The organism is Enterobacter sp. MGH 33 (assembly GCF_000534535.1).
GTDB classification, from domain to species: domain Bacteria; phylum Pseudomonadota; class Gammaproteobacteria; order Enterobacterales; family Enterobacteriaceae; genus Enterobacter; species Enterobacter hormaechei_C.
In genome coordinates this window covers 3,315,306-3,430,648 of the sequence record NZ_KI973212.1, presented here as the reverse complement: position 1 = coordinate 3,430,648, position 115,343 = coordinate 3,315,306, and the positions used below count along the sequence as shown (strand labels likewise).

Below are 115,343 nucleotides of genomic sequence, written 5' to 3'. Positions count from 1 at the left end.
CATGTTTTGCCGCGTGCTCTTCCACGGTTTCCTGGACATATTCTACCTGTACGCCGGACTCCAGCGCATGAAGACGCGCAACCTGTAGAGGTTCGAAGCCCATGTCCAGACCGGTGACGGTGGCCCCTTCACGCGCCATACTTTCCGCCAGGATGCCGCCGCCGCAGCCGACGTCGAGCACTTTCTTACCGAACAGACCGCCGGAACGCTCCGCGATATAGCCCAGACGCAGCGGGTTAATACGATGCAGAGGTTTGAACTCACCTTCGAGATCCCACCAGCGGGACGCCACCGCTTCAAATTTGGCAATCTCTTCGTGGTCAACGTTGTGAGCCACCGGGGATTTTTCGGCATTCATGGGCGCTTTTACTCCTTATTTAGCAAGACAAATGAGTATATCAGGCAATCCCTGTGAATAAAGCGTATAGGTTTACCTGTATCACCGCGGCTGTGTTATAATTTGCGACCTTTGAATCCGGGATACAGTAGAGGGATAGCGGTTAGATGAGCGACCTTGCGAGAGAAATTACACCGGTTAACATCGAGGAAGAGCTGAAAAGCTCCTATCTGGACTATGCGATGTCGGTCATTGTTGGCCGTGCGCTGCCGGACGTCCGCGATGGCCTGAAGCCGGTACACCGTCGCGTACTATACGCCATGAACGTATTGGGCAATGACTGGAATAAAGCCTACAAAAAATCTGCCCGTGTCGTTGGTGACGTAATCGGTAAATACCATCCTCATGGTGATTCCGCGGTGTACGACACCATTGTCCGTATGGCGCAGCCCTTCTCGCTGCGTTACATGCTGGTAGATGGTCAGGGTAACTTTGGTTCTATCGACGGCGACTCCGCCGCGGCAATGCGTTATACGGAAATCCGTCTGGCGAAGATTGCCCATGAGCTGATGGCTGACCTGGAAAAAGAGACGGTTGATTTCGTTGATAACTACGACGGCACGGAAAAAATTCCTGACGTTATGCCAACGAAGATCCCAAACCTGCTGGTGAACGGTTCGTCCGGTATCGCCGTCGGTATGGCAACCAACATTCCACCGCACAATATCACGGAAGTGATCAACGGCTGCCTGGCCTACATTGACGATGAAGACATCAGCATTGAAGGGCTGATGGAACACATCCCGGGCCCGGACTTCCCGACGGCGGCAATCATCAATGGCCGTCGCGGTATTGAAGAAGCGTACCGCACCGGTCGCGGCAAGATTTACATCCGTGCCCGCGCCGAAGTGGAAGCGGACGCTAAAACCGGCCGTGAAACCATTATTGTTCACGAGATCCCGTATCAGGTGAACAAAGCGCGACTGATTGAAAAAATCGCCGAGCTGGTAAAAGAAAAACGCGTTGAAGGCATCAGCGCGCTGCGTGACGAGTCTGATAAAGACGGTATGCGCATCGTGATTGAAATCAAGCGCGACGCGGTGGGTGAAGTTGTGCTGAACAACCTTTACTCCCAGACTCAGCTTCAGGTCTCCTTCGGTATCAACATGGTTGCGCTGCACCATGGCCAGCCGAAGATCATGAACCTGAAAGAGATCCTGAGCGCGTTCGTGCGTCACCGCCGTGAAGTGGTGACCCGTCGTACCATCTTCGAACTGCGCAAAGCGCGCGACCGTGCCCATATCCTTGAAGCACTGGCCGTTGCGCTGGCGAACATCGACCCGATCATCGAGCTGATCCGCCGTGCGCCGACGCCGGCAGAAGCGAAGGCGTCGCTGGTTGCGCGTCCATGGGATCTGGGCAACGTGGCGGCAATGCTGGAACGTGCCGGTGATGACGCTGCGCGTCCTGAGTGGCTGGAACCGGAATTCGGCGTGCGTGACGGTCAGTACTACCTGACTGAACAGCAGGCCCAGGCGATTCTGGATCTGCGTTTGCAGAAACTGACCGGCCTTGAGCATGAAAAACTGCTCGACGAGTACAAAGAGCTGCTGGAGCAGATTGCCGAGCTGCTGCATATCCTGGGTAGCGCAGAGCGCCTGATGGAAGTGATCCGTGAAGAGCTGGAGCTGGTTCGCGATCAGTTCGGCGACGAGCGTCGCACCGAAATCACAGCCAATAGCTCTGATATCAACATTGAAGATCTGATCAACCGCGAAGACGTGGTAGTGACGCTGTCTCACCAGGGCTACGTGAAGTATCAGCCGTTGACCGACTACGAAGCACAGCGTCGTGGCGGTAAAGGCAAATCTGCGGCGCGTATTAAAGAAGAAGACTTCATTGACCGTCTGCTGGTGGCCAACACCCACGACACGATCCTCTGCTTCTCCAGCCGGGGCCGTCTGTACTGGATGAAAGTCTATCAGCTGCCGGAAGCGAGCCGTGGCGCGCGGGGTCGTCCTATCGTCAATCTGCTGCCGCTGGAAGCGAACGAACGTATCACCGCTATTCTGCCGGTACGCGAGTACGAAGAGGGCGTGAACGTCTTTATGGCGACCGCGAGCGGTACCGTGAAGAAAACCGCGCTGACCGAGTTCAGCCGTCCACGTTCTGCCGGGATCATCGCGGTGAACCTGAACGAAGGCGATGAGCTGATCGGCGTGGATCTGACCTCCGGTTCTGATGAAGTCATGCTGTTCTCTGCCGCCGGTAAAGTGGTGCGCTTTAAAGAGAACGCCGTGCGCGCAATGGGTCGTACGGCGACCGGCGTGCGTGGTATCAAGCTGGCGGGTGAAGACAGCGTGGTTTCCCTGATCGTTCCTCGTGGCGAAGGCGCAATCCTGACCGTCACCCAGAACGGTTACGGTAAACGTACGGCGGAAAGCGAATACCCGACCAAGTCTCGCGGCACGCAGGGCGTTATCTCCATCAAAGTGACCGAGCGCAACGGTTCCGTTGTTGGCGCGGTGCAGGTGGACGACGCGGACCAGATCATGATGATCACCGATGCCGGTACGCTGGTGCGTACCCGCGTGTCTGAGATCAGCGTGGTGGGTCGTAACACCCAGGGCGTAATCCTCATCCGCACTGCGGAAGATGAAAACGTCGTCGGTCTGCAACGCGTTGCTGAGCCGGTGGATGACGAAGAGCTCGACTCTATCGACGGCAGCGTTGCGGAAGGGGATGATGAAATCGCCCCGGAAGCGGACACCGATGATGAAGTAGCGGATGACGCTGACGAGTAACGTCTCCTGACGCGTAAAGGGCCGGTTTCCGGCCCTTTTGTTTTGCGCAAGCAGACAAGTGAACGTTGCGACAAGCCGCGTTTACCGCTACCTTAACCACATTCTTTTTGACCCCGACGGCGGAGCCTCGCCCCTTTGAAATACCTCGTCTCCTTTCGTACCACCTTAAAAGTCTCTCGCTATCTGTTTCGGGCGCTTGCGCTACTGCTATGGTTGCTGGTGGCACTGCTCTCGGTGTTTTACATCGTTAACGCGTTACACCAGAAAGAAGCGGAGATCCGCCAGGAGTTTAACTTAAGCTCGGATCAGGCTCAGCGCTATATCCAGCGCACGTCTGACGTGATGAAAGAGCTTAAGTATATTGCTGAGAATCGACTCACGGCGGAGAACGGCATTCTTGCTATCCGCGGTCGGGATGAAAAAACCGAAGTACCTGATTTCGAACCGCTCTTCCCGGACTCCGATTGTTCCGCCATGAGCAAAGCCTGGCGTGGTTCACTGGAGTCCCTCTCATGGTTTATGCGCTACTGGCGCGATAATTTCTCGGCCGCCTACGATCTGAACCGTGTCTACCTGATTGGCAACGAAAATCTCTGCATGGCGGATTTCGGCCTGCGGGATATGCCCGTCGAACGCGAAGACGCGCTGAAAAGTCTGCATGAGCGTATAGTGAAATACCGCAATGCGCCTCAGGAAGAGCGCGGGAACAACATCTTCTGGATAAGCCAGGGGCCGCGCATGGGCGTCGGCTATTTCTATGCCCTGACTCCGGTTTACCTCGGAAACCGCCTGCAAGCGCTGCTGGGGATTGAACAAACCATCCGTATGGAAAACTTCTTCACGCCGGGCAGTCTGCCGATGGGCGTGACCATTCTGGATGAAAACGGCCATCCGCTCATCTCCCTTACCGGGCCTGAAAACCGCCTGAAGGTGGAACCCAGCTGGATGCAGGAGCGGTCATGGTTTGGCTATACCTCCGGGTTCCGCGAGCTGGTGCTGAAGAAAAGTTTACCGCCATCGTCGCTGAGCATTGTCTACTCGCTGCCGGTGGACAAGGTCCTGGAGCGCATTCGCATCCTGATCCTTAACGCCATTTTGCTAAACATCGCGGTAGGCGTCGCGCTGTTTATGCTGGCGAGAATGTATGAGCGGCGGATCTTTATTCCTGCGGAAGCGGATGCTCAGCGTCTGGAAGAGCATGAGCAGTTTAACCGTAAAATTGTCGCCTCGGCGCCGGTAGGGATCTGCATCCTGCGTACTCAGGACGGGACAAATATCCTCAGTAACGAGCTTGCCCATAACTACCTGAACATGCTCACGCATGAAGACCGCCAGCGGTTAACGCAGATCATCTGCGGTCAGCAGGTTAACTTTGTGGATGTGCTGACCAGCACCCACACCAACCTGCAAATCAGCTTCGTCCATTCTCGCTACCGCAATGAAAACGTGGCCATTTGCGTGCTGGTGGACGTCTCTGCGCGCGTGAAAATGGAAGAGTCATTGCAGGATATGGCGCAGGCGGCGGAGCAGGCCAGTCAGTCGAAATCGATGTTCCTCGCGACCGTCAGCCATGAGCTGCGAACGCCGCTGTACGGCATTATCGGTAACCTCGACCTGCTCCAGACCAAAGAGCTGCCGAAAGGGGTCGACCGGCTGGTGACGGCCATGAACAACTCGTCCAGCCTGCTGCTGAAAATCATCAGCGATATTCTCGATTTCTCTAAAATTGAATCCGAGCAGTTGAAAATAGAGCCGCGCGAGTTCTCCCCGCGCGAAGTGATGAACCATATCTGCGCTAACTACCTGCCGCTGGTGGTGCGTAAACAGCTTGGGCTGTACTGCTTTATCGAGCCGGATGTGCCGCTGACGCTGCATGGCGATCCGATGCGTCTGCAACAGGTCATCTCAAACCTGCTGAGCAACGCCATCAAATTTACCGATATCGGCTGTATTGTGCTGCACGTCTGTCGGGCAGGGGAGTACCTGACCATTCGCGTGCGCGACACGGGTGTTGGCATTCCGGCGAAAGAGGTCGTTCGCCTGTTCGATCCGTTCTTCCAGGTGGGAACCGGCGTCCAGCGTAATTTCCAGGGGACCGGGCTAGGTCTGGCGATTTGCGAGAAGCTTATCAGTATGATGGATGGAGATATCTCCGTCGATACAGAGCCAGGCATGGGCAGCCAGTTCACCATTCGTATTCCGCTCTATTCGGCGCACTATCCGGCGAAAACCACCGTCGACGGGCTGAGCGATAAGCACTGCTGGCTGGCGGTGCACAACGCCTCCTTACATGATTTCCTGACCTCGATGCTGACCAGCAGCGGCGTGCGGGTTTCACGCTACGAAGGCCAGACGCCGGACGCGGATGACATGCTGATCACCGACGTTGAGCCGGAGCAGGCGTGGGCGGGGCGGGGCGTAGTGATGTTCTGCCGCCGTCATATCGGTATTCCGCTTGAGCGTTCGCCTGGGGTATGGGTGCACAGCGTGGCGACACCGCACGAGCTGCTGGGCTTGCTGGCGCGTATTTACAGCGTGCAGCTTGAGGACAGCGACGGCGCCACCGTGCTGGCTTCCCCTGATGAGCTGGCGTCGGTGAACGACGATATGATGATTCTGGTCGTCGACGATCATCCAATTAACCGTCGTCTGCTCGCAGATCAGCTTGGCTCTCTGGGCTATCAGTGTAAAACGGCCAATGATGGCGTGGATGCCCTGAATGTCTTAAGTAAGAACCATATTGATATTGTGCTCAGCGATGTGAACATGCCTAACATGGACGGCTACCGTCTGACGCAGCGTATCCGACAGCTGGGGCTGACGCTGCCGGTGGTGGGGGTGACAGCCAACGCGCTGGCGGAGGAGAAGCAGCGCTGTCTGGAGTCGGGAATGGACAGCTGCCTGTCGAAGCCGGTCACGCTGGATGTACTGAAGCAGACGCTATCCGTGTATGCGGAGCGGGTACGAAAAGCGAGACAATAAAAAAGGCCCGAAAGGGCCTTTTTTATTTCTCCGGCGGCTGTAGGCCGGGTAAGCGCGAGCGCCACCCGGCGTAGACAGCGAAGATCAATCTTTGTCCGTTGCGCTCAGCGTCACGGAAGAGAGATAGTTCAGCAGGGCGATATCGTTATCCACACCCAGCTTCATCATTGCGGATTTTTTCTGGCTACTGATGGTTTTAATACTGCGGTTCAGCTTTTTGGCGATTTCAGTGACCAGGAAACCTTCAGCGAACAGACGCAGAACTTCACTCTCTTTAGGCGAGAGACGCTTGTCGCCATAACCACCCGCGCTGATTTTTTCAAGCAGGCGTGAGACGCTCTCAGGAGTGAATTTCTTCCCTTTCTGTAGCGCCGCCAGCGCTTTTGGCAGATCGGTAGGTGCGCCTTGTTTCAGCACAATCCCTTCAATATCGAGATCCAGAACGGCGCTCAGGATCGCCGGGTTATTGTTCATGGTCAGAACAATGATCGAAATGTCCGGGAAGTGGCGTTTAATGTATTTGATGAGCGTGATCCCATCACCGTACTTATCTCCAGGCATGGAGAGATCGGTAATGAGCACGTGCGCATCAAGTTTAGGCAAATTGTTAATGAGGGCTGTGGAATCTTCAAATTCACCGACTACATTCACCCACTCGATCTGTTCAAGTGATTTGCGAATACCGAACAGTACAATCGGATGGTCATCGGCAATAATTACGTTCATATTGTTCATGTATAAGGCTACCTTGCTACAGCAAGCTCTTGACGTAAGCGTCAATGTCGCTGATGTATTTTTCAATGCCAGAGGCATCTTTCTCACGAATTAGATGTTCCAGCGTTTCACATAACTGCTTGCCGGGAACCAGATTAAGCATGGCAAACACCCCTTTAAGCCGGTGTGCTGTCTGTGCCAGCGCTGCAAAATCCTGCGCAGCGGACTCAGTATACAACCGCTTAACATCATCTGGTACTGTATCAACGAAGAGCGAATAATATCCGCTGGCATGGAGTTCGGCATTTTCATCGCCGCCTAACGGTGACTCCAGGATCTCTTCCTGCGCCAGATTCTCTTCAATCAGTTGTAATACAGCTTCCTGCATTGCATTGCTCATATTAAAGTTGACGCGCAGCTGCCCAGGGCCGATTTTCCGCACGCCTGGCTCATCATCGCTTAAAAGCAAGCCTGAGGCAGTAAGATTAGACGGATTATCAGTTAAAAATAGATCAAATTCTTGACTCGCGAGCCTTTCGTCCGGGGTAATGCAGGACGCCCCCCAGTTTTCCAGCTGACGAACGACGATATTTCGGATCTCACTGGAGGTCACATCCACCATCACCACCACATCGTCCAGCAGACGCTCTTCATCCTCTTCCTGGGGATTCGCCGCCATTTTCACGTGTAAAGAGTAGCGGGTGCCGAGGGATTCGCGGGCCTTAATGTTCAGATGACCGCCCAGCTTACGCGCCAGCTGATCGCAGAGCCAGAAGGTGAGGGCATTCGCCTTACCGTAGTGGTCGCGCTGGGTATCGTTCAGGAACGGGAAGTGCAGGTTATCAATTTCGCTCACTGTGACGCCTTCGCCCGTATCCAGAATGCGGAACGTCAGACGATCGTCGGTGGACTCATCGGTGCTGACTTCAAGGGTGATCTTGCCGATCTGCGTCGTGGTGACGGCATACTGTATCAACATCATCAGGATGCGACGCAGGGCATCGCGATCGCCGTGACGTTCGTCGTTGGCCGGTAAATGGTTGTTGATCAGCAGCTGGAGTCCCTTGCGCTTGATCACCGGCAGGACTTCCGGCACCACCTCATCAATCAGGTCCTGAATGGAGAAGAGCGTAGGGGTGCCCTTCCAGATGTCATTTTCCAGCATGTTCGCAAGCTGGATTTCGTCCACCAGACGAACCAGGGAGTCGGCCTGGCTGCTGAGCTGTCGGCTTTCCGGCGTGCTCAGATCAGCAATCTGCGTGGCGAGTGACTTCAACGGTTGTTTAAAGGCATCGCCAATATTTTGCATAAACGCCGCGCGGCCATGTTGGTTTTTCTCGTACAGCCTTTGCGCCTGCTTGAGCTTTTTATTCACCAGCACTTCGCGATCCTGATCGCGAATGATGAAGATTTGCGTGCGCGAGGCGACCTGACTGCGGAACTGGCGGATCTCATACAGTTCATTATTAACGGTGGCCTGAATAACGCCCTGGTGCTGGTCCGCCATGGCCGTAATATTTTGCAGGTTAAGATGCGGCAGAAGGTGATCGGCAATTTTATTGCTCATTACCGTGCGGTTAGCCTCCTGGTCGTGAACGAGCACCCCAAGCGGCAGCACGGAAATAATCTCTTCATTCAGGGCACGAAGAATGCGCAACTCGTTGCTGGTCCCGGCTGATACCGACGTCGAGTCGCTCTGGCGGCCCGACTGGAAGCGGAAGGTGCTGTAGCCAAACAGCGCCAGCGCCAGCAGGCCAATATTCAGCAACAGCGGCAGCAGAATGTTTTGCAGAGTATCAAGCATCAGGGTGCCAAAAGGCACCTGCCACACCAGACGCATACCGGTTGAGTTGAGCGATGAGGCAATCTCAATCTTTGAGCCATTAAAGGAGATCGCTACGCTGTCCGCGCCTTCTTTATCCGACGGCGTGCGCATATTTTGGGTGCTGTTGTCTGGCTCCAGACGGAAACTGTCCAGCGGCATATCCGGTGGGATGAGATCGTTAATCGGCAGGTCGAAGGCAACCACGGTCGCCAGATGGCCCGGCTGGTTAAAAGTGGTTCGCAGCGTAAAGTAGTGGCCATTCTGCCAGGCAAGACGGCGTAGTGACGAGAAACTTTCTCGCTCGTCCAGCGCGTTGGCCTGTTGCAGCATTTCTGCCCGACGGGAATCCACAATACTGCCCACGGTGGTCTCTTTAAAGCCGGAGGAGAGATCCTTAAGCGGCAGGGTTGAGATCAGGATCATGCTGTTGTCCTGACCGTTCAGGTAATACATTGACCACGGTACGGTCTCGGCGCCCCACAGGGTGTCCAGATAGGAGGAGATCCGCTGCGTCATCTCAAGCGTTGCGCTGTCGTGCGAGCCGAAAATCAGGGCTTCCGTCTTCCGCTGCGGTTTTTCAAGGTAATACACATCCTGCTTAAGGCGCGTTTCCTGCAACCCTTCGCCTGACGAGGTGGCAGGCGCGGCAGCGATATTGTCGTAGATTTGCCAGGTCGCATAGCGCCACGTATCAATGCGCTTGTGCACCGCATGGGTGATATCGACGATTTGATAGCTTTTATCTTTAAGCCAGGTATTAACGGCGCTCTGAACCATCACCCCCATTGTGACTAACAGCACAACGATCAACAGAAGAAAGAAACGGGTGATGCTGCCCGGTAGAAGGGAGAATTTGCTCGGGGCGGTAGTTTCAGTCTGACTCATCGATGTGTTTAACCCGTAATGGCCGCGCGGTAATGGGATAGGGCAGTATAAAGGGTAATAACTGAATTTCCAGCGTCGTTAACGGTATGACCTTGACTTTTTATCCGGGTAACCGGCTTCAACGTCCCCGGATGAAAGGTGTACAAAACCCCGTGAAATGTATAAATACGCGATCGCACCGGCAGGAAAATAGCACGAATAAACAAGGGAAGGTGCGAACAAGTTCCTGATATGAGATCATCATATTCATCCGGAGCGCATCCCAGAGGGACATCATGAGCCATCAACTCACCTTCGCCGATAGTGAATTCAGCACTAAGCGCCGTCAGACCCGAAAAGAGATTTTCCTCTCCCGCATGGAGCAGATTCTGCCATGGCAGAATATGACCGCTGTCATCAAGCCGTTTTATCCCAAGGCGGGCAATGGCCGACGGCCCTATCCGCTGGAGACCATGCTGCGTATTCACTGCATGCAGCATTGGTACAACCTGAGCGACGGTGCCATGGAAGATGCCCTGTACGAAATCGCCTCCATGCGTCTGTTTGCCCGGTTATCCCTGGATAGCGCCTTGCCGGACCGCACCACCATCATGAATTTCCGCCACCTGCTGGAGCAGCATCAACTGGCCCGCCAATTGTTCAAGACCATCAATCGCTGGCTGGCCGAAGCAGGCGTCATGATGACTCAAGGCACCTTGGTCGATGCCACCATCATTGAGGCACCCAGCTCGACCAAGAACAAAGAGCAGCAACGCGATCCGGAGATGCATCAGACCAAGAAAGGAAATCAGTGGCACTTTGGCATGAAGGCCCACATTGGTGTCGATGCCAAGAGTGGCCTGACCCACAGCCTAGTCACCACCGCGGCCAACGAGCATGACCTCAATCAGCTGGGTAATCTGCTGCATGGAGAGGAGCAATTTGTCTCAGCCGATGCCGGCTACCAAGGGGCGCCACAGCGCGAGGAGCTGGCCGAGGTGGATGTGGACTGGCTGATCGCCGAGCGCCCCGGCAAGGTAAGAACCTTGAAACAGCATCCACGCAAGAACAAAACGGCCATCAACATCGAATACATGAAAGCCAGCATCCGGGCCAAGGTGGAGCACCCATTTCGCATCATCAAGCGACAGTTCGGCTTCGTGAAAGCCAGATACAAGGGGTTGCTGAAAAACGATAACCAACTGGCGATGTTATTCACGCTGGCCAACCTGTTTCGGGCGGACCAAATGATACGTCAGTGGGAGAGATCTCACTAAAAACTGGGGATAACGCCTTAAATGGCGAAGAAACGGTCTAAATAGGCTGATTCAAGGCATTTACGGGAGAAAAAATCGGCTCAAACATGAAGAAATGAAATGACTGAGTCAGCCGAGAAGAATTTCCCCGCTTATTCGCACCTTCCTTAGATCTGTACGGTAAAGTGGATGGTCTGCACTATTTCTCTGATGACGACAGTGCAGACGGCGACCAGACCTACATGCGTCTTGGCTTCAAAGGCGAAACTCAGGTTAACGACCAGCTGACCGGTTACGGCCAGTGGGAATACCAGATCCAGGGTAACTCTGGTGAGAACGAAAACAACTCATGGACGCGTGTGGCGTTCGCAGGTCTGAAATTCGCGGATGCGGGTTCATTCGACTACGGTCGTAACTACGGCGTTGTTTACGATGTGACTTCCTGGACCGACGTTCTGCCGGAATTCGGCGGCGATACCTACGGTTCTGACAACTTCATGCAGCAGCGTGGTAACGGCTTCGCGACCTACCGTAACCAGGACTTCTTCGGTCTGGTTGATGGTCTGAACTTCGCGTTGCAGTACCAGGGTAAAAACGGCAGCCCAAGCGGCGAAGGCCAGACCAACAACGGTCGTGAGGCACTGCGTCAGAACGGTGATGGCTACGGTGGCTCTCTGACCTACGATCTGGGCGAAGGCTTCGCACTCGGTACGGCGGTCACCAGCTCTAAACGTACTGATGACCAGAACGCCATGGCCTACGGTAACGGCGATCGCGCAGAGACCTACACCGGTGGTCTGAAATACGACGCGAACAACATCTACCTGGCTGCACAGTATACTCAGACTTACAACGCGACCCGTGCGGGCGACCTGGGCTGGGCTAACAAAGCGCAAAACTTCGAAGTGGTTGCGCAGTATCAGTTCGACTTCGGTCTGCGTCCATCCGTGGCGTACCTGCAATCTAAAGGTAAGGACCTGGAAAACGGCTACGGCGACCAGGATCTGCTGAAATATGTTGATGTTGGCGCGACTTACTACTTCAACAAAAATATGTCCACCTACGTTGATTACAAAATCAACCTGGTTGATGAGAACGACTTCACTCGCGCAGCAGGTATCGGTACTGACGATATCGTCGCGCTGGGTCTGGTTTACCAGTTCTAATTGCTCATACAGCGACAAAGGGGCCATCAGGCCCCTTTTTTCATGCTTTTTTAGGGTCTTACAAATACGCTGTTTTAGTGTACTCTTGCCGCCCTGGCATGAGGATAATAACCAATGGATATGACTTTTTTACGCGCCAGCGTTCTGGCGACTTTTTTACTCCTGACCGCGTGTGACTCTTCCACACAGCCCGCAAAAATCGACGCACCCGCCGCGACGGTGCTGGAAGGGAAAACCATGGGGACCTTCTGGCGCGTCAGCGTGATGGATATTGATAAATCCCGCGCTGAAGAATTACGCGGTAAAATTCAGGCGCAGCTGGATGCCGACGATCAGCTACTCTCTACCTATAAAAATGACTCAGCGCTGATGCGTTTCAATCGCTCCAGCAGCACCTCGCTGTGGCCGGTGAGCGAAGCGATGGCCGATATCGTCACGGAATCGATGCGCGTGGGCTACAAAACCAACGGCGCAATGGATGTGACCGTGGGGCCGCTGGTGAACCTGTGGGGATTTGGCCCCAACAAGCAGCCGGTGACTACACCCGATCAAGCCGCCATCGACGACGCCCGCGCCCGTACAGGGTTACAGCATCTGGCGGTGATCTCCCAGTACGGTCAGCAATACCTGCAAAAAGATATTCCCGACCTGTTTGTCGATCTCTCCACGGTAGGCGAGGGGTATGCTGCGGATCATCTCGCGGCCCTGATGGCGCAGGAAGGCATTCCGCGTTATCTGGTTTCCGTCGGGGGCGCGCTCGTCAGCCGGGGCATGAACGCCAGCGGCAGGCCGTGGCGAGTGGCCATCCAAAAACCAACCGATCAGCAGAACGCGGTGCAGGCGATTGTCGACATCAACGGGCATGGTATCAGCACCTCCGGAAGCTACCGCAACTATTACGAGCTGGATGGCAAACGTATCTCGCACGTGATTGATCCGCAAACCGGACGCCCGATTACCCACAACCTGGTGTCCGTGACGGTGATAGCCCCAACCGCGCTGGAAGCGGATGCCTGGGATACCGGATTGATGGTGCTCGGCACGGAGAAGGCCAAAGAGGTGGTGCGTCAGGAAGGGCTGGCCGTCTATATGATCACCAAAGAGGCTGACGGATTTAAAACCTGGAGTTCGCCGCAGTTCAATAGCTTCCTGGTGAGCGAAAAAAATTAAAAAGCAAGGTTGCGGGTTTTTGTTCGGTGGCGTTCAGGCAAGCTGAGCGTATGCTTGTAAGAGGAGCCGATAATGAAAAACACAACCTATCTTACCGATGAGGATCGCTGGCAGGCCGTACTGGCCCGCGATCCGCGTGCGGATAACCAGTTTGTCTTTGCCGTGCAGACGACCGGCATTTATTGTCGTCCGTCCTGCCGCGCCCGCCACGCGCTGCGTAAAAATGTCTGCTTTTATCCTGATGCTCACCAGGCCGCGCAGGCGGGTTTCCGCCCCTGTAAGCGCTGTAGGCCGGACCAGGTCGACCCTATGGCGCAGAAAAAGGCCAACATTGCGCTGGCCTGTCGACTGCTTGAACAGGATGCCGCGCTGAACCTGGAGGCACTGGCGCAGCAGGTTGCCATGAGTCCGTTCCATTTCCACCGCTTGTTTAAATCCGTCACCGGCATGACGCCGAAAGCATGGCAGCAGGCCGCGCGTGAACAACGCCTGCGCACCCTGCTTGCACAGGGCGGTAAAATCACCGACGCCGTACTGGCCGCTGGCTTTCCGGACGGCAGCAGCTACTACCGTAAAGCCAACGGCGCGCTGGGCATGACGGCAAAACAGTACCGCAACGGAGAGGCTGCGGTCCGCTATGCCATCAGTGACTGCTCGCTGAGCCGCTGTCTGGTGGCGGAAAGCGAGCGCGGGATCTGCGCAATACTGCTGGGTGATGACGACGCCGGGCTGACGGCTGAGCTGCTGTCACTGTTTCCGCTTGCCGTCCGTGAACCGATGGAAGGCGCGTTTGCCGGGCGTGTTCGGCAGGTTATTGCCTCTGTCGACAGCCGCGCGACGCCGCTGACGCTGCCGCTGGATATCCGTGGTACCGCCTTCCAGCAGCAGGTCTGGCAGGCGCTGCGGGATATCCCCTGCGGTGAAACGGCAAGCTATCAGCAGGTGGCGAAGGCCATTGGTAAACCCAATGCCGTACGTGCCGTGGCGGGGGCCTGCGGTGCCAACAAACTGGCGATAGTCATCCCCTGTCACCGCGTGGTGCGTAACGACGGTGCGCTGTCGGGTTATCGCTGGGGAGCAGCGCGTAAGATGCTATTGTTGAAACGTGAGGCGAACAACCCGGAGGGATAATGCTCGATCTTTTTGCTGATGCTGAACCCTGGCACGAGCCGCTCGCGCCGGGGGCGACGATCCTGAGACGCTTCGCGCTTTCCCGCGCGGCGGCGCTGTTCGACGGTATTGATGCCGTTACCGCTTGTTCGCCGTTTCGCCATATGGTTACGCCGGGCGGGTATACCATGTCCGTGGCGATGACCAACTGCGGCGAACTGGGATGGGCGACGAATGAGCGGGGCTATGTATATGCCGCGAACGATCCGCTGACGGATCAGCCGTGGCCGCCGATGCCGGAGGCGTTTCAGGCGCTGTGTCATGACGCCGCCGTGGCGGCCGGTTATCCTGATTTTCGACCCGATGCCTGTCTTATCAACCGCTATGCCGTTGGGGCAAAGCTCTCCTTGCATCAGGATAAGGACGAGCCGGACCTGCGCGCGCCGATCGTCTCGGTATCCCTTGGGCTGCCCGCTGTCTTTCAGTTTGGCGGCCTGCGGCGCAACGACCCGCTCAAACGGCTGATGCTGGAGCATGGTGATGTGGTGGTCTGGGGCGGTGAATCACGGCTTTTTTACCACGGTATTCAGCCGCTTAAACCTGGCGATCACCCGGTGGCGGGGGCATTTCGCTACAACCTCACGTTCCGTCAGGCGGCATACAGAGAATAAAAATAAGAATTATTCTTGATGTGTGTGAAAGGCAGTTTACACTGCTGGCTGATTTTTCTTGTCCGGATTGCTCTGCATGCAACTACTTCTTCTTGTCTGGCGGCAGTATCGCTGGCCTTTTATCGCGGTGATGGCGTTAAGCCTTGCCAGCGCGGCGCTGGGGATCGGCCTGATTGCCTTCATTAACGTGCGTTTGATCGAAATGGTCGACACGTCACTCTCCGTCCTGCCGGAATTTCTGGGTTTACTGCTGCTGCTGATGGCAGTCACGCTCGGGTCACAGCTGGCGCTGACCGCCCTCGGCCACCATTTCGTTTTCCGTCTGCGCAGTGAGTTCATCAAACGGATCCTTGATACTCAGGTGGAACGCATCGAGCAGCTGGGAAGTGCCTCTCTGCTGGCGGGGCTGACCAGCGATGTGCGCGCCATTACCATCGCCTTTGTGCGCCTGCCGGAGCTGGTGCAGGGGATCATCCTGACATTTGGCTCGGCAGCCTATCTCGCCTGGCTCTCCAGCAAAATGCTGGCGGTTACGGCGCTGTGGATTGTTATTACCATCTGGGGCGGGTTCCTGCTGGTATCACGCGTCTATAAGCACATGGCGGTGCTGCGCGAAACGGAAGACAAGCTCTATAACGATTATCAGACGGTGCTGGAAGGGCGCAAAGAGCTGACGCTGAACCGCGAGCGTGCCGAGCATATCTTCAACCATCTCTATATCCCGGATGCGCACGAATATCGTCATCACATTATCCGCGCCGATACGTTCCACCTGAGCGCCGTGAACTGGTCCAACATCATGATGCTGGGCGCGATTGGCCTGGTGTTCTGGATGGCGAACAGCCTGGGGTGGGCGGATACCAACGTGGCGGCAACCTACTCCCTGACGCTGCTGTTTTTACGCACGCCGCTGCTGTCGGCCGTTGGCGCACTGCCGACGCTGCTGAGCGCTCAGGTGGCCTTCAACAAGCTGAAGAAATTCGACCTTGCGCCGTTTAAGGCTGAGTTCCCGCGCCCGCAGGCCTTCCCGAACTGGCAAACGCTGGAGCTGCGTAACGTTACCTTCCGCTATCAGGATAACGCCTTCTCCGTAGGGCCGATAAACCTGACCATTCATCGCGGCGAACTGCTGTTCCTTATCGGCGGCAACGGCAGCGGCAAATCTACGCTGGCGATGCTGCTGACGGGCCTCTACCAGCCGCAGGCAGGTGAAATTTTGCTGGATGGTAAAGCGCTGAGCGCGGAGAAACCGGAGGACTACCGCAAGCTCTTCTCGGCGGTATTTACCGACGTCTGGCTGTTCGACCGGCTGCTGGGACCGGAAGGGCAGCAGGCGGATCCGGCGCTGGTGGAAAAGTGGCTTGCGCACCTGCAAATGTCGCACAAGCTGGAGCTACAGGATGGCAAAATCCTGAATCTCAAACTATCGAAAGGGCAGAAGAAGCGCGTGGCGCTGCTGCTGGCCCTGGCCGAGGAGCGTGACATCATCCTGCTGGATGAGTGGGCCGCCGATCAGGACCCGCACTTCCGTCGCGAGTTTTATCAGGTCCTGCTGCCGCTGATGCAGGCGATGGGAAAAACCATTTTTGCCATCAGCCATGACGATCACTACTTCATTCACGCCGACCGTCTGCTGGAGATGCGCGACGGCAAGCTGAGCGAGCTGACCGGCGATGAGCGCGATGCGGCGTCACGGGACGCGGTGGCGCGTACGGCCTGATTGCAATTGTGCCGGGTGGCGCCCGGCACACTAATTTTTCATATATGCCGTTTTTTTCTCCATCCCGACCCGCCGTTTATTCTTATTTACATATCCCCGCGCTATGCTTAACGCCAACTCATTTAATGGATTTATGATTGATGTCGGTATTAAAGAAAAACAGCGCCAGGCAGCGTGACCAGGAGCGTGCGCGGCTCATCTGGCTCCTGACGACCGATAAAGCGGTCACGTCAACGTTATTGGGTAAGCTAACCCTGGCTGAGCAATATGATGTCGGCACGCTGGCCGACGATATTGCTGAGGTAGGTGCGCTGGTTGCACATTTACCGCCCCCGGACCTGGCGGACACCCTGGAGGCATTGCCTTCCGAGGAGCGCCACGCCCTGTGGCGGCTGGTGCAGGATCACGAGCGCGGTCAGGTATTGCTTGAAGCCTCGGAAAACGTCTGGGATGACCTTATCGATGAGATGAGCGACCGGGACATCCTTGACGCCCTGCAAACGCTGGATATCGATGAGCAGATTTACCTCGTTCAGCATCTTCCGCGCAACCTGACCGGACGCCTGCTGGCTTCCCTGCCTGCTGAAGAGCGGGCGCGCGTGCGTCAGGTGATGCACTACGAGAAAAACAGCGTCGGCGCGATCATGGAGTTTGGCGTCATCACCGTGCGCCCGGACGTCACCCTGGGTACGGTGCAGCGCTATCTTCGTCGCCTGGGCAGTATGCCGGACAACACCGATAAACTGTTCGTCACCTCGCGGGATAAAACTCTGCTCGGGGAGCTGGAGCTGAAAACGATCCTGCTGAACAGCACCCAGCAGCGGGTGAGTGAGGTCATGGAAACCGAGCCGATGGTCTTCTCGCCGGAAGACGATGCCGAAAAAGCGGCGCGTACCTTCGAACGTGATGACCTGGTGAGCGCGGCGGTGGTGGATTCGGTGGGCAAGCTGATGGGGCGTCTGACCATCGATGAGATCGTTGACGTGGTCTATGAAGAGACCGATAACGACCTGCGTGCCCTTGGCGGGATCAGTGCCGAAGATGACGTTCATGCCTCCGTCGGCAAGGCCGTCAAAACGCGCTGGGCGTGGCTCGCCATCAATTTATGCACCGCGTTCGTGGCGTCCCGCGTTATTGACGGCTTCGAACATACCATTTCCCAGCTGGTGGCCCTGGCGTCGCTGATGCCGATTGTGGCGGGGATCGGCGGGAACACCGGTAACCAGACTATCACCATGATCGTTCGCGCCCTGGCGCTGGAAAACATACAGCCGGGTAATTTCTCGTGGCTGATTTTCAGGGAGATGGGCGTCGCGCTGATTAATGGCCTGGTCTGGGGCGGCATCATGGGCGGCATTACCTGGTGGCTGTATGATGATATGGCGCTGGGCGGGGTCATGATGCTGGCGATGGTGCTGAACCTGCTGGTGGCGGCGATGATGGGCGTGATTATCCCGTTGACCATGACCCGGCTGGGGCGCGACCCCGCGGTGGGGTCGAGCGTGATGATCACCGCCATTACCGATACCGGCGGTTTCTTTATTTTTCTTGGACTGGCGACGATTTTTCTTCTGTAGCCAGCGCTTTTTGCTTAAGTCGGGCAGGGAGGATGAACATCATCACAATCCCGCCCAGCACGCCAATCGCCAGGTTGCCGGTGAAAACCGTTGCCACAACCGTCACCAGCATCACGACGGTTTCAGCCACCGGCGCGTTTTTCAGCGTTCCGGGCTGAACGCTATGCCAGCTAAAGGTCTTGACGGCCACAATGGCCATAATTCCCGCCAGTACCGCCATCGGAATTTTGGCCATCACCTCGCTGAGCGCCGTAACCAGCACCAGCAGTACGATGCCCGCCGCAAGGGTGGAGATACGGCTTCTGCCTTTCCCCATCTCCACGTTAACGATGGTCTGCCCAATCATCGCGCAGCCCGCAATGCCGCCGTAGAACCCGGCCATAATATTGCCCACGCCCAGCCCGATGCTCTCGCGGCGCTTACTGGAGGGGGTAGCGGTCAGCTCGTCCACCAGTTTTGCCGTCAACAAGGATTCCAGCAGGCCAACGAAAGCGATACTGAGCGCGCACGGCCAGATGATGCTCAGGGTTTCCAGATTGAGCGGCACCAGCAGTTGCGTAAAGCCCGGCAAACCGCCGCCCATGGAACCTTCATCCCCTACCGTCGGCAGGATTTGCCCGCTGGTGACGGTGAACAAAGTCAGCAGCACAATGGCAATCAGCGGGGAGGGCACGCTTTTGATATAGCGTGGCACCCACAGCACAATCAGCAGCGTCAGCACGAACAGGCCCACAATCAGCGGGCTTCGGCTCCAGAAATGGGGCACCTGGGCAAAGAAAATCAAAATGCCAAGGGCGTTAACAAACCCGGTCATCACCGACTGGGGAATAAAGCGCATCAGCCGCGCCATACCCAGCGCGCCGAACAGGATCTGAATCACGCCTGCCATCACCACTGCGGGCAGAATGTACTGTACGCCGTGTTGATGGACCATCGGCCCAATCACCAGCGCGACGGAACCTGCCGCCGCCGTCACCATGGCCGGACGCCCGCCGAGCAGGGAAAGGGCGAAACAGAGCACCACGGAGGCGATAAGGCTCACTTTCGGATCCACGCCCGCGACCACGGAAAACGAAATCACTTCCGGGATCAGCGCCAGCGCGGTGATCACACCGGCCAGGGTTTCGCGCATCAGACGGTGAGGCGAACGTAAAACAGTGGCGACATGGCCTTCTTGAGGTACAGACGAGTGGGGTAATGAAACAATTCGCTGGTAGGGGCAGGCTTCCGTGCGCGCGATCACAAAGTGCAGCATGATAGCCAGGAAAATCGTCGGGTGCCAGCCTGTCTGCCAAATCCCTACAAACAATCCATCATTAAATTTCACAATTACAATAATTTCGTAACCTTTAAACAATATTTAAAAGTTGCTACCGTGCCACCGCAGCGTGTTTCACCTGTAATTTCCACGCATCAAGCACTATTCAACTAAGGCATAAATGATGAAAAAAATGACTGCCGTGCTCTTTTCTCTGGCCGTGGGGCTGAACGCCGTCTCGATGGCAGCGAAGGCTGACGCACCAAAAGAGCAGGAAACGGATGTCCTTTTAATTGGTGGCGGCATCATGAGCGCCACGCTGGGAACGTATCTTCAGGAATTAGAGCCGAACTGGTCCATGACCATGGTCGAGCGCCTCGATGGCGTGGCACAGGAAAGCTCTAACGGCTGGAACAACGCCGGGACGGGGCACTCGGCACTCATGGAACTGAACTATACGCCGCAGAAAAAGGACGGTTCCATTAGTATCGAGAAGGCGGTAGAGATCAACGAAGCGTTCCAGATCTCACGTCAGTTCTGGTCTCACCAGGTGAACAGCGGTGTGTTGCACAATCCACACTCCTTCATCAACACCGTACCGCACATGAGCTTTGTGTGGGGCGATCAAAACGTCAACTTCCTGCGCGCGCGCTACGCTGCCCTGCAACAGAGCACGCTTTTCCGCGGGATGAAATACTCTGAAGATCACGCTCAAATCAAAGAGTGGGCGCCGCTGGTCATGGAAGGCCGCGATCCGAACCAGAAAGTAGCGGCGACCCGCACTGAAATTGGTACTGACGTTAACTACGGTGAAATCACCCGTCAGCTGGTGTCCTCTCTGAAGAAAAAAGAGAACTTTAACCTGCAACTCAGCTCCGAAGTGCGTGGTTTCAAGCGCAACGCGGATAACAGCTGGAGCGTGACCGTTGCCGATCTGAAAAACAACGAAGCCGAGCATGTGATTAAGGCGAAGTTCGTGTTTATCGGTGCGGGCGGCGCGGCGCTGAAACTGTTGCAGGAGTCCGGTATTCCGGAAGCGGACGACTACGCGGGCTTCCCGGTCGGCGGCCAGTTCCTGGTGTCGGAAAACCCGGAAGTGGTTAACCGTCATCTGGCTAAAGTGTACGGTCAGGCCTCTGTGGGCGCACCACCGATGTCCGTTCCGCATATCGACACCCGCATGCTGGACGGTAAGCGCGTAGTGCTGTTCGGGCCGTTTGCCACATTCTCCACCAAATTCCTGAAAAACGGTTCCCTGTGGGATCTGCTGAGCGCGACCACGACGTCAAACGTTAAGCCAATGATGGACGTGGGGCTGGATAACTTCGATCTGGTGAAATACCTGATTAGCCAGGTGATGCTCTCTGATGAAGAACGCTTCGAGGCGCTGAAAGAGTACTATCCGCAGGCGAAGAAAGAAGACTGGCGTCTGTGGCAGGCGGGTCAGCGCGTGCAGATTATCAAACGCGATCCGAAAGAGGGCGGCGTGCTGCGTCTGGGCACCGAAGTGGTAAGCGATAAGGATGGCACCATTGCCGCGCTGCTGGGGGCATCTCCGGGGGCGTCTACCGCTGCGCCAATCATGCTGCACCTGATGGAAAAAGTGTTTAAGGACAAAGTATCCAGCCCGGAATGGCAGGCGAAGCTGAAAACCATTATTCCATCCTACGGTACGAAGCTGAACGGTAACGTTGAAGCCACGGAACAAGAGCTGGAATACACCAGCCGTGTTCTGCAACTGCAATACGTTAAACCGCAGGCTGCGGATGCTGCGCCAAAGGCAGAGCTGAAGCCTCAGGCGGAAAGCAAGCCGGTACCGGATATCGCGCTGTAAGGTAAACGCAAAACGGTAACATCTGTTACCGTTTTTAGTGTTTTCTCCCTCTCCCCGGTGGGAGAGGGGTGGGGTGAGGGCACCAGAACGCACCCTTTCCTGGTCGGGTAAGCGAGAGCGCCACCCGACTTATTATTAACGAACTACCGCTTGTCCTACCGTCTCATCCGCCTTCCATACGCGATATTTCACATCCACGTTTTCCGGCGTGTATACGACGATCGGCAGCTTGCTGTTATAGCGCAGCAGACTGTTATCACCCAGATACGCGGTAATAAATTTCTTCTCTTTCTTGCCGTCCGGGCACGCCATCATGGTGGAGACTGGCGAGGTTACTTTGTCGAAGACATAGTAGTCATAGCCCCAGCCTTCCAGCGTTTTGCTTTCCAGCTGGCCGCCCAGGCGATGCTGGTTGCAGTCCACTTCCAGCGTCTGGCCGATTAACAGCTCAACTTTGAAATTTGCTTCATCCTGCTGAGCCGGGAGCTGAATAACCTGGCGCTTCATCCCTTTGTCCGCTTGCGGATACGGAGCAACTTTTTCCAGCGGCTGCTCTTTCCGGGTTTCGCTGGCGAAAGCACTAGTGCTGGCGCACGCAGCGGCGATGAGGGCGATGGCAAATTTAGGTGCGTTTTTCACTGTCATTCCTTTTTGTTAAAACGATCCTGGAAAGACTAACATATAGCACGTGAATAGTTGGCGTAATTTACTCATATTTTCATTTTAAACGGAGTAATGCACTGCTTTTATGTTCATTTATTGGTGTTTAATGCTGTGTTGGAGTCGATGCGGCAATCGTGTTATTTTACGCGTTAATTATTGTTATTCATCTGTAAAGGGAGGGGAGATGGTACGGGAAAAACTGAAGACACCTGAAGGCCGCAAGTTCCTGCTGGCGTTACTGGTTGTGTTTATGATTGCTGCTGCATGCGTGGGGCGAGCAACCATTGTCGGTGTGATTGAGCAGTACAACATCCCGCTCTCTGCCTGGACAACCAGCATGTTTGTCCTGCAATCGGCGATGATCTTTGTTTACAGCCTGGTGTTCACCGTCCTGCTGGCGATTCCGCTGGGGATTTTCTTTCTCGGTGGGCGTGAAAAACACTAAGCATTGCGCATGCGGAGACAGGCAATAAAAAACCAGCCATAAGCGGCTGGTTTTTTTGTGTAGTTTTGGTCGGCACGAGAGGATTTGAACCTCCGACCCCCGACACCCCATGACGGTGCGCTACCAGGCTGCGCTACGTGCCGACGCATAAAAGGAATACTACTCGATTCCTTTTTGAATGCAAGGGGCAAGCAACGCTAACTGATTCATAAATAATCAGTTAGCGATAAAGCGCTTCTCGTCTGTCAGCACCTGCAACAGCAAACTGAGCTGCGGCTTCTGGTCTTTCAGCTTCTCACCTTCGAGGTTATACGTCTGGTAATTGCCATTGCTGTTCAGCACCAGGGACAACGTCGGCGTGGTCACCACCAGCGTGTTTCCGCCAGCAGCCGTGACCCAGTTATGACGCCGCGTGGCGCTAAAGAGGTCTTGTCCCTGCGAGTACTCAATTGCCGGTGTGCTAACGTGCAGCAGCCGTTGCATTAACGTGGTCATGACGTCTTTATGGTCGGTGAGCATGTTGATGCGCTGCGCGGGAGTGCCCGGCCAGTGGATCACCAGGGGAACATGCAGGTTCGGACGCGACCACTCCATGCCCTTCGCCTCGTCGCCGAGCGGCACGCCATGCCCCGCCGTGATAATCACGACCGTATTATCCAGCTTGCCCGCGTCGCGCAGGGCGGTCAGCACGCGGCCGATCTGCGCATCGACATCGCCCGCCGCACGGCTATAGCGGCGCGCGAAGCCTTTCTGATTGCTGTCATCAAGCGTTGTGCCGTTAAACGCAACCCAGGAGAACCAGCGGTTATCTTCCTGCGCATAGCGCTTCAGCCAGTCTATCCACTGGTCAGCGGTCCGATCGTCAGACTGGCTCTGCGCGGCGGGCAGTGAGAAATCAGACAGCAGCGCCTGGCGGTACAGCGAGCTGTTGAAACCATCAGAGGCGAACAGCCCCAGCTGGTAGCCCTGCTGATTAAGCCCGGTAATCAATGCCGCCGGAATACGGGCCGACAGCACGCCGTCCATATAGCTCGGTGAAATGCCGTAGAACAGGCCGAAAATACCCGCGTCGGTCGAATTACCGGAGCTCATATGCTGAGTGAATACGATGTTGTTCTCAGCGAATTCAGCCAGCGCTGGCATCTGCTTCTCATAGCGGGAATAGTTCAGGCCATCGACGGTAATCAGCAGCACGTTCTGACCGCGGCCCATGTCGCGATATTTCAGATCGCTCAGGGGATACTGCACGCTGACCGCTTCCGGATTACCCTGTTCGACCAGACGACGCTGATACTCCTGCGCGTCCAGCAGGCCGTGTTTTTCGAGGAAACGACGCGCCGTCATCGGATAGGAGAGCGGCAGATTTGCGCGCTGCATGGTAATCGGGCGGTAGAAGTTCGCATCTGCCCAGATATACATCAGGTGCGAACCGATAAATGAGGCGAAAAAGAGCGCCGCGACGGGCTTCGCATAATGGCGGCGTCGGGTCAGACTGCGGAGTTTTTGCCAGCTCCACGTGGCGAACAGCATTTCGATCAGCAGGATAATCGGCACGCTGATAAACATCAGCTGCCAGTCGCGCGCGGTCTCGTTCTGATCCGGGTTAATCACCAGCTCCCAGACGACAGGATTCAGGTGCAGGTGGAAACGGGTAAAGACTTCGCTGTCGATCAGCAACAGCGTCATGCCCGCCGTCGCAAGAATGGCGGACAGGAAGCGCATCAGCCGCTGCGACATGACGATAAACGTCAGTGGGAACAGGATCAGCAGATAGGTGGCGAAGACCAGAAAGCTAAAGTGACCAACAAGACTCATCCACGAGTAGATGCGCCCGGTTAACGTGGTTGGCCAGTCCGCCACAAACAAATAACGGCAGCCGAGCACCATCGCCAACAGAATGTTGAACAGGGCAAACCAGTGCCCCCAGCTGACCATCTGGGAGACTTTTTCACGGTAGCGCTGACGATTCGTCACCATAAACTGTTGTTCGTTTCCCTTAGTGTGCCTGGTCGTCGCTAACGGAGGACTGCAAAGCCTGGGCGAAAGATTTGGCGATCGCCTGACGCTGAGCCGGAGCAACGCTGGTATTGATCAGGTTGGTAACCATATTTCCCAAAACCATCAGGGAGAGATCGGTTGGCGTTTTATGTTTTTCCAGTACGTTGACCAGCTCACTGAGCAATTGTTCAACGTGTTCGTCACTGTAGCGGGAATGTTGTGGCATAAATCAAAATCAGTTTGTTGAGAGAAGGGCGACATATTACCGTAGCAACAGCTTTTTTTCCCCTTTTTTATCTTCTGTTGCACACATGCGTTGGTGGTGGTTGAATACCGCCCGGTCTATAAGGAGAGTTTATCATGAGTCTGGAAATCAACCAGATTGCCTTGCACCAGCTTATCAAGCGTGATGAGCAAACCCTTGAAGTGGTGCTGCGCGATTCGTTACTGGAACCAACGCCTACCGTTGTCGAGATGATGGCGGAGTTGCATCGCGTCTACAGCGCGAAAAATAAAGCCTATGGCTTGTTCAGCGAAGAGAGCGAACTGGCGGATAGCCTGCGCCTGCAACGTCAGGGCGAAGAGGATTTCCTGGCATTCAGCCGCGCTGCTACTGGCCGTCTGCGTGACGAGCTGGCGAAATATCCCTTCGCCGATGGCGGTATCGTCCTGTTCTGCCACTACCGCTATCTGGCGGTAGAGTATCTGCTGGTCACCGTGCTGAATAACTTAAGCAGTATGCGCGTGAACGAGCAGCTGGATATCAGCTCAACGCACTACCTGGATATCAACCATGCGGATATTGTGGCGCGTATCGATTTAACCGAATGGGAAACCAACCCGGAATCAACGCGCTATCTGACCTTCCTTAAAGGCCGCGTGGGCCGCAAAGTGGCGGATTTCTTTATGGACTTCCTCGGCGCCAGCGAAGGGCTGAATGCCAAAGCGCAGAACAAAGGTCTCCTCCAGGCGGTGGATGACTTTACGGCTGAGGCGCAGCTTGATAAATTTGAGCGTCAGACCGTGCGTCAGCAGGTTTACAGCTACTGCAACGAGCAGCTACAGGCTGGAGAAGAGATTGAGCTGGAGTCGCTGTCCAAAGAGCTGGCAGGCGTCAGCGAAGTCAGCTTCCAGGAATTTACTGCGGAAAAAGGCTATGAGCTGGAAGAGAGCTTTCCGGCGGATCGAAGTACGCTGCGTCAGCTGACGAAATTTGCCGGTAGCGGCGGTGGGTTAACCATTAACTTTGATGCCATGCTGCTCGGGGAACGTATCTTTTGGGACCCGGCCACCGACACGCTGACCATTAAAGGCACGCCGCCGAATCTGCGCGACCAGCTTCAGCGTCGCACCTCTGGCGGTAAGTAACAGCCATAAAAAAACCCCGCAAACGCGGGGTTTTTCTCGACAGGTTTGCGATTACGCGCGAACGAAGTCGATGTGAGTCAGTTTTGGCTTGAACGCGTGACGCTGAACAGCCTGAACTTTCACTTTTTCTTCTTTACCGTCAACAACGATGGTCAGAACTTCGCTGTAGAATTCAGCTTTGTTCTGCATGTTCCATACTTTGTCGTGATCCAGTTCAATAGCAACTGGAGCAGCTTCGCCACCGTAAACGATAGCCGGGAACTTGTTTGCGGTACGCAGGCGGCGGCTCGCACCCTTACCCTGCACGTTACGTACTTCTGCTTCGATAGTGAACATTGATTTCTCTCTGTATTTAAAACCCTACTACAGGCGACCCAGCAGCAGGTGAGTGTTCTGCCTCACGGATGTGAAGCGGGCGGCATTTTATACTCAAATGGCTCGCGCATCAACGAAAAGTCCCGTTAACCGCGCAATTCGTTTGCCCGGCGAAAGCGTCCTTCATAGTCAAAGACCTTCTCACGCACCTGCCAGAACTGCCCTTTTTTACGGGCGACAACAAAATCAGGATGGCGCAGTAACGCCTGCTGGCGCACGATATCGGCCACGGTTAGCCAGCGCAGCGGCACGCCAGGCGTGCGGGTATGCGGGCGGATAAAGAGCTGCTCAAACGCGGTGCGCTGGGCGGGCGTCTGGACCCGGAACCGCTCGCTGACGTCTGCGCCATCCTCGTCGTAGTAGGTAATTTTTAGCCACTCGCCTTTTTCATCCGCGCCGGGCTGTAAGGCCATGCCGGAACAGCGCAGCACCAGCGCATCTTTCAGCTTCAGCGCCGCTTTCAGCATGTCGTCCGGGTCGACCAGGACCGTGTCGCACTCCCGACAGCGGCGGGCGGCAATGTCGTTTTCGGCATTGCACTGCGGGCAGTTTTTGAAGCGGAAGCGGAAATCACACTGTTCGCGATGGCCTTCATCGTCTTCAAACCAGCCCTGACAGCGGCGGCCAAAATGTTCGATCAGCGTGCCGTCGGCGGTGGTTTTCCCCCAGAAGGTGTTGGCAAACCCGCAGGCAGGGCAAAAAACCTGAACGGGCACGTTGTCGCTCTTGCCTTTTGGCGTGCCGACTTCCGGCGAATAGAGATCGTGCGGGTTACCGGCGTAATCAAGGATCAGACAGTCGGTTTTGCCCGGCGCCAGACGCAGCCCGCGGCCAACAATCTGCTGATACAGGCTGACGGATTCCGTCGGGCGAAGAATCGCAATCAGGTCGACGTGCGGGGCGTCAAAGCCGGTGGTTAGTACGGAGACATTCACCAGATAGCGGAACCGCTGAGCTTTGAAGTCCTCAATCAGGCTGTCGCGCTCCAGGCCGGGGGTTTCACCGGTAATTAACGCCGCGTCGTCGGCGGGCAGCAGCCCCGTAATTTCGCGCGCGTGTTCGACAGTGGCAGCAAAAATCATCACCCCTTTGCGCGTTTGCGCGAACTCTTCAATCTGGCTGATGATATGCGGCGTGATCCGCTTCTGTTTTTTCAGCTCATGGTTAAGATCTGCCTCGCTGAACAGCCCGTTGCTCTGCGCCTGTAAACGGCTGAAATCGTACTGCACGACGGGCATATCCAGCCGCTCCGGCGGCGTCAGGTAGCCGTGCTTGATCATGTAGCGCAGCGGAAGCTCATAGATACAGTCGCGGAACAGGGCCTTTTCATCGCCACGCACCATGCCGTGATAATGAAACTGATAAATCCAGCCCTTGCCCAGACGAAACGGCGTGGCGGTGAGGCCAAGCAGACGGAGGTGAGGATTCACCTTTTTCAGATGAGTGAGGATTTGCTGATACTGGCTGTCGTCGTCATCGCTGATGCGGTGACACTCATCGACAATCAGCAGGGAAAACTCGCTGCGAAACAGTTCCAGGTTGCGCGCAACGGATTGTACGCTGCCAAACACCACTTTTCCGTGGCTCTCTTTGCGCTTCAGTCCGGCGGCAAAAATGTCGGCCTCCAGGCCGAGCGCGCAATATTTGGCGTGGTTTTGCGCCACCAGCTCTTTGACGTGCGCCAGCACCAGCACGCGTCCGCGGGCCAGGCGCGCCAGTTCGGCAATCACCAGGCTTTTACCGGCTCCGGTCGGGAGAACGATGGCGGCGGGCTCCCGATGCTTGCGAAACCAGGCGAGGGTGGCATCAACGGCTTCCTGCTGATAGGGGCGTAATGTGAACGTCATGGCTTCTCTATTCAGTTAACTCGCATATAGTATGCCACGAAACTTTTTCCCTTGAGTGGCGCAACCAGACCATTATACTGAACTGTTTCTGACTGCTTCTTTTTCGGACGCGTAGTCCGACTTCCAGCACCATTAAGGCTAAAAAGATTTCATGCGACTTGATAAGTTTATCGCTCAGCAACTCGGCGTAAGCCGCGCTATTGCCGGGCGTGAAATTCGCGCCAGCCGCGTAACCGTGGACGGCGACATTGTGAAAGACAGCGCTTTTAAACTCCAGCCTGAGCACCAGGTGGAGTATGACGGCAACCCGCTGACCCAGCAGAATGGCCCGCGCTACTTCATGCTCAACAAACCGGAAGGTTACGTCTGTTCAACGGACGATCCGGATCACCCGACGGTGCTCTATTTCCTCGACGAACCTGTGGCGCACAAGCTGCATGCGGCAGGGCGACTGGATATCGATACTACCGGCCTGGTGCTGATGACCGATGACGGCCAGTGGTCGCACCGCATCACCTCCCCGCGCCATCACTGTGAGAAAACCTATCGGGTGATGCTTGAGTCTCCGGTCTCGGATGACACGGCAGAGCAATTCGCGAAAGGCGTTCAGCTGCATAATGAGAAGGATCTGACCAAACCGGCGGTGCTGGAAATCCTCACCCCCACGGACGTCCGTCTGACCATCAGTGAAGGCCGCTACCATCAGGTGAAGCGGATGTTTGCCGCCGTGGGCAACCACGTTGTGGGGCTGCATCGTGAACGTATCGGCGCGATTGAACTCGATCCAGACCTGGCCCCAGGGGAATATCGCCCGCTGACGGAAGAAGAGATTGCCAGCGTCGGGCTGCCTTCACGCTAAATTCAGGAGAACCCTGTGACCACCAGGCCACACTCGTCGTTTAAAATTGTATTTATCCTTGGCCTGCTGGCCATGCTGATGCCGCTGTCTATCGATATGTATCTGCCCGCGCTGCCGGTGATTTCCGCTCAGTTTGGCGTACCGGCAGGCAGCGCGCAGATGACGCTCAGCACCTACATTCTTGGTTTTGCCCTCGGTCAGCTCTTTTATGGCCCAATGGCCGACAGCCTGGGGCGTAAACCGGTTATCCTGGGCGGGACATTGATATTTGCCGCGGCGGCGGTGGCCTGCGCGCTGGCGCAGAGTATCGATCAGCTGATTGTGATGCGCTTCTTCCATGGCCTGGCGGCGGCTGCGGCAAGCGTGGTGATTAACGCGCTGATGCGCGACGTCTACCCGAAGGAAGAGTTTTCACGCATGATGTCGTTCGTCATGCTGGTCACGACCATTGCGCCGCTGGTCGCCCCCATGGTGGGCGGGGCGGTCCTGGTGTGGTTCAGCTGGCATGCGATTTTCTGGATCCTGGCGATTGCCGCGCTGCTGGCCTCGGTGATGATCTTCGTCTTTATCGATGAAACGCTGCCGGTCGAGCGACGTCAGAAGTTCCACATTCGCACCACGCTTGGCAACTTTGCCTCGCTGTTTCGCCATAAGCGTGTGCTCAGCTATATGCTGGCCAGCGGCTTCAGCTTTGCCGGAATGTTCTCGTTCCTGAGCGCGGGGCCGTTTGTGTACATCGAACTGAACCATGTGTCACCCCAGCATTTTGGTTACTACTTCGCGCTGAATATTGTGTTCCTGTTTGTGATGACCATTATCAACAGCCGCTTTGTCCGGCGGGTTGGGGCGCTGAATATGTTCCGCGCCGGGCTGTGGATCCAGTTCGTGATGGCTATCTGGCTGGTATTGAGCGCGTTGCTGGGCGTCGGTTTCTGGGCGCTGGTGGTGGGCGTGGCGGCGTTTGTCGGCTGCGTGTCGATGGTTTCATCCAACGCGATGGCGGTGATCCTCGACGAATTTCCGCATATGGCGGGCACCGCCTCGTCGCTGGCAGGAACGTTCCGTTTCGGAATTGGCGCGATAGTCGGGGCGCTGCTCTCGACGGCGACGTTTAATACCGCCTGGCCGATGCTGTGGGCGATTGCCCTCTGCGCGACCTGCTCCATTCTCTTCTATCTTTACGCCAGCCGGCCGCGAAAGACGGCGCATAAATGACCACTTAAGGCCCGAGACGGGCCTTTTTGTTGACCCATATCAACCAACCCTCCGTTCGTTTACCCTGTGTTTGTTTCTTTTATGTAAAATCTATTTATGTAAAAAGTCACATCATTGTATTTAAAAAGGTTGAGTTAGATCGCAGAAACGGGTACATATAGCGCCGACGCGAGCCTGCAACGCCTATAAAATCCGCTAAACAGTGCAGGTTGGCGATGATGTGTTACTATAAATGTAAATAAATTGTGAAGTAAATTTGCTTCCGGGGATCTGAACGTGAATACATTACAACTCTCCATTGTCCATCGCTTGCCCCAGAGCTATCGCTGGTCGACGGGTTTTGCAGGTTCGAAAGTTGAACCGATTCCGCAAAGCGTTGCCGGGGAGGATAATTGTCTGGTGGCCCTCAAACTGCTCAGCCCGAGCGATGAAAATGCGTGGCCGGTCATGGAACGTCTCAGCCAGGCGCTGACGGACATCGAAGTGGACAGCTCCGTGCTGGAATGCGAAGGTGAGCCGTGCCTGTTTGTTAACAGCCAGGATGAGTTTGCCGCCACCTGTCGGCTGAAAAACTTCGGCGTGGCCATTGCCGAGCCGTTCTCCGGTCAATATCCTTTCTGAGTGCTAGTCAGCGGACAATAGCTGGCGTGTGTAATCCTGCGTCGGCGCGGTGAATACGCGCTGGCACTCTCCCTGCTCAACGACTTCTCCCTGCCGCAATACCACCACCTGATGGCAAAGCGCACGCACCACCTGTAAATCGTGGCTGATAAAGATATAGGCCAGCCGATGCTTTTCCTGTAGCCCCTTCAGCAGCGCCAGAATTTGCGCCTGCACGGTGCGGTCCAGGGAAGAGGTTGGCTCGTCCAGCACGATCAGCTCCGGTTTCAGGATCAGCGCGCGGGCAATCGCTATACGCTGGCGCTGTCCGCCGGAAAACTCAGCCGGATACCGGTGCCGGGTCTCGGGATCTAAACCCACTTCCGCCATCACCCGCATCACGTCGATTTCACGCTGTTGCGCCGTCATTGTCGGCTGGTGGACGCGCAGGCCCTCTTCAATAATCTGTAATACGCTCAGGCGCGGGTTAAGCGAAGAGTTTGGATCCTGAAATACCACCTGCATCCGCGGACGCACGGGAAGCATCATCCGGCGATTCAGGTTTTGCAGCGGCATGCCGTCAAAAACAATGCTTCCCTGAGAGGCGATCAGGCGCAGCAGCGCCAGGCCGGTGGTGCTTTTGCCTGAACCGGACTCGCCCACAAGCCCAAGCGATTCGCCTGGACGCAGAGCGAAGCTCATGTCTTTCAGAACATGATTGTGATCGACCACGCGACGCAAAATGCCTTTGCGGATCGGGAATGACACCGACAGCCCCTCAACCCTCAGCAACGGCGCGCTGTCAGCGTTAAGCGGAACCGGGTCGCCAGCGGGTTCGCTATCGAGCAGGCGCTGTGTATACGGGTGCTGAGGCGCGCTCAGCAGGGCGGATGCCCGGTTCTGTTCCACGCAGCGGCCGTTTTGCATCACGGCCACCGTGTCAGCGAGCTTTTTCACGATGCTCAGGTTGTGCGTAATAAACAGCAGGCTCATGTTCAGCTCGTCGCGCAGTTCGCGCAGCAGTTGCAGAATTTGTGCCTGTACCGTGACGTCCAGCGCGGTAGTAGGTTCATCGGCAATCAGCAGTTCGGGGCGCGTGAGCAGGGCCATTGCAATCATCACGCGCTGGCGCTCGCCGCCGGAAAGCTGGTGCGGGAAATCGTTCAGCCGTTTCGCCGCATTACGGATACCGGTGCGTTCAAGGCAGTCCAGAATTTCACCCCGCGCTGCCTCTTTACGCATTCCCCGATGAAGTGACAGCACTTCATAGAGCTGTTTTTCCAGGGTATGCAGTGGGTTGAGCGACACCATCGGCTCCTGAAAAATCATGGCGATGTTGTTGCCACGAATGCCGCGCAGGGTTTGCTCGTCAGCGTTCAGCAGCGATTGTCCATGGAATAGAATATCCCCCTGCGGATAGCTGACCGGCGGGGAAGGGAGCAGGCGCAGCACCGACAGCGCCGAAACGCTCTTACCGGAGCCGGATTCCCCGACCAGTGCCAGCGTCTCTCCGCGCTGGATCTGCAACGATAAATCCGTCACCACCGTGCGTGATTCGCCCTGTTTTGAAAACGCAATCGACAGGTTCTCTATGCTCAGAAGAGGCCGGGTCATGTCATACCGCCTTGTTGGGATCGAAGGCATCGCGCACGGCTTCGCCAATAAAAATCAGCAGGGAAAGGAGCACCGCCACGGAGAGGAATGCGGCGATGCCCAGCCAGGGGGCCTGGAGATTGTTTTTGCCCTGCAACAGCAGTTCGCCAAGGGACGGTGAGCCCAGCGGCAAACCGAAACCAAGAAAATCAAGCGACGTCAGGGTGGTGATGGAGCTGCACAAAATAAACGGCAGGAAGGTAAGGGTCGCCACCACCGCATTGGGAAGCATGTGGCGGAAGATGATTGCGCCATCGCTCACGCCTAACGCCTGCGCGGCGCGAATATAGTCGTAATTCCGCGTACGCAGAAACTCCGCGCGTACCACGCCGACCAGCGCCATCCAGCCGAACAGGACGGTGATCCCGAGCAGCCACCAGAAGCCAGGCTGTACCACGCTGGACAGCAGGATAATCAGAAACAGCGTCGGCATACCGGACCAGACTTCAATCACGCGCTGTCCCCATAAATCTATTTTACCCCCGTAATAGCCCTGCACGGCGCCCGCCACAACGCCCATTACGCTGCTAAAGAGCGTCAGCAGCAGCCCAAACAGGAGCGAGATGCGGGTGCCATAGAGAATGCGCGCCAGCACATCGCCGCCGTTGGCGTCCGTTCCCAGCCAGTTTTGCGCGGAAGGCGGCGAAGGGAAGGGGGTGGACGTGGCGAAGTTAATACTGTTTGCGCCAAAACGAATCGGCGCCCAGATAGCCCAGCCGTGCTGCGCTATCTGTTCACGTAACCAGGGATCCTGGTACTCGGCTGGCGTCGCAAACGGGCCGCCAAAATCGCTTTCGCTGTAGGTGGTCAGCACCGGCACATACCAGCGGTCTTTGAAATGCACCAGCAGGGGTTTATCGTTGGCAATCAGTTCCGAACACATACTTAAGGCGAACAGGACGGCGAAGATCCACAGCGACCAGTAGCCGCGACGGTTGTGGCGAAAACGCGCCCAGCGGGCCTGATTGACGGGGCTTAAACGCGACATCAGCGGCCCTCAAAATCGATACGGGGATCGACCAGCGTATAGCTGATATCGCTGATGATGTTCAGCAGCAGGCCGATCAGGGTGAAAATGTAGAGTGTGCCAAACATCACCGGATAATCACGGGAGACGGTGGCCTCATAGCCCAGCAGCCCTAATCCGTTGAGCGAGAACATCACCTCTATCAGCAGCGAGCCGGTAAAAAACATACTGATGAACGTGGCGGGGAAACCGGCAATCACCAGCAGCATGGCGTTACGAAAAACGTGCTTCCACATGATCTGCTTTTCACCGACGCCTTTGGCGCGCGCGGTGACGACGTACTGTTTGCGGATCTCATCAAGAAAGGCGTTTTTGGTCAGCATCGTAAGCGCCGCAAAACCGCCGATGACCGTCGCCAGCACCGGAAGCGTGATGTGCCAGAAGTAATCGGTGATTTTCTGATACCACGGCAGGGTGCTGAAATCCGCAGAGACCAGCCCGCGCAGCGGGAAGAGGTCGAAATAACTGCCGCCGGCGAAAAAGACAATCAGCAGCACGGCAAACAGAAACGCCGGGATAGCGTAGCCGATGATAATGAATGTGCTGCTCCAGATATCGAAACGGCTACCGTTGTAGACCGCTTTTCGGATCCCCAGCGGAATGGAGACCAGATAAATAATCAGCGTCCCCCACAGTCCGAGCGTGATGGAAACCGGCAGGCTTTGTTTGATCAGGGTTAACACCGAGGCGCTGCGAAACAGGCTGTCGCCAAAATCGAAACGGACATAATCCCAGAGCATCCTGAAATAACGCTCGTGCAGCGGCTTGTCAAAACCATAGCGATGGGTGATCTCGGCGATCACCTCCGGATCCAGTCCGCGACCGCCCCGGTAGTGGCTTTCGCTGATGTTGCCCACGCCCGTCCGGGCATGGCTGGCCCCCATTCCTTCACCGCCGCCGCCCGGCATGCCGCCAGCGTGACCAAATTCTATTGCCGCAATTGCCTGGTCCACCGGACCGCCGGGGGCGATCTGGACGATAAAAAAGTTAATGGTAATGATGGCCCACAGCGTCGGGATCACTAACAGCAGCCGGCGGATAAGATAAGCGCCCATCGTCACTCCTTAACGCCGCTCTGCGGGCAGTTTTGCGGCTTTATTCACGTCATACCACCAGGTGTCAAAGCCGAGGGTGTAGACCGGGCGAACGGCAGGCAGGGAGAATTTATCCCAGCGGGCCACGCGATCTTCGCCCATATACCACATCGGCAGCATGTAATAGTTCCAGGTTAAGACCCGATCGAGCGCGCGGCCAAGCGGCAGAAGCTTGTTCTTATCGCCCTGAGCGGCGACAATTTTTGCAATCAGCGCATCTATCACCGGGCTCTTTACGCCCGGGGCGTTGTAGGAGGAGTCGATATACCCCGATGCCCAGGAGATTTGCAGATCTGAACTCGGCCACGGCTGCGCGGCCCACAGGGTCTGCATCATGTCGTAATCGCGACTGCGCTTGCGGTTGGTTAACTGGGCCATATCGACCTGGCGGATATTCATGGTGACGCCAAGCCGGGCAAGGTTCTTCTTAAATGGCAGCACCCACTGATCGTTTGCGCCGGAGGCAATCAGCAGTTCGAAGCTGAGCGGTTTACCGGTTTGCACATTAACCCGTTGCCGATTTTTCAGCACCCAGCCAGCATCATCCAGCAGGTTGCTGGCTTTCAGCAGGTTGTCCCGGTCGAACCCGTTTCCGTCGGATTTGGGCGGTTCAAATACGCGGGTGAACACCTCCGGCGGGAGCTCCGCTTTCATTGGCGCCAGCAAAACCAGCTCGTCTGCGTGGGGATAATCACGGGCGGCATATTCAGTATTCTGGAAATAGCTGTTCGCCCGGCTGTAGGCTCCGTAAAACAACGCTTTGTTCATCCATTCGAAATCAAACGCCAGGGTAATGGCTTCACGCACCCGACGATCGGAAAAAACCGGGCGCTGAATATTAAACGCCAGCCAGCGCGTGTCCTGCGCGGATTCGTTTTTGTGTTCGTCTTTAACGATATAGCCTTTCGCGAAATTTTTTCCGATATAGCGGGTCGCCCAATTTTTGGCGCTGTTCTCGACACGTAAATCAAACGCGCCCGCCTTAAATGCCTCGAAGGCCACGTTATCATCCAGGTAGTAGTCGTAGCGGATTGTATCGAAGTTCCAGCGGCCCCGGTTTACCGGCAGCGTGGCTGCCCAGTAATCTTTCACCCGGGAATAGATCACGTACTGGCCCATTCGCCAGTCGGTAATGCGATACGGCCCTCCGGCCAGCGGCGGGGTAGAGAGGGGATCGCTCAGCTTATGATTTTTCCAGAAGGATTCGGGCATGACGGGCAGGGAGAACAGGCTCAGCATATTCTCTTTGTTCGGCTCAGGGAGTTCGATTCGCACGGTCAGCGGGGCGATGGCTTTCACCGTGGTGCCCTTGTACACCAGACGAAACTGCGGCACGCCTTCGGTCATAAATTTATGAAAGGTGAATGCCACGTCACGGGCGCTAACCGGCGTACGGTCGTGAAAACGCGCCCGCGGATTAATCGCGATTTCTGCCCAGCTGAAATCATCGGCGTATCGCACGTTCTCGGCGACCAGGGGATAATAGCTGCCGGGCTCGTCGTCGGAGGTGACGAACAGCGTGTCATAGAGGGATTCGGTACGCGCTGCTGCCACGCCCCGCAGGGCAAAGCGGTTAAAGTTGTCAAACGTTCCCGTGGCGGAAAGCGTCACGTTTCCGCCTTTCGGGGCGGCGGGGTTAACGTAATCGTAGTGGTTAAAGTTAACCGCGTACTTCGGCTCGCCAATGACGGCAAAGGCCGTGCTCTCTTTGATGGTCTGCGCCTGGCTCGACAGGCTCACCAGCGCCAATAGCGTCAACACAACGCGCATAATCATAGTGCGGCGGATCCCTTTGTTCACAGGCAGGCTCGGTTGAACAGAATAATAAGGGACAGCGCCGTGATTGTGAAATTATTCCCCGAGCGTGATGTCGGGTTGCCACGTCCTGAACTGCTCCAGCGGCATCGGGCGGCCGATCCAGTAGCCCTGAAGATAGTTCACGCCATGCTCGCGCAGCCACGCCGCCTGCTCCGGCGTTTCAACACCCTCGGCAACGGTTAACATATTCAGGCGTTCTGCCAGCGTCAGCACCGCGTCAAGCACTGGCGAGGTGACGGTTTCAGTCCCGATGGCATTCACGAAGCCACGGTCAATTTTCAGGTAATCCATCGTGAAGCGTTCCAGATAGATCAGCGCGCTGTGGCCGGTGCCAAAATCATCGATGGCAATTTCAAAACCTTCTTCGTGCAGCCATTCGAATAGCTGATTAGCCTCGCGGTGGTTGATCATATCGCGCTCGGTTATTTCCAGCACAATCTGGAAGTGATCGGGTGGAAGGGCGGCGGCAAACGCGCGCATATCCTCTTTAAAGCTTTCCGCATGCAGATGCCCGGGCGCGATGTTGATCCCAAACTTGGCCCCAGGCGGGAGCACCGTTTGCAGGACAGGGGCATCGCGGATAATCAGGTCAAAAAGATGCAGCGTCAGCGGGACAATCAGCTTCTGCGCTTCAGCGAAATTAATAAAGGCATCCGGTGGAATTTCTCCCATCACCGGATGCTTCCAGCGCATCAGGACTTCCAGCCCGGTCATTTTGAGCGACTGCGCATCCACGACGGGTTGATAGACCACGTAAAACTGGTCGCGTTTGATGGCCGTTAGGATCTCTTTCCCCGGATTAAGACGGATAGTAAGAATATAGAAATTCAACAGGCCCGCCGCGATACCGCAGACCAGGCCGAAAAACAGGGCGTACAGCACTTCATCGGTCGTCCAGGCTTCCGCATAAACATGGATGGTCAGAGGCACATTTTTCAGCGTGGCGGTACGGACCGGGATATCAGGCAAATCACGCGCAGGGACCAGCGTTCCGGAATGGGTTGATAACGCATAATCGCCAATAATGATGGAAATACCGGCAAACTCATCCTGTCTTGAGGTGTAGAGGAGATAAGGAGTCAGGTTAAGATTAACGGAGGTAAATACACCGCCGTCCTTCACCAGTGGGTTGCGATACCAGATGGCAATCGCGGGCTTGTCCGGCATCATGGGGGTGCCCGGCAGGAGCGCCATATCAACCTGTTTATTGATGTGCAGTTCAGGAATAAGCGCTTGCAGGGGGACATTCATCGGGCCGGTGGCGGAAGAGCAGTAGGCGTTTTTATCCCTGACCAGCAAAAAGGCGCGCACGTTGATGCTAAAGGCCGCCCGGGAGGTCAGGGCGGCACTCACTTCCTCGCAGCTGTTTAGCGTGAGTGGCTGGAGTGTATCAATCGACATTTTGAGCTCATCGAAATAGCTCTCCATGTAGACGCTTAAATCGGTAATAAGGGTATCGAATCTGACGTCTCGCTTGTGGTAACTCCAGTAAAACTGTAATGCTCCCAGGAGCAGGGCAGTGAATAACCCCGTAAGGAAACTGAGAAACAGAATCTTGCGGTTGCTGGAGAAGTAGCGGGTAAACATAGATGTCGTGATTCCTGAAATGCCGCTGGATAGTTATCAGTGTAACGGGCAAAAAAAAACACTGCCGGAGCAGTGCTTTTTTTATCGTATCGCCAGCCAAGGGATAACCAACGATACGACAGCAATATTAACTACGGCTCAGAACGCGGCGAGCTTCGTTGTAGCGCTTCTTCCAGTAAGGTTCGTTCATGCTGGAAATCGTCACACCACTGCTGGTGGAAGCATGGACAAACTGATCGTTACCGATATAGATGCCAACGTGTCGACCGGTTGAACCCGCTCTGAACAGGACTAAATCGCCCGTGCGCAGTTTAGTGCGCGAAATGGATTTGCCCATTTCCTGCTGTTCATAAGTAGAACGCGGAAGGTCTAACCCAAACTGTTCACGGAACGTACGCTGTACGAATGCGGAACAATCGATGCCTTTCTTGGTGCTGCCGCCCAGACGGTAACGCACGCCTTTCCAGTCAGCATACTGATCCATAATACGCGACTTAACGTCGAGATTACGTACCATATTTTCAAATTCATCCTGAGAGGCTTGCAGTGAAGAGGAATCTTCCATTCCCACAACACGCGTCTCAGGATGCATATTCTTCGCGGTATTCGTCGTACTACATGCCGAAAGCAGAACCGCCACTGCAATCGCCGGGATCCCCCGCAAGATATATCTCAAGATTGGTTGAGATTTGACCATTTTGTTTGTTTTCCCTTGAAGTCCTTAACGAAAATATCGTTATAAAAATGCCAACCGTGACGAGACTAATAATCTGTTCACAATGAGACAATTCTTTATGGTGAAAACTGTGGCTCAACGCACAAAATTATTCACCATGATAATAATTATCTCAGTGGGGCAAAACGAGTTCGAGGTTAACCGATTGCACGGGGTATTGCGAGCAAAAAAGTCCGTTTTTTTATAAGAAAATGTGATACACAAAGTTACAGCGCGGAATTGCTCAAAATGCCGCCATTCATATCGGTAATCCCTGCAATTGCTTCATTTTTATCACGAATTGTATGACGGGATGATGACAGCGTTGAATGACGCCGAAAAGAAGTGACGCAGGGATCGAAAACGATCCCTGATGAATGGTGTTAATTTTCGTTATTTATTTGTTTCCAGCTTGTTTAAATTTGCCAGGAAGATAGCGATCAAAAATGCCTATTATGCGATCGCTCAGTGGGGTCATCAGCGCCCACGGTAAACCAATTAACACCGCCGTGAGGGAGCCTACGGCGATATCTGTCAGCCAGTGAGCGCCAATCATCACCCGCGGGAATGCAAATACCACCACAATAACCAGGGCGATGGCGAAGGCTTTTTTACCAAAATAGCGCAGCATGAAGCCTGCAAAAATCAGCAGCATCATACCGTGGTCGCCCGGGAAACTATCCTTCGAGGCATCTTTGGTTGGAATATGAAGCAGCTCGCTGACGCGGTTAATATTCGGGAAAAAGAGCGAAGGACTGGCGCGTTTAACCGGCATCAGATGCTGCGCCAGCTGGTTGATAATCACGGCCGTCAGCAGCATCACCAGGCCGATAATCAGAATACGGCGACGACCCGTTTTGTCTTCCTTCAGCCAGAAGGAGAGCATCAGACAGCCCATTGCCAGCAGCGAACAGCCGTCAAACGCGCGGTTGTTGGTGATCGCCACCAGCCACAGGAAGGCTTCACTCTTCGCCAGCGCCTGGTTAAAGAAGTGGAACAGCCCGGAATCCAGCGGGAACCAGAAACCGTGATCCGCCGGGATATACCAGGAGAAAAAGATCGCCAGGCCGGCAGCGTTGAGCAATAAAATAGCAGGAAGTCGAGTCGTCATAGTCTTCAGCAATGTGTGAAATCAGGGGCAACGTTAGCCGCCCAAACTTAAACGAAGCTTCAACAGGCTTGACTGGAGGGCATTCCAGTCGGTATTAACCGCACTAATTAACTCTATCCGGCTGTCGGGTGGCGCGACGTTCTGGGTTTCAATAAAGAAATCCTCGCCCTGACGGTTAATGCGCACCAGACCATCCGGAGTGCGCATGATCCCTTTTACCCGCTCAACCGGCGCGAGTCTCGCCCATTCCAGTATACCAATGGTGTCGAAAACCGTATCGGCATCGAAGATCCACCCGCAGGCCTGATGCCCCTGGCCGCTGTTCAGGTTGCGACGCCAGCGCTGATGCTCCGGCAGGCTCAGTGCAGCCAGGCCTTGCTTCGCGCCGTGGCTATGCGAATGCTCAGCGCTGGCAGGCAGTTGCGTCTGGTTGAGGCGGGGAAGGTCGAGCAGGGCGCCATCAATGTTGCCCTGGGTCGTCTGCACATACTGACGTCCACCGCCAGCCTGCTGCCACCAGGACTGGAACGCGGCCTGACTCTCAGCCGTCGCGCGATCGGATTTATTCGCCCCGATAATATCTGCCGAGGCGAGCTGGTCGCGGAAATTGTCATTATTGATCGCTTTTTCATCCAGCAGCTGGCGGGGGTCGAGCAGGCAAAGCGTCGCACGCAGCTCAAGCCACGGCTCGTATACCGGGGCGGTCAGTAAATCAAGGATTTGCTTAGGATGCCCCAGCCCGGTGGGCTCAATCAGCAGACGGTCCGGCTTGCCCTGACGCAGCAGCGTATTCAGCCCGACCTGCATCGGCAGACCATTCACGCAGCACATACACCCGCCCGGGATCTCTTTCACCATCGCGCCGCTGTCGGCGAGCAACGCGCCGTCGATCCCCACTTCGCCAAATTCGTTGACCAGCACGGCCCACTTTTCCGCCGGGTCTTTATTGGCCAGCAAATGCAGAATGGACGTAGTTTTACCGCTGCCGAGAAAACCGGTGATCAGGTTGGTTTTGGTCACGTGCGCTCCGATAAATAATTGTGATGTAGTAACAACTATCTATCATCCTGACGAAAAAATCGGGCATTGAGAAGAGGGAGGGCGAACGGAGCACAAAACCGTTCGCCTTAAACGCAATAATCGCTAAATTTTTAACGTTTCGATAACGGCCTGGCGCGCGCCGAGCCGGACAAGGCGCTGGTACGCGCTGGTGATTGCCTCGACAAAGACAGGGTTTTGCGGCAGGTCGTCGCCAAAGATTTCATTTAGCGTCAGCAGGGCGCTAACGCGTTCTGCGTCGCTGCTGGTAGCGACAATGGCCTGAAACTTGTCGCTCAGCGGATCGCGTACGTCAATGGCGTTGCCCTGTTCGTCCGTACCGCTGACGTAGCGCATCCAGCCCGCCACCCCCAGCGCCAGTAATGGCCAGGCGGTGTTACGCTCAAGATGCATGCGGATCCCTTCCAGCATGCGCTGAGGCAGCTTCTGGCTGCCGTCCATGGCGATTTGCCATGTACGATGCTGTAGGGCCGGGTTGGCGAAGCGGTCAAGCAGGCTGTCAGCATAGGCTGTCAGATCAACGTTGGTGATGCGCAGCGTAGGGGCCTGCTCTTTCAGCATCAGCCTGCCGGCCGCCTCGCGGAAACTGTCGTCCTGCATACATTCATTTATGTGCGCGTAGCCGGCAAGGTAGCCCAGATACGCGAGGAAGGAGTGGCTGCCGTTCAGCATCCGCAGCTTCATCTGCTCCCAGGGCAGGACATCCTCAACCATCTGTACGCCTGCGACCTCCCACTCCGGACGCCCGGCGACAAAGTTATCTTCCACTACCCACTGAATGAACGGTTCACAGCTGATGGCGCAGGGATCTTCAACGCCAAGTTCCTGGGTGATTTCCGCGAGTGAGGCGTCGGTGGCGGCGGGCACGATTCGGTCGACCATGGTGCCAGGGAAGCTCACGTGCGCCTCGATCCATGCGGCCAGCTCTGCGGAACGCTTTCCGGCCATGCCGAGAACGGCATTTTTCACCACGTGGCCGTTGTCGGGAATATTGTCGCAGGAGAGCACGGTAAACGCCGGCAGGCCCCGCTCGCGGCGGCGATGAAGCGCTTCAACCAGAATACCCGGCGCGGAATGCGGCTCAGACGGGTGCTCGAGATCGTGCAGGATGCGGCTGTTCCGCATATCCAGTTTTCCCGTCGCCGGATCGATGCAGTAGCCTTTTTCGGTAATGGTGAGGGAGACAATTGCCACCTGCGGTTCGCAGAATTTCTCAATAATGGCTGCCAGCGAGTCGAGTTTTGCGTTCAGGCACTCTTTTACCGCACCGATAATAATGGGCTGATTGCCTTCGGCACCTTTCTCCAGCACGGTAAACAGATGATCCTGCGCCCGGAGCTGGCCCATAAGGACATCGCCGCTAAAGAGGCTAATCTCACAAATTCCCCAGTCGCCTCCTTTGGCATTCAGTACCCGGTTTGTTAACAACGCCTGATGCGCCCGGTGGAACGCGCCAAAACCGAAATGGACGATGCGGGAGCGTAACTGCTCGCGATCGTAGCGGGGCTGCTGGACATGAGCAGGAAGCGCGGTGGAGGCAATAGTCTTCATGTAATACACACCTGATTAACCATTAATTAACAATGCCAGTGTAAAGTTATATGACAACAAATTAAATTGGTAAGCCGTAAATATCCCTGTTATGTGAGTTTGATCAATCAATGCCGCGTGCTGTATTGACCACTTCGATTAAACATGTATGGTAGTCGTCATTGAAGTAACACATATTGGTATAACAACTTGAGAGGGTGGGGCAATGGAACAAACCTGGCGTTGGTACGGGCCGAACGATCCGGTTTCTCTTGATGATGTGCGTCAGGCTGGCGCAACGGGTGTGGTCACGGCGCTGCATCATATTCCGAACGGTCAGGTGTGGCCGGTGGAGGAAATCCAAAAGCGTCAGGCTCAGCTGGCAGAGAAGGGGTTAACCTGGTCTGTTGTGGAAAGTATTCCGGTGCACGAAGATATCAAAACCCACTCCGGTGAGTGTGATACCTGGATTGCGAATTATCAGCAGAGCATTCGTAACCTGGCAGCCTGTGGTATTGATACCGTCTGCTACAACTTTATGCCGATCCTGGACTGGACGCGTACCGACCTGGAATATGAAATGGCCGATGGTTCGAAGGCGCTGCGTTTCGATCAAATCGCTTTTGCGGCTTTCGAGCTGCACATTCTGAAGCGTCCGGGGGCGGAAGCAGACTACACCGCAGAAGAGCAGCAGCAGGCGCTGGCGTGGTTCAATGCCGCCAGTGAAGCGGACATTGAGAAGCTGGTTCGCAATATCATCGCGGGCCTGCCCGGTGCGGAAGAGGGTTATACCCTCGATCAGTTCCGTACGCGCCTGGCGGAATATGGCGATATCGATAAAAACCAGCTGCGTGAAAACATGGCGCACTTCCTGCGCGCTATTGTGCCGGTGGCAGAAGAAGTCGGCGTGCGGCTGGCGGTTCATCCTGACGATCCACCGCGCCCTATCCTCGGCCTGCCGCGTATCGTGTCTACGATTGAAGATATGCAGTGGCTGAAAGAGACGGTGGACAGCATCTACAACGGCTTTACCATGTGTACGGGCTCGTATGGCGTGCGGGCGGATAACGATCTGGTGCGGATGATCGAAACCTTCGGCGATCGCATTCATTTCACCCACCTGCGTGCAACCTGCCGTGAAGAGAACCCGAAAACCTTCCACGAAGCAGCCCATCTTGGCGGCGACGTGAACATGGTTGCGGTGGTGGATGCCATTCTCTCTGAAGAGGTACGTCGTAAGCAGGCGGGGGATGTGCGTCCTATCCCGTTCCGTCCGGATCACGGGCACCAGATGCTGGACGATCTGCGCAAGAAAACGAATCCAGGGTATTCGGCGATTGGCCGTCTGAAAGGGATGGCGGAAGTGCGCGGTATCGAGCTGGCGCTGAAAATGACGAAGTATCCTGAACTTCTTTAAGCCTGATCGCCCGGTGGCGCTACGCTTACCGGGCCTACGAAAAACCGGCTCTGAGGCCGGTTTTTGTGTTTTTGTAGGCCGGGTAAGGCGCAGCCGCCACCCGGCAAACGCCGCAATCAGTCAGCACGACCCATATAGCGTTTTTCTTCGATATGGATACGGATTTTCTCGCCCGCTGACAGGTATTCTGGCACCTGTACGACCAGACCGGTAGTCAGGGTAGCCGGTTTGTTACGCGCACTTGCAGACGCGCCTTTGATGCCCGGCGCCGTTTCAACAATTTCCAGATCAACCGTCTGCGGCAGCTCCAGCGCCAGCAGCACGCCATCCCAGGTCAGCACCTGCATGTCCGGCATTCCACCTTCAGGAATAAACAGCAGCTCCTCTTCGATCTGATCTTTGGTGAAGATATACGGGGTGTAATCTTCTTTATCCATGAACACGTATTCGTTGCCGTCGATGTAGGAGAAATCAACGTAGCGACGGGTCAGGGTCACGGTATCGACGATATCGTCGCCTTTAAAACGTTCTTCCACTTTCAGGCCGGTGCGGACATCGGAGAAACGCATTTTGTACAGCGTTGCTGCGCCACGGGCGCTGGGTGCCTGAATGTCGATATCTTTCACAATCAGCAGTTTGCCGTTGTAATTCAGTACCATACCTTTCTTAATTTCGTTCGCTCTTGGCATTGCAGTAATCCTGTTTACGGGAGGTAAAAAATATCGCGCCAAATTACTCGCGCGCGGCCTTTCAGGCAAGCGGAATTCGTGGGTTTTGCTATCAATACATAAAAGGTGTTACTGTGCGCGCAATGCCCGACTGCGCGGGCATCTGCCACCAACAGAGAGCATGTATGGATTGTCGTTCCGACTGTGGCGCGTGCTGTACCGCACCGTCCATCTCAAGCCCCATTCCAGGCATGCCGGAGGGCAAGCCTGCCAATACCCGCTGCGTTCAGCTCTCTGACACTAACCTGTGCATGATCTTTGGCTCGCCCCTGCGCCCGAAGGTGTGCTCCGGGCTCCAGCCAACCGCCGAAATGTGCGGCAGTACGCGCCAGCAGGCCATCACTTATCTGCTTGAGCTGGAAGCGCTCACCGCGCCTTAAACGTCTTTGATTCGCGTCAGGCAGCTCAGCGTCAGGACGCACATCACCAGCGCAATCCAGAACACCGTATGATAGTTCCAGATTTCAGCCACAACGCCCGCCAGTGAGCCTGCAATAATCCAGCCCACGCGGGTGGTATTAGTATAAAGGGTGGTGGCAGAGCCTGCCTGACCCGGCATCAGATCCTGGAAGTAGAGCATGCCGATACCGGCCAGAATACCGATGTAAATGGCGTTCAGCAGCTGTAAAGCAAGAAGCAGGGCTGGCGTATGAACCGTCAGCATACCGACATAAAACAGCAGCCCGGCTACGGCGGCGACGCGCATCAAAAAGCGCTTGCCGAAGCGCTTCGCGTAATAGCCCGCAATCAGCATGGTGGGGATCTCAAGCCCCGCGGCGGTTCCCATCATGATCCCGGCCAGCTTCTCCGGCAGATGCAACTCATCAATAATAAACAGCGGCATATTAATGATATAGAGGCTGTTGGTTCCCCACATTAGCGTACAGATAATGAATAACAGCAGCGCGTCGCGCCGGTTACGTCGCGGAGCTTCCAGCGTACCGGTCGCCACTTTCGGCTCTTTGCGCATGGAGGGCAGAAAGAACCAGACCATTGCGCCGCATACCACGAAGGCCACGGCTGCGCTGAGGTACATCACCGTAAAGCCAAAACCCATCGCCAGCGCGTAGGCGAGCGGGGGGCCAATCACCCACGCCAGCGACACCTGCGCCCGCAGTATCGAGCTGAACATCACCGCTTCTCGCCCGGTGCGGTCGGCATGCTCGCGGGCAAGGGCGAACATCTGCGGGTTGGCGGTCGAGCCGAAACTGCTCAGGAAGACGCCCACGAACAGCAGAATGAAGTAGTTACGGTTCCAGGCAAACAGCAGGCAGGCAAACACCCCGAGCAGGCAGCAAAAAACGATCAGGCTTTTGCGATCGCCTTTGCGGTCTGAACGCCCGGCAAGAAACTGGCTGACGAAAATGCCGATGATGGCGCTCCCGGTGAAGAAGAAGCCAACCATCGCCGGGCGGGCGTGAACTTCGTTGGTCAGAAACAGGCTCAGCGTAGGCGTTTGTAACGCACCGGCAATACCGGTGAGAAAAGCAACGATCAAAAACGCCGTTGACGTCAAATCAAAAGGCTTTGGTGAGGCGGCAGCGGGGGTGTTATGCATGTTCAGTCTTTGCGAGTAACAGAGAGAGGCGGAGTTTACGCCGCCTGTCATTAAATAAACAGAGGGCAAAATCAAGATTGCCACAATAAATCAAAATAGCATTTCAGTTTATCGCCGTTTCGCTGAAGCGTGCTGAACCTGTTTGCTGAACATCAGCAAAAACCTCCCGACTGAAGAAGAAATGTGCTGCACTTCTAAATTCTGCATCAAGAAATGTAACTTTTCTTGCAACCTTTTGTAGAAAAGACAAGACTTCTTGAAACGTTTCAGCGCTATCTTGCCTGTCCTGACGAAGCAGGTTAGCGCTTGGTTTCTCAGTTAAGCTGAAACGATTCAATTTCAGCAGGAGAGGAGAATCATGTTCCAGTTATCTGTTCAGGATATTCACCCGGGCGAACAGGCCGGGAATAAAGAAGAGGCTATTCGCCAGGTCGCCGCTGCGCTCGTGCAGGCTGGCAACGTGGCTGACGGCTACGTCAACGGCATGCTGGCGCGTGAACAGCAGACCTCCACCTTCCTCGGTAACGGTATTGCAATTCCGCACGGCACCACGGACACCCGCGATCAGGTGCTGAAAACCGGCGTGCAGGTCTTCCAGTTCCCGCAGGGCGTGCTGTGGGGCGAGGGTCAGGTGGCTTATGTGGCGATCGGCATCGCGGCCAGCGGTGACGAACACCTGGGCCTGCTGCGTCAGCTGACGCACGTGCTGAGCGATGATGCCGTCGCGGAACAGCTTAAATCCGCCACCACTGCTGAAGAGCTGCGTGCCCTGCTGATGGGCGAAAAACAGAGCGAAGCGCTGAAGCTGGATAATGAAACCCTGACGCTGGACGTCGTTGCGTCCGATTTGCTGACGCTCCAGGCGCTGAACGCGGCCCGCCTGAAAGAAGTGGGAGCGGCAGATACCACTTTTGTGACGCGCGCCATCAATGATAAGCCATTAAACCTGGGTCAGGGCATCTGGCTGAACGACAGTGCTGAAGGCAACCTGCGTAGCGCTATCGCGGTCAGCCGTGCTGCGGTTGCCTTTGAGACAGACGGCGAACGCGCCGCGATGTTGGTAACGGTCGCCATGGCGGACGATCAGCCGGTATCCGTGCTGAAGCGTCTGGGCGATCTGCTGCTGAACAATAAAGCTGAAAAACTGCTGAACGCAGACGCGGCGACGGTGCTGGCCCTGCTGACCAGCGACGATGCGCTGAAGGATGACCTGCTGAGCGCAGAGTACGTGGTGCGTAACGAACACGGCCTGCATGCCCGTCCGGGCACCATGCTGGTGAATACCATTAAACAATTTGCAAGTGAGATCACCGTGACCAATCTGGACGGTTCGGGTAAACCAGCCAACGGGCGCAGCCTGATGAAAGTTGTCGCGCTGGGCGTGAAGAAAGGCCATCGTCTGCGCTTTACCGCGCAGGGTGCGGATGCTGAACAGGCGCTGAAAGCGATTGGCGACGCCATCGCGGCCGGTCTGGGGGAGGGCGCATAATGAGCAGACGTGTTGCGACCATTACGCTGAACCCGGCTTACGATCTGGTGGGCTTCTGCCCGGAAATTGAGCGTGGCGAAGTTAACCTGGTGCGGACGACCGGCCTGCATGCCGCAGGAAAAGGGATTAACGTGGCGAAGGTGCTGAAAGATCTCGGCATCGACGTCACCGTAGGCGGCTTCCTCGGTAAAGACAACCAGGATGGTTTTCAGCAGTTGTTCAGTGAACTGGGCATCGCTAACCGTTTTCAGGTTGTGCAGGGCCGTACCCGCATCAACGTTAAGCTGACCGAGAAAGACGGTGAAGTGACCGATCTGAACTTCTCCGGCTTCGAAGTGACCCCGGCTGACTGGGAGCGCTTTGTTGCCGATTCCCTGAGCTGGCTGGGCCAGTTTGACATGGTGTGCGTCAGCGGCAGTCTGCCGTCCGGCGTCAGCCCGGAAGCGTTCACCGACTGGATGACGCGCCTGCGCAGCCAGTGCCCGTGCATTATTTTCGACAGCAGCCGCGACGCGCTGGTCGCCGGTCTGAAAGCCTCGCCATGGCTGGTTAAGCCTAACCGCCGCGAACTGGAGATCTGGGCGGGCCGTAAGCTGCCAGAATTAAAGGATGTGATTGACGCTGCCCATGCGCTGCGCGAGCAGGGTATCGCTCACGTGGTGATTTCGCTGGGTGCAGAAGGTGCCCTGTGGGTGAACGCCTCCGGGGAATGGATTGCCAAACCGCCTTCAATGGAGGTGGTCAGCACCGTGGGTGCCGGGGATTCGATGGTTGGCGGCCTGATCTACGGTCTGCTGATGCGCGAATCCAGTGAACATACCTTACGTCTTGCTACCGCCGTTGCGGCCCTGGCCGTGAGCCAGAGCAATGTCGGTATTACCGATCGTACCCAGTTAGCCGCGATGATGGCGCGCGTTGACTTAAAACCTTTTAACTAACAGCAGGAGAGGAATAATGAAAACGCTGCTGATCATTGACTCCGGTCTCGGACAGGCTCGTGCCTATATGGCGAAGACCCTGCTGGGCGCGGCGGCACAAAAAGCGCATCTGGATATCATTGATAACCCGGGTGATGCTGAAATGGCGATTGTTCTGGGCGACAAAATCCCCGCTGACAGCGCCCTGAACGGCAAAAAAGTGTGGCTGGGTGATATTAATCGCGCGGTGGCACACCCTGAACTGTTTCTGAGCGAAGCAAAAGGTCATGCGACGGTTTACAGCGCACCTGTTGAGGCGGCGCCGGTTGCCGCCGCTGGGCCGAAACGCATTGTTGCGGTAACGGCCTGCCCGACAGGTGTGGCGCACACCTTTATGGCGGCTGAAGCCATTGAAACCGAAGCGAAAAAACGTGGCTGGTGGGTGAAGGTTGAAACCCGCGGCTCTGTTGGTGCGGGCAATGCCATCACGCCTGAAGAGGTGGCGGAAGCCGATCTGGTGATTGTGGCGGCGGATATCGAAGTGGATCTGGCGAAGTTTGCCGGCAAGCCGATGTACCGTACCTCTACCGGCCTGGCGCTGAAGAAGACCGCGCAGGAGTTTGATAAGGCGCTGGCAGAAGCCAAACCGTATCAGGCAACCGGTGCGGCTAAAACTGCGACCGAAGGGAAAAAAGAGTCTGCGGGCGCGTATCGTCACCTGCTGACCGGCGTGTCCTACATGCTGCCGATGGTGGTGGCGGGCGGCCTGTGTATTGCGCTCTCCTTCGCCTTTGGTATCGAGGCGTTTAAAGAGCCGGGCACACTGGCGGCCGCGTTGATGCAGATTGGCGGCGGCTCCGCGTTTGCGTTGATGGTGCCGGTGCTGGCGGGCTTTATCGCCTTCTCCATTGCTGACCGTCCGGGTCTGACGCCGGGTCTTATCGGCGGTATGCTCGCCGTGAGCACCGGTTCTGGCTTTATCGGCGGTATCATTGCCGGTTTCCTCGCCGGTTATGTGGCGAAGCTGATCAGCTCGAAGCTGAAGCTACCGCAGAGTATGGAGGCGCTGAAACCTATTCTGATCATCCCGCTGATTTCCAGCCTGGTGGTCGGTCTGGCGATGATTTACCTGATTGGTAAGCCGGTCGCGGGCATTCTGGAAGGTCTGACCCACTGGCTGCAAACCATGGGGACGGCGAACGCGGTGCTGCTGGGCGCAATCCTCGGCGGTATGATGTGTACCGACATGGGTGGTCCGGTGAACAAAGCGGCATATGCGTTTGGCGTTGGCCTGCTGAGTACCCAGACCTACGCGCCGATGGCGGCGATCATGGCGGCCGGTATGGTGCCTCCGCTGGCGCTCGGTCTGGCGACGATTATTGCCCGCCGTAAGTTCGATAAAGCGCAGCAGGAAGGCGGTAAAGCGGCGCTGGTGCTGGGCCTGTGCTTCATCACCGAAGGCGCAATCCCGTTTGCGGCACGCGATCCAATGCGTGTTCTGCCGTGCTGTATCGTGGGTGGTGCGGTGACGGGGGCTATCTCCATGGCGGTAGGTGCGAAACTGATGGCGCCGCACGGCGGTCTGTTCGTCCTGCTCATCCCTGGCGCCATCACGCCGGTGCTGGGGTATCTGCTGGCGATTGTTGCCGGTACGCTGGTGGCAGGCCTGTCTTACGCGGTGCTGAAGCGCCCGGAAGCGGAAGTGGTCGCAAAAGCAGCCTAAAAGAGGTGTCGGGTGGCGGCTTCGCCTTACCCGACCTACAAAAAAAGCCGGGTGCGTAAGCAGCCCGGCTTTTTTTATGCCGCCTGTTCAGCGGTTTGCTGCGCCTTCAGCCAGGCAATCTCTTCCGCCCAGATATCCGGGTTAATGGTTTCGAGCACCATTGGAATACCGTCGAAGCGGGCGTCCTGCATGATAAAGCGGAACGCATCATGGCCGATGTTGCCTTCGCCCAGGCTGTGGTGGCGGTCAACGCGGCTGCCGAACGCGCTTTTCGCATCGTTTAAGTGCATACCGCGAAGGTATTTAAAACCGACAATACGCTCGAACTCCTCGAAGGTATTTTTCGTGGCCTCGGTTGTGCGCAGGTCACAGCCGGCGGCAAAGGCGTGACAGGTATCGATGCACACCCCCACGCGGGATTTATCTTCCACGCCGTCGATGATCGCCGCCAGATGCTCAAACTTAAAGCCGAGGTTGCTGCCCTGACCGGCGGTATTCTCAATCACCGCCGTCACGCCCTGGGTTTTATCCAGCGTCATGTTGATGGACTCGGCGATGCGCGCCAGACAGGCGTCTTCGTCAATCTGCATCAGATGGCTGCCGGGATGGAAGTTCAGCAGCGTCAGCCCCAGCTGTTCACAGCGCTGAACCTCATCCAGGAACGCTTCGCGGGATTTTTCCAGCGCCTCGGCAACCGGGTGACCGAGGTTAATGAGGTAGCTGTCGTGGGGAAGGATTTGGCCAGGCCCGTAGTGGTATTTCTCACAGGCGGCTTTGAAATCATCAATCACTTCAGCGGTGAGCGCTGCGGCGCGCCACTGGCGCTGGTTTTTGGTGAACAGGGCGAAAGCGGTCGCCTCGATTTCGGCGGCGCGAATGGCGGCATTCGCAAGGCCACCGGCAGCGCTGACGTGCGCTCCAACATATTTCATAAAAAGACTCCTGTTAACCCGAAATGCCTATGATAGCGGGTTAACAGGAGAAGGACGAGATGGTTTATGCCAACAGGCTGTGTACCGCAAGGTTAATCGCACCACCGCCAACGATTAGCCAGATGAACAGCACAAGCGCCATCAGCAGCGGTTTCGCGCCGGCTTTTTTCAGCGCGCTGACGTGTGTGGTGACGCCCAGCGCCGCCATCGCCATCGCCAGCAGGACCGTATCCAGCGTCACCAGTATATCCACCATTGCTTTTGGCAGCAGGTGGAAAGAGTTGAAGACAGCGACCACGATGAACAGGATCGCAAACCACGGAATGGTGATTTTGCTTTTCTCGCTGCCGCCTGCCGGAGCAAGCTGTTTAACCCGCGCCGCGAGGAAAATCAGGAACGGGGCCAGCATCATCACGCGCAGCATTTTGGCGATGACCGCCGCGTTTTCCGCTTCCGGGTTAATGGCGTGACCTGCCGCCACCACCTGCGCCACTTCGTGCATGGTTGAGCCGATATAAATGCCGTAGGTTTCCGGACTAAACCAGTGCGCCACCAGCGGATACATGGCCGGATACAGGAAGATCGCCAGCGTACCGAAGATAACTACCGTCGCGACGGCAACCGTGACTTTACTGGCTTCGGCTTTAACGACGGGTTCTGTTGCCAGTACCGCCGCCGCGCCGCAGATGCTGCTACCCGCACCGATCAGCCAGCTGGTCTGTTTGTCCAGCCCAAAGATCTTCTGGCCGATAAAGCACGCCAGTAAAAAGGTGCTCGAAAGGGTCAGGACGTCAATGGCAATCCCGCTGACGCCAACGTCCGCAATCTGCGAAAAGGTGAGGCGGAAACCGTAAAGAATAATCCCGAGGCGCAGCAAATGCTGTTTAGCAAAGATTACCCCGCCGTCGCAGGATTTCCAGATGTGCGGGTAAACGGTATTCCCGACCACCATGCCGAGCAAAATGGCCAGCGTTAGCGCGCTGAAACCTGCACCGGCGACCGCCGGAATACTGCCGCCCCATAAAGCCACGCCGGTCACCACGGCGCTGAGCGCGAGGCCCGGCACGAAGTGCCACACTGTACGATGATGTTGTAAGGTGATTTCTGACATAACCTTCTCCTTTGTCTGGCTAAAGGTTACGGCGCTCTGGCTTAAAAATAAAATTGATTATATATTTATAATCAATCTTTATAAGTGGTAAGCAACCATGCACATTACATTGCGTCAGCTGGAAGTTTTTGCCGAGGTGCTGAAAAGCGGCTCGACAACCCAGGCGTCACAAATGCTGGCGCTCTCGCAGTCCGCCGTTAGCGCGGCCTTGACCGATCTTGAAGGGCAACTGGGCGTTCAGCTTTTCGACAGGGTAGGAAAGCGGCTGGTGGTGAACGAACATGGCCGCCTGCTGTATCCGCGTGCCCTGGCCTTGCTGGAGCAGGCGACGGAGATCGAACAGCTGTTCCGCGAGGACAACGGCGCTATTCGCGTCTACGCCAGCAGCACGATCGGTAACTACATCCTGCCGGAAGTGATTGCCCGCTACCGCCGGGATTTTCCGACCCTGCCGCTGGAAATGAGCGTCGGCAACAGCCAGGACGTGATCAACGCGGTGATCGATTTCCGCGTGGACATCGGGCTTATCGAAGGGCCGTGCCACAACGTGGATATCATTGCGGAACCCTGGCTGGAGGATGAGCTGGTGGTGTTTGCCTCCCCGGCCTCTTCTTTACTCCAGGGCGAGGTGACGCTGGAGCGTCTGGCGCAGGCGCAGTGGATCCTGCGAGAGCAGGGCTCCGGCACGCGTGAGATTGTCGATTATCTGCTGCTGTCCCATCTGCCGCAGTTCCAGTTAGGGATGGAGTTAGGTAACTCCGAGGCGATTAAGCATGCGGTGCGTCATGGCCTGGGCATTAGCTGTCTTTCCCGACGGGTGATTGCCGAACAGCTGGAGACCGGCTCTCTGGTTGAGATCCCCGTTCCGCTGCCGAAGCTGGTGCGCACGCTGTGGTGCATCCATCATCGTCAGAAACACCTTTCCAGCTCGCTCCAGCGTTTTCTGCGCTACTGCGCCATTTAACGTTCCCCGGTGGCGCTTCGCTTACCGGGGCTACGGGCGCTTATCACCCCACATTTTTATGCTTTACTTATAATCCTGGCCGAGTCATGAAGCTCTCTTATAACTGAGCATTTCTGCCGGAAGCAACGCAGATCGTCTGCTACAATCGCGCCTCATTTATTGAATGGACAGCATTTTCACATGGTTTCAGAAACTAAAACCACAGAAGCGCCCGCGCTACGTCGCGCACTTAAGGCGCGTCACCTGACGATGATCGCCATTGGCGGCTCCATCGGTACGGGTCTTTTCGTTGCCTCTGGCGCAACAATTTCGGCAGCCGGCCCGGGTGGGGCATTATTCTCTTATATTCTGATTGGCCTGATGGTCTACTTCCTGATGACCAGCCTGGGTGAACTGGCGGCATACATGCCGGTGTCTGGTTCGTTTTCGACCTACGGACAAAAATACGTTGAGGAAGGCTTCGGCTTCGCGCTGGGCTGGAACTACTGGTACAACTGGGCGGTGACCATCGCCGTTGACCTCGTCGCGGCACAGCTGGTGATGACCTGGTGGTTCCCGGACACGCAAGGCTGGATCTGGAGCGCCCTGTTCCTGGCGGTCATCTTCCTGCTGAACTACATCTCCGTGCGCGGCTTTGGCGAAGCGGAATACTGGTTCTCTTTGATTAAAGTGGCAACCGTCATCATCTTTATCGTCGTCGGTGTGGCGATGATCGTTGGTATTTTCAAAGGGGCTGAACCGGCGGGCTGGAGTAACTGGACTATAGGCGATGCGCCGTTTGCCGGGGGCTTCTCGGCGATGATTGGCGTGGCGATGATTGTCGGTTTCTCCTTCCAGGGTACCGAGCTGATTGGTATCGCGGCCGGTGAATCCGAAAACCCGGAGAAGAACATTCCGCGCGCGGTGCGTCAGGTGTTCTGGCGTATCCTGCTGTTCTATGTGTTCGCGATCCTGATTATCAGCCTGATTATTCCGTATACCGACCCAAGCCTGCTGCGTAACGATGTGAAAGACATCAGCGTCAGCCCGTTCACGCTGGTCTTCCAGCACGCGGGCCTGCTCTCTGCCGCGGCGGTGATGAACGCGGTGATCCTGACGGCGGTACTGTCTGCGGGTAACTCCGGGATGTACGCCTCCACCCGCATGCTCTACACCCTGGCCTGCGACGGTAAAGCGCCGCGTATTTTCTCGAAACTGTCTCGCGGTGGCGTGCCGCGCAACGCGCTGTATGCGACCACGGTGATTGCGGGTCTCTGTTTCCTGACCTCCATGTTCGGCAATCAGACGGTCTACCTGTGGCTGCTTAACACCTCTGGTATGACGGGCTTCATTGCCTGGCTGGGCATTGCCATCAGCCACTACCGTTTCCGTCGCGGGTACGTCAAGCAGGGGCATGATCTGAATAATCTGCCGTACCGGTCAGGGTTCTTCCCGCTGGGGCCGATCTTCGCCTTCGTTCTGTGCCTGATTATTACCCTGGGTCAGAACTATGAGGCCTTCCTTGCGGACACCATTGACTGGGGCGCCGTCACGGCCACCTATATTGGCATTCCGCTGTTCCTGATCATCTGGTTTGGCTACAAACTGACGAAAGGAACACGCTTCGTTCGCTACAGTGAAATGGATTTCCCGGAACGATTTAAACAATAACCGCACTTCCTCTTTTTTAGCCCGCTCAGTTGAGCGGGCTTTTTTATGGGCAGATCAGAAGCTGTAGGTCATGCCGACGGTGTAGCGACGGCCATCCAGCACGGTGTCATACGTATCGTAATCAATCTGCTTATCGAGCACGTTATACACACCGGCAGTAACCAGCAGGTTTTTGTTGGCGTTGTAGCGCATACCGACATCAACCTGAGTGTAGGACGGCGTACCCTGGGACATTGACGTGCGGCTCAGGTACTCAGACGTTTTACCGCGCAGGTTCAGACGGCTCCAGAATCCGACATCTGGCGTCGCCTGCCAGTCCAGGGTGGTGTTGAACATGTGTTTCGGCATTTTGTTCAGTGGCTTGCCGGAGAACTGGCCGCTCTTCTGCTCAGACTCCGTATAGGTGTAGTTTGCAGTCCAGTTCACATCGCGCGTGATTTTCCACCCGAAGGAGGACTCCACACCGCGCATGTTGGCTTTGTCCACGTTGACGCGATCGCTGACGAAATCATAGCTGTGATCGCCAATCGTACAGGCGGGATCGGCGCTGCTGTTACAGCGGCGAACTTCCGTAATCTTGTCCTTGAAGTCGGTATTAAACAGCGTTACGCCGGCATTCAGGTTATCGTTGTTATCCCAGAGCAGGGCGAGCTCTTCGCTCAGGCTCTTCTCTGGTTTCAGATCCGGGTTGCCAACGATGATACCGTCAAGACGGCCGCCACCCGTTACCTGGCCCCAGCTGGCAGACGACTGACGCAGATCCGGCGCACGATAGCCAGCCGAAACCCCGCCTTTTAATGTCCACTGATCGGCCAGGTGCCATACGCCGTAACCGCGCGGCGTCCAGTTAGTACCGTAGTTTTGGTCTTTGTCCATACGCAGGCCGCCGGTCAACGTAAAGCTTTCCGTCATTGCCCATTCATCTTCGGCAAACAGGGCCCAGCTCCAGCGCGTCAGTTTGTTCAGGCCGTCAGCAGCTTCCAGCTGATTACCCTTGTCGCGCAGTTTCTCATAACGATACTGCCCGCCGAGGGTCAACGTATGATCGCCGAGGAAAATCTGGTTCTGGTTGTTGAAGGTGGTGTTATAGGAGCGCATTTTGCGACCTGGATTATTGGTCTCTTCCTGCTGGATATAGCTGGTGGTATTGAAGTCGTCGTAATACCCGCTGTGCGTTAAGGAGTAGGTCGTGTGCTCATAGCGCGAGTCGCTTTTGGTATTTGGCGTACAGGTTGTTCCCCGGCAGGTTTCAGCCGCTTTCGACATCCCCGGGGTGCTGTTTCTGTCCTGAAGCTCGCGAGCAAAGTCGAGGTCGAAATCGTTCTTCTCGTCCGGCGTGAAGTTCAGCGTAATGCCACCGTTACGCATTTTCTGCTCGTTATAGCCGTTCACGATTTTATCTTCTGCGCGGCGTGACAACAGCCCCGTCACTTTTGCGCCCAGCAGTCCGTCGATCAAGGGACCAGAAGCGTAGGCGTTGGTCTGGAAGATATCGCCGGAATCATTGTTTTCCTGGAAGGTCGCATCGCCATGCAACGAACCGGTCCAGGCTTTAGTGTTTGAGACTTTTTTGGTAATGACGTTAATTACGCCACCCATAGCATCGGAGCCGTAAAGCGAGGACATCGGGCCGCGGATGACCTCGATGCGCTCAATGGACTCCAGCGGCGGCAGCCAGCCTTGTTCAATACCCGAGTTGTCGCTGTTGGGGCGGGTGCTTCGCGTACTGACGCGTTTGCCGTTCACCAGGAACAGGGTGTACTGAGAGGCCATGCCGCGAATACTGATATCACTGCTGCTCCCGCCGCCAGTGACGACAACGCCCGGGACGTCTCTCAGGGCATCGGTAACATCACGGTAGGCTTTATCTTCAATCTGCTGTTTTGAAATCACAGAGATGGAGGCGGGGGCATTCTGGATCTTTTGTTCAAAACCCGTCGCGGTGACGACAACGGTGTCCTGATCGGCTGCGTGAACGAAGGGGGAACATGTGGCAGCGCCAATGGCGACGGCCAGGAGCTTAATGCGCGGTATTGTCATTTGTACATTCCGTATAAAAATGAATAAAACTCCATCGGGATAACCCTGAGAACTGTATGTTTTTGTCTTGTAAGAACTCTTTGAGATGGAGAAGAGCCTGGAATTGTACAAAAGAATGTAGAATTGTAAACACAAATGATAATTGAAATCATTTGTGTTTGGGTGTCGGCGACAGAAATCAGGCTGGATTCAAGCGGATAGAAGTATGTAAAGAGGGGGAGGGGAAGACCCGGTAGGCAGGAGGCGCTACCGGGCAAAAGGCGGAACTTATCTGAACAGATGCTCCGCATGGAAGCGGAGATGATCCTCAATAAAGGACGCTATGAAGTAATAGCTGTGGTCGTATCCCGGCTGAATGCGCAGCGTTAGCGGCCAGTCCTTCTGGCGCGCGGCTTCCGCCAGCACCGCAGGCTGTAGCTGTCCGGCGAGGAACTGATCCGCATCGCCCTGATCGATAAGCATTGGGATCGCATTCGTCGAATCGCTCGCCAGCATCAACGCGCAGCTGTCCCATTCCTGCCAATTTTCTGCATCTTCACCCAGATAGTGCGTAAAGGCTTTTTGCCCCCACGGCACCTGCGTTGGGTTCACAATCGGCGCAAATGCGGACACGCTGGTGTATTTCCCCGGATTTTTCAGCGCCATTATCAGCGCCCCGTGGCCACCCATCGAATGTCCGCTTATCGCGCAGCGCTCGCTGACCGCGAACTGAGAGTGCACCAGGGCAGGCAGTTCATCGCGAATGTAGTCATACATGCGGTAATGGCTCGCCCACGGTTGTTCCGTGGCGTTGAGATAGAACCCGGCGCCTTTACCCAAATCGTATCCGGCATCGTCGGCCACGTCATCGCCACGCGGGCTGGTATCTGGCATCACCAGCGCAATGCCCAGTTCGGCGGCAATACGCTGGGCACCCGCTTTGGTGGTGAAGTTTTCGTCGTTGCAGGTCAGGCCTGAAAGCCAGTACAGCACCGGTGGATTGTCCGCAGGGGGCAGGAAAATGCTGAACGTCATAGCACAATTCAGCGCGGTGGAGTCGTGCCGCCAGCGCTGCTGTCGACCTTCAAAACAACGATGCTCTTCGAGCAGTTCCATGCAGGGCTCCTTAAAGGTAAGACGATTCATAAAACGCATAATACAGAGTTTTCATTGACCTGTGAGCAACTTTCACTTTCGCAGGACGGCGAGATGTTGCATCATAAATTTACTTTTCTTTAACAATTGGAGCGATCATGGCGCTGCGTATCGCGCTCAGCGGATTTGTGGTTCTGGTCGTGGCGATGGGGATAGGGCGCTTCGCCTTCACGCCTCAGGTGCCGCTGATGATAGCCGCCGGGCAACTCACGCTTACCAGCGCGGGGCTGGTGGCGGCAATGAACTATCTGGGCTATCTGGTGGGGGCATGGGATGCCATGCGCGCCCATCGCTTCGTTGAAACGCGTCTCTGGCTTGGCATCACCGGTGCGGTGGCGCTAACGCTGCTCTCCGCGGCGGCAGATAATGCCGTTGTTCACGGTCTGCTGCGCTTTGTGATCGGCTGCATGAGCGGCTGGTCGATGGTGCTGATTGCCGCCTGGACCAACGAGCGGCTGGGGCAACTGGGCAAACCGGGACTCAGTGCGGCCGTCTTTGCCGGACCCGGGGCCGGCATCGCCCTGAGCGGCCTGCTGGCGGTCTATATTCAGGCGAAATCCTTGTCCGCCGGGGCGGCATGGCAAATCTACGGCGTACTGGCGCTGGTGCTGATTGTGCTGGTGGCGCGCTACCTGCCGCGGTCCGGGCAGCTCCATCGGCCCGGTACCGCGCCTGAACCGCTGCTGCTGACCGCAGATCTCAAGCGTCTGGTCTGGAGCTACAGCCTGGCAGGGTTCGGCTATATCCTCCCGGCGACCTTTTTATCGCAAATGGCGGCGGTGCGTTTTCCCGGCAGCCTGTTTGCCCAGTTTGTCTGGCCGATATTTGGCGCCGCCTCGGTGGTGGGAATTGCGCTCAGCATTGCCCTGCGGCATACATCAAGCGCTAACCGCAGGCTGGCGATTGTTCTGTGGTTACAGGGGATTGGCGTGCTGGCGGCCTGGCTGCTGCCGGGCATAGGCGGCTTGCTGACGGGTGGGCTGCTGGTGGGCGGCGGGTTCCTCTGCGCCGTGCAGCTCTCTCTTTTGTACGGTCGCGAGCTGGCGCCAGACCACACGCGTTATATGGCGGGACTGCTCACCACCGGGTATGCCATTGGTCAGCTGGTGGGTCCGGTCACGTCGGCACTGTCGACCTGGCTCACGCATCGGCTGGAACCTGCGCTGGGGCTGGCGGGGATCGCGCTGTTCGTTGGCGGAGCGTTAGTCTGGAACCGTCAGGCTGAAAGGCAACAGCAATTGCAATAATTATCGTCGTGAATACTGGATTATGTGCGTCGCCTCACGCACAATGAGCGCACACTTTTGCCACAACGAGGGCAAAAGACGCCACACCAGCAGGAGAAAAGAATGTCATCACTCAGTAAAGAAGCAGCCCTTGTCCATGAAGCGCTGGTTGCGCGCGGTCTTGAAACGCCACTGCGCCCGCCCGTGCAGGAGCTGGACAATGATACCCGCAAGAGTCTGATCGCCGGCCATATGACGGAGATCATGCAACTGCTGAATCTCGATCTGAGCGACGACAGCCTGATGGAGACGCCGCACCGCATCGCGAAGATGTACGTCGACGAAATTTTCTCCGGCCTGGATTACGCGAACTTCCCGAAAATCACCGTCATTGAAAATAAGATGAAGGTCGATGAGATGGTGACGGTACGCGATATCACGCTGACCAGCACCTGCGAGCATCACTTTGTGACCATCGATGGTAAAGCGACGGTGGCCTATATTCCAAAAGATACGGTCATTGGCCTGTCCAAGATCAACCGCATCGTGCAGTTCTTTGCCCAGCGTCCGCAGGTGCAGGAGCGTCTGACGCAGCAGATCCTGACCGCACTGCAAACTCTGTTGGGTACTAACAACGTGGCGGTGTCTATCGACGCGGTGCACTACTGCGTGAAAGCGCGCGGCGTGCGTGATGCAACCAGCGCAACCACCACCACTTCGCTGGGCGGCCTGTTCAAATCGAGCCAGAACACCCGCCAGGAGTTCCTGCGCGCCGTGCGTCACCACAACTAATCAGACAGGGCAGGGACCATGGAGCGAAACGTCACGCTCGATTTTGTTCGCGGCGTCGCCATTCTCGGTATCCTGCTGCTGAATATCAGCGCCTTCGGTCTGCCGAAGGCCGCTTATCTGAATCCTGCGTGGTATGGCGACATCACGCGCAGCGACGCCTGGACGTGGGCAATCCTCGATCTCTTTGCACAGGTTAAATTCCTGACCCTCTTTGCGCTTCTGTTTGGCGCGGGACTTCAGCTTCTCCTCAAACGCGGTACGCGCTGGATCCAGTCGCGTTTAACGCTGCTGGTTATCCTCGGTTTTATTCACGGGCTGCTGTTCTGGGACGGCGATATTCTGCTCGCGTATGGTCTGGTGGGGCTGATTTGCTGGCGGCTGATCCGCGACGCGCCCGGTGTGAAAAGCCTGTTTAATACCGGCGTGATGCTCTATGTCATGGGACTGGCCGTGTTATTGCTGCTTGGCATGATTGCCGATGCTTCCACCAGTCGTTCATGGATCCCGGATGCGGCCAACCTGCAATATGAGCAGTTCTGGAAGCTGAAAGGCGGCATGGAAGCGATAGGCAACCGGGCCGATATGCTCGGCGATAATCTGCTGGCGCTGGGCGCGCAATACGGCTGGCAGCTGGCGGGGATGATGCTGATGGGCGCAGCCCTGATGCGCACCGGCTGGCTGAAAGGGGAATTTAGCCTGCGACACTATCGTCGTACGGGAGCAGGGCTGGTGCTGCTCGGCGTGATCATCAACCTCCCGGCGGTGATGATGCAGTGGCATCTTCAGTGGGATTACCGCTGGTGTGCGTTCCTGTTGCAGGTGCCGCGCGAACTGAGCGCGCCGTTCCAGACTATTGGCTATGCGGCGCTGATCTACGGCTTCTGGCCCCAGCTTTCCCGCCTGTGGATCGTCAGTGCGGTGGCCTGTGTTGGACGGATGGCGTTAAGCAATTACATCCTGCAAACGCTGATATGCACCACGCTTTTCTACCGATTCGGCCTGTTTATGAAATTCGACCGCCTGACGCTGCTGGCGTTTGTTATTCCGGTCTGGATTGTTAACGTGGTGTTTTCGGTTGTCTGGCTGCGTTTTTTCCGCCAGGGCCCGCTGGAATGGACATGGCGACGGTTAACCGCCCGTGCTTCGGGCGTGTCATTGCGTAATACATCCAGATAACGATCTGGATCACAATCATTAACAAAACGGATGTAAGCGTTTTCATCTGTGTGAGCTTCTTCACGTAGTCTCCTCTCTCTCGCTGCCAGAATAGCCACCTTGCTAAACACAGGGGGTGTCTGTGAGTTGCTGCAATCCTTTAAAGGGTGGTGAATATGATCACCATTCGTGACGTCGCCCGCCAGGCGGGTGTTTCTGTTGCTACTGTCTCCCGCGTGCTGAACAACAGTGCGCTGGTCAGCCCTGAAACGCGTGAAACCGTAATGAAAGCCGTGACCCAACTGGGGTACCGGCCAAACGCTAATGCCCAGGCGCTGGCGACGCAGGTCAGCGATACCATTGGCGTAGTGGTGATGGACGTGTCGGACGCCTTCTTCGGCGCGCTGGTCAAAGCGGTGGACGTCGTTGCCCAGCAGCACCAGAAATATGTGCTGATTGGCAACAGCTATCACGAGGCTGAAAAAGAGCGTTATGCCATTGAGGTACTGATCCGCCAGCGCTGTAACGCCCTGATTGTGCACTCTAAAGCCCTGAGCGATGAAGAGCTGGCCGGGTTTATGGAGCAGATCCCCGGCATGGTGCTGATCAACCGTATCGTCCCCGGCTACGCGCACCGCTGCGTCGGTCTGGATAACATCAGCGGCGCGATGATGGCGACGCGGATGCTCATCAGCAACGGCCATCAGCGCATTGGTTATCTGGCCTCCAGCCACGGTATTGAAGACGACATGATGCGCCGCGAGGGCTGGCAAAACGCCCTGAAAGAGCAGGGCATTGCGCCGCTGGAAAGCTGGGTAGGTACCGGTTCGCCGGACATGCAGGGCGGTGAAGCGGCAATGGTGGAACTGCTGGGGCGTAATCTTCAGCTGACGGCCGTGTTTGCCTATAACGACAGCATGGCGGCAGGTGCGCTTACCGCGCTGAAAGACAACGGCATTGCGGTGCCACAGCATTTATCGCTGATCGGCTTTGACGATATCCCGATTGCCCGTTACACCGATCCGCAGCTGACAACGGTGCGTTACCCCATTGCGTCGATGGCGAAACTGGCGACAGAGCTGGCGTTACAGGGGGCGGCAGGGCTGTTAGATCCTGACGCAACGCATTGTTTTATGCCGACTTTAGTACGCCGCCATTCGGTCGCTATCCGACAAACTGTGGCTCCGATCACTAACTGATAACATCACGTGATGTAACCGTTTTCAATCTGTGAGTAAATTCACAGTATCTTAACAAGCCGCTGTCTATGATGTCAGCGTTTTAGGGGCTGAAACATAATGTAACGGTGATTATTCACTTTTACCGTTACCAGCATGCCTCAAACAACGAATAAAACGCATTTCTGGAGCGTTACCGAACACGGAAGCTGGACATTTTATAAGTGAACTTCGGCGATCAGTAACGTTTTATTAACTTCTGCCCGCCGACCGTTTTTCACAAGAACTACCCTGCATAAAAAAAACCGGAGATACCATGAATAAGAAGGTGTTGACTCTGTCTGCTGTCATGGCAAGCATGCTTTTTGGCGCAGCAGCGCACGCAGCGGATACCCGTATTGGCGTGACTATCTATAAATACGACGACAACTTCATGTCCGTTGTGCGTAAAGCAATTGAAAAAGATGCTAAATCAGCGCCAGACGTGCAGCTGCTGATGAATGACTCCCAGAATGACCAGTCCAAACAGAACGATCAGATTGACGTTCTTCTGGCAAAAGGCGTGAAAGCGCTGGCTATTAACCTGGTTGACCCGGCTGCGGCAGGCACGGTGATCGAGAAAGCGCGCGGCCAGAACGTGCCAATTGTCTTCTTCAACAAAGAACCTTCCCGTAAGGCGCTGGACAGCTACGATAAAGCGTATTACGTGGGTACCGACTCCAAAGAGTCCGGGATTATCCAGGGCGATCTGATTGCGAAACACTGGGCGGCGAACCCGAACTGGGATCTGAACAAAGATGGTCAGATTCAGTTCGTTCTGCTGAAAGGCGAACCGGGCCATCCGGATGCTGAAGCACGTACCACCTACGTTATTAAAGAGCTGAACGACAAGGGTCTGAAAACCCAGCAGCTGGCGTTAGACACCGCCATGTGGGATACCGCTCAGGCGAAAGATAAGATGGACGCGTGGCTCTCTGGCCCGAACGCCAACAAAATTGAAGTGGTCATCGCCAACAACGATGCGATGGCAATGGGTGCGGTAGAAGCGCTGAAAGCCCACAACAAATCCGCCATTCCTGTATTCGGTGTGGATGCCCTGCCAGAAGCGCTGGCGCTGGTGAAATCTGGCGCTATGGCCGGTACCGTGCTGAACGATGCCAACAACCAGGCGAAAGCCACCTTCGATCTGGCGAAAAACCTGGCCGACGGTAAAGGCGCCGCTGACGGGACTAACTGGAAAATTGACAACAAAATCGTTCGCGTTCCTTACGTGGGCGTAGACCAGTCCAACCTGGCTGAGTTTATCGGTAAATAAGTTATCTGCATTGTCTTCACTGGGCGCAATTCGTTGCGCCCTTTTATAACGCGATATGCGAGGCCAACAAGGTATAATTATGGTCAGCACAACTACTCAGTCGTCCGGTGAATACTTGTTGGAAATGACCGGTGTCAACAAGTCATTCCCCGGTGTTAAGGCGCTCGATAATGTTAATTTAAAAGTTCGTCCACACTCTATTCATGCGTTAATGGGTGAAAACGGTGCGGGTAAATCAACATTATTAAAATGCCTCTTTGGGATCTATCAAAAAGATTCTGGCAGCATTCTTTTTCAGGGAAAAGAGATCGACTTCCATTCAGCGAAAGAAGCGCTGGAGAACGGTATCTCGATGGTACACCAGGAATTAAACCTGGTTCTGCAACGTTCAGTTATGGATAATATGTGGTTGGGTCGTTATCCAACCAAAGGTGTCTTTGTCGATCAGGATAAAATGTATCGCGACACCAAAGCCATTTTTGATGAGCTGGATATTGATATCGACCCGCGCGCACGCGTCGGGACATTATCCGTTTCCCAGATGCAGATGATCGAAATTGCCAAAGCGTTCTCCTATGATGCGAAAATCGTGATCATGGATGAACCGACATCGTCATTAACGGAAAAAGAGGTTAACCACCTTTTTACCATTATTCGTAAGCTGAAAGATCGCGGCTGCGGCATTGTCTATATCTCACATAAAATGGAAGAGATCTTCCAGCTGTGCGATGAAATCACCATCCTGCGCGACGGCCAGTGGATCGCCACCCAGCCGCTGGAAGGGCTGGATATGGACAAGATCATTGCCATGATGGTTGGCCGTTCTCTGAACCAGCGTTTCCCGGATAAAGAAAACAAGCCAGGCGAAGTGATTCTGGAGGTGCGTAACCTGACCTCGCTGCGTCAGCCGTCTATCCGCGATGTCTCTTTCGATCTGCACAAGGGGGAGATCCTTGGCATCGCAGGGCTGGTGGGCGCCAAGCGCACCGATATCGTGGAAACCCTGTTTGGTATCCGTGAGAAAGCCGAAGGCACCATTACGCTGCACGGTAAGAAGATCAACAACCACAACGCCAACGAAGCCATTAATAATGGCTTTGCGCTGGTGACGGAAGAGCGTCGTTCCACCGGTATTTACGCTTATCTGGATATTAACTTTAACTCGTTAATTTCTAATATTCGCAATTACAAAAATAAAGTCGGGCTGCTGGATAATTCCCGCATGAAGAGCGATACCCAGTGGGTGATTGACTCCATGCGCGTGAAAACGCCGGGCCACCGCACGCAAATTGGCTCACTCTCGGGAGGGAACCAGCAGAAAGTCATTATTGGTCGCTGGCTATTAACCCAACCTGAAATTCTGATGCTGGATGAACCTACGCGCGGTATCGACGTGGGTGCAAAATTTGAGATTTACCAGCTGATCGCCGAGCTGGCGAAAAAAGATAAAGGGATCATTATTATTTCTTCCGAAATGCCGGAATTGTTAGGGATCACAGACCGTATTCTGGTTATGAGCAATGGTCTCGTTGCCGGTATTGTTGAAACCAAAACGACAACGCAAAACGAAATTTTGCGTCTTGCGTCTTTGCACCTTTAAGATCAGGGGCTCCTCATGAGTGCGTTAAATAAAAAAAGTTTTCTCACTTATCTGAAAGAAGGCGGTATTTACGTTGTTCTTTTAGTCTTGCTGGCGATTATTATTTTCCAGGACCCTACGTTCTTAAGTCTGCTGAACTTGAGTAACATTCTGACCCAGTCTTCCGTACGTATTATTATCGCGCTTGGCGTGGCGGGACTTATCGTTACCCAGGGGACTGACCTTTCGGCAGGGCGCCAGGTGGGTCTGGCGGCGGTCATTGCGGCAACCCTGTTGCAGTCGATGGAAAACGCCAACAAGGTGTTCCCGGAGATGGCGACCATGCCGATTTTCGTGGTGATCCTGATCGTGTGCGCCATCGGCGCGGTAATTGGCCTGATTAACGGCATCATCATTGCTTACCTGAACGTGACGCCATTCATCACCACGCTGGGCACGATGATCATCGTTTATGGTATCAACTCCCTGTACTACGATTTCGTCGGCGCGTCTCCAATCTCTGGCTTCGACAGCGGCTTCTCGACCTTCACGCAGGGGTTTGTTGCGCTGGGCAGCTTCCGTCTCTCCTACATCACCTTCTATGCGCTGATTGCGGTGGCGTTCGTCTGGATCCTGTGGAACAAAACCCGCTTCGGTAAAAACATCTTTGCTATCGGCGGTAACCCTGAAGCGGCGAAAGTGTCCGGGGTCAACGTGGCTCTGAACCTGCTGATGATTTACGCCCTGTCCGGGGTCTTCTACGCCTTCGGCGGGATGCTGGAAGCGGGCCGTATCGGCTCTGCAACCAACAACCTCGGCTTTATGTACGAACTGGATGCGATTGCAGCCTGCGTGGTTGGCGGCGTCTCCTTCAGCGGCGGCGTGGGGACCGTGCTGGGCGTGGTGACCGGTGTGATCATCTTCACCGTTATCAACTACGGCCTGACCTACATCGGCGTGAACCCCTACTGGCAGTACATCATCAAGGGCGCCATCATCATCTTCGCGGTTGCGCTGGATTCACTGAAGTACGCGCGTAAGAAGTAAGATCTTCAGAATGAAAAGGCCCGCTCACGTAGCGGGCCTTTTTTTGCCTGGTGGCGCGACGCTTACCGGGCCTACAAAATCGCGATCGTAGGTCGGGTAAGGCGAAGCCGCCACCCGACAAAAGTTATTACTTCTTCTGAATTTCCAGCAACTGCTCTGGCGTTACCGCCGGGTAACCCTGTGCATTCTCCGGCACTTCGTGCATCGTTGGGATCGGCACCAGCGGGCCTAAAAAGCGCGGTTCACGTTTGAATAAGTACAGGTCAGCCAGCGCGCCAAAACGAGCGCCAAACTCACGTACGCGCACGCTCAGCATATCCTTTGGCGATGGCACCGCATAACACTGCGCCTGAATGCCCATATGCAGGGCGATAAACAGCGCCCGCTCGCAGTGGAAACGCTGGGTAATGATGATGAAATCATTGGTGTCGAACACCTTGCGGGTACGCACGATGGAATCAAGCGTGCGGAATCCGGCGTAGTCGAGCACGATATCGGCCGGGTCGACGCCTGCGGCAATCAGATCTTTGCGCATCGTCACCGGCTCGTTATAGCTTTGCAGCGCGTTATCGCCGCTCAGCAGCAGATAGTTCACCTTGCCGCTGTTATAGGCGTTCAGCGCGCCCTGAATACGATACCGGTAATACTGATTTATGACGCCAGTGCGGTAATACTTGGCGGTGCCAAGCACCACACCAACCTGACGGTAGGGGAGATCCTGTAGGTCATCAAAAATGTAGGGGGCTGTTTTCCAGCTCATCCAGCGGTCGAGACCCAGCACGATCAACAGCAGTATGCCGACCAGGACAGACAGGCTGTAAAACACGCGCTTTAACATGCAGATGGCTCGTACCGATGATGAAATTTCCCTCAGGCTACTGTACCCGCCTGGTTAGCGCAAGAAACAGCGATTCAACTGAGGGGTTTTTCGTCAGACTGGCGGGCAACTCTGCTCGCCGAACAGATTATGCCAGCAGCACGCGGTCGATGGTTGAACAGCCCAGCGCTTTCAGCGTGGCTGCGGTCGCGTCCCACTGGATCAGCGGCGCATCGGCCTTTTCAGCCAGGATTGCGCGCTGAATATCCGGGTAGTCATACCCGTTCAGGCTAAGCAGGTTCAGGGCACCCTGGAGCGGAGGCAGCGTCGGGTTAAATGCGGCGTTCTCTGCATAGCTGCCGGTGAAGATGCGGCCGTCGCGGCACTGAAGGGCGACGCCGCTTGGAGATTTGCTGTAGGGCGTGTGGCTTTTATTGGCGGCGGCAATGGCCGCTTCGCTCAGCTCATCTCCCGAGAGCGCATAACCGTGGTCCTGCTCGTCCATCAGCAGGGTTTTGATCTCAAGATCTTTCGGGCCGAAAGCATCCGGCAGGTAATCACCCAGCGTATGCGGTGCGCGTCCCGGCAGGTTGATACGCAGTTCAAGACCGCTGTTCAGCTCATTCATAAACTGGCGGCAGTGGCCGCAAGGGGTATAGTTGACGGTGATGGCGCGCAGGGCTTTTTCGCCGCGCAGCCAGGCGTGACTGATGGCGCTCTGCTCCGCGTGGACGGTTTGCTGCATGGTCGCACCAAGAAACTCCATGTTTCCGCCGAAGTACCAGGTTCCGCTCACGCCGCGCGCAATTGCGCCTACGTTGAAATGGGAAAGGTCAGCGCGGGCGCAGGCAGCCGCCAGGGGCAGCAGGGCGAAAGCCAGCGCGTCTTCGTCCAGCCCCGTTGCCTGTTTAAGGGTCGTGACCTGATCTGCCGTCAGCAGGGCGGGGAAATGCGCATCCGCCAGAACCGGAGCCAGGGCTGATTGCAAATTCTCTGCAAGCTGAGAGAAAGCAGCTTGAAAACGTGGATGCATGACGTTGCCTCATCAAGGTTAATGGATCGGTAGTGTACGGAGCCGTACGGCCTTTATATGTGATCCAAATCTCATTATGTGTGCAACTTATGAAATGAAAATGAAATTTGCGCGACGCATCGCAAATTTTAGCCCATGACTGCCAGAATAATCGGGAAGATAAACGGCGCGACCAGGGAAGTGATAATCCCGCAGATCACCAGCGCCAGCGAGCTGAATGCCCCTTCCTGATAATCCAGTTCCGCGCAGCGTGCGGTGCCCAGCGCGTGCGAGGCGGTACCCATCGCCAGACCGCGTGCCGCTTTGGTCCGAATTTTCATGATATTCAGCAGCGTATGACCAAACACCGCGCCCAGGATACCGACGAAAATCACGCACACGGCGCTGATGGCCGGAATGCCCCCGATGCTGCCGCCCACGGCCATGGCAATCGGCGTGGTGACGGATTTAGGCAGGATAGAGGCGGCGATCTGCGGCGACGCGCCCATCAATAAGGCCACCGAGGTACCGGTGATCATCGCAACAAGGCTACCCACAAAGCAGATGGTAATGATGGATTTCCAGCGCGCGCGGATCTGATGCAGTTGCTCATATAAAGGAAACGCCAGCGCCACCACGGCAGGCTGCAACAAATCGTTGAGGATCTTGCTCCCGGCGAAGTAACGTTCATAAGGAATGCCGGTGAGCAGCAGAAAAGGAATAATCACCACCATGGCGACCAGCAGCGGGTTGAGCAACGGCATTTTGAAACGCACCGCAAGCTTACGCGCAGCAAAGAACACCACCAGGGTTAACGGCAGGGACCACCAGATATTCGCCATCATTTTTTTGTTTTCTCCCCGACGACCTTGCGTTCGCCATGCACAATGTGTGAACTCCAGCTGACGACCAGGAATACCACCAGCGTACTGATGGCGCAGGAGACCACAATCGGGCCGAACTGCGCTTTAAGCACATCGTAATACTGCATCACCCCAACGCCGATAGGCACAAAAAGCAGGGCCATATAGCGAATGAGAACGAAGCACCCCGGATTAACCCATTTCGCGGGCAGCACCTGTAATGCCAGCAGCACAAACAGGATCAGCATGCCGATAATGCTGCCGGGTATCGTAATCGGCAGCAGCGAAGCGATAAAAATGCCGGCGTACAGGCAGGCATAAATGAGGACGAAGGCGCGAAGGTATTGCCAGATAGTATTCAGTGATTTGCTCATGGTGAAAGTCCTTGCTGAGACGTATTCATCATACAATTAAACCTGAAAATGTGCCACGGATCACATCATGAATTTTGGGCATACCAGACATTCCGCAATGGAACGCCGGGCTTTCAACATACATAGAGAGCAGCTACTATAGCGCGTCTTTTTTCACAGGTACTCAGAATGCGTGTTTTACTGGCCCCGATGGAAGGTGTGCTCGACTCTCTCGTGCGCGAGCTGCTTACCGAGGTGAACGATTACGATCTCTGCGTGACGGAGTTTCTGCGCGTGGTCGATATGTTGCTGCCAGAAAAATCATTTTATCGTCTCTGCCCGGAACTGCATCGTCAGAGCCGCACTCCGTCCGGTACGCTGGTGCGCGTCCAGCTGCTCGGCCAGTATCCTGAGTGGCTGGCTGAAAACGCCGCCCGCGCGGTAGCGCTTGGTTCGTACGGCGTCGATCTTAACTGCGGCTGTCCGTCAAAGCTGGTCAACGGCAGCGGTGGGGGGGCGACGCTACTTAAAGATCCGGAGCTGATTTATCGCGGCGCAAAGGCCATGCGTGAGGCGGTTCCATCGCATCTGCCGGTGACGGTCAAAGTGCGTCTGGGATGGGACAGCGACGACAAGCAGTTTGAAATTGCTGACGCGGTGCAGCAGGCGGGCGCCACCGAGCTGGTGGTGCACGGGCGAACCAAAGAGGATGGTTATAAAGCCGAGCGCATTAACTGGCAGGCGATTGGCGAGATCCGCAAACGGCTTACGATCCCGGTGATTGCCAACGGCGAAATCTGGGATTACGAGAGCGCGCAGGCCTGCCTCAAAGAGACCGGCTGTAATGCCGTGATGATTGGCCGCGGTGCGCTGAACGTGCCGAACCTCAGCCGGGTGGTGAAATATAATGAGCCGCGGATGCCGTGGGCGGATGTGGTGAAACTACTGCAAAAATACACGCGGCTGGAAAAGCAAGGCGATACCGGCTTGTATCACGTCGCGCGCATTAAGCAGTGGCTGAGTTATTTGCGTAAAGAGTACGACGACGCGCTGGGATTATTTCAGGAGATCCGTACGCTACAGACGTCTGCGGATATTGCCCGGGTGATCCAGTCAAAATCCTGAGCGAAGTGTGAAGTGTTTGCCCGGCGCGGAGCCGGGCAACAGAATCAGAAAATCATCTTGAATACGCCGGTTACCACCAGCAGCCCTATAAGAAATATAATCAAAATAACCCACAATAATATTTTCATTCGCCTCTCCTGCGTATGTCTGTCGAAGTAAGTGTAGCAGCCAATTCATAATTAGCATGAATACATGAAATTAAATCATTGTCTTGGAGAATAAATTTCCGGATATGAAAATGTATAACAATATGCAGATTGCCACGCGTTACTAAAAAACGGAACGTCAGTAAGCGTAAGTTGCGCCTTTATTTTTTTGAGTTCATGGCGTAATGAAACGTTCTCTTACTTTATCTCTGAGTGCTCCTCTTGTTTTTATGCTGGCCGCCTGCGCGCCGGAACATGCCACGGTGTCTCCAGTAAAAACGCAAGCCGCCGCCGCAGCTGTAAATACCCAACTGCGTCATGCCGACTGGCCAAAAAGCGAATGGTGGAAAGACTTTAACGACCCCCAGCTCAACGCGCTGATCGACAAAGCGCTGGCGGATGCGCCGGATATGCAAATTGCCCGTCAGCGTATTACCCTGGCGGAAGCACAGGCGAAAGCCGCTGTCGCTGCTGAGGGTCCACAGCTGGATTTTTCCGCAGATGTTGAACGGCAAAAAATGTCGGCAGAGGGGCTGATGGGTCCATTTGCGCTGACCGATCCGGCGGCGGGGACAACCGGCCCCTGGTACACCAACGGCACCTTTGGTCTGACGGCGGGTTGGGATTTGGATTTATGGGGTAAAAACCGCGCCCAAATTGAGGCCCGCATCGGTCAGGTGAATGCGCAAAAAGCGGAGCTGGAGCAGACCCGCCAGCTGCTCGCCAGCAGCGTCGCGCGGCTGTACTGGGACTGGCAGACCGAGGCCGCGGTGGGTGACGTACTCGCGCAAATCAAACGGGAGCAGGAAAATATCAACGGTGCCGATCGTGAGCTTTATCAGCACGGCATTACCTCCTCGGTGGAAGGCGTTGAAACGGATATTAATGCCAGCAAAACCGATGAACAGCTCGCTGACGTGCACGGCAAAATGAAGGTCATTGAGGCGCGTCTGAATGCGTTGACCCATACCCCTTCAGTCACGCTCGCCCGGCATGCCTTACCTGACGCAGAGGCGTCGTTGCCATCAACGCTCGGTTATGAACTGCTGGCTCGGCGCCCGGATTTGCAGGAGGCGCACTGGTATATCGAAGCATCCATGAGCGAAGTGGATGCCGCCAGAGCCGCGTTCTACCCTGACATCAATTTGATGGCATTCTTGCAGCAGGATGCATTGCACCTGAGTGACCTGTTCCGCTTATCTGCGCAGCAAATGGGCGTAACCGCCGGGCTGACGCTGCCAATTTTTGACAGCGGTCGGTTGAATGCGAACCTGGATATCGCCCAGGCGCAAAACAACCTCTCCGTGGCGAACTACAACAAGGCCGTGGTAGATGCCGTAAACCAGGTTGCCCGGACGGCCAGCGAAGTGGAAACGCTGACCGCCAAAAATCAGCACCAGCAGCAGATCGAAAAAGATGCGGCGCGCGTCGTTGCGCTGGCACAGGCGCGTTTCAGCGCCGGGATCATTGCCGGCTCCCGGGTGAGTGAAGCAAAAATTCCGGCGCTCAAAGAGCGTATTACCGGGTTCATGCTGAAAGGTCAGTACGTGGATGCCACGCTCCAGCTCACCTCCGCGCTGGGTGGCGGATATCATCACGGCTAACATTGCGCATTATCTATACTTACCTCTTTGCAGATTATCAGGAGGTGAGTATGACGCGAGTCGCAATTGTTACCGCATCGGATTCAGGAATTGGCAAAACGACGGCCCTGATGCTGGCCGAACGCGGGTTTGATGTCGGAGTAACCTGGCATTCAGATGAGAAAGGGGCGCTGGCAACCTGCCGTGAAATTGAAGCGCGCGGGCAGCGTGCCGAGGCCATTCATCTCGACTTAAGCAATTTGCCGGAAGGCGCAAAGGCCATTGAAAACCTGATTACGCGTTTTGGGCGGCTGGATGTGCTGGTTAACAATGCCGGGGCGATGAATAAAGCGCCATTTCTGGACCTGTCGTTTGACGACTGGCGGCACATATTCACCGTTGACGTGGACGGCGCGTTTCTCTGCTCGCAAATCGCGGCGCGTCAGATGGTGAAGCAGGGGGAAGGGGGGCGGATCGTGAATATCACCTCGGTGCATGAACATACGCCATTGCCGGACGCCAGCGCCTATACGGCGGCCAAACATGCGCTGGGCGGGTTAACAAAGTCGATGGCGCTGGAGTTGGTTAAACATAAGATTCTGGTGAACGCCGTTGCGCCCGGAGCGATCGCCACGCCGATGAATGATATGGACGACAGCGAAGTGAAAGAAGGCGCAATGCCGGAAATCCCGCTGGCACGGCCAGGGCATACCAAAGAAATTGCCAGCCTGGTGGCGTGGCTGTGTGACAGCGACGCCAGCTACACCACCGGGCAGTCGTTTATCGTCGACGGCGGTTTTATGCTGGCGAATCCGCAGTTTAAGCCTGCGGAATAAGCATTCCCCTCACCTCAGCCCTCTCCCCCAAGGGGAGAGGGTGTATAGCGTTTGGGGAGAGGGGTAGGGTGAGGGGCAGCAGGCCGAACTCACTCTTCATCCCGCCGCTTTTCGCGATGCTTGAGCCACAGCCGTACCACAATCACCACCGCAACAACCAGGATCAACCAGGCCCAGTGTTTAAGATGTTGATCGAGATTATGCAGCCACGGACCTATTACTTCGCCACCCACGTAGCCAAGCGTGGTGAAAATCAGTGCCCAGGCAATCGCCCCGAGAATGTTCAGCGGCAGGAAGATTTTCGGCGGTAAGCGGCTCGCGCCAATCAGTATTGGCCCGATGATGCGAAAGCCGTACATAAAGCGGGTACCAATCACAAACAGCCAGGGACGTCGCTGGATAATCCGCTGAGCACGGCGAATTTTCTTTTGATGCTTAGCAAAACGTTGCAAAAGCGTCGGGCCAAAGCGCAGCCCCAGAAAGTAGAGCAGCTGATCGCCAATCATACCGCCCAACGCGACGGCGGCGACCACCAGCGAGAATTTCAGCAATCCCTGATGTGCGGCCACCCCGCCCAGCAGCGTGATGGTTTCGCCTTCCGCGACGCTGCCGATCACCAGCGCGGCGTATCCATATTGTTCAATAAGACCGTTGATATCCATTACGTAAACGTCATCTCCCTTACTGTGCCTGCGTTAATCATATACCCCATCCATCAACCGCGCGGCAATCAACGGAAATTTCCCACTGTACATAAAATAATCTAAAGCCTGCATTATACTTAAGCTATCGCTGACGGGCCGACAACAAGGGGGCGTTATGAACCATGTCTGGGGACTTTTCTCCCATCCCGATCGTGAAATGCAGGTGATCCGTAACGAGAACGAAACGGTCGCGCATCACTATACCCACCATGTCCTGCTGATGGCAGCGGTGCCGGTGGTCTGCGCGTTTATTGGTACTACGCAGATAGGCTGGAACTTTGGTGACGGCACCGTGGTTCAGCTTTCCTGGTTTACCGGACTGTACCTGGCCATTCTGTTTTATGGCCTGATGCTGGCCGGGGTGGCGGTGATGGGGCGGGTCATCCACTGGATGGCGCGCAACTATCCGCAGCGCCCGTCGCTGGCACACTGTATGGTCTTCGCCGGATACGTCGCGACCCCGCTGTTTTTGAGCGGTATTGTCGCGCTCTATCCACTGGTCTGGCTGTGCGCGCTGATCGGTACGGTTGCCCTCTTTTACACCGGTTATCTGCTGTATGTAGGGGTGCCAACCTTCCTCAATATCAATAAAGAAGAGGGCCTGAGCTTCTCCAGCTCTACGCTTGCCATCGGCGTACTGGTCCTTGAGGCGCTACTGGCCCTGACAGTTATTCTTTGGGGTTATGGATACCGTCTCTTTTAAGTTCCCTGCATTGCTGGCGTAAATGCCAGCAATGCAGCATCTGGTTATGATTCTCCGCTGGCGACAACGCACGGTGATCGCTATGATGCCGAAGCCAGCCTGTGTTTATCCGTTGACACAGGCGGTGTACGTCATAACGTGCGTGAATCATTATCAGAAGTCTCATCATGCTGAAATTTCGAGTGTCACTCCTTAGTCTTGCGCTGCTGCTGGGCGTCTCCGCTACCGCGCCAGCCATCGCCAAAACGACCGCAGTCGCCACCGCTGCTGCGCAACCCCAGATTGCGTCCGGCAGCGCGATGATCGTTGACCTGAATACCAACAAGGTGATCTACGCCAGTCATCCGGATCTGGTGCGCCCGATCGCTTCCATAACCAAAGTCATGACCGCGATGGTGGTGCTTGATGCACGACTGCCGCTGGACGAAAAGCTGAAGGTGGATATCAGCCACACGCCAGAGATGAAAGGGATCTACTCTCGCGTGCGTCTGAACAGTGAAATCAGCCGTAAAAATATGCTGCTGCTGGCGCTGATGTCCTCTGAGAACCGCGCGGCGGCAAGCCTTGCCCACCATTATCCTGGTGGTTACGACGCGTTTATCCGCGCGATGAACGCCAAAGCCAAAGCGCTGGGGATGAAAAATACCCATTTCGTAGAGCCAACCGGTCTGTCGATTCATAACGTCTCGACGGCGCGTGATTTAACCAAGCTGCTGATCGCCAGTAAGCAATACCCGCTGATCGGTCAGCTCAGTACCACGCGTGAGGAGATGGCGACATTCTCGAACCCGGCGTATACGCTGCCGTTCCGCAACACTAACCATCTGGTGTATCGCGATAACTGGAATATTCAGTTAACCAAGACCGGATTCACTAATGCGGCAGGGCACTGCCTGGTGATGCGCACCGTGTTTAACGGTAAGCCAGTGGCGCTGGTGGTGATGGATGCTTTCGGCAAATATACCCACTTTGCGGACGCCAGCCGCCTGCGCACCTGGATTGAAACCGGGAAAGTGCAGCCGGTGCCGGCTTCAGCGCTGGCGTATAAAAAGCAGAAAGCGGAACAGATGGCGACGGCGCAGAACGACTGAGCCGCCTGTCTGTGCCGGGTGGCGGCTTCGCCTTACCCGGCCTACGGCCCTAAAGCGGCCCCGATACGTAGGCCCGGTAAGCGAAGCGCCACCGGGCGAAAGCGCCTACTCCGGCAGCGTCCAGTCACCATCGTTGAGTGGACGCTGCATGATCAACGTATCCCGCCAGTCGCCCTTCTTATACCCCACGCTGCGCAGTTGACCGACAACCTCGAAGCCATGTTTTTTATGCAGCCGTAACGATCCCGCATTATTGTTTCCGTCACCAACCACGGCAATCATCTGCCGCCAGGGTCCTTGTTCACAACGGGCGATCAGTGCCTGGAGTAAGGCCGAGCCAAACCCGCGCCCGGTAGTGCTGGCATCCACATAGATGGATTCCTCAAGGGTGTACCGGTAGGCCTGGCGTGGACGATAAAACGTGGCGTAGCAGTAGCCGACAACAATGCCGCGATACAGCGCAACCAGCCACGGTAAACCGCTGTCGGTCACGCTCTTCATCCGCTGACGCATCTCATCGACGGTGGGAGGAATTTCCTCGAAGGACGCACGGCCATGAAGCACATGCCAGGCGTATATCGCCGAGATGGCATGCGCATCGTCAGGAAGGGCGTCGCGCACCTCGATTTCAGTTTCGGGGAAAATTTCTACAGCCGACATGTTCTGCCCGCTCCTTGTTTGGAAAGCCAGAGAAACGTTTCTCTGGCAACAGGCAGATACTCTAGTACGTTTGAGGAGGGCTTAACAATCTCTTAAATTTGGCTATAAGAGTTCATCAGAGGCTTGCGTATTGTGTTCCTCTGTTTCGGCACTCTCTTTCCAGTATTTCTTCCGCGTTGTCTTACCAATGCCCGGGTTCATACTGTTTGTAGGGTCATTTTTGCGATAAAACTGTTTAAGCGTCTCCGGCGCTTTGTACAGGTGTCCTACGTTGTGCTCGGCAGGATATTGCGCGCCACGCTCGTGCAGCAGCGCCAGCATCTGTTCTTTCAGCGCGTGTGCATCAACCCCTTTTTTGACGATGTAATCCTGATGGAAGACATAGCACATAAAGTGGCCGTAATAGAGCTTATGCACCAGCTTGCTGTCGATCTCCGGCGGCAGATGTTCAAACCACTCGGTATCGTTGCGACGCAGGGCGATATCCAGCGCCAGAATATCCTCCACCTCTTCGGAATGCACCGCCTGATAACGGATGGCAGCACCCGCCGCGGCGAAGCGGTGCAGGAAGGCTTTGCTGCCTTCTTCCGGCGTACAGGCAAAGAAATCCCCGTCGGCGGTTTTGAAGAATTCGGTGAGCCAGCTCTGCGCTTCGGCAATTCCGTCCCCGGCCATTTTCAGCAGCAGATGGTGCTCATACTTGTCGCGCCAGGTCTTCATCCGCTCCGGTAAATGCGCCGGGAAGACGTTACCCAGCTTCTGCATAAAGCGGTCGGTGAAGTGCGGTTTGAACAACGATACTTTCTCCAGCATCGCGTCGGTGCGGCCCTTCATAGTGAAGAAGAACGGCATTTTGTCGGTGCCGAGCTTGTCGATCATCAGGAAGGTATCTTTGCCGTAGCGCTCGGCGATGTCGTAAATGTCCCGGTGCATATACTCGCCCGCCACCGGCAGGTGAGTGAACTCGGCCAGAATATGACGACGGATCTCCGTCAGCACCTCCGGCTGATTGGTGCCGATGTAAAACACCTGCTGCTTTTTCTCTGCCGGGAAGGTATCGAGGCGCACCGCAAAAACGGCCAGCTTGCCCGCGCAGCCGGAGGATTCAAACAGGCGATCCGGATCGGCGTTATAGCGCGCCGGCGTATCGGCATTGATATCGCGCACGCGGGTGATGTAATCGTGGTCATGCGCGTGACGGCCATCGTGCTGAACGTCTTCGTCCTTTACGCGGTCATCGTCGAGTTTGCTGAGGATCTGCTCTGGCGTTACGCCCAGATCGATCCCCAGATGGTTAACCAGCGTCAGCTTGCCGTTTTCATCGATACGGGCGAACAGCGACATTTCCGTGTAAGCCGGGCCGCGCTGCACCAGCGAGCCGCCGGAGTTATTGCAGATCCCGCCGATCACCGAGGCGCCAATGCACGATGAGCCGATCACCGAGTGCGGTTCGCGTCCCAGCGGCTTAAGCGCTTTTTCCAGCGAGTAAAGCGTGGTGCCGGGGAAGGCGAGCACCTGTTCGCCCTTGTCCAGCAGGTGCAGTTTGTCGAGGCGCAGGGTGCTGATAATCACGATGTCACGATCGTAATCGTTGCCGTTCGGCGTGGAGCCTTCGGTCAGGCCGGTATTCGCAGCCTGCATTAAAATAATCTTGTCTGCCGCAACGCAGGCGCTGAGCACGCGCCACAGTTCGAGCAACGTACCGGGGAAGACTACCGCCAGCGCGTCGCCCTGGCCGGAGCGAAAGCCCTTACGATAGCGGGCGGTTTTGGCCGGGTCGGTAAGCAGGTGAGAGTGACCAACCAGGCGAGACAGTTCGTTAATAAATGTAGTGTTATCGTCAGTTCGAACAGAAGACATCTTCCACTCCTTGTGGTGGGGCAAATTTCTCGCTGTAAAGCATAGCGCGATTAGCCGTTGAGCGGTCGGGTATTCATGAGAAAAATCAGAGAATAACCCTGCAAGGTTTTCAGGCTTTATGGCACACTGCGCTTTTCGCACGGTCTGGCCGGGTGCTTCCCGCGGTTATTGATGAGAGAGAATAACAACATGAAATGGCTATGTTCTGTAGGTGTCGCCGTCAGCCTGGCGCTGCAACCTGCGCTGGCAGAGGATTTGTTTGGTAATCACCCGCTCACGCCCGAAGCCCGCGACGCCTTTGTCACGGATTTACTCAAAAAGATGACGGTCGATGAGAAAATCGGCCAGCTGCGCCTGATCAGCGTCGGTCCGGATAACCCGAAAGAAGCCATTCGCGAGATGATCAAAGACGGGCAGGTAGGGGCCATTTTTAACACCGTTACCCGCCAGGATATCCGCAAGATGCAGGATCAGGTGATGGAGCTGAGCCGCCTGAAAATTCCACTGTTCTTCGCTTATGACGTGGTGCACGGCCAGCGTACCGTCTTCCCGATTAGCCTCGGCTTAGCCTCCTCTTTTAATCTTGATGCGGTGAAAACCGTCGGGCGCGTTTCGGCATATGAAGCCGCAGACGACGGCCTGAATATGACCTGGGCGCCGATGGTTGACGTCTCCCGCGATCCGCGCTGGGGCCGCGCTTCGGAGGGCTTCGGTGAAGACACGTATTTAACCGCCACGATGGGCAAAACCATGGTGGAAGCGATGCAGGGCAAAAGCCCGGCAGATCGTTACTCGGTCATGACCAGCGTCAAGCACTTCGCCGCCTATGGCGCGGTGGAGGGCGGTAAAGAGTACAACACCGTCGACATGAGCCCACAGCGCCTGTTTAACGACTACATGCCGCCATACAAGGCAGGGCTGGACGCGGGGAGCGGCGCGGTGATGGTAGCGCTGAACTCTCTCAACGGCACGCCTGCCACCTCCGATTCGTGGCTGCTGAAAGACGTGTTGCGCGACCAGTGGGGCTTTAAGGGCATTACCGTCTCTGACCACGGCGCGATTAAAGAGCTGATTAAACACGGCACGGCGTCCGATCCGGAAGACGCGGTACGCGTGGCGCTCAAGTCCGGCATCAACATGAGCATGAGCGACGAGTACTACAGCAAATACCTGCCGGGGCTGGTGAAGAGCGGCAAAGTGACGATGGCAGAGCTGGACGACGCCGCTCGCCACGTGCTGAACGTGAAATATGACATGGGGCTGTTTAACGATCCTTACAGCCATCTGGGGCCGAAGGATTCAGACCCGGCGGACACTAACGCCGAAAGCCGTCTGCACCGTAAGGAAGCCCGGGAAGTAGCGCGCGAAAGCCTGGTGCTGCTGAAAAACCGTCTCGACACGCTGCCGCTGAAAAAATCCGGCACCATTGCCGTGGTTGGTCCGCTGGCCGACAGCAAGCGCGACGTCATGGGCAGCTGGTCCGCCGCAGGCGTGGCGGATCAGTCCGTTACCGTGCTGACCGGCATTAAGAGCGCCGTGGGTGATAATGCAAAAGTGGTTTACGCCAAAGGCGCGAACGTCACCAACGATAAAGACATCGTGACCTTCCTCAACCAGTACGAGGAAGCGGTGAAGGTGGATCCGCGCACGCCGAAAGAGATGATCGACGAAGCGGTGAACGCCGCGAAGCAGTCCGACGTGGTGGTCGCGGTGGTGGGTGAAGCGCAGGGGATGGCGCACGAAGCCTCCAGCCGTACCGACATTACCATCCCGCAAAGCCAGCGCGATCTGATCGCGGCCCTGAAAGCCACCGGCAAGCCGCTGGTGCTGGTGCTGATGAACGGGCGTCCGCTGGCGCTGGTGAAAGAAGACCAGCAGGCTGACGCCATTCTGGAAACCTGGTTCGCCGGTACCGAAGGCGGTAACGCCATTGCCGACGTGCTGTTTGGCGATTACAACCCGTCCGGCAAGCTGCCGATGTCCTTCCCGCGCTCCGTCGGGCAGATCCCGGTTTACTACAGCCACCTGAACACCGGTCGTCCGTATAACGCCGACAAGCCGAACAAGTACACGTCTCGTTATTTCGATGAGGCGAACGGCCCGCTGTATCCGTTTGGCTATGGCCTGAGCTACACCACCTTTAAGGTCTCTGACGTGAAAATGTCAGCGCCGACCCTGAAGCATGACGGCAAAGTGACCGCCAGCGTGGAGGTGACCAACAGCGGCAAACGCGAAGGCGCGACGGTGATCCAGATGTACATTCAGGATGTCACGGCCTCCATGAGCCGTCCGGTGAAACAGCTGCGCGGCTTCGAGAAGGTCAACCTGAAACCGGGCGAAACCAGAACGGTCAGCTTCCCGATTGACGTGAATGCGCTGAAGTTCTGGAATCAGCAGATGAAATACGATGCCGAGCCTGGCAAATTCAACGTCTTCATTGGCGTGGATTCCGCCCGCGTGAACAAAGCCGAATTCGAGCTGCAATAATCTTACCTTCCTCCCCATCCCCCGCCTGGCGGGGGATGCCTCTCATCTTGTACGAAAAACGGTTAAATTCGCTGTTTTAAGCTACGCTTTTGTCTCAAGCCTATGAAAAAGGCCACAAAATAATGAGGAAAGCAGAATGACGATTATTAAGGGGATAACAGGATCGGCGGTGCTTCTGGCGGCGCTAAGCCTGCCGCTACAGGCCGCAGAGCCGGTTAAGGTGGGTTCCAAAATTGATACCGAGGGCGCGTTGCTCGGCAATATCATTTTGCAGGTACTCGAAAGCCACGGCGTGAAAACGGTCAATAAAGTACAGCTTGGCACCACACCTGTCGTACGCGGTGCCATCACGTCCGGCGAGCTGGATATCTACCCGGAATACACCGGCAACGGGGCATTCTTCTTCAAGGATGAAAACGATCCGGCCTGGAAAAATGCCAAAGCCGGGTACGAAAAAGTCAAAAAGCTGGACGCGGAAAAAAATAAGCTGGTCTGGCTTACGCCGGCACCGGCCAACAACACCTGGACCATCGCGGTGCGTAAAGATATTGCCGAGAAAGGCAAGCTCACCTCGCTTGACGATCTCAGCCGCTACCTGAAAGAGAAGGGCGAGTTTAAGCTCGCGGCCTCGGCAGAGTTTATCGAACGCGCTGATGCCCTGCCAGCGTTTGAAAAAGCCTATGATTTCAAGCTCGATCAGTCCCAGTTGCTCTCGCTGGCGGGCGGCGACACGGCGGTGACCATTAAGGCGGCGGCGCAGCAAACCTCCGGCGTCAACGCGGCGATGGCCTACGGCACCGACGGCCCGGTCGCGGCGCTTGGTCTGCAAACCCTGACCGACCCGAAAGGCGTTCAGCCCATTTACGCCCCAACCCCGGTCGTGCGCGAGGCGGTGCTGAAAGCCTACCCGGATATTGCGGAATGGCTCAAACCGGTGTTTGAAAAACTGGATGCGAAAACGCTGCAACAGCTGAATGCCAGCATTGCCGTTGAGGGGCTGGATGCCAAAAAGGTGGCTGCCGACTTCCTGAAACAACAAGGGCTTGTGAAGTAACGGGACAAGGCTGTGCCAATAAAATGTTATAACCGCGTCCTGCTGCTGTTGGCCTGTGTGGCCATTGCGGCGGTCGCGTTACCCTTTGTAAATGTCGCGCCAAACCGTCTGGTGTCGGGCGAACCGCGCGCGCTCTGGCAGATCTGGTCATTTACGCCGCTACTGCTGGGCGCGGCGCTGGCGAGTACTGTAGCCTTAGCCTTCTGGCCAGGGCGAGCCGCCCTTTGGCTGACGCTTCTGCTCAGCGAAGCACTGTTTATCGTGCTGTTCTGGAGCGCGGGACAGGCGGCAACGCAGATGGCCTCGGTTGAAAGCCCGCTGGCGCGCACGTCGATTGGCAGCGGGCTGTGGCTGTGGCTGGCACTTTGTCTGCTGGTCTGTAGCGATGCCATTCGCCGTCTCACGCCGCTACCCGTCTGGCGCTGGCTGCTGAACGCGCAATTCTGGGTTATCCCTCTGCTGATCCTCTTCAGCGGCGATCTGAATCAACTCTCGCTGTTAAAAGAGTACGCCAACCGCCAGGAGGTGTTTGACAACGCGCTGGCGCAACATCTGACGATCCTGTTCGGGACGCTGATCCCGGCGCTGCTGCTGGGCGTGCCGCTGGGCATCGGGTGCTACCGGCATCCCAGCCGCCAGGGCGCCGTCTTTACCGTGCTCAACGTTATTCAGACCATCCCCTCCGTTGCCCTGTTTGGCCTGTTGATTGCCCCCCTGGCCGGTCTGGTGAAATCCTTCCCTGCGTTGGCCGCGGCAGGCATTGCCGGAACCGGGCTGACGCCTGCCCTTATCGCCCTTGTGCTGTATGCGCTGCTGCCGCTGGTGCGCGGCGTGGTGGTGGGGTTAAGCCAGGTTCCGCCTGACGTGCTGGAAAGCGCCCATGCGATGGGGATGAGTGCGCGCCAGTGTTTCTGGAAAATACAGCTGCCGCTTGCGCTTCCGCTGCTGGTTCGCAGCCTGCGGGTGGTGACGGTGCAAACCGTGGGGATGGCGGTGATTGCCGCGCTGATCGGGGCGGGCGGCTTTGGGGCACTGGTGTTCCAGGGGCTGCTGAGCAGCGCGCTGGATCTGGTGCTGCTGGGCGTTGTGCCCACGATTGCGCTGGCGGTCGTACTGGATGCATTGTTTGCCCTGTGGCTCGCGCTGCTCAGGAGAAGAGCCAATGATTGAATTTCATGATGTGAGTAAAACCTTTGCGGGCCGTCCGGCGGCAAGCCACCTCAATCTGCATTTTGCCGAGGGGGCGTTCTCGGTATTGATCGGGACGTCGGGGTCGGGAAAATCGACGACGCTGAAGATGATCAACCGGCTGGTGGAACATGACAGCGGGACGATTCGCTTTGCCGGAGAGGAGATCCGCAGCCTGCCGGTGCTGGAACTGCGGCGGCGTATGGGCTACGCCATTCAGTCCATCGGCCTGTTTCCCCACTGGACGGTGGCCCAGAACATTGCCACCGTGCTACAGCTGGAAAAATGGTCCCGGGGGAAGATCAATGAGCGTGTCGACGAGCTGATGGCGCTGCTGGGCCTGGACGCGTCGCTTCGCGACCGCTATCCGCACCAGCTTTCCGGCGGACAGCAGCAGCGGGTCGGGGTGGCGCGCGCGCTGGCCGCTAACCCGCAGGTGCTGCTGATGGATGAGCCCTTCGGCGCGCTGGATCCGGTCACCCGCGGCGCACTTCAGGCGGAGATGAGTCGCATCCACCGTATTCTAGGGCGCACCATCGTGCTGGTGACGCATGATATCGACGAAGCGCTGCGGCTGGCCGATCGTCTGATACTGATGGATCACGGCGAAGTCGTCCAGCAGGGTACGCCGCTTGAGCTGTTAACCTCGCCGGCGAATGATTTTGTGCGTGAATTTTTTGGCCGCAGCGAGCTGGGCGTCAGGCTGCTCTCGCTGCGCACCGTCAGGGACTATCTGCGTCCACACGATGCGCAAATCGGTGGTGAACCGCTGCACGATGGGATGAGCCTGCGCGATGCCCTGTCGGCGTTTGTCGCCCGGCAGTGCGAGGTGTTACCCGTTGCGGACGGGCAGGGGACGCCATGCGGGACGATCCATTTTCGCGATCTGCTGGCGGGGGAGGTGACGCGTGAAGTGGGTCCGTGATCCGTTACTCTGGCTGACAGGGCTGTTTATCGCCTTACTCTACCTGATGCCGCACAGCGCGGCGCTGTTTAATGCGCTTATTCCCGGGCTGCCGCGCCCGGTGTACCAGCAGGAGAGCTTTGTTAATCTCACCCTGGCGCACTTCTGGCTGGTGGCGGTGTCAAGCGTGATTGCCATCGTGCTGGGCACAGGCGCCGGGATTGCGGTGACGAGACCCGCGGGCAGGGAGTTTCGTCCGCTGGTGGAGACCATCGCCGCAACGGGGCAGACCTTCCCGCCGGTGGCCGTGCTGGCGATTGCCGTGCCGGCGATCGGTTTTGGGCAGGAGCCTGCCATCATTGCGCTGATTTTGTACGGCGTGTTGCCCATTCTGCAAGGGACGCTGGCGGGGATTGCGGCGGTGCCTGCATCGGTGCTGAGCGTAGCGGAAGGGATGGGGATGAGCGCCTGGCAGCGGCTGATGAAGGTCGAACTGCCGCTGGCCGCACCGGTGATTATCGCCGGCGTGCGAACGTCCGTGATTATCAACATTGGTACGGCAACCATCGCCTCGACGGTCGGAGCCAATACGCTGGGAACGCCGATCATTATCGGGTTAAGCGGGTTTAATACGGCTTACATTATTCAGGGGGCGGTTCTGGTTGCGCTGGCGGCGATTGTGGTGGATCGCCTGTTTGAACGCCTGGCCGGATACCTCAGCCAACACCGCCGCGAACAATAAATGAATAACCTGCAAGCATAACGCCACCGATACCGCTGATGGCCATCAGTGCAAAGAGGGTAATTACGGCCAGTTTCGTTGCCTTCATCATGTGCTCCTGTTGTTAACGGAACAATTATACGGTGAAGCGCAGCTGTTAATGAACCATTAAATGCCGTTACGACGCATTTGGCCCCAGCGAGTAAACGGGATAACCATGTTCGCGCCATTCCGTCAGGAGCTGCTGCTGGGAAGCGGAGGGGACTTCGCCGCACCAGACCAGCAGCGTCTGTCCCTCAAACAGTTCCGGCCTGAGCTGGGCCAGGGAGTGGGCAAGCACGTCAACGCGCCAGCCCTGCTGGGTGGCAATCCAGGCTTCGAGCCACAGCCGGGTGGTATCGTGTACGTTCCAGCCGATCACCAGCGCATCTTTGCTGTTTTTATTCCGCGCTGAGGCAAGACAGACGGAAATATAGTTAATCAGCACGCCATCAAGCATGCTGAGCAGTGCCTGTAAGGTGGTTTGCTGACACTGAAGCCGACGCCGTAGGGGAATAAAAAGATGGGTGATCAGGGTTTGCGCCGGGTAGTCTCGACCCTGTTCTTTGATCCAGCCGCGCAGACGCTGCAAATTGCCACTCTGCAACAGCCTCAGCAGCGTTTCCTGCTGCTCGCGCCAGAGATGCTGCGTATCAGGATCGTCCTGGCTCAGAAGCGATTTCACCTTGCCGACCTGTACGCCATTGTCGATCCAGCTTTTGATCTCGCGGATCCGGTCAATATCCGCATCGTTAAACAGGCGGTGCCCGCCGTCCGTTCTTTGCGGCTTAAGCAATCCATACCGTCGCTGCCACGCCCGTAGCGTAACGGGATTGATATCACACAGGAGTGCCACTTCACCTATTGTGTAAAGCGCCATTTTCGCCCCCAGGCTTGCGCGTCCCCAGCTTAACTGTAGACCCACTTTGCGGAACCAGGAAGATTTGATTCTTTTTTGTACAAATTATACGAAAGACAGGTTATCTCCGGCAAAAGGTGTGATGGCGGACACGATTTATCGCTTTTTTGGCACGTTTCAAAGAAAGTTAACCGCTATCAGTGTATGTTACGCGTTTTTAGAATGTGCGGTTTGTGAGTATGTACGAGTTTAATCTGGTGCTGCTGTTGCTTCAGCAGATGTGCGTGTTCCTTGTCATCGCCTGGTTGATGAGCAAAACGCGCCTGTTTATCCCGCTGATGCAGGTCACCGTCCGTCTGCCGCACAAATTCCTCTGCTACGTCGTATTTTCCATATTCTGCATTATGGGGACCTGGTTTGGTCTCCATATCGAAGATTCCATCGCCAATACGCGCGCCATCGGCGCGGTAATGGGCGGGCTGCTCGGAGGCCCGGTTGTCGGCGGTCTGGTGGGGTTAACCGGCGGCCTGCACCGCTATTCGATGGGCGGTATGACGGCGCTGAGCTGCATGATCTCCACCATCGTCGAAGGGCTGCTCGGTGGTCTCGTCCACAGCTATATGATTAAGCGCGGTCGCCCGGATAAAGTGTTCAGTCCCTTTACCGCAGGGGCGATTACCTTCGTGGCGGAAATGGCGCAGATGGCGATCATCCTGCTGATCGCGCGCCCGTTTGACGATGCGTTACATCTGGTCAGCAGCATTGCCGCACCGATGATGGTCACCAATACCGTAGGTGCGGCGCTGTTTATGCGCATTCTGCTCGACAAACGCGCCATGTTCGAAAAATACACCTCGGCATTTTCTGCCACCGCCTTAAAAGTTGCGGCGTCGACGGAAGGGATCCTGCGGCAGGGATTCAACGAGGAGAACAGTATGAAGGTGGCGCAGGTGCTGTATAAAGAGCTGGATATCGGAGCCGTGGCGATTACCGATCGCGAGAAGCTGCTGGCGTTTACCGGTACCGGCGACGACCACCATCTGCCGGGCAAACCGATCTCCTCGGCCTATACCCTGCGCGCTATTGAAACGGGTGAAGTGGTGTATGCCGACGGAAATGAAGTGCCGTACCGCTGTTCCCTGCATCCGCAGTGCAAACTCGGCTCTACGCTGGTCATTCCCCTGCGGGGTGAAAACCAGCGCGTCATGGGCACTATTAAGCTTTACGAAGCCAAAAACCGCCTGTTCAGCTCCATCAACCGCACGCTGGGGGAGGGGATCGCCCAGCTGCTTTCGGCGCAAATCCTGGCGGGGCAGTATGAACGGCAAAAAGCGCTGCTGACGCAGTCAGAAATTAAGCTCCTGCACGCTCAGGTGAACCCGCATTTCCTGTTTAACGCGCTCAACACGCTGAAGGCGGTGATCCGCCGCGACAGCGATCAGGCCGCGCAGCTGGTGCAATTTCTCTCGACCTTTTTCCGCAAAAATCTGAAGCGACCCTCGGAGATCGTCACCCTCGCGGACGAGATTGAGCATGTAAACGCCTATCTGCAAATTGAAAAAGCGCGCTTCCAGTCACGTTTACAGGTGTCGTTATCCGTCCCGGACGATCTGGCGTATCAGCATCTTCCGGCCTTTACCCTGCAACCGATTGTAGAAAATGCCATTAAGCATGGGACGTCGCAGCTGCTGGGAACTGGAGAGATTATGATTTCCGCTTCCCGTTTTAACCACCATCTGGTGCTGGATATTGAAGACAACGCGGGGCTGTATGAAGCTTCCGCGTCAGGCGGTCTGGGCATGAGCCTGGTGGATAAACGCCTGCGCGCGCATTTTGGTGACGACTGCGGTATCACCGTCGCCTGTGAGCCAGACCGCTATACCCGAATTACCTTACGATTGCCGCTGGAGGAGAACGCATGTTAAGAGTGCTGATTGTCGATGATGAGCCGTTAGCACGGGAAAACCTGCGTGTTCTGTTGCAGGAGCAGAGTGATATCGAGGTTGTGGGGGAATGTGCCAATGCGATTGAAGGCATCGGTGCGGTGCATAAACTGCGCCCGGACGTGCTGTTCCTCGATATTCAGATGCCGCGCATCAGCGGGCTGGAGATGGTCGGAATGCTCGACCCGGAGCACCGTCCCTATATCGTCTTTCTGACGGCCTTTGATGAGTACGCGGTAAAGGCGTTTGAAGAGCACGCATTTGATTATCTGCTGAAGCCGATTGAAGAGAAACGGCTTGAAAAGACCCTGACCCGCCTGCATCAGGAGCGTACCGTGCAGGACGTGACGCTGCTGCCGGAGCATCAGCAGCCCCTGAAGTTTATACCCTGTACCGGGCACAGCCGGATTTACCTCCTGCAAATGGACGACGTTGCCTTTGTCAGCAGCCGTCTGAGCGGGGTATACGTCACCAGCGCTGAAGGTAACGAAGGCTTTACCGAGCTGACCCTGCGCACGCTGGAGAGCCGCACGCCGCTAATCCGCTGCCATCGTCAGTATCTGGTGAACATGGCGCACCTGAAAGAGATCCGTCTGGAGGATAACGGCCAGGCCGAGCTGGTGTTACGTGCCGGGCAAACCGTTCCCGTCAGTCGTCGCTACCTGAAAAGTTTGAAAGAGGCGATAGGGCTGTAAAACTGGTACACTGCGCGCCATTGCATCATCGACATTCGAAGGCTCTATGCTAAGTAACGATATTCTTCGTAGCCTGCGCTACACCCTGAAAGCGAACAATAATGACATGGTGCGCATTCTTGCGCTCTCCGACATGGAATCCACGTCCGCCGGGTTCGACACCTGGATGACTAAAGAAGATGAAGAGAGTTTTGTTCGCTGCCCGGACATTATTCTGTCGGGCTTTCTGAATGGCCTCATCTACGACAAGCGCGGCAAAGATGAATCTGCGCCTGAGCTGGCGCTGGAGCGTCGGGTGAATAACAACACGGTGCTGAAAAAGCTGCGTATTGCTTTCTCCCTGAAAACTGACGACATTCTGGCGATCATGACCGAGCAGAAATTTCGCGTGTCGATGCCGGAAATCACCGCCATGATGCGCGCGCCGGATCATAAGAATTACCGCGAGTGTGGGGATCAGTTTCTGCGTTATTTCCTGCGTGGGTTGACGCAGCGGGTGCATAACCAGAAGGGGTGATTTTAGCCGGATGGCGGCTTCGCCTGACCCGGCCTACAAAACCCGTAGGCCCGTGCAAGCGTAGCGCCGCCGGGCAAAAAAAAAGCCGGATTCTCATCCGGCTTTTTTATTACTTCACCTGCTGACCCGGCTTCGCGCCTTCGTCAGGGCTTAACAGGAAGATATCTTTCCCGCCCGGGCCTGCGGCCATCACCATCCCCTCAGAGATGCCGAAGCGCATTTTGCGCGGCGCCAGGTTTGCCACCATCACGGTCTGACGACCGATCAGCACCTGCGGATCGGGATACGCGGAACGAATGCCGGAGAAGACGTTACGCTTCTCGCCGCCCAGATCCAGGGTCAGACGCAGCAGTTTGTCAGAACCTTCCACGAACTCCGCGTTTTCGATCAGCGCCACGCGCAGGTCGACTTTGGCGAAATCATCAAAGGTGATGGTCTCCTGAATCGGATCGTCCGCCAGCGGGCCGGTCACCGGTGCGGCGGCCGCTTTCACCTCTTCTTTGGATGCTTCCACCAGCGCGTCAACCTGCTTCATCTCGATGCGGTTATACAGCGCCTTGAAGGTGTTCACCTTGTGGCCGAGCAGCGGCTGCTGGATGGCATCCCAGGTCAGTTCGGTGTTCAGGAATGCTTCCGCGCGGGCTGCCAGCTGCGGCAGAACCGGCTTCAGCCAGGTCATCAGCACGCGGAACATGTTCAGACCCATGGTGCAGATCGCCTGCAAGTCGGCGTCGCGGCCTTCCTGTTTCGCCACCACCCACGGCGCCTGCTCGTCCACATAGCGGTTGGCCACGTCTGCCAGCGCCATGATTTCGCGAATGGCTTTACCGAATTCACGGCTTTCCCAGGCTTCGGCAACCGCAGCGGCGGCGTCGGTGAAGGTTTTATACAGCTCAGGATCGGCCAGTTCGGCAGAAAGCACGCCGTCAAAGCGTTTGGCGATAAAACCTGCGTTACGGGACGCCAGGTTCACCACCTTGTTGACGATGTCCGCGTTCACGCGCTGTACGAAATCTTCCAGATTCAGGTCGATATCGTCGATGCGGGAAGAGAGCTTCGCGGTGTAGTAGTAGCGCAGGCTGTCCGCGTCAAAGTGGTTTAGCCAGGTGCTGGCCTTAATAAACGTCCCGCGAGATTTAGACATCTTCGCGCCGTTCACCGTTACGTAGCCATGTACGAACAGGTTGGTCGGCTTGCGGAAGTTGCTGCCTTCCAGCATTGCTGGCCAGAACAGGCTGTGGAAGTAAACGATGTCTTTACCGATGAAGTGATACAGCTCGGCATCGGAATCTTTCTTCCAGTATTCGTCGAAGCTTACGGTGTCGCCGCGCTTGTCACACAGATTCTTGAACGACCCCATGTAGCCAATCGGCGCATCCAGCCAGACGTAAAAATATTTGCCCGGCGCGTTCGGGATTTCGAAGCCAAAGTAGGGCGCATCGCGGGAGATATCCCACTGTTGCAGCCCGGATTCGAACCACTCCTGCATTTTGTTCGCGACCTGCTCCTGCAACGCACCGCTGCGGGTCCACGCCTTCAGCATTTCGCTGAACGACGGCAGGTCGAAGAAGAAGTGCTCGGAGTCACGCATCACCGGCGTCGCGCCGGAGACCACGGACTTCGGTTCGATAAGCTCGGTCGGGCTGTAGGTTGCGCCGCACACTTCGCAGTTATCGCCGTACTGGTCCGGGGATTTACATTTCGGACAGGTGCCTTTGACGAAACGGTCCGGCAGGAACATGCCTTTTTCCGGATCGTACAGCTGAGAGATGGTGCGGTTTTTAATGAAACCGTTCTCTTTCAGACGGGAGTAGATCAGCTCTGACAGCTCGCGGTTTTCGTCGCTGTGCGTGGAGTGATAGTTGTCATAGCTGATGTCAAAGCCAGCAAAATCGGTCTGATGCTCCTGACTCATTTCGGCGATCATCTGTTCCGGGGAAATGCCCAGCTGCTGCGCTTTCAGCATGATCGGCGTGCCGTGGGCATCGTCCGCACAGATGAAGTTCACCTCGTGGCCGCGCATTCGCTGGTAACGGACCCAGACATCAGCCTGGATATGCTCCAGCATGTGGCCGAGGTGGATTGAGCCGTTGGCGTACGGCAGGGCGCACGTTACCAGAATTTTTTTCGCGACTTGAGTCATAGTAGGCATTACTTCTTTTAACTGTGAAAAGGGTTTTCGATATTACCAAAAGGGGCATTATTAAGTAAGCACAAACCGCGGCCTTTCAGGTAAACTTGTTTGTCTAAGGTCTTATTCACAAGAACAAAGGAGTCGGGATGAGTTCTCAATCCCAGGCCAAATCACCGGAAGCCTTACGAGCAATGGTCGCCGGGACGCTGGCTAATTTTCAGCATCCAACCCTGAAGCACAATCTCACGACGCTGAAAGCGCTTCATCACGTCGCATGGCTGGACGATACGCTGCACATTGAGCTACAGATGCCGTTCGTCTGGACCAGCGCCTTTGATGCCCTGAAAGAGCAAACCAGCTCTGAGCTGCTGCGCATTACCGGCGCAAAAGCAATTGACTGGAAGCTAAGCCACAGCATCGCCACGCTCAAGCGCGTGAAAAATCAGCCGGGCGTTAACGGCGTGAAGAACATCATCGCCGTCAGCTCGGGCAAGGGCGGGGTGGGTAAATCGTCGACCGCCGTGAACCTGGCGCTTGCGCTGGCGGCTGAAGGGGCGAAAGTCGGCATTCTGGATGCGGATATCTACGGCCCGTCCATTCCAAACATGCTGGGGGCGGAAAACCAGCGTCCAACCTCGCCGGACGGCACCCACATGGCGCCAATCGTGGCGCACGGTCTGGCGACCAACTCCATTGGTTACCTGGTCACGGACGATAACGCAATGGTCTGGCGTGGCCCGATGGCCAGCAAGGCGCTGCTGCAAATGTTGCAGGAGACAATGTGGCCTGACCTCGATTATCTGGTACTGGACATGCCGCCGGGCACCGGTGATATCCAGCTGACGCTGGCGCAGAACATTCCGGTTACCGGCGCCGTCGTGGTCACCACGCCGCAGGATATCGCGCTGATCGACGCCAAAAAAGGCGTCGTCATGTTCGAGAAGGTGGAGGTGCCGGTACTGGGTATCGTCGAGAACATGAGCATGCACATTTGCAGCAACTGCGGGCACCATGAGCCTATCTTTGGTACCGGTGGCGCCGAAAAGCTGGCGGCGCAATACCACACGCAACTGCTGGGGCAACTGCCGCTGCATATCACACTGCGTGAAGATCTGGATAGCGGTAAGCCGACGGTGGTCAGCCGTCCGGATAGCGAATTCACGGAAATCTATCGTCAGCTGGCGGGGCGCGTTGCGGCGCAGCTTTACTGGCAGGGCGAAGTCATTCCGGGTGAAATCGCCTTCCGCGCGGTGTAACGCCTCTGCGCGTTAGTGCCGGGTGGCGGCTTCGCCTTACCCGGCCTGGCTCGATTTTGTAGGTCAGGTAAGCGTAGCGCCACCTGACTTTACCCAAGCCGATAGTGCATCAAATAATACTCTCCGTCCGGAGAATCTCCCGTCGCCTCAATGTGCCAGCCGTGGCGCTGGTAAAACGCAACCGCCCGCTCATTCTTCACCAGACACTTGAGTGAACCCGTGCTGGTAAACGTCTTCTGCACGTGTTCAAGCAACACATGTCCGACGCCCAGGCTCTGATAGTTCGGATCGACAAACAGGTTGTGCAGAAAATTATCGTTCGTCGAGACTGAGGCAAAGCCAAGTCGGTGCCCATCCTGCTCCGCCACCCAAATCCCTTCGTCCAGGGTTGCCGCGTCAAAATCTTCAAGCTGCCACGCAGAACTGTCCAGCCACGGCCAGGCTTCACGTCGGGCGTGAAGGAAGAGCGTGCGCAGGAAAGGGCGATCGCTCTCCTGCCACGGACGGATTAGGATCGTATCAGCGGTGATAGAAAATATCTCCGTTATAGGCTTTGTAGATTTTGCCATCGGCATCGCCAATCAGAACATAATTCTCACCCATGTAGGTCCAGTGTGTGCCGGCATCGGGCGCGGGAAGGTTACGCAGCTGGTACTGTTTGATGGTGTACTCAGGCGTCTGATACTGCGCGGGCGCGGTGTCGCCGATTTTAAACTTCGTAAAATCGGCAATAAACTCTTGCTCTTCATAGGCCTTGATGCCGGAAGGCGCTGTCGATGTTTGCGGTGCAGCGTGCGCGGCCCCCGCCAGTGACAGTAATACACCCAGAAGCAACAATTTACGCTTAGCCATTTTTTCTCCAGTCATATCGTTACTGATACTTTTTGTGTGCAGATCCGCTAACGGATGGCAGACAGTTCATTTTAAGTATCCTCACAGGGTGAGTTTGCAAAAAATGTAACAAAAGTGCACGGTTTTGTGTAGTCGCAACCGTCATTAATTATTACTTCGACGAATAAATATGAGCTTATACAGATAACATAATTATTGGTTTATTAATTAATTCTGAAAAAACATTTTCAAGGCAAATTTACTAAGATTCAGGCATGCATTCAACAAATAGAACATTTAAGATTGCCTGAAACCCTCTTTCCGAATGCCTGATTAAGACAATGCAGGGCTGTAAAAGTCTGTCCAAAGGAATGTCGTGTGGTTTTATAAATACTCTTTGTGTTTCTGTTAATTCATTGAATAACAGCAACTTGTGCTTGAGTGAAATGTTACTGTTTTATCCTGTATACGATAATCACTACTATAAAAGATATTATGTAATAAATGAAAAACACAACAGTTGTATCGATATTATTTTTAATTATTACCCCCTTATCTGGCTGCGTATTTTACCCTGGCCAGCATCTCGATCTCGCTGGAAAAAAGATAATTGCCGCAGAAGATGCAAATGATCGTCTTGAGAAACGGATTGATGTTTATCCTCTTACGCCTTCGTTAATTGAAAAAATGCGACCATCGGTTTTGAAATCTCAGGCAAATCCTAATCTGGATGAACAGGTCAAAAACTGGGAATACCGTATCGGCGTTGGGGATATTCTAACCGTCACCGTCTGGGATCACCCTGAACTGACAACCCCGGCAGGGCAGTATCGTAGCGCCAGTGACACCGGTAACTGGGTCAATGCCGACGGCACGCTTTTCTATCCCTATGTCGGTAAATTGCCGGTGGCTGGCAAAACGGTCGCACGGGTACGCGAGGAGATCACGGCCCGGCTGAACAATGTTATTGAAAGCCCGCAGGTGGATGTCAGCGTCGCCTCTTTTCGCTCACAAAAAGCCTATGTGACGGGCGAGGTGGTGAAGTCAGGGCAGCAGGCTATTACCAATATCCCGTTAACGGTCATGGATGCCGTGAACGCCGCTGGGGGGCTCTCTGCCGACGCGGACTGGCGCAATGTCGTGCTGACGCATAATGGGAAGGACACGCGCCTCTCGCTATATGCGCTGATGCAGCATGGCGATCTCACGCAAAATAAGCTGCTCTATCCCGGCGATATTCTGTTTGTCCCCCGTAACGATGCGCTGAAAGTGTTCGTCATGGGCGAGGTCGTTAAACAGAGCACGCTGAAAATGGATCGCAGCGGCATGACCCTGGCGGAAGCGCTGGGCAATGCCGGTGGGCTGAACCAGAATATGGCCGATGCCACCGGAATTTTTGTCATTCGTTCGCTGCCGAAAAGCGAGCGTTCAGAAATAATTGCCAACCTCTACCAGCTCAATGCTCAGGACGCATCAGCCATGGTGTTAGGCACCGAGTTTCAGCTTGAGCCCTATGACATTGTCTATGTCACCACTGCACCACTGTCCCGCTGGAATCGCGTGATATCACAGCTTGTTCCGACCATCAGCGGGGTGCATGACCTTACCGAAACGGTTCGTTACATCAGATCGTGGCCGCAATAATGTTCAAATCAATACTCGTGGTTTGCACCGGAAATGTCTGCCGTTCTCCGATTGGGGAGCGGCTTTTGCGCCAGCACCTGCCCGACAGATATATCGCCTCGGCGGGCATATTCGGGCTTGAAGGGTGCCCGGCGGATGACAGCGCCCAGGACGTAGCCTGGCGGCATGGGATTTCCCTCGACGGTCATGTGGCGCGCAGGCTGACACGCAATTTGATGCAGGGATCCGATCTTATCCTGGTTATGGAGCCGGAACATCTTCGCTTCATTGCGGCCATGGCGCCGGAGATTCGAGGAAAGTCGCTGCTTTTTGGGCAATGGCTGGAGCCGCAGGAGATCCCCGATCCCTACCGTCAAAGCCGGGAAGCGTTTGAATATGTGTTTGGGCTATTGGGTAAAGCCAGTCAGGAATGGGCACGTCGTTTAGGTCAGAAAGGAATGAAGCATTAATGTCGTCTTACACAACAGACAATTATGGTGCAGCGGCACCCCAACAACATGAAGTCGATCTCGTTCGTTTGCTCGTCGAGATGATCGACCACCGCACGATGATTCTGTGCGTGACGTTCCTGTTCATCCTGTGCGCCGGTCTCTATGCCTGGATTGCGCCACCTGTTTATCAGGCGGATGCCATGGTGCAAATTGAAAACAAACACGATAACAACCTGCTCAAAGGTTTGAGCCAGCTGGGCACCGATGTGTCGCCGGATGTTGCCCCTGAAATTTTACTGCTGAAATCCCGCATGATCCTCGGCGAGACCGTTGACAAATTAGCTCTGACACAGCAGGCAAAGCAGCGCGTTTTGCCTGTGGTGGGGCGTCTCTGGCAGCGTCTGCAAGGGCGTGAGCAGGGCAAAATCACGTTAGGCGAACTCCAGATCCCGCAGGTGGAAGGCAAAGCGCAAGAGCTCACGCTGACCGTACAGGAAGCGGGAAAATATCACCTGACGGGCGAAAACATTGAGGCCGACGGCCAGGTTGGGAAAACGCTGGTTACGCAAGGGATCGTTCTGCTGGTGACGTCGATTGAGGCGATGCCAGGCACGCAATTTTCGCTTAAGTCGTTGACGCGGCTTGAGACGATCAACGCGCTGAAGAAGCGTCTCACGGTTGCGGAATCGGAGAAACAGAGCGGTATCGTGACCTTAACCCTGACGGGCGAAGATCCTGACAGCATCGCCCGGGTGCTGAATGCAATTGCTGAAAATTATCTCCAGCAAAATATCGCGCGCCAGGAGGCTCAGGATTCTCGTAGTCTGGATTTTTTACAGGCGCAGTTGCCGAAAATCAGCGCGGACCTTGATCAGGCAGAAGCGCGACTGAATGCCTACCGGGCGCAGCGAGACTCGGTGGACCTGTCTCTGGAGGCAAAATCTGTCCTGGATCAGGTTGTTAACGTTGAGAATCAGCTAAATGAGCTGACGTTCCGGGAGGCAGAGATCTCCCAGCTCTTTAAAAAAAGTCACCCTACCTATCGTGCATTGCATGAAAAGAGACAGACCCTTGAGCGGGAACGGGAGCGTCTCAATAACCGTGTGTCAGCTATGCCCTCCACGCAGCAGGAGATTTTACGCCTGAGCCGTGATGTTGAGTCGGGTCGCACGATTTATTTACAGCTATTGACGCGCCAGCAGGAGCTGAATATTTCCCGCTCCAGCGCTGTCGGGAACGTGAGGATCATTGATGAGGCTGTTACGCTGCCGGACCCGATAAAGCCGCGTAAAGCGTTAATCATCGTTCTTGGCGCGCTGTTCGGGCTAATGCTCTCAATGGGGACCGTGCTGGTACGTCAGGCGTTCAAACGTGGGATCACGCTTTCCGAACAGCTGGAAGCGCAGGGGATGCCGGTTCTGGCTACGTTGCCACGTTCACAGTGGCTGTGGAGTAAAACGCAGTTGCGCAGAAAAAATCCGTTTTCTCGTCGCTGGAAACACAAAACCTCGGATGTGCCTTTCCTGCCCGTCGATCGCCCTGCTGATATGTTTGTTGAAGCAGTACGCGGGCTGCGGACCAGTCTGCATTTCACCATGATGGAGGCTGAGAACCGCATTGTGATGATTTCTGGCCCCACGCAGGACTGCGGAAAAACGCTGGTGGCGACGAATCTGGCGGCCATCGCCGGGCAGAGCGGTCAGCGGGTGCTGTTTATTGATGCGGATATGCGCCAGGGCTATGTTCATAATATTTTTGGTCTGGAGAACCGCCACGGATTGTCCTGCCTGCTCGAAGGGAAACGCGACTTAGCGGAGGTCATTCAGCATGCTGAAAAAGGGGGAATTGACGTCATCACCTGCGGCCCGGAACCCCTGCGCCCGTTAGAATTGCTGTTAAGCGAACGATTCCTTTCCGTCATGTCCTGGGTTAACGAGCAATATGACATCGTCATCATTGATACACCGCCGGTCCTGGCCGTCACCGATGCCGCGCTGGTCGCCAGAGCAGCCGGAACAACGCTAATGGTTGCCCGTTTCGATAAAACCAGCGTGAAAGAGATGGAGAATACCGTTAAACGGTTACAGCACGTTGGCGTGAAGGTCAGCGGCACAATCCTCAACGATATTATTAAATCCGCAGCGCTGTATTACAGCTCGGGGTGCAGCCAGTATGAATACGGTTATGCTTCGAGGAAAAAAGGGGAAAGGCGTTAGCGCGGGAAAAACAATCCCTCTCCCGGGTGGGAGAGGGGTAAGCATTACTTCGCCATCACTTCCTGCGCGGTACGCTCAACCAGAGACAGCAGGATTTTTACGTCCTCCAGCGTCACGGTTGGGTTCAGCAGGGTCAGCTTCAGGCAGGTGATACCGTTATGCTCGGTCACACCGACGTTTGCACGACCAGACTCCAGCAGCGCATCGCCAATTTTCTGGTTCAGCAGGGCAATACCGGCGTCATCCATCTGCGCCTGCGGACGGAATCGGAACAGCACGCTTGCCAGCTGGGGTTGCATCACCAGTTCCAGAGCAGACTGCTCTTTCACGTAAGCCGCAACCTGCTGTGCCAGCGTCACGCCGTGATCGATGATTGCCGCGTATTGCTCCTGACCCAGCGCTTCCAGGCTCATCCACAGTTTCAGCGCGTCGAAACGGCGCGTGGTTTGCAGAGATTTGGAGACCAGGTTAGGTACACCCGCTTCTTCATCGAACTCAGAGTTCAGATAGGCCGCCTGATAGCGCATCAGTTCATAGTGACGCGCTTCTTTCAGCAGGAACGCACCGCAGCTGATGGTCTGGAAGAACTGCTTGTGGAAGTCCAGGGTGACGGAATCCACCAGCTCGATACCGTCCAGGTAGTGACGATACTGCTCAGACATCAGCAGCGCGCCGCCCCAGGCCGCATCAACGTGCACCCAGATATTCTGTTTCGCAGCCAGCTCAGCAATAGCACGCAGCGGATCGATAGCACCCGCATCGGTCGTACCGGCCGTGGCCACAATCGCCAGGATCTGCTCGCCGTTCGCGTTGCACTGTTCGATTTTCGCCGCCAGATCGGTGAGATCCATGCGGGAGAATTCGTCAGTTTTCACCTGCACCACGGACTGGTAGCCCAGACCCATCAGCGCCATGTTTTTCTGCACGGAGAAGTGGGCATTTTCCGAACACAGCACGCGGATCTTACGCAGATCGCCTGTCAGACCGTCCTGCTGAACCGAGTGGCCCTGACGCGCAAAGAACGCGTCACGCGCCAGCATCAGCCCCATCAGGTTACTCTGGGTGCCGCCGCTGGTGAAGACGCCTGCGTCGCCAGCCTGATAACCCACGCGGGTACGCAGCCATTCGATCAGTTTGATCTCAATGATGGTTGCGGACGGGCTTTGATCCCAGGAGTCCATACTCTGGTTAGTGGCGTTGATCAGCACTTCCGCCGCCTGGCTAACCACCAGGCTTGGGCAGTGCAGGTGCGCCACGCACTGCGGGTGATGAACGGACAAACTGTCTTTCAGGAAGAACTCCACGGCGCGTTCGATCGCCGCTTCGTTGCCCAGCCCTTTCGGGTTGAAATCCAGCTTAATACGGTCGCGCAGCTCCGCGACCGTTTTGCCCTGGTACATCTCAGGCTGTTTCAGCCACTGCATCACAGCCTGAGTGCTTTGTTCAATCGCCTGCTGGTAAGCTTCAATGCTCTGCGCAGAGGAGAACAAAATTGGGTTTGAATCAGACATCGTATTCAACAACTCCGGTTACGCCGGGCTAACGCCCGCAGCAAGCAGTGCCTGCTCGAATTTATCCAGGAAGACTTTCAGCTCGTCATCGCTGATCAGCAGAGAAGGCAGCAGACGCAGAACGATACCGTTACGGCCGCCACGCTCCAGAATCAGGCCGGCTTCGAAGCATTTCTTCTGGATCAGTGCAGACAGCTCGCCATCGCCCGGGAAGCAACCCATGTGATCGGCGGCTTCATGTGGCTTAACGATTTCAATACCGATCATCATGCCCAGACCGCGAACGTGGCCGATCACCGGATAGCGTTTCGCCATCTCTTTCAGCTGGCCTTTCAGCCATTCGCCCTGTGCAGCTACTTTGCCCGCGATGTTCTGGTCTTTCAGGATCTTCAGCGTGGTCAGACCGGTAGCCATCGCCAGCTGGTTGCCGCGGAAAGTACCGGTATGGTGACCTGGCGCCCATGCATCGAACTGCTTTTTGATACCGAGCACGGCCAGCGGCAGACCGCCACCGACTGCTTTAGACATCACGATGATGTCTGGCTCAATGCCAGCGTGTTCGAAGGCAAAGAATTTACCGGTACGGGCAAAGCCAGCCTGGACTTCGTCGAGGATCAGCAGGATACCGTGTTCCTGAGTGACTTTACGGATGCGCTGCAACCACTCAACAGGCGCCGGGTTCACGCCACCTTCACCCTGAACGGCTTCGAGGATCACCGCGGCAGGTTTACGCACGCCGCTTTCGACGTCGTTAATCAGATTTTCGAAGTAGTAGGTCAGCGCCTTCACGCCCGCTTCACCACCGATACCCAGTGGGCAACGGTACTCGTGTGGGTAAGGCATGAACTGGACTTCTGGCATCATACCGTCAACCGCTTCTTTCGGAGACAGGTTGCCGGTGACGGACAGTGCGCCGTGGGTCATACCGTGGTAACCACCAGAGAAACTGATGATACCGCTACGACCGGTCACTTTTTTCGCCAGCTTCAGCGCCGCTTCAACGGCGTCAGCCCCGGACGGGCCAGTGAATTGCAGGCAGTACTCTTTGCCCTGACCAGGCAACAGAGAGAGCAGGTATTCTGAAAACGCGTCTTTCAACGGCGTGGTCAGATCCAGGGTATGTAACGGCAAGCCGCTGGTAATGACATTTTGGATGCTTTTCAGCACATCAGGATGATTGTGTCCAAGCGCGAGGGTGCCTGCGCCTGCTAAACAGTCAAGGTATTCTTTATTATCTGCATCGGTGATCCACACGCCTTCTGCTTTCGTAATCGCTAAAGGCAATTTGCGCGGATAACTCCTGACGTTAGATTCAAATTCGGCCTGACGGGCCAGATAGGTTTCGTTGCTTTTGTGGGCATCTACGGTGTCAATACGGACTTTATCCGTCATCATATCACTCCTACAACCGCCGCTTCGTTATGAGCAACGATTGAATAAAAAGTTAAAAAACAGATGGGGCCTGAAAAAAACGCCGCCAATATAGAGCCTTTTGTCACCGGGCTCAATGGTTAATTTGCTTACTGTTTTGTGACACAGGGCACAGGGCAGGGAAGAACGCCGTTTGTATGGGGGAGATTGCACTTTATGCTAAATAAAAACAGTAGCTTACGTATGATTTATCCGCATTGTAAAATCAGACAAAAGAGTGTGACAAATCGTGCGATTGTCAGGTGAAAAGGAGGCAGTGAGCCTCCTTACGCTGTTTATTTCTGGCTAACGCGTAAAATACCGTGTTCGCGTCCCTTCGTTTTATTCCACGACGCGTCCGTAATACCGTTTTCATCCAGGCTTAGCGATATCACAAAACCATTACCACGGATCTCATAGAAATTCGCATTCAGGCGTTTAACGCTGGCTTTCTTGCCGTTAACGGTGGCGCTAAAAAAGCCGTTAGAAAGCGTGGCGTTAACCGTGTCCGACGAGAACGAGGCTTCACGCAGGGGATCGTGAATGGATGTCGCTGGTTCGTGTTGTGCCGCGTTTTCCGCTTTGGTTTTGCTGATATCACAAGAGCCATCGCCAGCGCTCATTTGCGTGCATCCCGAACGCTCTAATTGAGCGCGATAATGGGCGTTTATGGCGTGCGCAGGCGAGACACAACCTGCAAGCACCGCAGTACCTATAACGAACATCATTACTTTTTTCATTTTACCGCCTTAAAAACGACACAAATACCAGGAGACATACATCACGCCGATCCAGATCCCGACCGAAATCAGCATCAGATACAGGGCTACCGAAATAAAAATATATTTAGACATCTTTTTGTATCAACGAAATGCTCATCCGCTAAAATGAGGCTTTATATTTGTCCCGATGATTGTTTTACGCTTTAAAAGCCCATTCCAATCCCAACCGAAGCGCCCATATTATTCGCGGTATCATCTGAGAAGCTCACTTTCGCGATGACATGGGAATTAAAGTTAACGGATGCACCGACAGCAAGCGCGCTCTCGCCGTTGTAAGTCGCGCCGCCAGCAGAGAACATGACGCGTTGATTGGTTTGCACTTGCGGCAAACCCGCCATCGCCCCTGAAATACCGGCATTGGCCTGCTTCTTATTATTGTCCACTTCATCACGCAGAGATTTAAATTGCTGGCTGGTGTTAGTATTCATTGCCAGTAATGTCTGCCTGGTGGCTTGCAGATCCTGCGTGGCGGCGGTAACAGCCAGGCTATTTTTAGCGACCTTCGCCTGGGTAGCCGTATCCAGCTATCGTTGTGTTATGGTGGTTGTCACACCATCTTTACCGTTATGACCGTCTACACCGTCGCGCCCATTTCTTCCCGCAATGCCTTGTGCGCCAGTATCACCCTTTATCACCTTTCGCTCCATCTGTACCGTTGATGGGTTTAGGTGCATTTTCGAGAGCAGTAAGGCGGCTATCCTGAATATTATCGACGTGTTGAAGGTTGATAATGGCTGTGCCGTTAGTCGCTACACCCTGTAGGGCCGTCTCACTTTTCAGACTGGCGGTATCGACAAGCAACGCTTTCTGATGTGCGTCGTTAGCCATTTTATCCACGACTAACACGCCTGGTTTTGTGGACTGAAGGTCGTCATTAACCTGCGTTAAGCGGTTATCCGTTGCGATATCACGGTTAATGCTATCAGCGTTGTTTTGTGTAATCTGATCCTGATGGTCATTTACAATATTAGTGATTTGCCGATCGTCCCAAACCGTATTCGCGGCTTCAGCCTGGCTCATTGTACCCGCTAAGACAACGCCCATTACAAAAATAGCAATAAAGGTTTTATTCATAGATTTCATTTGAAAAGCTCACATCATTAATTGTCGAAAAATACTGAAGCTGAATCGCTTTGTTTTGTGGATTTAAAAAACGGGTGAACGTTGTCTAAATCTTATTTAGTAACGCGAGTAAACTATCAATTAAACGCAAACCAATGATGTTGATCTAAGTCATAAATATTATGAATAGTTCCGACGGCGTAAAAGTCATTTTGCGGTTGTTATTAATGTAAACATTAAGGTGAAAATGAGGTGGTAAATGAGAGAGTTAAATTAAGTGTTTGACAGAGATAAAATTCTGCAAAATAAATGTTTACATTAATATGTGGGTTTATTTCATACGAAAGAAGGTGGGCTGTCTTATAAAAGCACTCCCGGTGCGTCATTATGGATAAAAATAATATTTCTCAGCACAGTGAGTAAATAATATTTTTCATGTGTTCTTAACAAATCTGGCGGGATAATTAACTGAACAATAATGTATACATATAGAGGGTAGTTAATATCTTGTCGTTTATTGTTCGTTACAGGGGATTAACGGACAGCCCAAAACCCCTTGCACCCGGGTTACCCCCCGGTTACACTACATGACTACGAATTGCTATTTCGTAAGTAGCTGTTTTATAAGTAATTTGACTCGGGGTGCCCTTCTTTGTGAAGGCTGAGAAATACCCGTATTACCTGATCTGGATAATGCCAGCGTAGGGAAGTCAGATGCCTACCCGGTCATCGCTTCTTCACGCACGGCAGGAGCGAAACCATGCAGCCTGACCTGCTCGACTCACACGTTTTACATCAATTCCGAACCCGTTCCCCGCTCACGCACTGTATGACCAACGATGTCGTGCAGACCTTCACCGCCAACGTTTTGCTCGCGCTGGGTGCTTCCCCGGCAATGGTGATCGAAGCCGAGGAAGCGGAACAGTTTGCCGCGCTTGCAGATGCTCTGCTCATCAACGTGGGTACACTCACCGCGCCGCGCGCCCAGTCGATGCGTCGGGCCATTGAGAGCGCGGTAGCCGCGGGTACGCCCTGGGTTCTGGATCCGGTTGCGGTTGGCGCGCTGGCGTATCGCACCCGATTTTGCCAGCAAATATTGTCCCTCAAACCTGCGGCCATTCGTGGAAACGCCTCCGAAATCCTCGCCCTTGCCGGAATGAGTGCGGGCGGGCGCGGGGTTGATTCCACCGATACGGCGGCGAGCGCGTTGACCGCTGCGCAGACGCTCGCCCGCCAGACCCACGCCGTTGTGGTCGTCACAGGAGAAGTGGATCACATCACTGATGGTCAGCGAACCCGTACGGTCGCGGGCGGCGACACGCTGATGACCCGCGTGGTGGGAACAGGCTGTGCGCTTTCGGCGGTCGTCGCCGCCTGCTGTTCGCTGCCTGGCGACAGGCTTGATAATGCGACGGCAGCCTGCGGCTTTATGAAGCGCGCAGGGTCAGCTGCACTGACTCACAGCCGGGGCCCCGGCAGCTTTGCCCCGGCGTTTCTGGATGCGCTTTACGCGCTGGAGGAGCTGGTATGACACGCATTAATGCCTTGACTATTGCGGGAACCGATCCCAGCGGCGGAGCGGGGATCCAGGCAGACCTGAAAACCTTCTCTGCGCTCGGCGCTTACGGATGCTCGGTTATCACCGCGCTGGTGGCGCAAAACACGCGCGGTGTACAGTCGGTATATCGTATTGAGCCGGATTTTGTCGCCGCACAGCTGGATTCGGTATTCAGCGATGTACGCATCGACACCACCAAAATCGGCATGCTTGCAGAGGCGGACATTGTTGAAGCGGTCGCTGAACGTCTCAAACGTTATCAGATAAAAAACGTGGTGCTCGATACCGTGATGCTGGCCAAAAGCGGCGATCCGTTGCTCTCCGCCTCTGCCGTCGACACCCTGCGTAAAAAGCTGCTGCCGCAGGTGGCGCTGATCACGCCAAACCTCCCTGAAGCCGCCGCGCTGCTGGATGCGTCACACGCGCAAAACGAACGTGAGATGAAAGAGCAGGGCAATGCGCTGCTGGCGATGGGATGCAGCGCGGTGCTGATGAAAGGCGGTCATCTTGATGATGCAGAAAGCCCGGACTGGCTCTTCACCCGCGATGGCGCGCAACGTTTCACCGCCCCGCGGGTACAGACCAAAAACACCCACGGCACGGGATGTACGCTCTCGGCGGCGCTGGCGGCGCTGCGTCCCCGAAACGCGAACTGGGCGGATACGGTGCAGGAGGCGAAGATCTGGCTCTCGTGCGCGCTGGCAAAAGCCGATTCTCTGGAAGTGGGTCACGGTATTGGGCCGGTTCACCATTTTCATGCATGGTGGTAAGCCGTATACTGGCATAAAACCTTATGCCAGAGAAAAACAGAGATGGAACAAGCGCATACCCGGTTAATTGCTCAACTCAAGGAACGAATTGCCGCACCGGACAACACGCCGTTGTACCTGAAATTTGCCGAAACGGTTAAAAACGCGGTACGCAGCGGCGTGCTCGCGCACGGTAATATTTTGCCGGGCGAGCGCGATCTGAGCCAGCTGGCCGGTGTGTCGCGCATTACGGTGCGTAAAGCGATGCAGGCGCTGGAAGAGGCCGGCGTCGTCACCCGCGCGCGTGGATACGGTACGCAAATCAACAATATCTTTGAATATTCGCTAAAAGAGGCGCGCGGGTTTTCTCAGCAGGTGGTGCTGCGGGGCAAAACGCCCAACACGCTGTGGGTTAATAAACGCGTCGTGAAATGTCCGGAGGAGATCGCCCGCCACCTTTCCCTTGCGCCGGACAGCGATGTATTTCTGCTTAAGCGCATCCGCTACGTGGATGACGATGCGGTATCAATAGAGGAGTCCTGGGTACCGGTAGGGTTAATCCCCAATCCGGACGACATCGGCGTCTCGCTTTATGATTACTTCCGCAGCCAGAATATCTTTCCGCAGCGCACCCGTTCCCGCGTCAGCGCCCGGATGCCGGACAGCGAGTTTCAGGCGCATATCAAGATGGACGATAAGATACCGGTGCTGGTGATCAAGCAAGTCGCGCTCGATCAACAGCACCGGCCAATTGAGTACAGCATCAGCTACTGCCGCAGCGACCTATACGTCTTTGTGTGCGAGGAGTAGGACCTCGCGCGTGGGGGCGCAGTCGCCACCGCGATGGCTGACTACCCAGGCGGCTACGGCATTGCCAAGCTGCACCGCCTCTGGCAGTGACCATCCCGCCGCCAGCCCGGCAAGGGTACCTCCCGCATGGCTGTCACCCGCGCCGATGGTATCGACCACGGTAGCAGGAAACGCCGGAACGTGTCCGGAAGCGTCACCGTCGTACCAGACTGCCCCGTCTTTATCATGGCGTACGATCAGCGCAGCGCCAAACCTCTGCTGCCACCGTGTGCCGAGCTCTTCCACGTTTACGCCAAGCCATCCGGCGGCAAGTTCCGCCTCCTGACGATTGAGCGAGACGATTGGTTTGCAGGCCATGATCCGCGCCATCAGCGGGTCGGGAATATCCGCGATGCGCGGACCGAAATCGATAAAGAGCATCGCATCCTGAAGACTTTCCAGCCAGGCCGTCAGCAGCTCACCGCTGGGGGACGCCAGCTGGTAGCCGGACAAAGAGATCAGGCTCCCTGCCGGCACGCTTAACCCGTCCAGCCAGCGCTGCTGCCACTGGTTCTCCACGCCGCTAAACGACATAAAGGTCCGTTCACCGTCAGGCTCCACCAGCGCCAGGCACCAGCCGTTATCGCCCGTTTCCGCTTCCACGGCGCTGTGCAGATCCTGCTTCGCCATGGCGTTACGGATAATATCGGCCCACACGCCGTGGCCGACGGGAAGGGCGTTTTGCGCAGCAATGCCGAGCCGCTTCAGGGCGATGGCGATATTCAGCGCGCAGCCGCCAATATTCACTCCCTGTTGCTTCAGCTCGATATCACACCCGCGCCAGGGCAGGGCGTAGGCGTCGGCAATCACGTCGATGACCGCCGCGCCGAGTACCGTTACGGGGCGCGTGGCGTGAAGGGTTTCGAGACGGCGGGCAAAAGCACTCATACGCCCTCCCTTTGCTCCCGGAAGTGCAGCAGTTTTTCGCAGTAGTGGCTGAAATCGAGCCGGTTTACGGCATCAAGTTCGTTTTTGAGTGCCGGATCAATGGCCTGTACACCGTGCAGCGCACCGCAGATGGCCGTTGCCATCGCGCCGATAGTGTCAGTATCACCGCCCAGGTTGGCGCATAACACCGCGCAGCGGTTCGGATCGGTGCCCGCGAGTTCGACCATCGCAATCGCCGCCGGAACGGACTCAAGGGTGCTCGTGCCCGCGCCAATAAGCTGATAGATCTGCTCGCTGGCGGACTCGGTACCGTTGGCTTCGCGCACGGTTTTCAGGGCCAGCTCAATACGAGCGGAAAGCGATGCGCTGAAGGTGGTCGTGTTCTCCTCCTGCGCCGCACGGGCAATACCCGGCAGGGCATCGGCGATGTGATGCCAGCGCTCGCCGTCGATAGCGCGTGAAACCGCCCAGGCGATCACCACCGCACCGGCGATGGCGAGATCCGATTTATGGGTCGGGCTGGAGGCTAACGCAACCTGTTCCACAAAGTGCGCCAGACGCGTGGCTGGCAGGAGGCATCCCAGCGGGGAGGCGCGCATCGCCGCCCCGTTGGTGACGCCGTTGTTCTCCAGCTGGCTCACCGGCTTGCCGTCACGAATGGCGTTCAGGGCAATTTTGGAGGTCGGGCCGAGCACATTCTTATTGAACGCGTCAAAATCCAGCGCCCAGTCCAGAATATGCTTACCGATAACGTCAGGGTTAATTTCCCCGTCGCATTCGATAATCGCGTCGGCCAGGCACAGCGCCATCGACGTATCATCCGTAAATTCGGCCTGCTTAAAGTAACAGGCGGCATTATTCTCAGCCGGGCCGGGTAAGAAACGGTCGATCCAGCCGAAGTGCGCTTTCACCCGCTTGCGCGGCCACAGCTCCGACGGCATCCCCATCGCATCCCCTAACGCCTGCCCGTAAAGAGCACCGAGAATACGGTCTTGTTTCATTTAACTTCCCCTCGTGTCAGCGCGGTATCGCCATCAACCACCTCAATTGCGGTGATCTCTTTATCCGATTCGCGGAAAAACAGCATAAACAGTACGGCAATCACCACAATCATGATTGCACCAAACGTCCACATTCCGGCCCAGTTGAAGGTCAGCCCATTCACCGGCTCTTTATATGCGAACATTTTTTCCATCATCACGCCGCCGAGACGGTAACCCAGCAGGCTACCAAAGCCCTGACAGCACAGCGTGATCAAGCCCTGCGCCGCGTTGCGCATGTGCACTGGCGCTTTTTTATCCACGTAGATGTACGCGGTGACGTAATAGAAGTCATAGCTTACGCCGTGCAGCAGAATGCCGAGGAACAGCAGGGCGTAGGTAAAGTATTGCTCGGCGCCGCCGTAAACAAAGAAACCGTAGCGAATGGCGGCGGTGATCAGGCCCAGCAGCAAGACCTTCTTAATACCAAAGCGTTTGGTAAAGAATGGCAGAGCGAGCATGAAGAAGATTTCAGAGAACTGGCCGAGGGTCATCCAGCCGGTGGCGTTTTTCATCCCCACTTCGGTGAGATAGCCGTTGGCAAAGATATAGTAGAAGGCCAGCGGCATGGCGAACAGGAACGAGCAGAAGAAGAACACCAGGAAGTTTTTATCGCGCAGCAGGATCAGCGCATCCAGCCCCAGCATCACTTTGAAATCCAGCTTGCCGGTACTCTTCGGCGGGGTATTCGGCAGGAACAGCGCGAAGACGCCAAGCAGAAGGGAGCTGGCAGCGGTCATCAGCAGCGGGATATTGGTGTCAGAGATGTCGCTATAGCCCATCATCTGCGGCAGGAAGCCGCACGCCAGGCCGGAGGCAATCCAGCCGATGGTGCCCATCACGCGGATGCGCGGGAAATCAGCCTCCACGTCATCGACGTTCGCGAAGGCGATGCTGTTGGTCAGCGCGATGGTCGGCATATAGGTCAGGGAGTAGGCCAGCAGCAGCGGGAAGAAGGTGCTGAACTGGGTTTGCTGTGCTGCGAAATACATCAGAATCGCGCCAGCGAACATCAGCACGGCCAGCACTTTCTGGGCGGCGAAGAAACGGTCCGTCAGCGAGCCGACAAGGATGGGAGAGAGGATCGCGGCAATCGCGGTACAGGCGTACGACCAGCCAATTTCCCCGGCGGTAAACCCGCTCTTACTCAGCCACAGCCACAGCGGCACAAACCATGCGCCCCAGATAAACCATTCAACGAACATCATGAATGACAGTTGGACTTTCGTTTTCATTTTTTAATCCTGCATGTCAGAGGTACGCATGTAACATACCATGTGATAATACCTTTTAAATACCTTTAAGGCGATTGTTTGATCAGTGTAACAAAAATGTTGTACACGAAACGAGCCAGCAGATTGTGCTTAAAAAAGTTGCAAATGGTGGAAAATAGGTTAAGTCGGTACCAGGCTTAGTCTGCCTGCCAAAACGTGGGCTTGGATCACACGCTCCGACATCATGTCGGACTTACGGGAGCATCACTATGACTGATATTGCGCAACTGCTTGGCAAAGACGCCGACAGCCTTTTACAGCATCGTTGTATGACCATTCCAGCCGACCAGCTTTATCTGCCTGGCCATGATTACGTAGACCGCGTCATGGTCGACAACAACCGTCCGCCTGCCGTACTGCGAAACATGCAGACGCTTTACAATACCGGTCGTCTGGGCGGGACCGGGTATCTCTCCATTCTGCCCGTTGACCAGGGCGTAGAGCACTCGGCGGGAGCGTCGTTTGCTGCTAACCCGCTCTACTTTGACCCGAAAAACATTGTCGAGCTGGCGATTGAAGCGGGCTGTAACTGTGTGGCATCGACCTATGGCGTGCTGGCCTCCGTTTCCCGCCGCTATGCTCACCGCATTCCGTTCCTCGTCAAGCTGAATCACAACGAAACCCTGAGCTACCCAACCGAATACGACCAGACACTGTACGCCAGCGTCGAACAGGCGTTCAACATGGGTGCGGTAGCGGTCGGGGCGACTATCTATTTTGGCTCTGAGCAGTCGCGTCGGCAGATAGAAGAGATCTCTGCCGCGTTTGAGCGCGCGCACGAGCTGGGGATGGTGACCGTACTGTGGGCCTATCTGCGTAACAACGCGTTCAAGAAAGACGGCGTGGATTACCACGTATCAGCGGATCTGACCGGTCAGGCAAACCACCTGGCGGCAACCATCGGCGCGGACATCGTGAAGCAGAAAATGGCCGAGAATAACGGCGGGTATAAAGCGGTGAACTTTGGCTATACCGACGACCGCGTCTACAGCAAGCTGACCAGCGACAACCCTATCGATCTGGTGCGCTACCAGCTGGCTAACTGCTACATGGGCCGCGCCGGGCTGATTAACTCCGGCGGTGCAGCAGGCGGTGAAACCGATCTGACCGACGCGGTGCGCACGGCGGTGATTAACAAACGCGCCGGCGGAATGGGGCTGATCCTGGGCCGCAAGGCGTTTAAAAAATCCATGGCCGACGGCGTGAAGCTGATTAATGCGGTTCAGGATGTCTATCTGGACAATAAAGTGACGATTGCCTAATCGCACGCATCTTCCTGCCGGGATAAGCGTGACCCGGCAGGAAAGTTCTCTCGCTTACTCCTTCAGCGTTTCAGGATGAGGAGTATTAAGCAGACCCGCCATCCCTCTCTTGCTGCTATTTGCTTTTTCTAAACCCGGCTGCGTGACGCGGATAAAGGCACACAGAACAAAAGCCAGCAGATAAAGCACCGTATAGGCGATGACCACGCCGAGCGTGCTGAACCAGGGCAGCAGCACCACGGCAATCGCCGGCGCAAGGAAGTTAGACAGACCGGCTGACAGGTTATACACCGAAATCGCCGCCCCCTTGTGCCGCGGCTCCAGCGCCGGGAACACCGCCGCCATCGGTACGAAGGCCGCCACGAAAATCCCCAGCGCGATGGCCGGGACCAGCGCCATGGCAAAGTTATGTCCGAAGTGCTGCGGAATGTAGTAAAACGCCAGGCTCGAGAGCGCCATCCCGATGCAGCCAAACCAGCGCACCACCCGCATCCAGCCCATTTTTTCCGCCACCACGCCCCAGAAGACGTTCGAGAAGATGGTGGTGAAGAAGAATACCGCCCAGACCTGAAGCCACTCGGAGGTGGTGAAGCCCAGCTCGTCAACAAACATCATCGGCATGATGACGGCAAACCCGAACAGGGAGAGGGTGTTGATGATACGCACCATGCTGGAGAGCAGAATACTGCGGTTGGTGTAGAGCAGCGTCGCTGCACGGCCCAGCTCGGCGAATTTTTCTCGGGTGGAGAGATTATGCATGTGCGTTGGGGTTTTGACGCTGCGCAGGGATACCATGGCGATGACTCCCCCCGCCAGACAAAACGCCAGTGCCAGCCACAGGGTGCCCATCTCCCCGATGTGCGGAATGGTAAAGCTCGGAATATAACTGCCCGCCACGCCAATACCTACGGAATAAACCGCCCAGTACCAGCCCAGCGCCGAGCTGGATTTATCGCTACGCACATTATGGATGATGACCACGATGAAGGCGTACAAAAATAACGGATAGGCCAGGCCGCGGATCCCATAGAACAGCAGAATTAATGCGTAATTTGCCTGACCCAGACCAAAAACGAGAAACAGGACGTGGAAAACGCACCACAGGACGAAGCCAATCAGCATGGTTTTTTGCGGGGTGATGATTTCAGCCACCACGCCGGAGATCCACGCGGAGAGCGCCGCCGCGAGACCGTAAAGCGTGAAGGCGAAAGAGGCCTCAGCAGGCGTGAAACCCAGTGATTTAATATAGTGGGACAGGAATGCCAGCTCGAAACCGTCACCCGTCATAAAGACCGCGATCGCCAGATATCCCCATAGCAGGTTCAGCGGCAATCCCAGCCACTGTTTATTTATTTCGGACATATTGACCTCGTTTGTAGCGTACAGGTAAGCCCACACCGGAAATATTCCGGCGTGAGTTTTCTTATTGTCTTTTTCTCTAAATATACTGACGTGTATTTATTCTCTGATTACTGTCGCAGTCTGTTGTAACTGCTTATAAGCCTCGTATCGACGCAGATGAAGGGATTGATAGTTCGCTTGCGGATAGAAATATTTATCCACGTGGGTAAATTGTTTCATGGCATCGGTCACTGAAGGCGCTAGATTTCCCGCCACCGCCCCGAGAATGGCCGAACCCAGTAATACCGGTTCGCTGCATTGGGTCGCTAACACCGGCAGCCCGCAGGTATCTGCCAGCAGCTGGCGGACGAAAGGGTGCTGGCCCGCGCCGCCGCTGATAACGATATTTTCGGTCTGTACGCCGCATTCACGCTGGGCGTCAATGATTTGTCGCAAACCGTAACCGATACCACACAGACCGGCCACATACAGTGCCATCAGGTTATTGATATCGTTCTCCATGCCCAGCCCGCAGATCGTGGCCCGCGCATGGGGATCGGCAAAGGGCGCGCGGTTACCCAGAAATTCGGGCACCACGTGCAGTCCGGCTGCCAGGGTCACCGCCTCTGAGGCGGTGGCGAAGGTTTGTAAAAGCCTGTCTGCCAGGTACACCGGCAGCGGCAGGCCAGACTCCTGTGCCAGCTGGCGCGCTTCCAGCGCGGCAGGATGGAAACTTAACAACCGATCGATAGCGGCACCCGCGGCGCTTTGTCCGCCCTCAATCAGCCACAGTTCAGGTACCATGGCGCTAAAGTAAGGCCCCCAGACGCCGGGCACAAAAACGGCGCTCGCGGCGCTGGTCATGGTGCACGATGAAGTGCCAAAGACATACGCGAGGTTATTCAGCGCGCCGCCGCCAGCGCCCAGGGTCCCTATACCGCCGGCATGGGCATCAATTAACCCTACCGCTACCGGCGTGCCTGGCAGCAAGTCCATCTCACGCGCGGCCTGCTCCGTTAAGCCCTCGCCGCAAGGGGTGCCGGGGGCGGCAATATGCTGGCCGATGCGGACAAAATCTTCTCCGGCCAGCTCGTCCAGGCCAACGGTGCGAAAATAGTCCGGGTCCCAGCGGTTCTCATGGGCCAGCCACGTCCATTTACAGGTTACGGTACAGATGGAACGGGTGACATCGCCGGTCGCGCGCCAGGTCAGGAAATCGGCCAAATCGAAAAATTGCCAGGCGCGATCGTAGACCTCTCGGTGGTTTTCTTTCAGCCACAGCAGCTTGGGCGTCTCCATTTCGGGCGATATTTTTCCGCCAACATAGTCCAGCACCGGATGATGGGTGGCGTTGATGCGCTCCGCCTGGTCTGTCGCACGGTGATCCATCCAGACGATGATATTGTTTTCCGCTTCACCGTCAGGGCTGACCGCCAGCGGTTCGCCATTGTTGTCCAACACCACCAGCGAGCAGGTGGCGTCAAACCCGATGCCGGCAACGCTCTGCGGAGTCGTCCCGGAGCGCGCCAGCGCCTCGCGGATGCAGCGGCAAACGGCCTGCCAGATCTCGGCGCTGGACTGCTCCACGCGGCTTCCGCTGCGGTGCACGGTGGCAATTTTCTGCGTCGCGTGGGAAAGCAGCCTGCCGCTGAGATCGAAAATGCCCGCGCGGACGCTGCCGGAGCCGACGTCTACGCCGATAACGGTTTCAGGTGTACTCTTCATCCTTGCGGCCCTTAAAGATCGACGCTGTTAGGCAGAATCACCAGATCCCGGACGGTAACGTTCTTCGAACGGGTCACCATGAATAACACCGATTCTGCGACTTCAATCGGCTGCATCAGGCTGCCGTTTGCCAGCGCTTCATCCATTTTGGCCTGCGGCCAGTCGTCGAGCAGAGCCGTCACTACCGGCCCAGGCAGAACGGCTCCGACGCGTACGCCATGTTCCGCGACCTGACGACGGGTGGTATGCACGAACGCCTGAACGGCAAATTTGGACGCGGTGTAGATCGGCTCCCAGATAACCGGCACCACGCCCGCAATGGAGCTGGTGAAGATAATATCGCCTGACTTCTGCGCAATCATATGCGGCAGTACGGCGCGAACGCAGCGGAAGGCGGCGTTGATATTCAGGTTCAGTACGCGATCCCAGACGTCCGGGTCGCCTTCAGCAACCGGCCCGCCGATGTAGGCGCCTGCATTGGCGTGAAAAATATCCAGGCCGCCGGCGAGGCCGACAATGTCGCTCAGCATCGCGTCGACTTGCTCGGGTTTGAACAGATCGATTTGCAGGGCAAACGCGTTCTCGCCCAGCTCGGCGACGATGCGCTGAAGCTTCTCGCCTTCACGGTCGATTAACACCACCTTTGCGCCAGCGCCGAGCAGCGTTTTTGCACACTCCAGGCCAATACCTGAGGCGGCGCCAGTGATAGCAGCGACTTTGCCCTGAAGGGAACTATTCATGGAGGGGACAGAGTGATTCATTTTATAATCCTTTATGCAGAGATGATTTTTAGGGTGTGTCTGCTTTCGCGTGAAGAACGGGGGTTCTGACTGACGCGTGAAGCAAACTGCTCAATCGATGAAGCAGATCTAGCACTTGCTTATTTCTCCAGCAAGAGACATTCAAAATGAAGAGGCGATTTTGTGACGCGCGTTGAGAAAACGAAGAAAACGACCATTTACGATCTGGCGGAACTCACCGGCGTTTCTGCCAGCGCGGTGAGTGCTATTTTGAATGGCAACTGGAAGAAACGCCGCATCAGCGCCAGCCTGGCAGAGAAGGTAACCCGCATTGCACAAGAGCAGGGCTACGCGGTTAACCGTCAGGCAAGCCTGCTGCGCAGCAAGAAATCGAACGTTATCGGCATGATTGTGCCGAAATATGACAACCGCTATTTCGGCTCTATAGCGGAAAAATTCGAAGAGATGGCGCGTGCCAGAGGGCTGTTGCCGATTATTACCTGCACACGCCGACAGCCGGAACTCGAGCTGGATGCCGCCCGTGCCATGCTCTCCTGGCAGGTTGACTGGGTCATTGCCACGGGGGCGACACACCCGGACAAAATTGCTGAACTCTGTCATCAGGCGGGCGTACCTACGCTAAATCTTGATCTGCCGGGTACCCTGGCGCCCTCTATCATTTCGGATAACTACGGCGGCGCGAAGATGCTGACAGAGCGGATCCTCGCCAGCAGCTTTAAACGGTTTGGTTCGCTGGCTCCGCTGACCTTCGTGGGCGGACGCCGGAGTGATAACAACACCGCAGAGCGCCTGCGCGGGTTCCTTGATGCCCATCAGGCCCATGGGCTGACCGTTCCGGAACAGCAGCTGCTGGTCACCGGGTACTCGTCATCGCGCGTGGAGGAGCAGCTCAGAGCCACCTTCCCGTCGCCATCGACGGCGCTAAAGGGGCTGTTTGTCAATTCGACCATTTCGCTGGAGGGGGTGGTACGTTGGCTGGCCCAATACGGGCAGACCGGCCAAAATCAGCCGCCGATGGGTTGTTTTGACTGGGACCCATTTGTCTCTCTGCTGGGACATGATATCGACATGGTGCGCCAGGACGTCCCGGCGATGCTGGAGAAGGTATTTGAAATTCTCGATTCCGGTGATACCTCGGTCAGGCGTATTGAGATCCCACCGGAACTGATTGGCAGCCAGAGCGTCACGGGCTAGCCCTGACGCGTCAGCAGCCAGCGCGCGGTCTGTTCATCCGTCACCAGACCGTTTACCCAGCCGCCTTTGAGGGCGGCAAGGATCGCCGGGCGTTTATCCTCGCCGCAGGCGGCCGCAATACGTGGACACTGGCTCTGGCGAATATCGTAGCTGGTAATAAAGCGATTAATCTGGCTGTCGATGACGTTGCCGTCGGCATCGATAAAGCGTCCGAGTATTTCGCCAACGCCACCGCGCTGGGTCAACTCTTCCAGCTGTGCCTCATCGATAAACCCGTCTTTGAAGATAGGGCTCTGCCTGCCCAGCGCCCCGATGCCGACAAAAATCACATCGGCCGCATCCGCCACGGCGCAGACGTTACGGAACAGGCGGTTTGAGCACCACATCTCATGCTCCTCGCTGGACTGAGCATAGCGCGGCGCCGGCCACTGGTAATATTTTCCCTGAATTTTACGCGCCAGCAGCAACGGCACATCATCGTAATAGTTACATTGCCCGTGCTCGTTCATGGCGCTGATCAGGGCGACACAGCGGGTGTTGTGGCTGTCAAAATCGATACGCTTGATGGTTTTTTTTAGCGTCAGTCCGGAGCCAATTCCGACAACCGTGGGTTTATCACCTTGCAGGTAGCGGGCCATCAGCTGATAACAGCCAAACGTCACGCTATCCAGCGCGCTTTCATTGCGGTAGACGGGCACAATGTTGCAGTGGGTCAGGTGATATTTTTCCGCGAGAAGTTGCGCATAATCGAGGCAGTTAGCGACAGGGTGATGAAGCCCAATCGAGACAATGCCTTCCTCTTTCGCGGCGGCAATCAGCCGCTGCACCACCGGTCTTGATGTGCCGAGCTGGCTGGCAATTTCGCTTTGATTAAGCCCGGCGATGTAATACATCCATGCCGCCCGCACTTTTTGATCGAGCCTGATGTCATCTTCTTTGCTCACGTTTCCCTGCCTCAAGAGTGGGGTTGAGGGCGGTCAACACCCACAACAATTGTCTGTCATTCTGGCGGGTGCTCCGCGCTGAGGCAAGCGGTTTGCTCTTTATTGGTCATTTGT

Annotated in this window: 98 protein-coding genes, 1 tRNA gene, 1 pseudogene and 1 riboswitch (1 of these 101 only partly in view); of the genes and pseudogenes, 51 read left to right on the top strand and 49 right to left on the bottom strand. The window is 55.9% G+C overall.

Going from position 1 to position 115,343, the window contains the following annotated elements; genetic code table 11:
- On the bottom strand, positions 1 to 358 hold the 5' end (the start) of the coding sequence (gene ubiG, locus L379_RS08090; protein ID WP_006811346.1) for a bifunctional 2-polyprenyl-6-hydroxyphenol methylase/3-demethylubiquinol 3-O-methyltransferase UbiG. Its footprint begins 371 nt before the window's first position; 358 of the gene's 729 nt are visible here — the first part of the coding sequence; it begins with the start codon at positions 356 to 358; its stop codon lies off the left edge, out of view.
- Positions 359 to 504: 146 nt separating this feature from the next.
- On the opposite strand from ubiG, the gene gyrA reads away from it, so the two are divergent.
- Both gyrA and rcsC read left to right on the top strand, forming a co-directional pair.
- Positions 505 to 3,141: a DNA topoisomerase (ATP-hydrolyzing) subunit A gene (gene gyrA / locus L379_RS08095; RefSeq protein ID WP_017693022.1), complete on the top strand. Its 2,637-nt coding sequence runs from the start codon at positions 505 to 507 to the stop codon at positions 3,139 to 3,141.
- Positions 3,142 to 3,276: 135 nt separating this feature from the next.
- Positions 3,277 to 6,123, top strand: a complete 2,847-nt coding sequence (rcsC, locus tag L379_RS08100) for a two-component system sensor histidine kinase RcsC (RefSeq protein WP_017693023.1) — start codon at positions 3,277 to 3,279, stop codon at positions 6,121 to 6,123.
- A gap of 84 nt (positions 6,124 to 6,207) precedes the next feature.
- Here rcsC and rcsB read toward each other — a convergent pair whose 3' ends face one another.
- Together rcsB and rcsD are read right to left on the bottom strand one after the other, a co-directional pair.
- Positions 6,208 to 6,858 (bottom strand): response regulator transcription factor RcsB, encoded by a 651-nt coding sequence (gene rcsB / locus L379_RS08105; protein ID WP_003859405.1) that lies wholly within the window; start codon positions 6,856 to 6,858, stop codon positions 6,208 to 6,210.
- A gap of 16 nt (positions 6,859 to 6,874) precedes the next feature.
- Positions 6,875 to 9,547, bottom strand: coding sequence for a phosphotransferase RcsD (gene rcsD / locus L379_RS08110; RefSeq protein WP_017383411.1), 2,673 nt, complete (start codon positions 9,545 to 9,547; stop codon positions 6,875 to 6,877).
- 275 nt (positions 9,548 to 9,822) lie between these two features.
- Between rcsD and L379_RS08115 the strand changes: the two genes are divergently transcribed.
- From L379_RS08115 to mgtE, 7 genes and pseudogenes are all read left to right on the top strand, one after another.
- Positions 9,823 to 10,803: an IS5-like element IS5 family transposase gene (locus tag L379_RS08115; RefSeq protein ID WP_001575870.1), complete on the top strand. Its 981-nt coding sequence runs from the start codon at positions 9,823 to 9,825 to the stop codon at positions 10,801 to 10,803.
- 146 nt (positions 10,804 to 10,949) lie between these two features.
- Positions 10,950 to 11,948 (top strand): annotated as a pseudogene (locus tag L379_RS08120) (porin OmpC); the annotation flags it as partial.
- Positions 11,949 to 12,062: 114 nt separating this feature from the next.
- Positions 12,063 to 13,118 carry an FAD:protein FMN transferase ApbE gene (apbE, locus tag L379_RS08125; protein ID WP_015572290.1) on the top strand — a complete coding sequence of 352 codons (1,056 nt, stop codon included), beginning with the start codon at positions 12,063 to 12,065 and terminating at the stop codon, positions 13,116 to 13,118.
- 72 nt (positions 13,119 to 13,190) lie between these two features.
- Entirely contained in the window at positions 13,191 to 14,249 is a 1,059-nt protein-coding gene (ada, locus tag L379_RS08130; RefSeq protein ID WP_032654307.1) for a bifunctional DNA-binding transcriptional regulator/O6-methylguanine-DNA methyltransferase Ada, read from the top strand.
- Positions 14,249 to 14,899: a DNA oxidative demethylase AlkB gene (alkB, locus tag L379_RS08135; RefSeq protein ID WP_003859395.1), complete on the top strand. Its 651-nt coding sequence runs from the start codon at positions 14,249 to 14,251 to the stop codon at positions 14,897 to 14,899. Before ada ends, alkB begins: the two co-directional genes overlap by 1 nt.
- A 76-nt stretch (positions 14,900 to 14,975) precedes the next feature.
- Positions 14,976 to 16,619: a multidrug ABC transporter permease/ATP-binding protein gene (locus L379_RS08140; protein WP_017383408.1), complete on the top strand. Its 1,644-nt coding sequence runs from the start codon at positions 14,976 to 14,978 to the stop codon at positions 16,617 to 16,619.
- A gap of 140 nt (positions 16,620 to 16,759) precedes the next feature.
- Positions 16,760 to 18,196, top strand: a complete 1,437-nt coding sequence (gene mgtE, locus L379_RS08145; protein ID WP_006811337.1) for a magnesium transporter — start codon at positions 16,760 to 16,762, stop codon at positions 18,194 to 18,196.
- On the opposite strand, the gene L379_RS08150 is transcribed toward mgtE, so the two are convergent.
- The gene (locus L379_RS08150; RefSeq protein WP_032655668.1) at positions 18,159 to 19,451 is read right to left on the bottom strand and encodes a SulP family inorganic anion transporter; all 1,293 of its coding nucleotides are present in this window, start codon (positions 19,449 to 19,451) and stop codon (positions 18,159 to 18,161) included. The two genes, mgtE and L379_RS08150, sit on opposite strands and share 38 nt — an antisense overlap.
- Before the next feature lie 187 nt (positions 19,452 to 19,638).
- Here L379_RS08150 and mqo point away from each other — a divergent pair, with 187 nt between their 5' ends.
- Positions 19,639 to 21,288: a malate dehydrogenase (quinone) gene (gene mqo / locus L379_RS08155; protein ID WP_032654305.1), complete on the top strand. Its 1,650-nt coding sequence runs from the start codon at positions 19,639 to 19,641 to the stop codon at positions 21,286 to 21,288.
- A 135-nt stretch (positions 21,289 to 21,423) separates the two neighbouring features.
- Here mqo and eco read toward each other — a convergent pair whose 3' ends face one another.
- Positions 21,424 to 21,933: a serine protease inhibitor ecotin gene (gene eco / locus L379_RS08160; RefSeq protein WP_015572295.1), complete on the bottom strand. Its 510-nt coding sequence runs from the start codon at positions 21,931 to 21,933 to the stop codon at positions 21,424 to 21,426.
- Positions 21,934 to 22,135: 202 nt separating this feature from the next.
- Between eco and L379_RS08165 the strand changes: the two genes are divergently transcribed.
- Positions 22,136 to 22,396 carry a DUF2534 family protein gene (locus L379_RS08165; RefSeq protein ID WP_006811332.1) on the top strand — a complete coding sequence of 87 codons (261 nt, stop codon included), beginning with the start codon at positions 22,136 to 22,138 and terminating at the stop codon, positions 22,394 to 22,396.
- Between the two features lie 66 nt (positions 22,397 to 22,462).
- On the opposite strand, the gene L379_RS08170 is transcribed toward L379_RS08165, so the two are convergent.
- The 3 genes from L379_RS08170 to L379_RS08180 all read right to left on the bottom strand — a co-directional run bounded on the left by L379_RS08170 (position 22,463) and on the right by L379_RS08180 (position 24,620).
- A tRNA-Pro gene (locus L379_RS08170) sits at positions 22,463 to 22,539 on the bottom strand.
- A 73-nt stretch (positions 22,540 to 22,612) separates the two neighbouring features.
- Positions 22,613 to 24,373, bottom strand: a complete 1,761-nt coding sequence (gene yejM, locus L379_RS08175) for an LPS biosynthesis-modulating metalloenzyme YejM (RefSeq protein WP_017383404.1) — start codon at positions 24,371 to 24,373, stop codon at positions 22,613 to 22,615.
- A 19-nt stretch (positions 24,374 to 24,392) separates the two neighbouring features.
- Entirely contained in the window at positions 24,393 to 24,620 is a 228-nt protein-coding gene (locus tag L379_RS08180) for a YejL family protein (RefSeq protein WP_001135586.1), read from the bottom strand.
- Positions 24,621 to 24,754: 134 nt separating this feature from the next.
- Between L379_RS08180 and yejK the strand changes: the two genes are divergently transcribed.
- Positions 24,755 to 25,762: a nucleoid-associated protein YejK gene (yejK, locus tag L379_RS08185; RefSeq protein ID WP_032654302.1), complete on the top strand. Its 1,008-nt coding sequence runs from the start codon at positions 24,755 to 24,757 to the stop codon at positions 25,760 to 25,762.
- Between the two features lie 51 nt (positions 25,763 to 25,813).
- On the opposite strand, the gene rplY is transcribed toward yejK, so the two are convergent.
- Both rplY and L379_RS08195 read right to left on the bottom strand, forming a co-directional pair.
- Entirely contained in the window at positions 25,814 to 26,098 is a 285-nt protein-coding gene (gene rplY, locus L379_RS08190) for a 50S ribosomal protein L25 (protein ID WP_015572298.1), read from the bottom strand.
- Between the two features lie 125 nt (positions 26,099 to 26,223).
- A complete protein-coding gene (locus L379_RS08195) occupies positions 26,224 to 27,984 on the bottom strand; it encodes a DNA repair helicase RadD (protein WP_032103232.1) in 1,761 nt (586 codons plus the stop codon).
- A gap of 151 nt (positions 27,985 to 28,135) precedes the next feature.
- Here L379_RS08195 and rsuA point away from each other — a divergent pair, with 151 nt between their 5' ends.
- The 3 genes from rsuA to L379_RS08210 all read left to right on the top strand — a co-directional run bounded on the left by rsuA (position 28,136) and on the right by L379_RS08210 (position 30,679).
- Complete coding sequence (gene rsuA / locus L379_RS08200; RefSeq protein WP_017383401.1) at positions 28,136 to 28,843, top strand: 16S rRNA pseudouridine(516) synthase RsuA; 708 nt, start codon at positions 28,136 to 28,138, stop codon at positions 28,841 to 28,843.
- A gap of 15 nt (positions 28,844 to 28,858) precedes the next feature.
- A complete protein-coding gene (locus L379_RS08205) occupies positions 28,859 to 30,058 on the top strand; it encodes a Bcr/CflA family multidrug efflux MFS transporter (RefSeq protein ID WP_017383400.1) in 1,200 nt (399 codons plus the stop codon).
- A gap of 276 nt (positions 30,059 to 30,334) precedes the next feature.
- Complete coding sequence (locus L379_RS08210; RefSeq protein ID WP_003859372.1) at positions 30,335 to 30,679, top strand: YejG family protein; 345 nt, start codon at positions 30,335 to 30,337, stop codon at positions 30,677 to 30,679.
- A 3-nt stretch (positions 30,680 to 30,682) separates the two neighbouring features.
- Here L379_RS08210 and yejF read toward each other — a convergent pair whose 3' ends face one another.
- From yejF to L379_RS08255, 9 genes are all read right to left on the bottom strand, one after another.
- Positions 30,683 to 32,272, bottom strand: a complete 1,590-nt coding sequence (gene yejF / locus L379_RS08215) for a microcin C ABC transporter ATP-binding protein YejF (RefSeq protein WP_017383398.1) — start codon at positions 32,270 to 32,272, stop codon at positions 30,683 to 30,685.
- Between the two features lies 1 nt (position 32,273).
- On the bottom strand, positions 32,274 to 33,299 hold the full coding sequence (locus L379_RS08220; RefSeq protein ID WP_015572302.1) for a microcin C ABC transporter permease: 1,026 nt from the start codon (positions 33,297 to 33,299) through the stop codon (positions 32,274 to 32,276).
- Positions 33,299 to 34,393 carry a microcin C ABC transporter permease YejB gene (locus tag L379_RS08225; RefSeq protein WP_003859369.1) on the bottom strand — a complete coding sequence of 365 codons (1,095 nt, stop codon included), beginning with the start codon at positions 34,391 to 34,393 and terminating at the stop codon, positions 33,299 to 33,301. Before L379_RS08225 ends, L379_RS08220 begins: the two co-directional genes overlap by 1 nt.
- A 9-nt stretch (positions 34,394 to 34,402) precedes the next feature.
- Positions 34,403 to 36,208 (bottom strand): extracellular solute-binding protein, encoded by a 1,806-nt coding sequence (locus L379_RS08230; RefSeq protein WP_032654299.1) that lies wholly within the window; start codon positions 36,206 to 36,208, stop codon positions 34,403 to 34,405.
- A 75-nt stretch (positions 36,209 to 36,283) separates the two neighbouring features.
- Positions 36,284 to 37,837 carry a cyclic di-GMP phosphodiesterase gene (locus tag L379_RS08235; RefSeq protein WP_017383395.1) on the bottom strand — a complete coding sequence of 518 codons (1,554 nt, stop codon included), beginning with the start codon at positions 37,835 to 37,837 and terminating at the stop codon, positions 36,284 to 36,286.
- Positions 37,838 to 37,964: 127 nt separating this feature from the next.
- Positions 37,965 to 38,534: a bifunctional murein DD-endopeptidase/murein LD-carboxypeptidase gene (gene mepS, locus L379_RS08240; protein WP_003859364.1), complete on the bottom strand. Its 570-nt coding sequence runs from the start codon at positions 38,532 to 38,534 to the stop codon at positions 37,965 to 37,967.
- Between the two features lie 415 nt (positions 38,535 to 38,949).
- Complete coding sequence (locus L379_RS08245) at positions 38,950 to 39,663, bottom strand: phosphatase PAP2 family protein (RefSeq protein WP_032654297.1); 714 nt, start codon at positions 39,661 to 39,663, stop codon at positions 38,950 to 38,952.
- Between the two features lie 33 nt (positions 39,664 to 39,696).
- Positions 39,697 to 40,683 (bottom strand): CobW family GTP-binding protein, encoded by a 987-nt coding sequence (locus L379_RS08250; protein ID WP_032654295.1) that lies wholly within the window; start codon positions 40,681 to 40,683, stop codon positions 39,697 to 39,699.
- Positions 40,684 to 40,806: 123 nt separating this feature from the next.
- The gene (locus tag L379_RS08255) at positions 40,807 to 42,273 is read right to left on the bottom strand and encodes a mannitol dehydrogenase family protein (RefSeq protein ID WP_023304125.1); all 1,467 of its coding nucleotides are present in this window, start codon (positions 42,271 to 42,273) and stop codon (positions 40,807 to 40,809) included.
- Positions 42,274 to 42,478: 205 nt separating this feature from the next.
- Here L379_RS08255 and uxuA point away from each other — a divergent pair, with 205 nt between their 5' ends.
- Positions 42,479 to 43,669 carry a mannonate dehydratase gene (gene uxuA / locus L379_RS08260; protein WP_032654293.1) on the top strand — a complete coding sequence of 397 codons (1,191 nt, stop codon included), beginning with the start codon at positions 42,479 to 42,481 and terminating at the stop codon, positions 43,667 to 43,669.
- Positions 43,670 to 43,785: 116 nt separating this feature from the next.
- Here the strand turns inward: uxuA and yeiP are convergent, their stop codons facing one another.
- The gene (gene yeiP / locus L379_RS08265) at positions 43,786 to 44,358 is read right to left on the bottom strand and encodes an elongation factor P-like protein YeiP (RefSeq protein ID WP_003859355.1); all 573 of its coding nucleotides are present in this window, start codon (positions 44,356 to 44,358) and stop codon (positions 43,786 to 43,788) included.
- 164 nt (positions 44,359 to 44,522) lie between these two features.
- Between yeiP and L379_RS08270 the strand changes: the two genes are divergently transcribed.
- Positions 44,523 to 44,777: a YkgJ family cysteine cluster protein gene (locus L379_RS08270; protein WP_003859353.1), complete on the top strand. Its 255-nt coding sequence runs from the start codon at positions 44,523 to 44,525 to the stop codon at positions 44,775 to 44,777.
- Here L379_RS08270 and setB read toward each other — a convergent pair.
- Entirely contained in the window at positions 44,774 to 45,955 is a 1,182-nt protein-coding gene (gene setB, locus L379_RS08275; RefSeq protein WP_015572310.1) for a sugar efflux transporter SetB, read from the bottom strand. The two genes, L379_RS08270 and setB, sit on opposite strands and share 4 nt — an antisense overlap.
- Before the next feature lie 358 nt (positions 45,956 to 46,313).
- Here setB and fruB point away from each other — a divergent pair, with 358 nt between their 5' ends.
- From fruB to fruA, 3 genes are read left to right on the top strand one after another with little or no spacing between them, the layout of a single operon-like run.
- Positions 46,314 to 47,444, top strand: a complete 1,131-nt coding sequence (gene fruB, locus L379_RS08280) for a fused PTS fructose transporter subunit IIA/HPr protein (protein WP_032654292.1) — start codon at positions 46,314 to 46,316, stop codon at positions 47,442 to 47,444.
- A complete protein-coding gene (gene fruK, locus L379_RS08285) occupies positions 47,444 to 48,382 on the top strand; it encodes a 1-phosphofructokinase (RefSeq protein ID WP_006811313.1) in 939 nt (312 codons plus the stop codon). The genes fruB and fruK overlap by 1 nt, the downstream gene beginning before the upstream one ends.
- Positions 48,383 to 48,398: 16 nt before the next feature.
- The gene (gene fruA / locus L379_RS08290) at positions 48,399 to 50,084 is read left to right on the top strand and encodes a PTS fructose transporter subunit IIBC (protein ID WP_015572312.1); all 1,686 of its coding nucleotides are present in this window, start codon (positions 48,399 to 48,401) and stop codon (positions 50,082 to 50,084) included.
- A 74-nt stretch (positions 50,085 to 50,158) separates the two neighbouring features.
- On the opposite strand, the gene nfo is transcribed toward fruA, so the two are convergent.
- Both nfo and L379_RS08300 read right to left on the bottom strand, forming a co-directional pair.
- Positions 50,159 to 51,016 carry a deoxyribonuclease IV gene (gene nfo, locus L379_RS08295; RefSeq protein WP_032654290.1) on the bottom strand — a complete coding sequence of 286 codons (858 nt, stop codon included), beginning with the start codon at positions 51,014 to 51,016 and terminating at the stop codon, positions 50,159 to 50,161.
- Between the two features lie 64 nt (positions 51,017 to 51,080).
- On the bottom strand, positions 51,081 to 52,127 hold the full coding sequence (locus tag L379_RS08300; RefSeq protein WP_032654289.1) for a YeiH family protein: 1,047 nt from the start codon (positions 52,125 to 52,127) through the stop codon (positions 51,081 to 51,083).
- Between the two features lie 97 nt (positions 52,128 to 52,224).
- Here L379_RS08300 and yieE point away from each other — a divergent pair, with 97 nt between their 5' ends.
- Positions 52,225 to 53,091: a DNA-binding transcriptional regulator YeiE gene (gene yieE, locus L379_RS08305; protein ID WP_017383387.1), complete on the top strand. Its 867-nt coding sequence runs from the start codon at positions 52,225 to 52,227 to the stop codon at positions 53,089 to 53,091.
- Positions 53,092 to 53,271: 180 nt separating this feature from the next.
- Positions 53,272 to 54,741, top strand: a complete 1,470-nt coding sequence (locus L379_RS08310) for an amino acid permease (protein ID WP_032654287.1) — start codon at positions 53,272 to 53,274, stop codon at positions 54,739 to 54,741.
- A 54-nt stretch (positions 54,742 to 54,795) separates the two neighbouring features.
- Here L379_RS08310 and L379_RS08315 read toward each other — a convergent pair whose 3' ends face one another.
- Positions 54,796 to 56,781 carry a ligand-gated channel protein gene (locus L379_RS08315; RefSeq protein ID WP_015572315.1) on the bottom strand — a complete coding sequence of 662 codons (1,986 nt, stop codon included), beginning with the start codon at positions 56,779 to 56,781 and terminating at the stop codon, positions 54,796 to 54,798.
- A gap of 267 nt (positions 56,782 to 57,048) precedes the next feature.
- Positions 57,049 to 57,876: an S-formylglutathione hydrolase gene (gene fghA / locus L379_RS08320; RefSeq protein WP_032654286.1), complete on the bottom strand. Its 828-nt coding sequence runs from the start codon at positions 57,874 to 57,876 to the stop codon at positions 57,049 to 57,051.
- Between the two features lie 137 nt (positions 57,877 to 58,013).
- Between fghA and L379_RS08325 the strand changes: the two genes are divergently transcribed.
- The 7 genes from L379_RS08325 (at position 58,014) to mglC (ending at position 66,207) form a co-directional block, all read left to right on the top strand.
- A complete protein-coding gene (locus L379_RS08325; RefSeq protein WP_017383385.1) occupies positions 58,014 to 59,162 on the top strand; it encodes a YbfB/YjiJ family MFS transporter in 1,149 nt (382 codons plus the stop codon).
- A gap of 102 nt (positions 59,163 to 59,264) precedes the next feature.
- Positions 59,265 to 59,933, top strand: a complete 669-nt coding sequence (folE, locus tag L379_RS08330; RefSeq protein WP_015572317.1) for a GTP cyclohydrolase I FolE — start codon at positions 59,265 to 59,267, stop codon at positions 59,931 to 59,933.
- A gap of 18 nt (positions 59,934 to 59,951) precedes the next feature.
- Positions 59,952 to 61,109: a DUF418 domain-containing protein YeiB gene (yeiB, locus tag L379_RS08335; protein ID WP_032654284.1), complete on the top strand. Its 1,158-nt coding sequence runs from the start codon at positions 59,952 to 59,954 to the stop codon at positions 61,107 to 61,109.
- Positions 61,110 to 61,264: 155 nt separating this feature from the next.
- Positions 61,265 to 62,287 carry an HTH-type transcriptional regulator GalS gene (galS, locus tag L379_RS08340; protein ID WP_003859324.1) on the top strand — a complete coding sequence of 341 codons (1,023 nt, stop codon included), beginning with the start codon at positions 61,265 to 61,267 and terminating at the stop codon, positions 62,285 to 62,287.
- Positions 62,288 to 62,582: 295 nt separating this feature from the next.
- Positions 62,583 to 63,581, top strand: coding sequence for a galactose/glucose ABC transporter substrate-binding protein MglB (gene mglB / locus L379_RS08345; RefSeq protein WP_017383382.1), 999 nt, complete (start codon positions 62,583 to 62,585; stop codon positions 63,579 to 63,581).
- A 79-nt stretch (positions 63,582 to 63,660) separates the two neighbouring features.
- Positions 63,661 to 65,181, top strand: a complete 1,521-nt coding sequence (mglA, locus tag L379_RS08350) for a galactose/methyl galactoside ABC transporter ATP-binding protein MglA (protein ID WP_003859320.1) — start codon at positions 63,661 to 63,663, stop codon at positions 65,179 to 65,181.
- A gap of 15 nt (positions 65,182 to 65,196) precedes the next feature.
- The gene (gene mglC / locus L379_RS08355; protein WP_003859318.1) at positions 65,197 to 66,207 is read left to right on the top strand and encodes a galactose/methyl galactoside ABC transporter permease MglC; all 1,011 of its coding nucleotides are present in this window, start codon (positions 65,197 to 65,199) and stop codon (positions 66,205 to 66,207) included.
- Between the two features lie 127 nt (positions 66,208 to 66,334).
- Here the strand turns inward: mglC and sanA are convergent, their stop codons facing one another.
- The 4 genes from sanA to L379_RS08375 all read right to left on the bottom strand — a co-directional run bounded on the left by sanA (position 66,335) and on the right by L379_RS08375 (position 69,273).
- Entirely contained in the window at positions 66,335 to 67,045 is a 711-nt protein-coding gene (gene sanA / locus L379_RS08360; protein ID WP_017383381.1) for an outer membrane permeability protein SanA, read from the bottom strand.
- Positions 67,046 to 67,172: 127 nt separating this feature from the next.
- Positions 67,173 to 68,057 carry a cytidine deaminase gene (cdd, locus tag L379_RS08365; RefSeq protein WP_032103253.1) on the bottom strand — a complete coding sequence of 295 codons (885 nt, stop codon included), beginning with the start codon at positions 68,055 to 68,057 and terminating at the stop codon, positions 67,173 to 67,175.
- A gap of 128 nt (positions 68,058 to 68,185) precedes the next feature.
- A complete protein-coding gene (locus L379_RS08370) occupies positions 68,186 to 68,881 on the bottom strand; it encodes a CidB/LrgB family autolysis modulator (protein ID WP_015572322.1) in 696 nt (231 codons plus the stop codon).
- Positions 68,878 to 69,273: a CidA/LrgA family protein gene (locus L379_RS08375; protein ID WP_003859308.1), complete on the bottom strand. Its 396-nt coding sequence runs from the start codon at positions 69,271 to 69,273 to the stop codon at positions 68,878 to 68,880. The genes L379_RS08370 and L379_RS08375 overlap by 4 nt, the downstream gene beginning before the upstream one ends.
- Positions 69,274 to 69,441: 168 nt before the next feature.
- Here L379_RS08375 and dusC point away from each other — a divergent pair, with 168 nt between their 5' ends.
- The 3 genes from dusC to L379_RS08390 all read left to right on the top strand — a co-directional run bounded on the left by dusC (position 69,442) and on the right by L379_RS08390 (position 72,942).
- Complete coding sequence (gene dusC, locus L379_RS08380) at positions 69,442 to 70,377, top strand: tRNA dihydrouridine(16) synthase DusC (RefSeq protein WP_015572323.1); 936 nt, start codon at positions 69,442 to 69,444, stop codon at positions 70,375 to 70,377.
- Positions 70,378 to 70,708: 331 nt separating this feature from the next.
- Positions 70,709 to 72,127, top strand: coding sequence for a multidrug resistance outer membrane protein MdtQ (mdtQ, locus tag L379_RS08385; RefSeq protein WP_032654282.1), 1,419 nt, complete (start codon positions 70,709 to 70,711; stop codon positions 72,125 to 72,127).
- A gap of 50 nt (positions 72,128 to 72,177) precedes the next feature.
- A complete protein-coding gene (locus tag L379_RS08390; RefSeq protein WP_074169503.1) occupies positions 72,178 to 72,942 on the top strand; it encodes an SDR family oxidoreductase in 765 nt (254 codons plus the stop codon).
- An 89-nt stretch (positions 72,943 to 73,031) separates the two neighbouring features.
- On the opposite strand, the gene L379_RS08395 is transcribed toward L379_RS08390, so the two are convergent.
- Positions 73,032 to 73,604 carry a DedA family protein gene (locus L379_RS08395; RefSeq protein WP_032654279.1) on the bottom strand — a complete coding sequence of 191 codons (573 nt, stop codon included), beginning with the start codon at positions 73,602 to 73,604 and terminating at the stop codon, positions 73,032 to 73,034.
- A 157-nt stretch (positions 73,605 to 73,761) separates the two neighbouring features.
- Here L379_RS08395 and L379_RS08400 point away from each other — a divergent pair, with 157 nt between their 5' ends.
- Both L379_RS08400 and pbpG read left to right on the top strand, forming a co-directional pair.
- Entirely contained in the window at positions 73,762 to 74,349 is a 588-nt protein-coding gene (locus tag L379_RS08400) for a Yip1 family protein (RefSeq protein ID WP_003859296.1), read from the top strand.
- Positions 74,350 to 74,516: 167 nt separating this feature from the next.
- Complete coding sequence (pbpG, locus tag L379_RS08405) at positions 74,517 to 75,440, top strand: D-alanyl-D-alanine endopeptidase (protein ID WP_015572329.1); 924 nt, start codon at positions 74,517 to 74,519, stop codon at positions 75,438 to 75,440.
- A gap of 105 nt (positions 75,441 to 75,545) precedes the next feature.
- On the opposite strand, the gene L379_RS08410 is transcribed toward pbpG, so the two are convergent.
- Positions 75,546 to 76,100 carry a GNAT family N-acetyltransferase gene (locus tag L379_RS08410; RefSeq protein WP_015572330.1) on the bottom strand — a complete coding sequence of 185 codons (555 nt, stop codon included), beginning with the start codon at positions 76,098 to 76,100 and terminating at the stop codon, positions 75,546 to 75,548.
- A 102-nt stretch (positions 76,101 to 76,202) separates the two neighbouring features.
- Positions 76,203 to 77,960, bottom strand: a complete 1,758-nt coding sequence (dld, locus tag L379_RS08415; RefSeq protein ID WP_015572331.1) for a D-lactate dehydrogenase — start codon at positions 77,958 to 77,960, stop codon at positions 76,203 to 76,205.
- Positions 77,961 to 78,149: 189 nt separating this feature from the next.
- Here dld and bglX point away from each other — a divergent pair, with 189 nt between their 5' ends.
- From bglX to L379_RS08440, 5 genes are all read left to right on the top strand, one after another.
- Positions 78,150 to 80,447, top strand: a complete 2,298-nt coding sequence (gene bglX, locus L379_RS08420; protein ID WP_032654276.1) for a beta-glucosidase BglX — start codon at positions 78,150 to 78,152, stop codon at positions 80,445 to 80,447.
- 136 nt (positions 80,448 to 80,583) lie between these two features.
- The gene (locus tag L379_RS08425; RefSeq protein WP_015572333.1) at positions 80,584 to 81,501 is read left to right on the top strand and encodes a glycine betaine ABC transporter substrate-binding protein OsmF; all 918 of its coding nucleotides are present in this window, start codon (positions 80,584 to 80,586) and stop codon (positions 81,499 to 81,501) included.
- 12 nt (positions 81,502 to 81,513) lie between these two features.
- Positions 81,514 to 82,671 (top strand): ABC transporter permease, encoded by a 1,158-nt coding sequence (locus L379_RS08430; RefSeq protein ID WP_032654273.1) that lies wholly within the window; start codon positions 81,514 to 81,516, stop codon positions 82,669 to 82,671.
- Positions 82,664 to 83,614: an ABC transporter ATP-binding protein gene (locus tag L379_RS08435; RefSeq protein WP_032654271.1), complete on the top strand. Its 951-nt coding sequence runs from the start codon at positions 82,664 to 82,666 to the stop codon at positions 83,612 to 83,614. The genes L379_RS08430 and L379_RS08435 overlap by 8 nt, the downstream gene beginning before the upstream one ends.
- On the top strand, positions 83,598 to 84,335 hold the full coding sequence (locus L379_RS08440; protein ID WP_032654268.1) for an ABC transporter permease: 738 nt from the start codon (positions 83,598 to 83,600) through the stop codon (positions 84,333 to 84,335). The genes L379_RS08435 and L379_RS08440 overlap by 17 nt, the downstream gene beginning before the upstream one ends.
- On the opposite strand, the gene L379_RS25155 is transcribed toward L379_RS08440, so the two are convergent.
- Positions 84,310 to 84,423, bottom strand: coding sequence for a protein YohO (locus tag L379_RS25155; RefSeq protein WP_017383372.1), 114 nt, complete (start codon positions 84,421 to 84,423; stop codon positions 84,310 to 84,312). The genes L379_RS08440 and L379_RS25155 overlap by 26 nt on opposite strands.
- 69 nt (positions 84,424 to 84,492) lie before the next feature.
- Positions 84,493 to 85,233: an HTH-type transcriptional regulator MlrA gene (mlrA, locus tag L379_RS08445; protein WP_003859273.1), complete on the bottom strand. Its 741-nt coding sequence runs from the start codon at positions 85,231 to 85,233 to the stop codon at positions 84,493 to 84,495.
- 218 nt (positions 85,234 to 85,451) lie between these two features.
- Between mlrA and L379_RS08450 the strand changes: the two genes are divergently transcribed.
- The 3 genes from L379_RS08450 to L379_RS08460 are packed head-to-tail and all read left to right on the top strand — an operon-like array spanning position 85,452 to position 88,367.
- The gene (locus tag L379_RS08450; RefSeq protein ID WP_032654264.1) at positions 85,452 to 87,137 is read left to right on the top strand and encodes a sensor histidine kinase; all 1,686 of its coding nucleotides are present in this window, start codon (positions 85,452 to 85,454) and stop codon (positions 87,135 to 87,137) included.
- Positions 87,131 to 87,850, top strand: a complete 720-nt coding sequence (btsR, locus tag L379_RS08455; RefSeq protein WP_015572336.1) for a two-component system response regulator BtsR — start codon at positions 87,131 to 87,133, stop codon at positions 87,848 to 87,850. Before L379_RS08450 ends, btsR begins: the two co-directional genes overlap by 7 nt.
- A gap of 46 nt (positions 87,851 to 87,896) precedes the next feature.
- The gene (locus L379_RS08460) at positions 87,897 to 88,367 is read left to right on the top strand and encodes a YehS family protein (RefSeq protein WP_032654261.1); all 471 of its coding nucleotides are present in this window, start codon (positions 87,897 to 87,899) and stop codon (positions 88,365 to 88,367) included.
- Positions 88,368 to 88,476: 109 nt separating this feature from the next.
- On the opposite strand, the gene metG is transcribed toward L379_RS08460, so the two are convergent.
- On the bottom strand, positions 88,477 to 90,510 hold the full coding sequence (metG, locus tag L379_RS08465) for a methionine--tRNA ligase (RefSeq protein ID WP_023295047.1): 2,034 nt from the start codon (positions 90,508 to 90,510) through the stop codon (positions 88,477 to 88,479).
- A 137-nt stretch (positions 90,511 to 90,647) separates the two neighbouring features.
- Here metG and apbC point away from each other — a divergent pair, with 137 nt between their 5' ends.
- Complete coding sequence (gene apbC / locus L379_RS08470; protein ID WP_032654258.1) at positions 90,648 to 91,757, top strand: iron-sulfur cluster carrier protein ApbC; 1,110 nt, start codon at positions 90,648 to 90,650, stop codon at positions 91,755 to 91,757.
- A gap of 89 nt (positions 91,758 to 91,846) precedes the next feature.
- On the opposite strand, the gene L379_RS08475 is transcribed toward apbC, so the two are convergent.
- Positions 91,847 to 92,326: a GNAT family N-acetyltransferase gene (locus L379_RS08475; protein WP_032654255.1), complete on the bottom strand. Its 480-nt coding sequence runs from the start codon at positions 92,324 to 92,326 to the stop codon at positions 91,847 to 91,849.
- Entirely contained in the window at positions 92,277 to 92,609 is a 333-nt protein-coding gene (locus tag L379_RS08480) for an RcnB family protein (RefSeq protein ID WP_017383366.1), read from the bottom strand. Before L379_RS08480 ends, L379_RS08475 begins: the two co-directional genes overlap by 50 nt.
- Before the next feature lie 483 nt (positions 92,610 to 93,092).
- Here L379_RS08480 and L379_RS08485 point away from each other — a divergent pair, with 483 nt between their 5' ends.
- The 3 genes from L379_RS08485 to L379_RS08495 are packed head-to-tail and all read left to right on the top strand — an operon-like array spanning position 93,093 to position 96,879.
- Positions 93,093 to 94,232, top strand: a complete 1,140-nt coding sequence (locus tag L379_RS08485) for a polysaccharide export protein (protein ID WP_032654252.1) — start codon at positions 93,093 to 93,095, stop codon at positions 94,230 to 94,232.
- Entirely contained in the window at positions 94,232 to 94,681 is a 450-nt protein-coding gene (locus L379_RS08490; RefSeq protein WP_017383364.1) for an arsenate reductase/protein-tyrosine-phosphatase family protein, read from the top strand. Before L379_RS08485 ends, L379_RS08490 begins: the two co-directional genes overlap by 1 nt.
- Positions 94,681 to 96,879 (top strand): polysaccharide biosynthesis tyrosine autokinase, encoded by a 2,199-nt coding sequence (locus L379_RS08495; RefSeq protein ID WP_032654247.1) that lies wholly within the window; start codon positions 94,681 to 94,683, stop codon positions 96,877 to 96,879. The genes L379_RS08490 and L379_RS08495 overlap by 1 nt, the downstream gene beginning before the upstream one ends.
- A 44-nt stretch (positions 96,880 to 96,923) precedes the next feature.
- Here the strand turns inward: L379_RS08495 and L379_RS08500 are convergent, their stop codons facing one another.
- The 5 genes from L379_RS08500 to L379_RS08520 form a co-directional block, all read right to left on the bottom strand.
- Positions 96,924 to 98,390: a pyridoxal phosphate-dependent decarboxylase family protein gene (locus L379_RS08500; RefSeq protein WP_023304100.1), complete on the bottom strand. Its 1,467-nt coding sequence runs from the start codon at positions 98,388 to 98,390 to the stop codon at positions 96,924 to 96,926.
- Between the two features lie 18 nt (positions 98,391 to 98,408).
- Positions 98,409 to 99,785, bottom strand: coding sequence for a diaminobutyrate--2-oxoglutarate transaminase (locus L379_RS08505; protein WP_015572345.1), 1,377 nt, complete (start codon positions 99,783 to 99,785; stop codon positions 98,409 to 98,411).
- Between the two features lie 311 nt (positions 99,786 to 100,096).
- Positions 100,097 to 100,540 (bottom strand): hypothetical protein, encoded by a 444-nt coding sequence (locus tag L379_RS08510; protein WP_032654244.1) that lies wholly within the window; start codon positions 100,538 to 100,540, stop codon positions 100,097 to 100,099.
- Positions 100,541 to 100,725: 185 nt separating this feature from the next.
- Positions 100,726 to 101,010 (bottom strand): YadA C-terminal domain-containing protein, encoded by a 285-nt coding sequence (locus L379_RS08515; protein WP_032654241.1) that lies wholly within the window; start codon positions 101,008 to 101,010, stop codon positions 100,726 to 100,728.
- 193 nt (positions 101,011 to 101,203) lie between these two features.
- On the bottom strand, positions 101,204 to 101,656 hold the full coding sequence (locus L379_RS08520) for a hypothetical protein (protein ID WP_032654239.1): 453 nt from the start codon (positions 101,654 to 101,656) through the stop codon (positions 101,204 to 101,206).
- A 616-nt stretch (positions 101,657 to 102,272) separates the two neighbouring features.
- A riboswitch (TPP riboswitch) is annotated at positions 102,273 to 102,369 on the top strand.
- A 35-nt stretch (positions 102,370 to 102,404) separates the two neighbouring features.
- Here L379_RS08520 and thiM point away from each other — a divergent pair.
- Genes thiM through L379_RS08535 form a run of 3 tightly spaced genes read left to right on the top strand, consistent with a single transcriptional unit; the run spans position 102,405 to position 104,761 of the window.
- A complete protein-coding gene (thiM, locus tag L379_RS08525) occupies positions 102,405 to 103,175 on the top strand; it encodes a hydroxyethylthiazole kinase (protein WP_032654237.1) in 771 nt (256 codons plus the stop codon).
- Complete coding sequence (thiD, locus tag L379_RS08530) at positions 103,172 to 103,972, top strand: bifunctional hydroxymethylpyrimidine kinase/phosphomethylpyrimidine kinase (protein WP_017383356.1); 801 nt, start codon at positions 103,172 to 103,174, stop codon at positions 103,970 to 103,972. Before thiM ends, thiD begins: the two co-directional genes overlap by 4 nt.
- 42 nt (positions 103,973 to 104,014) lie before the next feature.
- Positions 104,015 to 104,761 carry a GntR family transcriptional regulator gene (locus L379_RS08535; protein WP_003859242.1) on the top strand — a complete coding sequence of 249 codons (747 nt, stop codon included), beginning with the start codon at positions 104,015 to 104,017 and terminating at the stop codon, positions 104,759 to 104,761.
- On the opposite strand, the gene L379_RS08540 is transcribed toward L379_RS08535, so the two are convergent.
- From L379_RS08540 to L379_RS08550, 3 genes are read right to left on the bottom strand one after another with little or no spacing between them, the layout of a single operon-like run.
- A complete protein-coding gene (locus tag L379_RS08540; protein WP_032654235.1) occupies positions 104,735 to 105,688 on the bottom strand; it encodes a PfkB family carbohydrate kinase in 954 nt (317 codons plus the stop codon). The genes L379_RS08535 and L379_RS08540 overlap by 27 nt on opposite strands.
- A complete protein-coding gene (locus L379_RS08545) occupies positions 105,685 to 106,689 on the bottom strand; it encodes an ADP-ribosylglycohydrolase family protein (protein ID WP_032654232.1) in 1,005 nt (334 codons plus the stop codon). The genes L379_RS08540 and L379_RS08545 overlap by 4 nt, the downstream gene beginning before the upstream one ends.
- Entirely contained in the window at positions 106,686 to 107,963 is a 1,278-nt protein-coding gene (locus L379_RS08550; protein ID WP_003859236.1) for a nucleoside permease, read from the bottom strand. The genes L379_RS08545 and L379_RS08550 overlap by 4 nt, the downstream gene beginning before the upstream one ends.
- A 248-nt stretch (positions 107,964 to 108,211) precedes the next feature.
- Between L379_RS08550 and fbaB the strand changes: the two genes are divergently transcribed.
- On the top strand, positions 108,212 to 109,264 hold the full coding sequence (gene fbaB / locus L379_RS08555) for a class I fructose-bisphosphate aldolase (protein WP_015572352.1): 1,053 nt from the start codon (positions 108,212 to 108,214) through the stop codon (positions 109,262 to 109,264).
- 54 nt (positions 109,265 to 109,318) lie between these two features.
- On the opposite strand, the gene L379_RS08560 is transcribed toward fbaB, so the two are convergent.
- The 3 genes from L379_RS08560 to L379_RS08570 form a co-directional block, all read right to left on the bottom strand.
- Entirely contained in the window at positions 109,319 to 110,626 is a 1,308-nt protein-coding gene (locus L379_RS08560; protein ID WP_023304097.1) for an RbtT/DalT/CsbX family MFS transporter, read from the bottom strand.
- Positions 110,627 to 110,722: 96 nt separating this feature from the next.
- Positions 110,723 to 112,330, bottom strand: a complete 1,608-nt coding sequence (locus tag L379_RS08565) for an FGGY-family carbohydrate kinase (RefSeq protein WP_032654229.1) — start codon at positions 112,328 to 112,330, stop codon at positions 110,723 to 110,725.
- A gap of 11 nt (positions 112,331 to 112,341) precedes the next feature.
- Entirely contained in the window at positions 112,342 to 113,091 is a 750-nt protein-coding gene (locus L379_RS08570; protein ID WP_161799062.1) for an SDR family oxidoreductase, read from the bottom strand.
- A gap of 162 nt (positions 113,092 to 113,253) precedes the next feature.
- On the opposite strand from L379_RS08570, the gene L379_RS08575 reads away from it, so the two are divergent.
- Positions 113,254 to 114,285, top strand: coding sequence for a LacI family DNA-binding transcriptional regulator (locus L379_RS08575; protein ID WP_032654226.1), 1,032 nt, complete (start codon positions 113,254 to 113,256; stop codon positions 114,283 to 114,285).
- On the opposite strand, the gene L379_RS08580 is transcribed toward L379_RS08575, so the two are convergent.
- Positions 114,282 to 115,229 (bottom strand): sugar-binding transcriptional regulator, encoded by a 948-nt coding sequence (locus L379_RS08580; RefSeq protein WP_023295033.1) that lies wholly within the window; start codon positions 115,227 to 115,229, stop codon positions 114,282 to 114,284. The genes L379_RS08575 and L379_RS08580 overlap by 4 nt on opposite strands.
- Positions 115,230 to 115,343 lie beyond the last annotated feature (114 nt).

Coding starts and splice junctions, on each gene's coding strand:
- gyrA (WP_017693022.1), top strand. CDS start 505: ATGAGCGACCTTGCGAGAGAAATTACACCGGTTAACATCGAGGAAGAG.
- rcsB (WP_003859405.1), bottom strand. CDS start 6,858: ATGAACAATATGAACGTAATTATTGCCGATGACCATCCGATTGTACTG.
- rcsD (WP_017383411.1), bottom strand. CDS start 9,547: ATGAGTCAGACTGAAACTACCGCCCCGAGCAAATTCTCCCTTCTACCG.
- L379_RS08115 (WP_001575870.1), top strand. CDS start 9,823: ATGAGCCATCAACTCACCTTCGCCGATAGTGAATTCAGCACTAAGCGC.
- apbE (WP_015572290.1), top strand. CDS start 12,063: ATGGATATGACTTTTTTACGCGCCAGCGTTCTGGCGACTTTTTTACTC.
- ada (WP_032654307.1), top strand. CDS start 13,191: ATGAAAAACACAACCTATCTTACCGATGAGGATCGCTGGCAGGCCGTA.
- alkB (WP_003859395.1), top strand. CDS start 14,249: ATGCTCGATCTTTTTGCTGATGCTGAACCCTGGCACGAGCCGCTCGCG.
- L379_RS08140 (WP_017383408.1), top strand. CDS start 14,976: ATGCAACTACTTCTTCTTGTCTGGCGGCAGTATCGCTGGCCTTTTATC.
- mgtE (WP_006811337.1), top strand. CDS start 16,760: ATGTCGGTATTAAAGAAAAACAGCGCCAGGCAGCGTGACCAGGAGCGT.
- L379_RS08150 (WP_032655668.1), bottom strand. CDS start 19,451: ATGCTGCACTTTGTGATCGCGCGCACGGAAGCCTGCCCCTACCAGCGA.
- mqo (WP_032654305.1), top strand. CDS start 19,639: ATGAAAAAAATGACTGCCGTGCTCTTTTCTCTGGCCGTGGGGCTGAAC.
- eco (WP_015572295.1), bottom strand. CDS start 21,933: ATGACAGTGAAAAACGCACCTAAATTTGCCATCGCCCTCATCGCCGCT.
- L379_RS08165 (WP_006811332.1), top strand. CDS start 22,136: ATGGTACGGGAAAAACTGAAGACACCTGAAGGCCGCAAGTTCCTGCTG.
- yejM (WP_017383404.1), bottom strand. CDS start 24,373: ATGGTGACGAATCGTCAGCGCTACCGTGAAAAAGTCTCCCAGATGGTC.
- L379_RS08180 (WP_001135586.1), bottom strand. CDS start 24,620: ATGCCACAACATTCCCGCTACAGTGACGAACACGTTGAACAATTGCTC.
- yejK (WP_032654302.1), top strand. CDS start 24,755: ATGAGTCTGGAAATCAACCAGATTGCCTTGCACCAGCTTATCAAGCGT.
- rplY (WP_015572298.1), bottom strand. CDS start 26,098: ATGTTCACTATCGAAGCAGAAGTACGTAACGTGCAGGGTAAGGGTGCG.
- L379_RS08195 (WP_032103232.1), bottom strand. CDS start 27,984: ATGACGTTCACATTACGCCCCTATCAGCAGGAAGCCGTTGATGCCACC.
- rsuA (WP_017383401.1), top strand. CDS start 28,136: ATGCGACTTGATAAGTTTATCGCTCAGCAACTCGGCGTAAGCCGCGCT.
- yejF (WP_017383398.1), bottom strand. CDS start 32,272: ATGACCCGGCCTCTTCTGAGCATAGAGAACCTGTCGATTGCGTTTTCA.
- L379_RS08220 (WP_015572302.1), bottom strand. CDS start 33,299: ATGTCGCGTTTAAGCCCCGTCAATCAGGCCCGCTGGGCGCGTTTTCGC.
- L379_RS08225 (WP_003859369.1), bottom strand. CDS start 34,393: ATGGGCGCTTATCTTATCCGCCGGCTGCTGTTAGTGATCCCGACGCTG.
- L379_RS08230 (WP_032654299.1), bottom strand. CDS start 36,208: ATGATTATGCGCGTTGTGTTGACGCTATTGGCGCTGGTGAGCCTGTCG.
- L379_RS08235 (WP_017383395.1), bottom strand. CDS start 37,837: ATGTTTACCCGCTACTTCTCCAGCAACCGCAAGATTCTGTTTCTCAGT.
- mepS (WP_003859364.1), bottom strand. CDS start 38,534: ATGGTCAAATCTCAACCAATCTTGAGATATATCTTGCGGGGGATCCCG.
- L379_RS08245 (WP_032654297.1), bottom strand. CDS start 39,663: ATGACGACTCGACTTCCTGCTATTTTATTGCTCAACGCTGCCGGCCTG.
- L379_RS08255 (WP_023304125.1), bottom strand. CDS start 42,273: ATGAAGACTATTGCCTCCACCGCGCTTCCTGCTCATGTCCAGCAGCCC.
- uxuA (WP_032654293.1), top strand. CDS start 42,479: ATGGAACAAACCTGGCGTTGGTACGGGCCGAACGATCCGGTTTCTCTT.
- yeiP (WP_003859355.1), bottom strand. CDS start 44,358: ATGCCAAGAGCGAACGAAATTAAGAAAGGTATGGTACTGAATTACAAC.
- L379_RS08270 (WP_003859353.1), top strand. CDS start 44,523: ATGGATTGTCGTTCCGACTGTGGCGCGTGCTGTACCGCACCGTCCATC.
- setB (WP_015572310.1), bottom strand. CDS start 45,955: ATGCATAACACCCCCGCTGCCGCCTCACCAAAGCCTTTTGATTTGACG.
- fruB (WP_032654292.1), top strand. CDS start 46,314: ATGTTCCAGTTATCTGTTCAGGATATTCACCCGGGCGAACAGGCCGGG.
- fruK (WP_006811313.1), top strand. CDS start 47,444: ATGAGCAGACGTGTTGCGACCATTACGCTGAACCCGGCTTACGATCTG.
- fruA (WP_015572312.1), top strand. CDS start 48,399: ATGAAAACGCTGCTGATCATTGACTCCGGTCTCGGACAGGCTCGTGCC.
- nfo (WP_032654290.1), bottom strand. CDS start 51,016: ATGAAATATGTTGGAGCGCACGTCAGCGCTGCCGGTGGCCTTGCGAAT.
- L379_RS08300 (WP_032654289.1), bottom strand. CDS start 52,127: ATGTCAGAAATCACCTTACAACATCATCGTACAGTGTGGCACTTCGTG.
- yieE (WP_017383387.1), top strand. CDS start 52,225: ATGCACATTACATTGCGTCAGCTGGAAGTTTTTGCCGAGGTGCTGAAA.
- L379_RS08310 (WP_032654287.1), top strand. CDS start 53,272: ATGGTTTCAGAAACTAAAACCACAGAAGCGCCCGCGCTACGTCGCGCA.
- L379_RS08315 (WP_015572315.1), bottom strand. CDS start 56,781: ATGACAATACCGCGCATTAAGCTCCTGGCCGTCGCCATTGGCGCTGCC.
- fghA (WP_032654286.1), bottom strand. CDS start 57,876: ATGGAACTGCTCGAAGAGCATCGTTGTTTTGAAGGTCGACAGCAGCGC.
- L379_RS08325 (WP_017383385.1), top strand. CDS start 58,014: ATGGCGCTGCGTATCGCGCTCAGCGGATTTGTGGTTCTGGTCGTGGCG.
- folE (WP_015572317.1), top strand. CDS start 59,265: ATGTCATCACTCAGTAAAGAAGCAGCCCTTGTCCATGAAGCGCTGGTT.
- yeiB (WP_032654284.1), top strand. CDS start 59,952: ATGGAGCGAAACGTCACGCTCGATTTTGTTCGCGGCGTCGCCATTCTC.
- galS (WP_003859324.1), top strand. CDS start 61,265: ATGATCACCATTCGTGACGTCGCCCGCCAGGCGGGTGTTTCTGTTGCT.
- mglB (WP_017383382.1), top strand. CDS start 62,583: ATGAATAAGAAGGTGTTGACTCTGTCTGCTGTCATGGCAAGCATGCTT.
- mglA (WP_003859320.1), top strand. CDS start 63,661: ATGGTCAGCACAACTACTCAGTCGTCCGGTGAATACTTGTTGGAAATG.
- mglC (WP_003859318.1), top strand. CDS start 65,197: ATGAGTGCGTTAAATAAAAAAAGTTTTCTCACTTATCTGAAAGAAGGC.
- sanA (WP_017383381.1), bottom strand. CDS start 67,045: ATGTTAAAGCGCGTGTTTTACAGCCTGTCTGTCCTGGTCGGCATACTG.
- cdd (WP_032103253.1), bottom strand. CDS start 68,057: ATGCATCCACGTTTTCAAGCTGCTTTCTCTCAGCTTGCAGAGAATTTG.
- L379_RS08370 (WP_015572322.1), bottom strand. CDS start 68,881: ATGATGGCGAATATCTGGTGGTCCCTGCCGTTAACCCTGGTGGTGTTC.
- L379_RS08375 (WP_003859308.1), bottom strand. CDS start 69,273: ATGAGCAAATCACTGAATACTATCTGGCAATACCTTCGCGCCTTCGTC.
- dusC (WP_015572323.1), top strand. CDS start 69,442: ATGCGTGTTTTACTGGCCCCGATGGAAGGTGTGCTCGACTCTCTCGTG.
- mdtQ (WP_032654282.1), top strand. CDS start 70,709: ATGAAACGTTCTCTTACTTTATCTCTGAGTGCTCCTCTTGTTTTTATG.
- L379_RS08390 (WP_074169503.1), top strand. CDS start 72,178: ATGACGCGAGTCGCAATTGTTACCGCATCGGATTCAGGAATTGGCAAA.
- L379_RS08395 (WP_032654279.1), bottom strand. CDS start 73,604: ATGGATATCAACGGTCTTATTGAACAATATGGATACGCCGCGCTGGTG.
- L379_RS08400 (WP_003859296.1), top strand. CDS start 73,762: ATGAACCATGTCTGGGGACTTTTCTCCCATCCCGATCGTGAAATGCAG.
- pbpG (WP_015572329.1), top strand. CDS start 74,517: ATGCTGAAATTTCGAGTGTCACTCCTTAGTCTTGCGCTGCTGCTGGGC.
- L379_RS08410 (WP_015572330.1), bottom strand. CDS start 76,100: ATGTCGGCTGTAGAAATTTTCCCCGAAACTGAAATCGAGGTGCGCGAC.
- dld (WP_015572331.1), bottom strand. CDS start 77,960: ATGTCTTCTGTTCGAACTGACGATAACACTACATTTATTAACGAACTG.
- bglX (WP_032654276.1), top strand. CDS start 78,150: ATGAAATGGCTATGTTCTGTAGGTGTCGCCGTCAGCCTGGCGCTGCAA.
- L379_RS08425 (WP_015572333.1), top strand. CDS start 80,584: ATGACGATTATTAAGGGGATAACAGGATCGGCGGTGCTTCTGGCGGCG.
- L379_RS08435 (WP_032654271.1), top strand. CDS start 82,664: ATGATTGAATTTCATGATGTGAGTAAAACCTTTGCGGGCCGTCCGGCG.
- L379_RS25155 (WP_017383372.1), bottom strand. CDS start 84,423: ATGAAGGCAACGAAACTGGCCGTAATTACCCTCTTTGCACTGATGGCC.
- mlrA (WP_003859273.1), bottom strand. CDS start 85,233: ATGGCGCTTTACACAATAGGTGAAGTGGCACTCCTGTGTGATATCAAT.
- L379_RS08450 (WP_032654264.1), top strand. CDS start 85,452: ATGTACGAGTTTAATCTGGTGCTGCTGTTGCTTCAGCAGATGTGCGTG.
- btsR (WP_015572336.1), top strand. CDS start 87,131: ATGTTAAGAGTGCTGATTGTCGATGATGAGCCGTTAGCACGGGAAAAC.
- L379_RS08460 (WP_032654261.1), top strand. CDS start 87,897: ATGCTAAGTAACGATATTCTTCGTAGCCTGCGCTACACCCTGAAAGCG.
- metG (WP_023295047.1), bottom strand. CDS start 90,510: ATGACTCAAGTCGCGAAAAAAATTCTGGTAACGTGCGCCCTGCCGTAC.
- apbC (WP_032654258.1), top strand. CDS start 90,648: ATGAGTTCTCAATCCCAGGCCAAATCACCGGAAGCCTTACGAGCAATG.
- L379_RS08475 (WP_032654255.1), bottom strand. CDS start 92,326: ATGGCAAAATCTACAAAGCCTATAACGGAGATATTTTCTATCACCGCT.
- L379_RS08480 (WP_017383366.1), bottom strand. CDS start 92,609: ATGGCTAAGCGTAAATTGTTGCTTCTGGGTGTATTACTGTCACTGGCG.
- L379_RS08485 (WP_032654252.1), top strand. CDS start 93,093: ATGAAAAACACAACAGTTGTATCGATATTATTTTTAATTATTACCCCC.
- L379_RS08490 (WP_017383364.1), top strand. CDS start 94,232: ATGTTCAAATCAATACTCGTGGTTTGCACCGGAAATGTCTGCCGTTCT.
- L379_RS08495 (WP_032654247.1), top strand. CDS start 94,681: ATGTCGTCTTACACAACAGACAATTATGGTGCAGCGGCACCCCAACAA.
- L379_RS08500 (WP_023304100.1), bottom strand. CDS start 98,390: ATGTCTGATTCAAACCCAATTTTGTTCTCCTCTGCGCAGAGCATTGAA.
- L379_RS08505 (WP_015572345.1), bottom strand. CDS start 99,785: ATGATGACGGATAAAGTCCGTATTGACACCGTAGATGCCCACAAAAGC.
- L379_RS08510 (WP_032654244.1), bottom strand. CDS start 100,540: ATGAAAAAAGTAATGATGTTCGTTATAGGTACTGCGGTGCTTGCAGGT.
- L379_RS08515 (WP_032654241.1), bottom strand. CDS start 101,010: ATGAATACTAACACCAGCCAGCAATTTAAATCTCTGCGTGATGAAGTG.
- L379_RS08520 (WP_032654239.1), bottom strand. CDS start 101,656: ATGAATAAAACCTTTATTGCTATTTTTGTAATGGGCGTTGTCTTAGCG.
- thiM (WP_032654237.1), top strand. CDS start 102,405: ATGCAGCCTGACCTGCTCGACTCACACGTTTTACATCAATTCCGAACC.
- thiD (WP_017383356.1), top strand. CDS start 103,172: ATGACACGCATTAATGCCTTGACTATTGCGGGAACCGATCCCAGCGGC.
- L379_RS08535 (WP_003859242.1), top strand. CDS start 104,015: ATGGAACAAGCGCATACCCGGTTAATTGCTCAACTCAAGGAACGAATT.
- L379_RS08540 (WP_032654235.1), bottom strand. CDS start 105,688: ATGAGTGCTTTTGCCCGCCGTCTCGAAACCCTTCACGCCACGCGCCCC.
- L379_RS08545 (WP_032654232.1), bottom strand. CDS start 106,689: ATGAAACAAGACCGTATTCTCGGTGCTCTTTACGGGCAGGCGTTAGGG.
- L379_RS08550 (WP_003859236.1), bottom strand. CDS start 107,963: ATGAAAACGAAAGTCCAACTGTCATTCATGATGTTCGTTGAATGGTTT.
- fbaB (WP_015572352.1), top strand. CDS start 108,212: ATGACTGATATTGCGCAACTGCTTGGCAAAGACGCCGACAGCCTTTTA.
- L379_RS08560 (WP_023304097.1), bottom strand. CDS start 110,626: ATGTCCGAAATAAATAAACAGTGGCTGGGATTGCCGCTGAACCTGCTA.
- L379_RS08565 (WP_032654229.1), bottom strand. CDS start 112,330: ATGAAGAGTACACCTGAAACCGTTATCGGCGTAGACGTCGGCTCCGGC.
- L379_RS08570 (WP_161799062.1), bottom strand. CDS start 113,091: ATGAATCACTCTGTCCCCTCCATGAATAGTTCCCTTCAGGGCAAAGTC.